The sequence below is a fragment of the Eisenbergiella massiliensis genome (assembly GCF_003435485.1).
In genome coordinates this window covers 119,675-235,017 of the sequence record NZ_QVLV01000009.1, presented here as the reverse complement: position 1 = coordinate 235,017, position 115,343 = coordinate 119,675, and the positions used below count along the sequence as shown (strand labels likewise).

105 protein-coding genes and 1 pseudogene (2 of these 106 running past the window's edge) are annotated in these 115,343 nt (G+C 46.0%); 22 read left to right on the top strand and 84 right to left on the bottom strand.

Translation table 11 applies throughout. The annotated features are described in order from the left end of the window. The 4 genes from DXC51_RS15090 to DXC51_RS15075 all read right to left on the bottom strand — a co-directional run. Positions 1-331, bottom strand: partial view of a flavin reductase family protein gene (locus DXC51_RS15090; protein WP_025487463.1) — the 5' portion only. 242 nt of this gene lie to the left of the window's left edge; the window shows 331 of its 573 coding nt (coding positions 1-331); it begins with the start codon at positions 329-331; the stop codon falls past the left edge of the window. 62 nt (positions 332-393) lie between these two features. After that, positions 394-1,293, bottom strand: coding sequence for a phasin family protein (locus DXC51_RS15085; RefSeq protein WP_025487464.1), 900 nt, complete (start codon positions 1,291-1,293; stop codon positions 394-396). A 428-nt stretch (positions 1,294-1,721) separates the two neighbouring features. Further along, positions 1,722-1,991 carry a hypothetical protein gene (locus DXC51_RS15080; protein ID WP_117530724.1) on the bottom strand — a complete coding sequence of 90 codons (270 nt, stop codon included), beginning with the start codon at positions 1,989-1,991 and terminating at the stop codon, positions 1,722-1,724. Between the two features lie 9 nt (positions 1,992-2,000). Further along, the gene (locus DXC51_RS15075) at positions 2,001-2,663 is read right to left on the bottom strand and encodes a GTP pyrophosphokinase (RefSeq protein ID WP_021640370.1); all 663 of its coding nucleotides are present in this window, start codon (positions 2,661-2,663) and stop codon (positions 2,001-2,003) included. Between the two features lie 169 nt (positions 2,664-2,832). Between DXC51_RS15075 and DXC51_RS15070 the strand changes: the two genes are divergently transcribed. Both DXC51_RS15070 and trhA read left to right on the top strand, forming a co-directional pair. Beyond that, a complete protein-coding gene (locus DXC51_RS15070) occupies positions 2,833-3,099 on the top strand; it encodes a hypothetical protein (RefSeq protein WP_021640368.1) in 267 nt (88 codons plus the stop codon). Positions 3,100-3,391: 292 nt separating this feature from the next. Beyond that, on the top strand, positions 3,392-4,042 hold the full coding sequence (trhA, locus tag DXC51_RS15065) for a PAQR family membrane homeostasis protein TrhA (protein WP_025487466.1): 651 nt from the start codon (positions 3,392-3,394) through the stop codon (positions 4,040-4,042). 146 nt (positions 4,043-4,188) lie between these two features. Here trhA and DXC51_RS15060 read toward each other — a convergent pair whose 3' ends face one another. From DXC51_RS15060 to DXC51_RS15000, 12 genes are all read right to left on the bottom strand, one after another. After that, positions 4,189-6,651, bottom strand: a complete 2,463-nt coding sequence (locus DXC51_RS15060) for a sensor histidine kinase (protein ID WP_147331837.1) — start codon at positions 6,649-6,651, stop codon at positions 4,189-4,191. Further along, entirely contained in the window at positions 6,626-7,324 is a 699-nt protein-coding gene (locus tag DXC51_RS15055; RefSeq protein WP_021640364.1) for a response regulator transcription factor, read from the bottom strand. Before DXC51_RS15055 ends, DXC51_RS15060 begins: the two co-directional genes overlap by 26 nt. A 612-nt stretch (positions 7,325-7,936) precedes the next feature. Continuing rightward, positions 7,937-8,953, bottom strand: a complete 1,017-nt coding sequence (gene galE, locus DXC51_RS15050) for a UDP-glucose 4-epimerase GalE (protein WP_021640363.1) — start codon at positions 8,951-8,953, stop codon at positions 7,937-7,939. A gap of 78 nt (positions 8,954-9,031) precedes the next feature. After that, positions 9,032-9,949, bottom strand: coding sequence for a nucleotidyltransferase family protein (locus DXC51_RS15045; RefSeq protein WP_025487468.1), 918 nt, complete (start codon positions 9,947-9,949; stop codon positions 9,032-9,034). Between the two features lie 473 nt (positions 9,950-10,422). Continuing rightward, positions 10,423-11,496 (bottom strand): acyltransferase, encoded by a 1,074-nt coding sequence (locus tag DXC51_RS15040; RefSeq protein WP_025487469.1) that lies wholly within the window; start codon positions 11,494-11,496, stop codon positions 10,423-10,425. Positions 11,497-11,790: 294 nt separating this feature from the next. Continuing rightward, positions 11,791-12,459: a flavin reductase gene (locus tag DXC51_RS15035; protein ID WP_025487470.1), complete on the bottom strand. Its 669-nt coding sequence runs from the start codon at positions 12,457-12,459 to the stop codon at positions 11,791-11,793. Between the two features lie 67 nt (positions 12,460-12,526). Beyond that, complete coding sequence (locus tag DXC51_RS15030; protein WP_025487471.1) at positions 12,527-13,270, bottom strand: SDR family NAD(P)-dependent oxidoreductase; 744 nt, start codon at positions 13,268-13,270, stop codon at positions 12,527-12,529. Positions 13,271-13,522: 252 nt separating this feature from the next. Beyond that, positions 13,523-14,296, bottom strand: coding sequence for an MBL fold metallo-hydrolase (locus DXC51_RS15025; RefSeq protein ID WP_025487472.1), 774 nt, complete (start codon positions 14,294-14,296; stop codon positions 13,523-13,525). A 119-nt stretch (positions 14,297-14,415) separates the two neighbouring features. Next, complete coding sequence (locus DXC51_RS15020; protein ID WP_021640355.1) at positions 14,416-14,991, bottom strand: HD domain-containing protein; 576 nt, start codon at positions 14,989-14,991, stop codon at positions 14,416-14,418. 57 nt (positions 14,992-15,048) lie between these two features. Next, positions 15,049-16,392, bottom strand: a complete 1,344-nt coding sequence (gene aspS, locus DXC51_RS15015; protein WP_025487473.1) for an aspartate--tRNA(Asn) ligase — start codon at positions 16,390-16,392, stop codon at positions 15,049-15,051. 951 nt (positions 16,393-17,343) lie between these two features. Continuing rightward, complete coding sequence (locus tag DXC51_RS15005) at positions 17,344-17,610, bottom strand: hypothetical protein (protein ID WP_025487475.1); 267 nt, start codon at positions 17,608-17,610, stop codon at positions 17,344-17,346. Positions 17,611-18,418: 808 nt separating this feature from the next. Continuing rightward, the gene (locus DXC51_RS15000) at positions 18,419-19,207 is read right to left on the bottom strand and encodes an SGNH/GDSL hydrolase family protein (protein ID WP_044914062.1); all 789 of its coding nucleotides are present in this window, start codon (positions 19,205-19,207) and stop codon (positions 18,419-18,421) included. Positions 19,208-19,741: 534 nt separating this feature from the next. Here DXC51_RS15000 and DXC51_RS14995 point away from each other — a divergent pair. Beyond that, a complete protein-coding gene (locus tag DXC51_RS14995) occupies positions 19,742-20,554 on the top strand; it encodes a hypothetical protein (RefSeq protein WP_025487477.1) in 813 nt (270 codons plus the stop codon). Between the two features lie 43 nt (positions 20,555-20,597). On the opposite strand, the gene DXC51_RS14990 is transcribed toward DXC51_RS14995, so the two are convergent. From DXC51_RS14990 to DXC51_RS14950, 7 genes are all read right to left on the bottom strand, one after another. After that, on the bottom strand, positions 20,598-21,095 hold the full coding sequence (locus DXC51_RS14990) for a DUF6773 family protein (RefSeq protein WP_025487478.1): 498 nt from the start codon (positions 21,093-21,095) through the stop codon (positions 20,598-20,600). After that, entirely contained in the window at positions 21,079-21,297 is a 219-nt protein-coding gene (locus tag DXC51_RS14985) for a helix-turn-helix transcriptional regulator (protein ID WP_025487479.1), read from the bottom strand. The genes DXC51_RS14990 and DXC51_RS14985 overlap by 17 nt, the downstream gene beginning before the upstream one ends. Positions 21,298-21,320: 23 nt before the next feature. Then, complete coding sequence (locus DXC51_RS14980; protein WP_025487480.1) at positions 21,321-22,346, bottom strand: CPBP family intramembrane glutamic endopeptidase; 1,026 nt, start codon at positions 22,344-22,346, stop codon at positions 21,321-21,323. 400 nt (positions 22,347-22,746) lie between these two features. Further along, positions 22,747-23,427, bottom strand: a complete 681-nt coding sequence (locus tag DXC51_RS14970) for an ABC transporter permease (RefSeq protein WP_243003212.1) — start codon at positions 23,425-23,427, stop codon at positions 22,747-22,749. 256 nt (positions 23,428-23,683) lie between these two features. Continuing rightward, complete coding sequence (locus DXC51_RS14960) at positions 23,684-24,877, bottom strand: site-specific integrase (RefSeq protein ID WP_009587548.1); 1,194 nt, start codon at positions 24,875-24,877, stop codon at positions 23,684-23,686. A 78-nt stretch (positions 24,878-24,955) separates the two neighbouring features. Further along, positions 24,956-25,159 carry an excisionase gene (locus DXC51_RS14955; RefSeq protein ID WP_015527885.1) on the bottom strand — a complete coding sequence of 68 codons (204 nt, stop codon included), beginning with the start codon at positions 25,157-25,159 and terminating at the stop codon, positions 24,956-24,958. Next, positions 25,159-26,220 (bottom strand): replication initiation factor domain-containing protein, encoded by a 1,062-nt coding sequence (locus DXC51_RS14950; protein WP_278336981.1) that lies wholly within the window; start codon positions 26,218-26,220, stop codon positions 25,159-25,161. The genes DXC51_RS14955 and DXC51_RS14950 overlap by 1 nt, the downstream gene beginning before the upstream one ends. A 486-nt stretch (positions 26,221-26,706) precedes the next feature. On the opposite strand from DXC51_RS14950, the gene DXC51_RS14945 reads away from it, so the two are divergent. The 5 genes from DXC51_RS14945 (at position 26,707) to DXC51_RS14920 (ending at position 30,404) form a co-directional block, all read left to right on the top strand. Next, positions 26,707-27,378 (top strand): helix-turn-helix domain-containing protein, encoded by a 672-nt coding sequence (locus tag DXC51_RS14945; protein WP_009587591.1) that lies wholly within the window; start codon positions 26,707-26,709, stop codon positions 27,376-27,378. Between the two features lie 277 nt (positions 27,379-27,655). Then, positions 27,656-28,180, top strand: a complete 525-nt coding sequence (locus DXC51_RS14935) for a hypothetical protein (RefSeq protein ID WP_243003211.1) — start codon at positions 27,656-27,658, stop codon at positions 28,178-28,180. Between the two features lie 213 nt (positions 28,181-28,393). Beyond that, positions 28,394-28,996 carry a Type 1 glutamine amidotransferase-like domain-containing protein gene (locus DXC51_RS14930; RefSeq protein ID WP_009587616.1) on the top strand — a complete coding sequence of 201 codons (603 nt, stop codon included), beginning with the start codon at positions 28,394-28,396 and terminating at the stop codon, positions 28,994-28,996. Positions 28,997-29,059: 63 nt separating this feature from the next. Next, a complete protein-coding gene (locus tag DXC51_RS14925; RefSeq protein ID WP_009587569.1) occupies positions 29,060-29,803 on the top strand; it encodes a hypothetical protein in 744 nt (247 codons plus the stop codon). Positions 29,804-29,828: 25 nt separating this feature from the next. Continuing rightward, entirely contained in the window at positions 29,829-30,404 is a 576-nt protein-coding gene (locus DXC51_RS14920; protein ID WP_010775384.1) for a hypothetical protein, read from the top strand. A gap of 271 nt (positions 30,405-30,675) precedes the next feature. Here the strand turns inward: DXC51_RS14920 and DXC51_RS14915 are convergent, their stop codons facing one another. Next, positions 30,676-31,470: an ABC transporter permease gene (locus DXC51_RS14915; protein WP_025487483.1), complete on the bottom strand. Its 795-nt coding sequence runs from the start codon at positions 31,468-31,470 to the stop codon at positions 30,676-30,678. Beyond that, on the bottom strand, positions 31,463-32,446 hold the full coding sequence (locus DXC51_RS14910) for an ABC transporter ATP-binding protein (protein WP_025487484.1): 984 nt from the start codon (positions 32,444-32,446) through the stop codon (positions 31,463-31,465). The genes DXC51_RS14915 and DXC51_RS14910 overlap by 8 nt, the downstream gene beginning before the upstream one ends. Before the next feature lie 783 nt (positions 32,447-33,229). Here DXC51_RS14910 and DXC51_RS14900 point away from each other — a divergent pair. Continuing rightward, entirely contained in the window at positions 33,230-33,622 is a 393-nt protein-coding gene (locus tag DXC51_RS14900) for a desulfoferrodoxin family protein (protein WP_021640335.1), read from the top strand. Between the two features lie 66 nt (positions 33,623-33,688). Here DXC51_RS14900 and DXC51_RS14895 read toward each other — a convergent pair whose 3' ends face one another. The 3 genes from DXC51_RS14895 to DXC51_RS14885 are packed head-to-tail and all read right to left on the bottom strand — an operon-like array spanning position 33,689 to position 37,771. Further along, positions 33,689-35,332 carry an amidohydrolase gene (locus tag DXC51_RS14895; protein WP_025487486.1) on the bottom strand — a complete coding sequence of 548 codons (1,644 nt, stop codon included), beginning with the start codon at positions 35,330-35,332 and terminating at the stop codon, positions 33,689-33,691. Between the two features lies 1 nt (position 35,333). Then, positions 35,334-36,473: an aromatic amino acid transport family protein gene (locus DXC51_RS14890; RefSeq protein WP_117530726.1), complete on the bottom strand. Its 1,140-nt coding sequence runs from the start codon at positions 36,471-36,473 to the stop codon at positions 35,334-35,336. Then, complete coding sequence (locus tag DXC51_RS14885) at positions 36,470-37,771, bottom strand: GGDEF domain-containing protein (RefSeq protein ID WP_181970114.1); 1,302 nt, start codon at positions 37,769-37,771, stop codon at positions 36,470-36,472. The genes DXC51_RS14890 and DXC51_RS14885 overlap by 4 nt, the downstream gene beginning before the upstream one ends. A 260-nt stretch (positions 37,772-38,031) precedes the next feature. Between DXC51_RS14885 and DXC51_RS14880 the strand changes: the two genes are divergently transcribed. Beyond that, complete coding sequence (locus DXC51_RS14880; RefSeq protein WP_049942205.1) at positions 38,032-39,642, top strand: hypothetical protein; 1,611 nt, start codon at positions 38,032-38,034, stop codon at positions 39,640-39,642. A 288-nt stretch (positions 39,643-39,930) separates the two neighbouring features. Here DXC51_RS14880 and DXC51_RS14875 read toward each other — a convergent pair whose 3' ends face one another. The 3 genes from DXC51_RS14875 to DXC51_RS14865 all read right to left on the bottom strand — a co-directional run bounded on the left by DXC51_RS14875 (position 39,931) and on the right by DXC51_RS14865 (position 42,195). After that, complete coding sequence (locus tag DXC51_RS14875) at positions 39,931-41,328, bottom strand: glycoside hydrolase family 43 protein (protein WP_025487490.1); 1,398 nt, start codon at positions 41,326-41,328, stop codon at positions 39,931-39,933. Beyond that, complete coding sequence (locus tag DXC51_RS14870) at positions 41,325-41,696, bottom strand: helix-turn-helix domain-containing protein (RefSeq protein WP_021640329.1); 372 nt, start codon at positions 41,694-41,696, stop codon at positions 41,325-41,327. Before DXC51_RS14870 ends, DXC51_RS14875 begins: the two co-directional genes overlap by 4 nt. A 124-nt stretch (positions 41,697-41,820) precedes the next feature. Then, on the bottom strand, positions 41,821-42,195 hold the full coding sequence (locus tag DXC51_RS14865; protein WP_021640328.1) for a helix-turn-helix domain-containing protein: 375 nt from the start codon (positions 42,193-42,195) through the stop codon (positions 41,821-41,823). Between the two features lie 544 nt (positions 42,196-42,739). On the opposite strand from DXC51_RS14865, the gene DXC51_RS29545 reads away from it, so the two are divergent. From DXC51_RS29545 to DXC51_RS14845, 4 genes are all read left to right on the top strand, one after another. Then, the gene (locus DXC51_RS29545; RefSeq protein ID WP_021640326.1) at positions 42,740-42,910 is read left to right on the top strand and encodes a hypothetical protein; all 171 of its coding nucleotides are present in this window, start codon (positions 42,740-42,742) and stop codon (positions 42,908-42,910) included. A 68-nt stretch (positions 42,911-42,978) separates the two neighbouring features. Then, positions 42,979-44,742, top strand: coding sequence for an extracellular solute-binding protein (locus tag DXC51_RS14855; RefSeq protein WP_025487492.1), 1,764 nt, complete (start codon positions 42,979-42,981; stop codon positions 44,740-44,742). 198 nt (positions 44,743-44,940) lie between these two features. Further along, positions 44,941-45,897 carry an ABC transporter permease gene (locus DXC51_RS14850; protein ID WP_025487493.1) on the top strand — a complete coding sequence of 319 codons (957 nt, stop codon included), beginning with the start codon at positions 44,941-44,943 and terminating at the stop codon, positions 45,895-45,897. A 12-nt stretch (positions 45,898-45,909) separates the two neighbouring features. Beyond that, positions 45,910-46,836: a carbohydrate ABC transporter permease gene (locus tag DXC51_RS14845; protein ID WP_021640322.1), complete on the top strand. Its 927-nt coding sequence runs from the start codon at positions 45,910-45,912 to the stop codon at positions 46,834-46,836. 163 nt (positions 46,837-46,999) lie between these two features. Here the strand turns inward: DXC51_RS14845 and hemL are convergent, their stop codons facing one another. The 7 genes from hemL to DXC51_RS14810 all read right to left on the bottom strand — a co-directional run bounded on the left by hemL (position 47,000) and on the right by DXC51_RS14810 (position 56,420). Continuing rightward, a complete protein-coding gene (hemL, locus tag DXC51_RS14840; protein ID WP_025487494.1) occupies positions 47,000-48,283 on the bottom strand; it encodes a glutamate-1-semialdehyde 2,1-aminomutase in 1,284 nt (427 codons plus the stop codon). Then, positions 48,280-49,254: a porphobilinogen synthase gene (gene hemB, locus DXC51_RS14835; RefSeq protein WP_025487495.1), complete on the bottom strand. Its 975-nt coding sequence runs from the start codon at positions 49,252-49,254 to the stop codon at positions 48,280-48,282. Before hemB ends, hemL begins: the two co-directional genes overlap by 4 nt. A 90-nt stretch (positions 49,255-49,344) precedes the next feature. Next, positions 49,345-50,979 carry a uroporphyrinogen-III C-methyltransferase gene (gene cobA / locus DXC51_RS14830; RefSeq protein ID WP_181970112.1) on the bottom strand — a complete coding sequence of 545 codons (1,635 nt, stop codon included), beginning with the start codon at positions 50,977-50,979 and terminating at the stop codon, positions 49,345-49,347. After that, positions 50,979-51,866: a hydroxymethylbilane synthase gene (hemC, locus tag DXC51_RS14825; protein WP_025487496.1), complete on the bottom strand. Its 888-nt coding sequence runs from the start codon at positions 51,864-51,866 to the stop codon at positions 50,979-50,981. The genes cobA and hemC overlap by 1 nt, the downstream gene beginning before the upstream one ends. After that, complete coding sequence (locus DXC51_RS14820; protein WP_025487497.1) at positions 51,863-52,522, bottom strand: precorrin-2 dehydrogenase/sirohydrochlorin ferrochelatase family protein; 660 nt, start codon at positions 52,520-52,522, stop codon at positions 51,863-51,865. The genes hemC and DXC51_RS14820 overlap by 4 nt, the downstream gene beginning before the upstream one ends. A gap of 30 nt (positions 52,523-52,552) precedes the next feature. Further along, positions 52,553-53,713, bottom strand: coding sequence for a glutamyl-tRNA reductase (gene hemA, locus DXC51_RS14815; RefSeq protein WP_025487498.1), 1,161 nt, complete (start codon positions 53,711-53,713; stop codon positions 52,553-52,555). A gap of 97 nt (positions 53,714-53,810) precedes the next feature. After that, complete coding sequence (locus DXC51_RS14810; RefSeq protein ID WP_117544840.1) at positions 53,811-56,420, bottom strand: FAD-dependent oxidoreductase; 2,610 nt, start codon at positions 56,418-56,420, stop codon at positions 53,811-53,813. 284 nt (positions 56,421-56,704) lie between these two features. Here DXC51_RS14810 and DXC51_RS14805 point away from each other — a divergent pair, with 284 nt between their 5' ends. Beyond that, on the top strand, positions 56,705-57,907 hold the full coding sequence (locus tag DXC51_RS14805; protein WP_025487500.1) for a MalY/PatB family protein: 1,203 nt from the start codon (positions 56,705-56,707) through the stop codon (positions 57,905-57,907). 57 nt (positions 57,908-57,964) lie between these two features. On the opposite strand, the gene DXC51_RS14800 is transcribed toward DXC51_RS14805, so the two are convergent. The 9 genes from DXC51_RS14800 to DXC51_RS14760 form a co-directional block, all read right to left on the bottom strand. Beyond that, on the bottom strand, positions 57,965-59,461 hold the full coding sequence (locus DXC51_RS14800) for an alpha-L-arabinofuranosidase C-terminal domain-containing protein (protein WP_025487501.1): 1,497 nt from the start codon (positions 59,459-59,461) through the stop codon (positions 57,965-57,967). Between the two features lie 27 nt (positions 59,462-59,488). Next, entirely contained in the window at positions 59,489-60,166 is a 678-nt protein-coding gene (locus tag DXC51_RS14795; protein ID WP_025487502.1) for a GntR family transcriptional regulator, read from the bottom strand. Between the two features lie 396 nt (positions 60,167-60,562). Beyond that, positions 60,563-61,372 carry a DNA-methyltransferase gene (locus DXC51_RS14790; protein ID WP_025487503.1) on the bottom strand — a complete coding sequence of 270 codons (810 nt, stop codon included), beginning with the start codon at positions 61,370-61,372 and terminating at the stop codon, positions 60,563-60,565. 9 nt (positions 61,373-61,381) lie between these two features. Beyond that, positions 61,382-62,209, bottom strand: a complete 828-nt coding sequence (locus DXC51_RS14785) for a DNA adenine methylase (RefSeq protein ID WP_025487504.1) — start codon at positions 62,207-62,209, stop codon at positions 61,382-61,384. A 290-nt stretch (positions 62,210-62,499) separates the two neighbouring features. Then, a complete protein-coding gene (locus tag DXC51_RS14780; RefSeq protein ID WP_025487505.1) occupies positions 62,500-63,861 on the bottom strand; it encodes an MATE family efflux transporter in 1,362 nt (453 codons plus the stop codon). Positions 63,862-63,987: 126 nt separating this feature from the next. After that, the gene (locus DXC51_RS14775) at positions 63,988-66,768 is read right to left on the bottom strand and encodes a glycoside hydrolase family 3 protein (protein WP_117544839.1); all 2,781 of its coding nucleotides are present in this window, start codon (positions 66,766-66,768) and stop codon (positions 63,988-63,990) included. 279 nt (positions 66,769-67,047) lie between these two features. After that, positions 67,048-68,262 carry an FprA family A-type flavoprotein gene (locus DXC51_RS14770; RefSeq protein ID WP_025487507.1) on the bottom strand — a complete coding sequence of 405 codons (1,215 nt, stop codon included), beginning with the start codon at positions 68,260-68,262 and terminating at the stop codon, positions 67,048-67,050. A gap of 27 nt (positions 68,263-68,289) precedes the next feature. Beyond that, entirely contained in the window at positions 68,290-70,197 is a 1,908-nt protein-coding gene (locus DXC51_RS14765) for an acyl-CoA dehydrogenase family protein (RefSeq protein WP_117544838.1), read from the bottom strand. A gap of 214 nt (positions 70,198-70,411) precedes the next feature. Further along, positions 70,412-70,825: an RrF2 family transcriptional regulator gene (locus tag DXC51_RS14760; RefSeq protein WP_021640294.1), complete on the bottom strand. Its 414-nt coding sequence runs from the start codon at positions 70,823-70,825 to the stop codon at positions 70,412-70,414. A gap of 196 nt (positions 70,826-71,021) precedes the next feature. On the opposite strand from DXC51_RS14760, the gene DXC51_RS14755 reads away from it, so the two are divergent. The 3 genes from DXC51_RS14755 to DXC51_RS14745 all read left to right on the top strand — a co-directional run bounded on the left by DXC51_RS14755 (position 71,022) and on the right by DXC51_RS14745 (position 73,600). Then, positions 71,022-71,813: a class I SAM-dependent methyltransferase gene (locus DXC51_RS14755; RefSeq protein WP_117544837.1), complete on the top strand. Its 792-nt coding sequence runs from the start codon at positions 71,022-71,024 to the stop codon at positions 71,811-71,813. 20 nt (positions 71,814-71,833) lie between these two features. After that, the gene (locus DXC51_RS14750) at positions 71,834-72,691 is read left to right on the top strand and encodes an aminoglycoside 6-adenylyltransferase (RefSeq protein WP_117544836.1); all 858 of its coding nucleotides are present in this window, start codon (positions 71,834-71,836) and stop codon (positions 72,689-72,691) included. Positions 72,692-72,787: 96 nt separating this feature from the next. Next, positions 72,788-73,600, top strand: coding sequence for a GNAT family N-acetyltransferase (locus DXC51_RS14745; RefSeq protein ID WP_181970111.1), 813 nt, complete (start codon positions 72,788-72,790; stop codon positions 73,598-73,600). Between the two features lie 72 nt (positions 73,601-73,672). Here the strand turns inward: DXC51_RS14745 and DXC51_RS14740 are convergent, their stop codons facing one another. The 10 genes from DXC51_RS14740 to DXC51_RS14695 form a co-directional block, all read right to left on the bottom strand. After that, the gene (locus tag DXC51_RS14740) at positions 73,673-74,518 is read right to left on the bottom strand and encodes a MerR family transcriptional regulator (RefSeq protein ID WP_117544834.1); all 846 of its coding nucleotides are present in this window, start codon (positions 74,516-74,518) and stop codon (positions 73,673-73,675) included. A gap of 184 nt (positions 74,519-74,702) precedes the next feature. Further along, the gene (locus DXC51_RS14735; protein ID WP_117544833.1) at positions 74,703-75,383 is read right to left on the bottom strand and encodes a hypothetical protein; all 681 of its coding nucleotides are present in this window, start codon (positions 75,381-75,383) and stop codon (positions 74,703-74,705) included. Positions 75,384-75,428: 45 nt separating this feature from the next. Further along, entirely contained in the window at positions 75,429-75,950 is a 522-nt protein-coding gene (locus tag DXC51_RS14730) for a hypothetical protein (RefSeq protein ID WP_147332371.1), read from the bottom strand. Positions 75,951-75,955: 5 nt separating this feature from the next. Then, the gene (locus DXC51_RS14725; protein WP_117544831.1) at positions 75,956-76,564 is read right to left on the bottom strand and encodes a P-loop nucleotide/nucleoside kinase family protein; all 609 of its coding nucleotides are present in this window, start codon (positions 76,562-76,564) and stop codon (positions 75,956-75,958) included. Between the two features lie 87 nt (positions 76,565-76,651). Beyond that, on the bottom strand, positions 76,652-77,428 hold the full coding sequence (locus tag DXC51_RS14720) for a DeoR/GlpR family DNA-binding transcription regulator (protein WP_117544830.1): 777 nt from the start codon (positions 77,426-77,428) through the stop codon (positions 76,652-76,654). 382 nt (positions 77,429-77,810) lie between these two features. Beyond that, on the bottom strand, positions 77,811-78,131 hold the full coding sequence (locus tag DXC51_RS14715; RefSeq protein ID WP_243003210.1) for a hypothetical protein: 321 nt from the start codon (positions 78,129-78,131) through the stop codon (positions 77,811-77,813). A 138-nt stretch (positions 78,132-78,269) separates the two neighbouring features. Beyond that, on the bottom strand, positions 78,270-78,890 hold the full coding sequence (locus DXC51_RS14710) for an ATP-binding protein (RefSeq protein WP_243003209.1): 621 nt from the start codon (positions 78,888-78,890) through the stop codon (positions 78,270-78,272). Between the two features lie 25 nt (positions 78,891-78,915). Continuing rightward, positions 78,916-79,677, bottom strand: coding sequence for an aminoglycoside adenylyltransferase domain-containing protein (locus tag DXC51_RS14705; RefSeq protein ID WP_117544847.1), 762 nt, complete (start codon positions 79,675-79,677; stop codon positions 78,916-78,918). 63 nt (positions 79,678-79,740) lie between these two features. Next, positions 79,741-80,607, bottom strand: coding sequence for an aminoglycoside 6-adenylyltransferase (gene ant(6) / locus DXC51_RS14700; RefSeq protein ID WP_117544829.1), 867 nt, complete (start codon positions 80,605-80,607; stop codon positions 79,741-79,743). A 108-nt stretch (positions 80,608-80,715) separates the two neighbouring features. Further along, positions 80,716-81,165 (bottom strand): 8-oxo-dGTP diphosphatase, encoded by a 450-nt coding sequence (locus tag DXC51_RS14695; RefSeq protein ID WP_117544828.1) that lies wholly within the window; start codon positions 81,163-81,165, stop codon positions 80,716-80,718. 321 nt (positions 81,166-81,486) lie between these two features. Between DXC51_RS14695 and DXC51_RS14690 the strand changes: the two genes are divergently transcribed. Then, on the top strand, positions 81,487-82,317 hold the full coding sequence (locus tag DXC51_RS14690) for a helix-turn-helix domain-containing protein (protein WP_117544827.1): 831 nt from the start codon (positions 81,487-81,489) through the stop codon (positions 82,315-82,317). 230 nt (positions 82,318-82,547) lie between these two features. Here the strand turns inward: DXC51_RS14690 and DXC51_RS14685 are convergent, their stop codons facing one another. From DXC51_RS14685 to DXC51_RS14610, 16 genes are all read right to left on the bottom strand, one after another. Next, positions 82,548-85,697 carry an alpha-mannosidase gene (locus DXC51_RS14685; protein ID WP_117544826.1) on the bottom strand — a complete coding sequence of 1,050 codons (3,150 nt, stop codon included), beginning with the start codon at positions 85,695-85,697 and terminating at the stop codon, positions 82,548-82,550. Positions 85,698-85,733: 36 nt separating this feature from the next. Further along, positions 85,734-86,927: a serine hydrolase domain-containing protein gene (locus tag DXC51_RS14680; protein WP_117544825.1), complete on the bottom strand. Its 1,194-nt coding sequence runs from the start codon at positions 86,925-86,927 to the stop codon at positions 85,734-85,736. Positions 86,928-86,988: 61 nt separating this feature from the next. Next, positions 86,989-89,208: a helix-turn-helix domain-containing protein gene (locus tag DXC51_RS14675; RefSeq protein ID WP_117544824.1), complete on the bottom strand. Its 2,220-nt coding sequence runs from the start codon at positions 89,206-89,208 to the stop codon at positions 86,989-86,991. Positions 89,209-89,379: 171 nt separating this feature from the next. Next, positions 89,380-91,689: a family 78 glycoside hydrolase catalytic domain gene (locus DXC51_RS14670; protein WP_181970110.1), complete on the bottom strand. Its 2,310-nt coding sequence runs from the start codon at positions 91,687-91,689 to the stop codon at positions 89,380-89,382. Between the two features lie 182 nt (positions 91,690-91,871). Next, complete coding sequence (locus DXC51_RS14665) at positions 91,872-94,001, bottom strand: family 78 glycoside hydrolase catalytic domain (protein WP_117544822.1); 2,130 nt, start codon at positions 93,999-94,001, stop codon at positions 91,872-91,874. Between the two features lie 56 nt (positions 94,002-94,057). Next, the gene (locus DXC51_RS14660) at positions 94,058-94,969 is read right to left on the bottom strand and encodes a carbohydrate ABC transporter permease (protein WP_051358506.1); all 912 of its coding nucleotides are present in this window, start codon (positions 94,967-94,969) and stop codon (positions 94,058-94,060) included. Positions 94,970-95,084: 115 nt separating this feature from the next. Next, positions 95,085-96,068, bottom strand: a complete 984-nt coding sequence (locus tag DXC51_RS14655) for an ABC transporter permease (RefSeq protein WP_021640268.1) — start codon at positions 96,066-96,068, stop codon at positions 95,085-95,087. Between the two features lie 78 nt (positions 96,069-96,146). After that, on the bottom strand, positions 96,147-97,775 hold the full coding sequence (locus tag DXC51_RS14650) for a type 2 periplasmic-binding domain-containing protein (RefSeq protein ID WP_181970109.1): 1,629 nt from the start codon (positions 97,773-97,775) through the stop codon (positions 96,147-96,149). A 326-nt stretch (positions 97,776-98,101) separates the two neighbouring features. After that, a complete protein-coding gene (locus tag DXC51_RS14645; protein ID WP_021640265.1) occupies positions 98,102-99,220 on the bottom strand; it encodes a uroporphyrinogen decarboxylase family protein in 1,119 nt (372 codons plus the stop codon). Positions 99,221-99,320: 100 nt separating this feature from the next. Beyond that, a complete protein-coding gene (locus DXC51_RS14640) occupies positions 99,321-99,590 on the bottom strand; it encodes a Txe/YoeB family addiction module toxin (RefSeq protein ID WP_117544820.1) in 270 nt (89 codons plus the stop codon). After that, complete coding sequence (locus tag DXC51_RS14635) at positions 99,583-99,852, bottom strand: type II toxin-antitoxin system RelB/DinJ family antitoxin (protein ID WP_117544819.1); 270 nt, start codon at positions 99,850-99,852, stop codon at positions 99,583-99,585. The genes DXC51_RS14640 and DXC51_RS14635 overlap by 8 nt, the downstream gene beginning before the upstream one ends. 141 nt (positions 99,853-99,993) lie before the next feature. Beyond that, positions 99,994-101,256: a Wadjet anti-phage system protein JetD domain-containing protein gene (locus tag DXC51_RS14630; RefSeq protein ID WP_117544818.1), complete on the bottom strand. Its 1,263-nt coding sequence runs from the start codon at positions 101,254-101,256 to the stop codon at positions 99,994-99,996. Then, a complete protein-coding gene (locus DXC51_RS14625; protein ID WP_181970108.1) occupies positions 101,253-104,189 on the bottom strand; it encodes an ATP-binding protein in 2,937 nt (978 codons plus the stop codon). Before DXC51_RS14625 ends, DXC51_RS14630 begins: the two co-directional genes overlap by 4 nt. After that, positions 104,158-104,772 carry a DUF4194 domain-containing protein gene (locus DXC51_RS14620; RefSeq protein WP_117544816.1) on the bottom strand — a complete coding sequence of 205 codons (615 nt, stop codon included), beginning with the start codon at positions 104,770-104,772 and terminating at the stop codon, positions 104,158-104,160. The genes DXC51_RS14625 and DXC51_RS14620 overlap by 32 nt, the downstream gene beginning before the upstream one ends. After that, the gene (locus DXC51_RS14615) at positions 104,773-105,954 is read right to left on the bottom strand and encodes a Wadjet anti-phage system protein JetA family protein (protein WP_117544815.1); all 1,182 of its coding nucleotides are present in this window, start codon (positions 105,952-105,954) and stop codon (positions 104,773-104,775) included. Continuing rightward, entirely contained in the window at positions 105,951-106,205 is a 255-nt protein-coding gene (locus DXC51_RS14610) for a hypothetical protein (RefSeq protein WP_117544814.1), read from the bottom strand. Before DXC51_RS14610 ends, DXC51_RS14615 begins: the two co-directional genes overlap by 4 nt. A 39-nt stretch (positions 106,206-106,244) precedes the next feature. Here DXC51_RS14610 and DXC51_RS14605 point away from each other — a divergent pair, with 39 nt between their 5' ends. From DXC51_RS14605 to DXC51_RS14595, 3 genes are read left to right on the top strand one after another with little or no spacing between them, the layout of a single operon-like run. Further along, positions 106,245-106,790 (top strand): hypothetical protein, encoded by a 546-nt coding sequence (locus DXC51_RS14605; protein ID WP_147332370.1) that lies wholly within the window; start codon positions 106,245-106,247, stop codon positions 106,788-106,790. Positions 106,791-106,802: 12 nt separating this feature from the next. Further along, the gene (locus DXC51_RS14600) at positions 106,803-107,012 is read left to right on the top strand and encodes a DUF3990 domain-containing protein (protein WP_207660861.1); all 210 of its coding nucleotides are present in this window, start codon (positions 106,803-106,805) and stop codon (positions 107,010-107,012) included. Continuing rightward, a complete protein-coding gene (locus DXC51_RS14595; protein ID WP_117544812.1) occupies positions 107,012-107,251 on the top strand; it encodes a hypothetical protein in 240 nt (79 codons plus the stop codon). The genes DXC51_RS14600 and DXC51_RS14595 overlap by 1 nt, the downstream gene beginning before the upstream one ends. Positions 107,252-107,546: 295 nt before the next feature. Here DXC51_RS14595 and DXC51_RS30060 read toward each other — a convergent pair whose 3' ends face one another. From DXC51_RS30060 to DXC51_RS14545, 11 genes and pseudogenes are all read right to left on the bottom strand, one after another. Next, complete coding sequence (locus DXC51_RS30060; protein ID WP_243003207.1) at positions 107,547-107,789, bottom strand: hypothetical protein; 243 nt, start codon at positions 107,787-107,789, stop codon at positions 107,547-107,549. Between the two features lie 700 nt (positions 107,790-108,489). After that, positions 108,490-108,714, bottom strand: coding sequence for a hypothetical protein (locus DXC51_RS14580; RefSeq protein ID WP_117544811.1), 225 nt, complete (start codon positions 108,712-108,714; stop codon positions 108,490-108,492). Positions 108,715-108,717: 3 nt separating this feature from the next. Beyond that, on the bottom strand, positions 108,718-109,644 hold the full coding sequence (locus DXC51_RS14575) for a hypothetical protein (protein WP_117544810.1): 927 nt from the start codon (positions 109,642-109,644) through the stop codon (positions 108,718-108,720). Further along, the gene (locus tag DXC51_RS14570; protein WP_147332369.1) at positions 109,631-110,668 is read right to left on the bottom strand and encodes a protein kinase family protein; all 1,038 of its coding nucleotides are present in this window, start codon (positions 110,666-110,668) and stop codon (positions 109,631-109,633) included. Before DXC51_RS14570 ends, DXC51_RS14575 begins: the two co-directional genes overlap by 14 nt. Continuing rightward, a complete protein-coding gene (locus DXC51_RS14565; protein ID WP_117544808.1) occupies positions 110,643-111,806 on the bottom strand; it encodes a radical SAM protein in 1,164 nt (387 codons plus the stop codon). Before DXC51_RS14565 ends, DXC51_RS14570 begins: the two co-directional genes overlap by 26 nt. A gap of 91 nt (positions 111,807-111,897) precedes the next feature. Further along, complete coding sequence (locus DXC51_RS29540) at positions 111,898-112,059, bottom strand: hypothetical protein (protein ID WP_181970107.1); 162 nt, start codon at positions 112,057-112,059, stop codon at positions 111,898-111,900. 187 nt (positions 112,060-112,246) lie between these two features. Then, positions 112,247-113,569 (bottom strand): radical SAM/SPASM domain-containing protein, encoded by a 1,323-nt coding sequence (locus DXC51_RS14560; RefSeq protein WP_147332368.1) that lies wholly within the window; start codon positions 113,567-113,569, stop codon positions 112,247-112,249. 78 nt (positions 113,570-113,647) lie between these two features. Next, on the bottom strand, positions 113,648-114,274 hold the full coding sequence (locus tag DXC51_RS14555; protein ID WP_117544806.1) for a tetratricopeptide repeat protein: 627 nt from the start codon (positions 114,272-114,274) through the stop codon (positions 113,648-113,650). Between the two features lie 212 nt (positions 114,275-114,486). Next, positions 114,487-115,092 carry a recombinase family protein gene (locus DXC51_RS14550; protein ID WP_117544805.1) on the bottom strand — a complete coding sequence of 202 codons (606 nt, stop codon included), beginning with the start codon at positions 115,090-115,092 and terminating at the stop codon, positions 114,487-114,489. Between the two features lie 59 nt (positions 115,093-115,151). After that, positions 115,152-115,301, bottom strand: coding sequence for a TnpV protein (locus DXC51_RS29535; protein WP_243003206.1), 150 nt, complete (start codon positions 115,299-115,301; stop codon positions 115,152-115,154). Next, positions 115,301-115,343, bottom strand: a pseudogene (locus DXC51_RS14545) (tyrosine-type recombinase/integrase) (its annotated part continues 728 nt past the right edge of the window); the annotation flags it as partial. The gene DXC51_RS29535 and the pseudogene DXC51_RS14545, both read right to left, overlap by 1 nt.

Below are 115,343 nucleotides of genomic sequence, written 5' to 3'. Positions count from 1 at the left end.
AAGGGGCCTTTACTACATGCCCCGGTACCGGAGTCAGACGGGCCTCTTTCCATTTATCCGTATCCCTGCCGCTTCTGACCCCGCAGAAATCTGCGGCCCAGGCCAGCTTCTCCGTGGTCAGGTTGATTACAAATTCGCCTGTTTCCATTATAAAAGCATAGGAATGCCTCTCAGGACGCACCGATATGGAAACCATGGGCGGATTGGTACATACGGTGCCTGCCCATGCGACGGTAAGTATGTTGCTGTTTCCTTTTTTGTCCGCACAGCTGACCATAACTGCCGGCAGGGGATAAAGCATGTTTCCCGGCTTCCATTCCTGTTTTCCCATGTATCCTGAGGCTCCTTCCTGATGCTTCCTGATTATGCCATAAACGGCCAAATTTTTCTCTCTTACATTCCAAGTATTCCCAGAATCTGTAAAATAAACAGCGCCACATTAGCCAGGGTTGCCGCCAGCGTAACGATAAGCAACGGCTTCAGTCCCTTGTTGGACTCCTTCAGCTCTTCCGTCTGCTTCTTCACTTCCTCCACAACCACTGCCTGGACATTCCGGTATACCTTTACATTTTCCTTATGGTTAAAATCATCGGCCTGCTTCTGCATTTCCCGCAGGCTCTCTGTCTGTCCGGCCACCAGCTCACGGATTTCCTCCACTCGTTCGGCCGTTTCAATATTTCTGTTATTCACTTCCTGGATTTTGGAAAGGCTCTCCTGTGTCAGCTCACGGATTCTGTCCAGGCTCTCCTCCGTAATCCCTTCCAGCTGCTGCAGGCTTACCTCTGCAAGATGGGACAGCTTCTCCACTCCGTCTGTTGTAAGTCTGCCAAGGCCTTCTTCTCCCGCCGACGATACCCTCGCTATGCCGGAGGTACCGTCCTCAGCCATCTGCTTCAGGCTGTCCGTCCCGCTCTCGGATAACTGACGCAGGCTGCTTGTTCCATGTTCCGCCAGCTGCTTCAGGCTGTTGGTCCCGTCAGCAGAATATCTGCGCAGCCCTGCCGCACATTCCTCCGCCAGCTTCTGGACTCCATGAAGGCTTTCTTCCGCCAGCTTCTGCATTCCCGCCGCGCTTTCCTCCGTCAGCTTCTGGATTCCGGCAGTGCTTTTATCCGTGTAGCGCTGAATCACATCCAGCGTTTCCACATTCTTCATATTGGATTTTCTCATTTCCTGAAGATATCCGTCATACTCCACCAGCTGGTTCCTGAGGCGCTTCGCCTCCTGCGCATCCGGCGTCATGGAGCCCGCCTGGCCCATCCGGTAAGCCGAATCATCTCTGTAATTGTCCATCTGAAAAATCCTCCCGTGTAAACTGTCCGGCGACAGCGCTCTCCGGCCGCAAATCATCCGTTCCTTCACCCTGTTCCGAAACTCTGACTGTATTCTGTTATATATAACCCATGCCCTCACGCCGCAGGTCCACCCTGTCCGCCGCAGGGGCATGCAGTTTCATTCCGCCAAAAGCCGGTATCTGCAAAAGCAGACATAATCCCGCTATTTTCCCCATTTTAGCATCATTCCCCTGATTTTACAACCGCTTATTCTCCCGCCTTCTCACTGCCCGCCCGGCTTTTTTGTGTATTATGCACTATTTTCAATGATGTACATTTTAATTTTTATTATAATTCACTATACATTTACATCTTGTTCATAATTTATTCATAATTCATTGCTATACTTAGTTCATAAGTTCAAGGGAAACAAACAGTAACATTCACTTAGCAAACATAGATAAATTTTTTCATAATAGCCCCGGCGCCTATGGTGTCGGGGCACTCCTCACTTTTGCCCACTATGAGCCGGGCGGAATAAAAAGGATAAGGCTGCAGGGAAAGCTCGCTTTTCCCTGCAGCCTTATCCTTTTTATTCCATGAGGCGACAGCCTCAAGCCCTGGTACGCGCAGCGTATCAGGGCTTGCCCCGGCGGACTGCACATCCCCAGTCCCTCTTCTCCCGCCTTCCAATCCCCTTAACTGAAAGCCATACACTCCCGTCTGCTAATCATCCCTCTCCCCGCTAAGACTAAGTATCTCTTCATTCAGCGACAGCATCCTCGCATCCAAATCCGACACCATCCTTGCGCATTCCACAAGCTCCGTCTTAATATGTTGGGGGGCATTTCCTTCAAATTTATAATTAATTTTATGTTCCAGGCTGGCCCAGAAATCCATGGCTACCGTCCTGATCTGGATTTCCACCTTTACCTCCACAATCCGGTCCGACAGGAATACCGGCACCGTCACCAGCATGTGATAGCTCTTGTAGCCGCTGGCCTTGGGATGCTTGATGTAGTCCTTGACAGAAATCACCTTGATATCATTCTGGTTCCCTATCATGTCAGCAATACGGTAAATATCAGACGTAAAAGAGCAGATCACGCGTATTCCTGCAATATCGTTGATGTACTTTACCATATTCTCTATTGTGGATTCGTAACCGTACCTCTTCAGCTTCTTTACTATGCTTTCCGAGGTCTTCATACGGGACTTGATATGCTCTATCGGATTATAGCGATGCACATGCTGAAATTCATCATTCAGGATTTCCAGCTTCGTATTTATCTGCTTCAGTGCCGCACTATAAACCAGGGTGACTTCCTGCCAGCTGTCCACCTGGTTCTCATTATCTACTACATATTCCACTTGCTTCATCAATTTCATCCTCAATTTAACTTTTTTACGATGTTATTATACCATAGATTTGCAGTGAACATGGAAAGTTTACAAAAAATTAATAAAAACCGTATTCTATTGCCTTTCCCTTTTCTTTCCGCTAAACTATGATTATTCTCAGACGCACAAAAATAATACAGATTATGAGGTGATTCTTATGTTCCGTTTATGGGCAAAAATATTTAAGGATAACAGAATGCTACGCGATACGGTGATTTGTGATGATTCATCGGAAACAAGAACGCATAAGGTATTCAATGCTCTGGACGAAATCTGCTATCAGTTCGACCTTGGCAAGCCCATGTGGCTTGATGCTACGATACATGATTTCAAAAAACACAGCAAGGCCCGATTTACCCCGGATAATTTTGTTGAACAGATCGATTTTGATTTTCTGGAGATTCAGGTAATCGAAGAAGACTGAGCTTTATTATTGTGAGCGAACATTATTTATTGCTTTTTGAGCCTGCGATATAATGCATGCAGCCAGGGATTGCATTACCGCTGATGCCTGCCCTTCTTACGAAGAGCAGCCTGTTTGTCTTTCAGCAGGGCATGCCGGCAGTCAGCACCGGCCTTCAGATATACACGAAAATATATTTGTATATTTTCATTGACACTCCAAATAATATGTTGTAGTATCATAATATGTAAGACGTAGTTATTAAAACTACATGTTGTATTTTGTCATGATTGCTAGAACAGGAGGCATTATTATGAGTGTTACAATAAGAGAACCCGGGAGTGCAATAACCCATTTCATTGGAATGATGATGGCTATCATCGCTTCCACTCCACTGTTGATAAAGGCTGTGTTATCCAATCAGCCAGTTGTTTTCATTGCAATGATCGTTTTCATCGCAAGTATGATTCTGCTGTACGGCGCCAGCGCCACTTACCATTCCATCAATGTGGGAGGACGAATTCTTCGGGTATTCCGCAAGATTGATCATATGATGATTTTCGTCCTGATAGCAGGCTCCTATACCCCCATTTGCCTGGTAGTCCTTGGCGGCAAGCTGGGATATACGCTTCTGGCCGTTGTCTGGGGCGTTGCCATCTTCGGAATGACTATTAAAGCGGTATGGATTACCTGCCCCAAATGGTTTTCTTCCGTAGTCTACATCGCCATGGGCTGGATTTGCCTGGCAGTGTTCGGCCAGCTGTGGGATACGCTTCCCCGGGCCGCCTTCCTCTGGCTTCTGGCAGGAGGGCTGATATATACAGTAGGCGGTATCATTTATGCGCTGAAGCTTCCTATTTTTAACAACAAACATAAATATTTCGGATCTCATGAAATTTTCCATCTGTTTGTAATGGGCGGAAGCATCTGCCATTTCATCTTTATGTTTAAATATGTGGCATAGTTTTAAATGGAATATACGCGAAGAGCTTTATTTTAAGGCCGCGCTCACAGAACTAAAAATGCTTCAGGACCAAGCCGTCTGCTTAGCCCTGAAGCATTTTTTATAATAGCTTCTTAATTATAATCCTTCTTTCAGTCAGCCATTTATTATTCTTCCGGGCTCACTGCTTTAAATGTTACATATGCAGTGAACAGATCCGCAATAATAGCAATCCGGAAGGTTCCGCCGCAGGCCTCTGTAAAGCTCCGGGCAATGGACAGGCCCAGCCCGCTTCCGCCGTCCGTACGGCTGCTGTCGCCGCGGGTAAAACGCGCGGTATAATCAATACTTCCGTCCAGCTCATCCGCTGATGTATTGGTGACGCTGGCCGTCAGCATGCCGTCCTCTCTTTTCAGGGCAATGTATACCCGTGACCCGTCCAGGGAATATTTCAGGGCATTCTGAATCAGGTTCTGGAATACCCGGTACAGCCGCTGGCCGTCAGCCCTTATAAACTCCTCTTCCTCCGGAATCTGCGCCCTGACAGTAACACAGGAGCTGTGTATCTCTTCCTCCATATCCGCCATCGTCTGTCTGAGCAGCTTTGCAAAATCAATGGTTTCCAGCTTTACGGGCAGCTCCCCGGATGCCGCCTTGCTTACCTCAAATACATCCTGCACCATGGTTTTCAGGCGCTGGGATTTACTTTCCAGAATGGAAATATAGTCCTTTACATGGTCCGGCAGCCCCTCTTCCTCCTTCAGCAGCTCCACATAGCTGATAATGGAAGTCAGCGGCGTCTTTATATCATGGGAAACGTTGGCAATCAGCTCCACCTTCATCCGCTCGCTCTGCAGCTGTTCTTTGATGGCCTCCTTCATTCCGCCCTGTATTTCATTCAGATTGGTTACCGCATCGTGGAGATCGGAATCCTCCGGAAGGTACAGGGGCGCTTCCATATCGCCTTCCCTGACCGCACTGATCTGATCCACCAGATCCCCCATATCCTGCGCTTCCCTGCTCAATTGCATCAGATACCTGATTTCAGCGGCTGACACACCCACAATGCCAATGACCGCCACTACAGTCAGCGCCGCCCAATAGGAATATTCCCCGCGTACCCACGCAACTATGATAACCAGCAGGATAATAATTACAAATGCGGACAAGAGCATTATTTTACGGTAACGCCTGAGCATGCGCTGCTGGAACGGGTACTGCAGCTGTTTTACCGCCAGGCTGTGCCGGATACGTCCGCAGAGGCTGTTGTTCCAGACATGCCTGTTATAACAGGCATCATTAAGTGCCAGCCAGAGCATCCAGAATACCACCAGCTCCAGCGGAATAATGCGTTTCAGGGCATATTCATAATAAATGTCGGGATTCAGGCCGCCGTAATATACATTATTAATCATAGGGATGAACTGATACACCAGAAAGCCTGCGGGAATCAGAAAAATCAGGACCTTTACCTCGTACCACAGCTTTCCTGTAAAAAATGCCAGCTTTCTGTCCGCCTGCCTTTTTTCCTTCCTGAAAATCCTGCTCACAAGCAGGAAAATTGCAGCAGCAGCCAGTGTAAAACAAAAGCTGCCCATCTCATCCCTTGTTTCCTGCATATCCTGTACAATCTGGTACAGCCGGTTTCCGCCGTCATAATAGCCATAGCCATCTCCATAAAAGGCAACCGTATAAAGCTGTGGATCATCAATAGCGGCTATTGTAATCCTGGCCTTACCATATTTTTCATCCACGGGGAAATTCTTATAGCCGGGCACAAACCAGCCGCCGTCATTACGGTATTGGCCGTCCCCGTAAATGTTCAAATCCTTTCCGTTCTTCTTTATAGTGACCTTCTCTCCGTCAAAATAAAGGAGGAAATTGTATCCGTCCGGCAGTTCGCCTTTTTCCCCATCCAGCGCCATGCCGTCTGCATTGCTGTAGAGGATTTCATCATCATACACAATCGTATACAGGAGGTTCTTGCATTCCTTCAGCATTTCATGGGCTTCGTCCGCCGCCGCTTTGTTATCCGCCGGCTGTCCCTCCTGTGGCTCACCAGCTTCTCCCGCCTCCGGCTGCAGTTCATTCGTACTCTCTTCCACAGCTGACTCCGCTGCCTGCCGTTCATCCGCCCTTTCCTCAGCAACGGCTACTGCAGCTTCAGAGTCCTCAGCTTCCGAAACTGAAGTTCCTGAGGTTGTAGCAACTGATGTAGAATCACCGGGCGCAACATCTGAGGTTACAGTAATATGCGTAATGGAAGACGAGTCACTGCTTCCCAGGCTCCCCTGTACACCGAAGACCGCTACATTTCCATAGCCAAAGACCTCCGTCCCCATGCTCCTGCTGTAGGATATCGCCCTTGTCTGCTGTTTCTCTGTCCAGGAAAAACTGACGCTTCCTCCGGAGGCCATGGCGAGGAAGTCCTGCAGATAGCCTTCCATATAAAATTGGAAGGCGGATGTATTCTGATAATCCGCCTGCAGGGCATCCGGGATATCCTGACCCAGTTTTCCGCCGGCAGCTGCAGCCGTCAGCCGGAAAATATCAACCAGAAGCAGAGTCATTCCCAGAAAAAAGGCCATTGCTCCTATCCATCTTTTACTTCTTTTCCATTTTGTATCCAATTCCCCATACCACCTTTAAATATTCTGGCTCCTTCGGATTCAGCTCTATCTTTTCACGGATACGCCTGATATGTACCATTACCGTATTTTCCGGGGCATAGGCTTCTTCCTCCCATACACGCCGGTAGATTTCTTCCGCGGGAAATACCCTGCCCAGATTCCGCATCAGCAGCTCCATGATTTTTGTTTCCGTAGCCGTAAGCTTTACCGGTTCCCCGTCCGCATAAAGAACCCGTTCATTTGTCCGGAAGCAGAGACGGCCGTTGGTCAGTTCCTCCGTCTGCTCTGAAGCGTGGATATCGCCCAGCCGGGTGTAGCGGCGCAGATGGCTTTTTACCCTGGCTGCCAGCTCCTGCGGATTATAGGGCTTGGTCACATAATCGTCGGCTCCCATGGATAATCCCAGAACCTTGTCGGAATCCTCGCTTTTGGCGCTGAGCACAATGATGGGAAGATTCCTTTTCTCCCGGATTTTCATTACCGCTGACAGGCCGTCCAGCCGGGGCATCATCACATCCATGATGAGCAGCTGCACCTGATTTGAAGCCAACATATCAAGCGCTTCCAGGCCGTCGTAGGCGCGCAGCACCACGTAGCCTTCCTTTTCCAGCAGAATGGCTATGGCTTTTACGATTTCCCGGTCATCATCTACTACCAGTATACATTCATTCATTTCAGGACAGTTCCTCCTTTGAGCTTGGTTTTAGTGTAAACCGGATGTCTTACAAACATGTGGGGGGGATTCTTACAAAAATCTTAACAATCTGGGGGGGTGTGAGTTCCGTCGTCTCTGCGGCGCTGTGTATGGCAGGCCCGGCAGGGGCAGGGGGTGGAGCCGGGCACGCTCTCGCTCGGTTAAAAACGCAGCGGTGCTAACGCCGCAAAATACGCGGCGTAAGAACCGGCGTTTTTAGACGACCCGGTTCCACCCCCTGCCCCTGCCGGGCCTGCCATACACAGCGCCGCAGAGACGACGGAACCGGTAGGTTGTGAAGGGTTTTTGCAGGAACGTTGTGTTGAAAAGGCAGCAAAGAGGTGTGAAGGGGTTGGTTTCTTTGTGGTTTGATTTTTTACTAATGGGGATTGTGGTGTGGGGTTGGTTTTAGTTTACTACAGAATGCCGGGGTTCACAATTGGAAAAAAGAAACTGTGCTGTGAGGGTGCTTGGGGTGGGGAGGCGCGCGGTGTCAGGCGTACAAAAAGAACGGTTTGCAGCTGTTGTTTGGGGAATGCTGCAAACCGTTCTGAGGTGATGCTTTTGTATTAAAAAGCTTTTTGTATTTTATCAGTCTTCGTAGCCGTTGGGATTCTGGGACTGCCATTTCCAGGAGTCGGCACACATTTCTTTGATGCCGTATTCCGCTTTCCAGCCGAGCTCTTTTTCTGCTTTGGAAGCGTCAGAGTAGCAGGTGGCGATATCGCCGGGGCGGCGGTCTCTGATTACGTAAGGGATTTTAACGCCGGTTGCTTCTTCGAAGTTCTTTACGATATCGAGAACGCTGTAGCCTTTGCCGGTGCCCAGGTTGTAGATGTTGAGGCCGGATTTGTCTTCGATTTTCTTAAGGGCCTTTACGTGTCCCCTGGCCAGGTCTACTACGTGGATATAATCTCTGACGCCGGTTCCGTCGGGGGTGTCGTAGTCGTCGCCGAATACGTTAAGCTCTTTCAGCTTGCCTACGGCAACCTGGGTGATGTAGGGCATCAGGTTATTGGGGATGCCGTTGGGGTTCTCGCCGATGGTTCCGCTCTTATGGGCACCGATGGGATTGAAATAGCGTAAGAGAACTACATTCCATTCATTATCGGCTTTCTGGATGTCGGAAAGAATCTGCTCCAGCATGGATTTCGTCCAGCCGTAAGGGTTGGTGCACTGTCCCTTGGGGCATTCCTCGGTAATCGGGATAAATGCAGGGTCTCCATAAACGGTTGCGGAGGATGAGAAGATAATGTTCTTCACGTTGTGCTTACGCATAACGTCTACCAGCGTCAGGGTTCCTGCGATATTGTTTTCATAGTACTCCCACGGCTTGGCAACAGATTCGCCCACTGCCTTCAGCCCTGCGAAATGGATACAGGAATCAATTGTTTCTTTTTCAAAGATTTCGTTCAGGGCATCCCTGTCAAGAATGTCCGCCTTATAAAAGGGAACGTGCTTTCCTGTGATCGCCTCTACACGCTGTAAAGATTTCTCGCTGGAATTGCTGAGGTTATCCAGAACGACTACGTCATAGCCCGCGTTCTGCAGTTCCACTACTGTATGGCTGCCGATATATCCGGCACCGCCTGTTACTAAAATTGCCATGGTTTCCTCCTATCCGCCGTATGAACGGCTAAAGCCAATGATTCGCAACAGTCCAGAAAACAAAACTGTTACAATAATTTACCATAAAACATCAGGATATACGCCGTCTGCTTTCAGTTTGGCAATGGATTCCATAACGAAAGGCTTATCTTCCTTATAGGTTACGCCGAACCATTTATCCTTAGAGGAGAGCACTTCTACGGTTGCCTTGCCCTGCTGCAGCAGCTTATCCACTTCGATGGGAAGGAAGCATTCCGATTTCAGAGGGTTCTTCGGAACCTCATTCTCAAAGAAGCTGTTTACCGCACTTTCCAGTTCATCCAGGATGCTTGCGGAAAAGCCCCACATATTCATGGATACGGGTGTGTCAAGCGGAAGCGGTACATAGGTTGCTCCGTCATCCTCCGTATAAGCGGCCCCGTCCGCCGTCTTTACAATCTTGGTACGTTCTGCAATGGTCTTCAGGAATCCGTTTTCATCGGTGACACAGCAGCCTCTTGCCACGGAACCATTCTCAGTCAGGGTATTGCCCAGTTCATAGCCTACCATCGCATAGCGGTATTTCTCATCGTCCTGATGGGTTGTCAGGAAATCGTACAAGGTCTGGAAAGCGCTTCTTCCATAATAATCATCTGCATTGATTACTGCGAAGGGGCCGTTTACCACGCCCTTGCAGCACAGAATCGCATGTGCTGTTCCCCAGGGCTTTACTCTGCCCTCCGGAATCTGGAATCCTTCAGGAACCTTGTCCAGCTCCTGGAATACATATTCCACATCGATATGCTTGCTGACTATGTCACCCACGCACTCCCGGAAATCTTTTTCGTTTTCCTTCTTAATGATGAAAACTACCTTCTGAAATCCTGCCCTGACAGCATCATACATGGAAAAGTCAATAATCTTGTGACCCTTATCGTCTACAGGGTCAATCTGCTTCAGTCCGCCGTAGCGGCTTCCCATTCCTGCTGCCAGAATTACCAATACCGGTTTATCCATATTCTGCTCCCCTTCTGCGTGCTTTAACACGCTGAAAAAAGGGTCTGTGAAGCTTGCATCCATCCTGTGAAGTTGTTGGATTGTTTCTGTAAAGTCTGCAGGCCTGCTTCACTTTACCCTTTCATTTTATACGGGAACCAATATATACCGCAACTCTTATTTGTTAGGAAGAGCTGTCAAAATGTTAACATGGTTCCCTTAAGTTTTTATTACCCTGCCGGAAGGTTTTCTCCGGCCGCTATCGTTATTATAGCATAAGCACAGATGGGAATCAAATTGCCAAAAATGCCTTTTTTTGTCACGTTTAGTTTTGGGTTACTGTTTTTTCCCTTTACAGTTCCTGCCGGAATCCATCCCAAACCGCCTCCGGCGCTGGGTTGGGGGCACTCCTGGAGCACTTTCTTACGGCTGCGGCGTAAAGGCGCGGATTTGCCTGAATGGTAATGAAGCTCTGCTGATTTACCGGTCCTGGCTCATCCCGTTACAAGGTGTTTTATAACCGGTATTTTTTCCAGAAGGAGGGTGAGGAGAAAGGCGGGTATTATCAGGGCAACTGTTTTCAGCAGGTTGGTTCCTATGTTAAAACCGGAAAAAAGCAGGGCCATATAGGGAACCAGCATCCATCCGAATATCCAGTGCAGGTAATAGATACCGAGTGTCCTGCTTGCCACCGCGGTAACGGCGGCATTTATGGCCCGGTTTCTTATTTTCAGGCCGCGGCAGGCGAGGAAAATGCCTGCGGCAAGAAGAACCACCGGAAGGTGGCGGTAGCCCTGGACAAGAAGGATGCCGTCCCAGGCCGGATTTTTGCTGGTGTACCATTTTACGCCCCACATACCCAAAAGTCCTGCAGCGGACAGAAGAAGTCCGAGAAGACGCTGTGCGGTAAGGCTGTTTTTAAAGGTGCCCGCTGTGTGGAGCCAGGCGCCGAACAGGAAAAAGCCGAGCATATTCGCATAGGTGCCGAAGGGATTGAGTATTTCCAGTCCTTCCAGGGAATATACGCCGATCAGGCCCTTGGCGCAGAGTGCATCCAAAAGCATCTGCAGGCCGGTCAGGCCGTTGGTCATCAGGATGCCGAAAGCGGCAAAAAAGAGTATGATTTTTCTTCCTGCCTGATGATCCCAGGCGATGCGGAACAGGGGGAATACAAGATAAACCGCCAGCAGGGCTTCAATAAACCACAGATGGCCCGTTCCGATACCGTCCAGGCTGCCAAAGGTGAAAAGATAGGTAAGAATCTGGTTCCTGCCAAAGCCCAGCGGAGAAATTTGGCAGAGCGGGCCGACGGTAAAGAGATAGATAAGCCTCCAGGCAACAAGTACAATATAAATCAGGATTGTTTTCCGGATGTGTTTTTCCAGCTTCAGCGGCCTGGTGAAAAGCAGCGCCCCGTTTACCATAAAAAACATGGGGACGCCAGACCAGCAGGCTACCATGAGGATATTGGCGGGCACAGTCTCCGAAAGCAGGACGAAATGGCAGAAAACCACCAGGAAAATTGAAATTACTTTGATGATATCCAGATACTGGATTCTCTTTTGCATGGCTTGCTCCTTTTATTCTGTAAGCTTTATCTGCAGCAGGGAAAGCGGGCCGCAGTTTTGCCCCGGGTGCGCTGCGGCTTCTTTTTAAAGGGGCAGAGTACCCGGGCTGCGGTGCTGTAATCAATTGTATGATACATTCTCGGGAAAAGCAACCTTCCGGCAATTTTTACCGGGCTGTATTATGGCATAACAAAAGGACCGGCACAAGCCGTTTCCCAGGTGGTACGGACTGGTGCTGATCCTTATTTTTCATGTTATATTGCTTACTCTGTCAGGTGAGCCGGTTCTGTCCGGTCATTCCACCTTCTTGAATTTATCCGCTCCCTGGCCACAAATCGGGCACTTAAAATCTGCGGGAAGCTCTTCTCCTTCGTATACATAACCGCATACCTGGCATATCCATTTTCCGGTTTTCTTTGCATCACCGGATGGTCGGGGGCTTTCTTCCGCCGCACCGTCCGCCTCGGGAAGGTAGGTCGGCGCATTCTTCGGGGCTTTTCCCCTTATTACCTTATGATAATAAGCGTAAGTCATCGCCGCGCTGTCATTTCCATAGCTTTCCGCTTCCACCACTTCTCCCAGGAAAACAGTATGGGTCTGGGTTTCCATCGTATCAATGACACGGCAAACCACATAGCCGCAGGAATCCTTGATTACAGGAAGCCCGGCCGCCATTTCATAATCCACATTACTGAATTTATCCGTATCCCGGCAGCTGTGGAAACCAAAGGTTCCGATAATGGCGGGGTCGGATTTTTCTGAAAGTATGGAAAATGCGAATTTCCCGGTCTTATCGATACAGGAATTGGTATAGTTATCATGGTTTACGCTAACCGCAATGGTAGCCGGATCCGATGTAATCTGCATAATGCTGTTGGTAATGCATCCTACCGGACGGTTACCATCCATTGAAGTTGTAACATAAACACCGTAGGACATGTCTCTGAAAATCATTGTATTCATCTTTTCACTCCCGTCTGTGCACTGAAGCACTCATGTACTGTTGTTACCGATACCGGCTTTTTCAGGCTCAGGTCATTGCCGCGCCGTCTACCGGAATTATGGCTCCTGTAATATAGGAGGCCATATCGCTTGCCAGGAAAAGGAACGCGTTGGCTATATCCTCCGCCTCTCCCAGCCTTCCCAGCGGAATCGTCCTTACTATCGGCTCTATCACTTCCTGAGGAACCGCTTCCATCATATCCGTACGGGTAACGCCGGGCGCTACCGCATTGACACGGATATGATCCCTGCCAAGCTCTCTCGCCAGAGATTTGGTCAGACCGTTCAGCGCAAATTTGGATGCCGGGTAGCCCGAACCGGCCGGCTGTCCGTAAAAGCTCACCATGGAGCTGGTATTTAATATCACACCGCCGCCATGCTCCCTCATAATTGCTGCCGCCGCCTTGGAGCAGCGGAATACGGAATTGACATTCAGATCCATAATCCTGTCAAAATCCTCCGGGTTATAATCATATAAGCTGTCTCTCGCAGATATTCCTGCATTGTTTACCATAATATCGATTTTGCCGTATTTTTTCTTAACGGAATCCAGCGCCCGGGCTACTTCTTCGTAGCTTCCCAGATCCGGAGCCATGCCGGTAACCTGCCAGTCCGGATTATCCTGGCGAAGCCTCTCAAGCGCCCTGTCCACGGTTTCCTGTCTTGAGCCCCAAAGGACTACGGAGGCCCCGTTTTCCAGAAACTTTTTCACTATAGCATAACCGATTCCTCTTGTTCCCCCGGTTACTACTGCAACCTTACCTTTCAACATAGTGCTTACCCCCATTTTATTATTTTTTTAAAAATAATAATCATTACTGATTTTATCATACCATAATCTGCCTGGTTGTCAAGCATCTTCCTGCATTCTCCGGCCATATTTATTTATAAAAAAACCGTCTGATAAAAGCTTTCCCGCATCCTTCGGAAAACATACTTTTATCGGACGGTCTTACTGCTTCTTTTGTGGGTTTTACAGCGCTATGGGCTTTACAGTGTTACAAGCTCTACAGCGTTATGGGCTTTACAGTGTTACGGGCTTTCCGGCTTTGGGCTTCACCACTTTGATTTCCGGATGCCTTTCATCCATGGCCTTTTTAAACGGCCGGGTATCTACCTCCTCGGATACGGGCGGGAACGCGTCGTCGAAATGGTCCAGCAGAATACGCGCCGGCTTCAGGCGTTCCACAATTTCCATGGCTGCTTCCGCCATATTTTCCTTCCCCTGATAGGGAAGTATGAGAAGATCCGCATTTTCCGGATAAACTGTGTCCGGATCCAGCTCCATGCTCCCAAGAAGTAAAATGCGTTTCCCCTCCGCCTCTATCTGGTAGGCTGCCGTTTCGCCCTTTTCCGGGAATCTGGGATGCGCCCAGGCCAGAAACAGTGCATTGCGGAAATATCGGAGCAGCCTCGGGTTTAACAGCTTCCTGAAAACCGTTTTCGCACAAAATGACGTATGCTTTCCCTTCAGAACCGTTATCCTCATATTCCCCTGACGCCAGCTGTATCCCGGTTCCACTTCCACCAGGCAGCCTGTGTCTTCCACCCATCCTTCCAGGGTATTCATCACAGCCCGGGTGGCAAAAACCGTGGCATCGGCCTGTTCCAGGATTTCCGGTATGAAAAAAAGATGATCCACATGTCCATGCGTGATGCAGATATCCGTTTCCTGCACAAAATCCTCCAGATTGTTCGGGTTGCTTGCTCCGGCCAGTTCCACAAAGGGATCGAACAGAAGCCGCTCTCCCTCCGACTCCAGCAAAATGGAAGCTGTTCCATACCAGGTAATTTTCATCCTTTGTCGTCTCCTTCTTCAGGCCCTTCATATCAGGCCAGGCTGTGTTTATTATAACGTAGTCAGGGAAAAAACTCTACCCGTTCTTTTTCTGCCGCGCTTTTATTTCGCCTTCTTTTTCACCCTCCTTCTTTTTCATCCTCCTTCCTTTTCCCTGTGTCTGTATCCAGAATCTGTCTGAATTCCGCAAGCAGGGGATCTCCGCTAAAATATTCCTGTCCGTACTCCAGATTAAAATCATAATCAAAACCAGCCGGGTTGCAGCCCTGGTTGTGCTGCATAATGGTTTCCGCCTTATCCAGGGCTTTTACCAGGCGTGCCTCTTTGCTGACTGCTTCATTATATTCCTTCCACAGATCCATATATTCTTTTTCCAGCTGCGGAGGGAGGAGCGAAAACAGCCCGGATGCTCCTCTTTCCTCCGCCAGATATTTTTCCCCGGGATCAGGACGCAGCGCGGCGGAGATGTCGCCTTCCCTGATTTCCCCAATATCATGAAGCAATGCCATTTTTATCACTTTCAGGCTGTCCAGCCGGGGATATTCCTCCAGGATGACCATAGCCAGAAGGGCAAGCCTCCAGGAATGCTCTGCCGTGCTCTCCTGTTTTCCTTCGCTGGTCCAGGCGGTACGGAGTACATTTTTAAGCTGCTCCGCTTCATTTATAAATTGTAAATAATTTTTTAATCTTTCCATTTTTTTCTCCTGTTTTTCTCCGTCTTTCTGCCATCGCCCGGGCCGCCGGAATTTATATCAGGGAGTGACCCTGTGGATATCCCTTGGGAACAGGGATGCCTGGCGGATATTGTCCAGCTCCAGCAGGCGGGCCGTAAATCGTTCCAGGCCCAGGCCCAATCCGCCGTGAGGAGGCATTCCGGCCCTGTGTATCCAAAGATAGCTTTCAAAGAGCGACGGATCCATTCCCATGCGCTTCATTTTTTCCAGCTGGACGGAATATTCATGGATGCGCTGTCCGCCGGTCGTTACCTCCAGTCCCCGGAACAGGAGGTCAAAGCTCAGTGTTACCGCCGGGTTTCCTTCGTCCTCACAGGCATAAAAGGGACGCTTGGCAGTCGGGTAATGGGTAACGAATACAAAATCACTGCCGGTTTCCTTCTTTATGAGCCGGGACAACAGTTTTTCTTCCTCCGGTTCAAAATCATCCTTTTCACTGGCCGGACGGCTATAAGCTTTGGCAACCCATTGTTTGGCCTCATGAAAACGAATGGACGGGATTTCCCCTGTTTCCAGCAGTTGCTCCGGCAGCCGTACCTTCAGCAGGGCAAGCTCCGGCGCGTATTTTTCCCGGAGAAACTGCAGTGCGCTACCAAGCATGGCCGCTTCCATCCGGCAGATATCTGTAAAACTGTCAATATAGCCCATTTCAAAGTCCACGCTTGTATACTCGTTCAGGTGTCTTGCGGTATCATGCTTCTCCGCGCGGAATACCGGGGCGATTTCAAAAACTCTTTCATATACGCCAACCATCATCTGCTTATAGAACTGCGGGCTTTGCGCCAGATAGGCGTCCTTGCCGAAATAGTCCAGATGAAAAATATTGGCGCCGCCCTCCGCCCCCTGATATACGATTTTCGGTGTATGGATTTCGGTAAACTGTTCCTGTTCAAGAAAATTACGAAAGCCTCTGCACAGCCCTTCCTGAATTTTAAAAACTGCTCGCTGCTTTTCATTTCTCAGAGTGAGCGGCCGATAGTCCAGTATGGTTTCCAGGGATGCATCGATTTCTTTCCCATGAATGACCACCGGCATTTCCGCCTCTGGGGAAGAAAGGACTTTTATTTCCGTCAGATGAAGCTCCCAGCCTGTGCGGGAACGAGGCTCCTCCGTCACAGTGGCTTCGGCCCGGATACAGGCTTCTTCCTTAAGCAGGCCTTCTATGTGGCACTTTTCAGGTTCCAGGATACACTGGATGAGGCTGTCCGCAGTGCGCAGGATGAGGAACGAAAATCCGCTCATTTTCCGGATTCTGTGAACACTGCCATGCAGAACCGCCTGCTTGTTCAGGCTGGCTGCAAGCTGCTCCAGGGATGGGTTGTTTATCATGGGGGATGCCTGTATTTTTTCCAAATGAATCATGATTATATTATCTCCTTATTGGTGTATGCAAAACATGGGTTACGTTTATTATTTAATCCCGCTGGCTGCGGGACAAACAGACGTGTCAGCCTCACGGCTGCCGCGCGTGTACTGATTTAAGGAGATATGAAATCCATCTGGACATCGTCTTTATGTCTCATTGTACCACATCCTTTCCATAGGGGATATCAACCAGCAGGGGTTTTCTGCGGGTTATCAGCAGCCGACCGGCCGGAAGCCGGTAATGCAAAAAAGCAGCGGATTTGAGGGCGCTTTTAAAATCACATATTCTCATTCCTGCAGGCAGGGGGAGTGTTTTTCCTGTTTCCGCTATAAGGTGCCTGTTTTTGAGTAAAATAAAAAAGCCCTCAAAGGTAAATTTCATTACCAGTGTGGACTCTTTTGATTGATAAAAAACAAAAGTTATTTATTCCACACAGGTACAACACGGAAAGCGCTTGTACCTGCGATGATTTCTACATCAGCCGATACAAACGCCGCCTATCGTCGTCCCTGTGAAGTTTGCTGTTCAGACTTTTCAGCATGGCTTGTGCCTTTCCGGTATGAAAGCTGGCCTGGCAGAATTTATGGTAAACGGATGATCTGCCGGCGAACTGATACCTGCCTGTGATTTTTGTTTATATTAGCACTGGCCGGCGGATGTGTCAACTGGGGAAGGGAAAATATTTAACGGCAGACAGGAGATTTTTTATGAGGGAAGCTTTTTATTTGCGGAAAGTCTTTATGCTGTGAATTAATTTGTGTGGTAAATTGGTATTTTTTATTGTTTGTGTAATAAGCTCATTACAGTTCAGGCACGTCTGCACATTTACTGTGCCGACCGTAAGAAAGTGATTCGGGAGTGGGAATTGCAGTGTCAGTATGTGTGAAACAGAACTTTATGTTTCTATTTCCCTTGTTCAAATAAACTTGAATTGTCCGGTTTTTTGATTAATGCTGCAGCAGTTTATTAATATATTCAATTATTTGTTGCTCTAATAAATTGTATTGCATGGGATCCACATCTTCAAAACATTGATTAAGTGCGTAAAAAGGATTGTTGGTCCACTCTATTATCCAAAAATCAGATAAGGCCGTCATCTTGTAAAATTCACCTTGGAATTCCCAGCAATAATCTGATGGAGAGAGAAGAATTTTGCTTGCTCCAAGTTCCTGGAATCTGTTTTCTACAATTTTTTTAATTTCTGGTGCTTTCATTTTTGGGGTTCCTGTTAATTGATTTGTTTGTTATTTAGTTGTTTTAAAAACGTAATAGAATTAGTATATGTTGTATCTTTTTATAGAATAAACAGTTAAGTGTGTTGGAGTATAACATAAGCAGGGATAAATTGTGAGGACTGCTATGTGCGTATCTTTATTAGAACGAGTAAAACAGGGGAAATCCAACATTATATTAATACTTATTCTATCTGCTCGGTCGCAAGACCGAGACCAACAAGGGTCTGCAAAACGCCTACTGCTGAATTATTTCAATCCACTCGGTCGCAAGACCGAGACGATTCCCCATAAGCAACAGCAGAATAATCGCAATATTTCAATCCACTCGGTCGCAAGACCGAGACAGCAAAACTAAACAACTACTAATCATTCTATCACCATTTCTCTATACATTCCACACATAAAAAACTAACCCAGCTTACTTTTATTCAATTTTAAATCCATATTCAAACAAAACATAGTCTTTCCCAGGTGCGAATCCCCCGGGGATTTCATGTGCACTTCATATTCGCACTAACTCTCATTTTCCCTATAAAGCACCTTAGCCGCTTAAGTTTCAGATCCTTACTACCCATTTCCCCCAATCTTACCTGCAAAAATTCCCAGCTATCCACACACTAGCAGAATTTTTCACCATTTGTACACACTGAATTATAAAAATACATCATTCTAAACGGTTTATAATTTCATTAATTACAAATATATTTATCTCCGCAGCCACTGCCCCATTCCACAAATACCCGCAGTAAAACCACCTCTGCAGCAGCTCTGTTCTCCCCGCCATATCTCAATAATTAGTTTCCACTGCCTGCAGCCTGTCTCCCATCAGCATTTTCAGCCTGGCCGCAAGCAAAGAGGCAATGACTTCATTGCCCTTATCAGAAGGATGAAGCCCATCATATGTAAAGTCGGCGGCTTCCGGCAGATAGGGATATTCATCCTCATCAAAACAGACCGGATATTTTGTATATTCCGGATAAGGAAGATTCCGGTAGCCGCCAGGCGTTTTTACCCGCTTAAAGCGTACCACATTTTCCGGCGTAAAACCTGAAAGATCATGCAGATTCAGCGCAGGTATCCCTTCCTCACAGCAGGTTTCATAAATGGCCTCAGCAATATCAGCCAGCCACTGCCCCTGATCCGGCAGATAGCTGCCATGGGCATTGTTCAGAGGATCCAAAATATAGACAAAATCACCCCGTTCCACAGGATTCATTACCAACAACTCTGCTTCCGGTGATTTTTCCCGGATATGGGATATTAAAAGCCCCAGGTTACCAAGAATAGTGCCTTCCTTTTTCAATCTGAAATCCTCTCGTTTCCCCAACGGTACGCCGCCATGCCAGTCGTTGGTACCAAGAAGAACCGTATACAGATCCGCTTCCGGCAGCTCTATCCTGATCCAATCGGGCGTGGAAGAACCATTCATTCCAATGTTTATAACTGACAAATTGTCAAAATATCCGCATGTCCGCGTCAGATACCCTTCCTTCACCCGGTATGCAGTTTCATCCAGATGGTCGTTTAAGTAAGTGAAGGAATCACCGATAGCGCACCATTTGATTTCTTTTTTCATATAACCCTCATTTCCCGGGCGTGAGAACGCCCTTCTTATTCTTATGATTTCAAAATACGATTTTGACTGAAACACCGGCATCATATCCCCTGCCGCTGTCCCGTTAAAACCACCTGCAAATACAAACAGATTTATTATTTACACAATTTTATTTCTCTTTCTGCTGACACTTTATCATATCCTTTCATCCACTGCCACTGTTAATTGAAATTTATTTTATAACTATTCGCAGGTCAGCACATTTACTGCACTGACCGTAAGAAAATAATTCAGAAGTACCAAAATTCATCTTCGAAGGCGCTTCAGGATGGATTATGGCAATAACTGAAAGAGTTGAACCGTTACTCTGCTCAGTTTAAAAATACAATTTAGACACAGCCTATGTACAGCTGCTTCCATTATGGTATAATAATACAAAAGAAACGTTCCTTCATTTACGCTTGAATCTCTGCTGCATTTTTTCACGCCGCCCCAAAATATTCCTGAAAAATATTCCTGAAAAACATATCCTCCACAAAAGAAAGGAAATCCAACATGCAAATCAGCAGACAGACTATGCAGCTTCAAACCGTCGAGATCCTGAAAGCGCTTTTTGCGCTGCCAGGCTTTGATTCGGTTTCCATTAAAGGAATTTCTCCCGCATCCCCCGATGATTCCCAGGCTGTTTTGTCAGCTATTGATGCTTCCTGGCATGACATACTCAGCGATGTGGATTTTAAGGTCCGGATTGCAGTCCATCCTTCACTGCGCAGCCTGGCAAAACCGCTGAGCCATACCCTTCTGTCCCTCATGGGACTGACAGATGGAATTCTCGGCCTCACCCTCCAGGGAAATGCCTGTGAAATACAGGAAGAAGCGGTGGAGACAGTACGCCTCTGCCTTGCCACCGGGTATCGTGCGGATATCATATTTGAAATTCAATGGAATGAAAATGTCCCTCCTCTGTCAGCCTGTGAAAATGCACCCTGTCCTTCCCCCTGCGACGCTTTCTGGTTCATTGCCGTGCAGGCATTGGGAAAGCTTCTGCGCAGGGATTATCTGATTGCGGATCATCTTGCCCACATGCTGATTATGGAAGGGCTGGTTCTGCAGATGGAAATGCGGGATGCGAAATACGGAACCAATATCCACAGATACGGCTATGGTGAAGTCCCGGCCTATCAAAACACCGATACGGAAGCCTTCGCATTTCTTTTTGATAAAACGGAACCCGCAGGACGCAGGACAGCAGAAAATCTCTGCCGTGCAGCGCTCACCTACAATGCGCTTACCGGCAGAGATTCTTCAAATGAGTCCAGGCGTGAAATTTTCTTTGCACTCTGGAACTGCTATTTACAGGGACTTTGACGGGGAGTCAACTCGATTCGCCGTCAAAGCTGCCCTTGTCAGCCTAATCCTCCGCCTCATCCTCCATTTCGTCTCCCATTTCTTTTTCCAGTGCATCCAGCATTTTCTGTTCCCGGTGTTTTGAATAAACACCAGTCAACGCCATAACCGTAAAAATCATAACAAACTGCACTGAGGCAAAAATGATCGTGGCCGGCACCAGCGTTCCCATAACATCTTCCCGGAAAATTTCATTATTCCGGTATCTGCCAATCACAAAAATCACAGTAAAAACAACTGTCCCCGCCAGGCCTGCCAGGAAATAATTCTTCATACAGGGCTTCAGCCAGGTGTCCCAGATTCCTTTTCTCGTGGTTCCGAAAATGGAAACAACACAGCCTGTTATAAATGCGGCCAGCTCCCATGCGTATTCCCGGACATCCCGTTCCAGAATATAACTCTGTACAATGATGGATATCAGCAGGATGAGCCACATCGCCCAGAAGGCGGCCTGCTCAGATTTTAACAGATCAATATGCTGTCTTTCATCTATTTTTTTCATCTTCGCTCTCCTCCTCCCAGAACAGGTCATCCAGCGTTTTCCCAAGTGCCCTGCATATGCTGATGCACAGCTGCAGGGATGGATTGAATTTTCCCGCCTCAATCATTCCTATGGTCTGCCTGGTCACTCCTACGGCGTCAGCCAGCTGCTCCTGGGAAAAATCTTTTTCGATACGTGCAATTTTCATTCTTTTGTTTTTCACCAGCCAGCCTCCTTTTTCCGGTGCTACTGCAGCTTCTCTTCCCCGGCGCTCTGCTCCTGTTTTCCATATATTTTGGTAAAAATAAACGGAACAAACAAAATACAATTCAAAATAAGAAGAATAAGCACATCTCTCCACGCAATCACCTGTCCGCTGATGACATCCGCGCTCCCTGCGATAACGGCAACCAGATTATTGTTCAGATAATGCATAATAACCGCAACCCAGATATTGCAGGTCTTCATCTGTGCATAGCCAAAGAATATAGCGATTCCGACACAGGTTATCAGCTGGCAGACAATGCTCTGCAGCCAGGTCTGGGGGCTGTAGAAAAACAGGTTGATAGGCAGGTGCCAGAAGCCCCAGAAAATACCCAGCAACAGAATACCTGCGCGCTTTCCGAACCGTTTCTGCAGCATCGGCTGGAAGAAGCCCCGCCATCCGTACTCCTCTCCGAAAAATGCAGTGTATACCAGGAAGAAATTAAGGGGCAGAACCAAAAGATTAAGCCATGTATAGGGACTCTTAAACATTTCAAAAAACATCCCCGGTTCGCCTTCAAATAAATAGCTTAAAAAAATCCGGAGGAAATATAATCCCAGGAAAATCAGGACATAAAGCCAGGGCCTTCTTTTCTGTCCGTCTCCCAGGCTCAGCCCGTACTTTCTTCTGACCTCCTTCTTATCCAGCCAAAGCAGAAGCCATAAAACAATGCTTCCTAAAATTATAATATACTGACTGATTAATGCTAACTGAATTTCCGGCTTAAACAGGCTGGCCACAGCGCATCCTGCCATAACTGCCGTCAAAACCAGGAAGCCGGTAAAGAACTTTATGGGCACCTTCTCTTCTTTTTTCCGGGTAAGCAGGACAGCAATCATAACGCCTGCCGCCGGATAATACATCTGGGCGTTGGGAAATGCGGAAACATCATTCCCCCTGTAAAAACTGATACCCATAAGAATTCCCATCAATACGGGCATACCAAATGCAACTGCAACAAAGATCCATAGCTGTTTTTTTTCTACAGCAGTCCATTTTGTCTGCATAAATAACTCCTCCTCTATTCATTATGTAGCGCTGCCGGAGGATGTTAAACCGGCAGCGCTTTTCCTGACCTTCCCCGGTGATTTTCAACGCTGCACTGTTATGGGAAGGTATTTCTCTTATATTGCATATGATATACTATACTGTTCTTAATGTCAATTATATTTTACATTTTATCATTTTCACTTTACATTCAAGTGAATATTACAGAGCAGACATATACGGTTCAACTGCTCCCCATAAATTGAATCTTCTTTCATTTTTTCCTGTTAACTATAACTACAGCGCGGCCTGTTTTTTTGATAAAAAGCATCCATAAAACAGTTACAAACAAATCATTCCTGACAAGTGGCACCTCCCTGTAGAATATGCACCAGCCATACACATATTCCGCACAAACCACTAAGAACTCACACTATTATACCGTTTCAGCCCTGTTTTCCACAAAAAAGCTGTAATTCCCCCGAAAGCCGTGACCACAGCGATTCCATAGATCCACATTTTCAAGGTCCCGTCACCGCTTAAGTACATTGTAGGGAAAGTCGCAACAATGCCATAGGGAAGTATCACATAAAACAGAAGCTTGTAAATTCCCCGGAAAACAACACCAGGAATTTTCATGCACAGATCGATTCCCGCCTCCTCCAGCCTGGTAATGTTAACTGTGGAAACCAGGAAAAAAGTAAGGGATCGGATAATTACCTCCATCTCATACCAGAGCACAATCATTAATGTCACCCAAACTAAATAGCCCAGGACATGCCCCGCTGACACTCTCAGCCCGCAGAGCCGGACGCCGTACCATAAAATGCACACACTCAAAGCCACCAACGGAAGCGAACCCGGATTCACCTGTTCAAAACTGAGCCGCAACAGCGGGCTTACCGGCTTGGTAAGGTACAAATCGATATCTCCATTTCTGATTTTACCTGAAATACCGTTCACTCCGAAAAAATAAACCACCATATTCACCGCATTTACCAGAGAAAAGGTTCCGATAAAAATAACCATCTCCCCCTTTCCCCACGGTCCTATGGTATCAACATTGGCATAAATTGCCTGGAACACGATCAACTGTATCACAAACAGACTTCCGTCCACGAAAAAAGGCCCCCAGAATCCCAGCCGGAACATCATCAGATGCTGGAACCGAAGTTTGATTAATTTATATTAAATTATATATGTCTTTTTGACTATCTTTTTATATCTTCCTAAATGTCCGCAAAGCCTTATTTTATCGGCTCTACGGGCATTTTGCTTTTGTGGTAAACCTCGCATATCTAGGTCTATTTTCTTATATTTTCCCTGTCAATCGTGGTTAAAATCGTGGTAAATACTTCTATGCGATTAGACGCTGAACCTCTGATTTTGCGGTATCTATGGACGCATGAGCGTACCAGTTCATTGTGATACTAATGTTTGAATGTCCCATGATATACTGTAAATCTTTTGGGTTCATGTTCTTGCTTGCCAGTCTTGTGCAGAATGTATGGCGTAGCGTATGCGGTGTGATATGTGGCAAGGGATTGTCCTTGTGGTGCTTGTTATATTTCTTTACCATACGGACAAATAAGGCGTTGTAATCAATCGCAACTTTGGGCTTGCCTTTATGATTGACAAATAAGAAATTGCTCTGTCCGTCTATCACAAATGGTTCTGCCTTTGGGCGTTTCTTCATAACTCGTTGAAATGCCTGTATTGTTTCTCTACTTAATGGCACTTGTCTTATTCCGCTTTTCGTCTTAGGCGTTTCAATATAATAGCCCTGTTCCTTGCTCTTTAGTAACTGGTGGTCGATAATTACAACTTCATTCTTGAAATCAATATCAGCTACTGTCAGTCCGCACAGTTCCGAGATACGAAGTCCAGTCTTTAACAGTATCAGCACATCATCATAATGCTTGTGATACACATTGTCTGTCTTGATAAATGAGAGTAAGGCTTGTTCCTGTTCCTCTGTCAATGCGACTTTCTCTTTGGTATCATTTTCTAGGACTTCACTTAACTTGAAATCAAAGGGATTTTTCCTTACGCAATCGTCTTGTATGGCGATATAGAATGACGCTTTTAACGAGCGTTTATGGTTGTTAATGGTATTGTAGGAAAAGCCTTTGTCTTTCATGCGTAACGCCCATTCTTTAGCGTCAGAGGGCTTGATTGTATCAATACTCCTAGCACCTAACTTGTCCTCTTTCAATAACCGCATGAGTTGTTCCCGTTGTTTCTGTGTGCTTTTCTTCACATTTGCCCTTTGTGCGTTCTGTTTGGCATAAAGTTGGCAAAGCGTCATTTTCTTGCCTGTGCTGTCGATACCGTCCTCAATATCTCGTCTTATCTGCTGTTCCAGTTCTCGAAGTGAGGGTTTTTCCCGTTTTCCCTTTGGTGTCGGGTCTGTGGGTGTCAATCTCCAAGCATACACATATTTTGTGTTTCCAAATGCGTCTACATATTTATATAAGTATTTCCCGTCTGTTCGTTGGCTCTCTCCAGTATGCAGGATACGACCTTTGTTATCCCGTCTTTTTTCTTTCATGGTGTCTGCTCCTTTCCTTGTTGGAAAGAGCCTTGATATGACTTGTGTTCATCATAACACATACAAGGCTCATTTGCATTAGATTGCGTTCAATTTGTCAATGACCTGTTCAAATTGTCGGCGTTTAATCTGTATGCGGTTGCCATTCATAATGAACCAGCCAGCGTCCTTGTTTTCCTCTGCCAATCGTCTTAACTTGTTTTCTCCGATACGGAAATACCTTGACGCTTCTTCAATGGTAAGGGTGTATTTTTCCCATACAGGAATATCGTTGTTATTCATCAGATACCCCCTTTCCCATGTTTCGTGTCATACTGGATATAGGGAATAAGGTCGGTGCGGTTTATCCTCTGTAAATGAGCGGTTAATTTACTGGAAAGGGAATTGCTGTATCTTGCCTTATCAAGCATAGTTCCCACTTTTTCCAGTCCACCTAATGCGTCATGTTCTTCCAAGAAGTAAAAACTTTTGACAGCGGAAATCACGCCACCCTCTGTGAGCCATTGCTGTGTTTCTTCAAGGGAATTTTGCTGTTTTGGTACTTGCAGTTTTAAGACTTCCACAGCCCCTAAAAAGCGTTCCCAAAACCGACAAGTTTTCCACCTGCTCTTATTACTTTCGTTTCTGTTTGGTACGACAAAGCGTAGGTTGTTTGCCAATAGCCCGAAAGCCAGTTCTCCAAGTTCCAGCGGTCTGTCATTGAATGTCATGGCAAAAGCATGAGCCTTATCATCACGCAGTTGCATTTCTGTCCGTTTCCAACTGCCGACTTCCTCAAGCGTCTTATTATGTTTTGAACAGACTTCCTTATCCTTATCATAAAAGCGATAGGACAATCCCGATTTTCCAGCACCGATATAAACAGTCTTTGCGGTGTAGAAATCATCAAACTTGCTTTCGTCAAAGTGGTAGCCCTCACTATTAGAAATAAATTCCTCTTTTTCGCATTTCTTCTTTATCTGCTCTATGGTAAAGAATGGCTTTTCGTTCTTATCATCAATGGCAATATCAAGTCTTGTGAAATGGAAGTTATCCAGTCCGTATCTTCGCTCACAGCGTCGGAACATATCACCAAAGGTATAATTCCTACTGTCGAGAATACGGAAAATATCATCACACCCTCTGCCAGTCATAACAAGATAACAGCCTAACCCTTGTGGGTTATCCTCTGTTTTTCTTGCGTCCCCCGATACATAAATATCTCCAATCTGCCAGCGTGCTTGATAGGTTTTGTATTTAATGCTTGCCGGATAGACATTGAAAATATCAGTCGGTAAACCTAAAATGTGCATGATTACATCTTCAGTGGTTGCAGTATCAAATACAATGCTGATGTAATCAATCTTAACGGATAAATTTTTGTGTGTAGTTATAGTGCATTTATCCTTTCGTACTTCCCGTTTTTTTGCGGAGTAAAAATCGTGTTTTTTCCTTTATTTATCACAGTTTCTAGGTACTATGACATGTATGCGCAGGGCGGTGTTACATATACGCCCTTTACGAACGCCTAAAGGCGTTCCCTTTCCAAAAGGAACTGTCTGTCCGAACACGTCTGGGGGACGTGCCCCGTCCAGCCAGCCCCTTTTGGAAACCACTATTTTCGGTCTGACAGTCCATGCTTATTCATGCTATCAAAGTGAAAATATATCTTCTCTATGCTTACTCAAGCGTGTGATTGACCCTAGCGTGCTTAATCACTCCATCTGATACGATAATAACGCCATTAGAATTACTTGTCAAGAAGTTTTTGTTGACTTTTGGATATATATTAAGTATGATATGCTTATAAATGCCAAGAGAAGCAACGAAAGGAGCGGTTATACTAAGTTATGGAGCATTATGAAAAGAAAATCAGTTTCTTAGGAGAAAACATACAGACCATAAGAAAACACAGAGGAATGAAACAACAGGAACTTGCGGACAAAATCGGTATCAATATGCAGAGCCTTTCCAAGATTGAACGTGGTGTGAATTATCCTACCTTTGATACATTAGAGAAGATAATGGACGTGCTGGGTGTAACGCCCAATGAATTATTGTCGGGAGAATGGAAGTATATCGACCATACCGAGCCATATATTATGGATATTATCAAACGGGAACAGGACTTCAATGTTTCCTTAGATTATCTGTCTGAAAATGAATTTTTCGATGATGAAAACGAATACAAATTTTACATGGAAACCATATTGATTAGGTACATCAGCAATTATCTTTCTAATGAGGTTGTAGAAGTGGAAGAACTTATGGAAATCAAACAGTTGATACAGCGTCAAAAAATAGAACGCATGATGAAAGTACATAAGGAAATGCGAGGTTTAGACCGATACAGAGAACAACCGAAAGAGTATAAATATCACAACCCTTATGATGACTGGATATTCCGTCAACTTGCAGATGTAGATAACAGAAAAAACATTCCTAACACTTCTCCACAAGTAGACTTTAACGAGGGAGATTATGAAGATTATCTAAAGGCGAAATGGAACAGAGGTCTTTAATTTCCTCTTGAATGGAAGATACAGCAAACAAAAAGCCCAGTAAAGAGTGCAAAGCACCACCATTGGTGGCAAGGCTCTTGACAGGGCTTTTTCTTTTCTGTGGTGGGTAATCAAGAGGAAGAAAGAAAAAGTGTGTATGTTCAATGCAGAAAATATTCAAAGGGTATGCTGATTTTTATTGTGGCGGATATATGGAACTGTTATAATATGGGTATGAAAAAAGCGACAAATTGGAATTTTTGAAAGAACAGTATTATTCATATTAAGAGGAGGCGAAATGATGAATGGACAAATGTTTCAAATTGCATCTATTGTAGCGACGAGCAAAAAAGCGTTGCAATTATCAGAACCAATTAGATTTTCTCAATTAGAATATGAGAATAAAATTGAATTTATCTTTTTACCTCAAAAGAAATTTTTAAGGACAGAAAAATATACCGCTTCTAATGTTTCATTGTGGTTTGAACAAATAAAGAAAAGTGGGATACAGGATATAAAGTTGCTATGTCCATATTCAGTAAAGGATAGACAATTTTTAGGATTTTCAAATACAACAGAAAGTTCCATTTTGTGTTTTTACAAAAGCGGAAAAGTAACATACTTTACTGCTGATTGGCAATTTGACTCTATGCAAAAAAATGGAATATTCTATATTCAGAGCATGAGTGGACTAATCCACCATCAAAAAAACCATATTTTGAGAATAACATTAACTCATTTCGAGATGTATTATTATCGATTAAAGAATTGGCTAAAAAAATTGAGTGTGAAAATTTTGCTAATATTTTTACTTCTGCTATAAACCTTTTAGATGGCTATAGCGAATATCTGGGTTCGTGGAATGATAGCCCAGCATATATGGCTCACAAAAAAGGGTTATCTGAAGAATACGAAACTCTATCTTCTGAGTTGTTAAAAAATGTAAGACTTGCTATTTTGTATGCCATAAATGAATGGTAAGATTATAAGCCTATATTTCATATGTGTAAATTAGAATTTATAAAGGAGAATATTGATGAAACTATTTTTATGTTCGCACTTTTCAAGTGTGGGAAGTCTGATAAAGGAAGAAATTGAAAATAAGAAAGTCGCATTTATTCCAACAGCTTCACTGCGTGAAGGCTACATCGGTTATGTCGGCTCGGCTCGAAAATTATTCAAAAAGTTGGGAGCAATCGTAACTGAAATTGATATTTCAACGGAGGCTTATTCAACGATACAGTCTGTTTTTGAAGAAGCAGATGTGATATATTTTACCGGCGGAAATTCTTTCTTTCTTATGGACCAGCTCCGTAAAACGGGAGCTGATGGGCTACTGAAAAAGGAATTGGCAAATGGAAAATTGATGATCGGCGAGTCGGCAGGCGCAATTATATGCGCTCCAAGCATCCAATATATCGAGCAAATGGATGAAAAGCCAGAGGACTACTCACAAGAAGATGATGCAGGGCTTGATTTGATTGATTTCTATGTTCTTCCGCATTATCTTACAGCACCATTTAAGAAAGTTACCGAGAAAATAATGACTGAGTTTTCGGATTTGAATCTATGCCCAATTAACAACCGTCAGGGAATTGTAATTGATGGTGAAGGTTCAAAGGTTATTTGCAAAGACTAATTTGAAAATTCAAGTTTGTAGAACTGTATTAAATCATAAAATCACATTGGGGGGGTGGCAATTATGCGATATAAAAAAATTGTATTGAGTATTATAGCAAGTGTGCTTTGTCTGGGACTATTAAATGGTTGTAGTTGCTATTCGCATGATTTTAACTCTAGTGAAGAAGCACAAAAATATATCTTATCCAAATTAAAGGGCAAATACAATGAAGAATTTATCATTACAGAAGTAAAGGAGTACAAAGAAGAAAAAATAGGATTAAACTGGATTAGGGCAAATGTTTCTAGTAAAGAAAATTCTTCTCAAATTGCTACTGTATATGCACGAAATACTGGATTTTTTGAGGATAGTTATCATGTTTATTACTATTCTGATGAAATAGAAGAACTTGCAACTCCTTTATTTCAAGATAAACCTTTTATAAGAAATTATCAACTTGAAGTACAAGGGCATACAACAACGACAGAATGGAATGGTAAGGAAAGTGTAGAAGAATATCTGAAAAAAAGAGAGTATGAAATAGAAACAAGTATATATCTTAATGAGGGAAAAACGGACGAGGAATATGCAGAAGAAATTTCCTATATCATGCAGGAAATTATAGAAAGTGATTTGGTTTTTAATATTTCAGTATATACAAATGATGATAACATTATTTTCTATTCTCTACCAGAACAGCACAGTCAACCAGATGTAGAAGCGATTTTAGAAAAAATGGAAGATGTTAAAAGACAACAAGAAACAAAAAAAGATTATAAGGAATGGAAAAAACAAAATCAAAATAATGAAACAAATTCTGATTGAATGTTGTAATAGGAGTGATTAGACAATGAAATTTTTTCTTTATTTTTTAACAATAGCATTTGGTATAGTATGTTTTGTAATTATGAAAAAGAAACGCTATAAAGTCATGCCACTTATCTGTTTGATTATGTTTATTTGTTTCATTGGCTTTGGAATTATTTCCTTAGTATATTCATTTGTTCCATATGGGGAGATATTTGTGATGCCATTAGGATCTATTGTCTTTGGTTTGATATCTATTTTGGTTGGAGTAAATGATTTGTATTCTTTATTGTGTTGTAGAAAAAAAGTGGACGGCGTGTATTGTGGCTACAACACATATTATGGTGGCAATGGTATTTCTACACAAGCTCCAGTATTTGAATATACATATAACGGAACATATTATCGTGAGCAAACAACACAGAATATATCTCATAAACGATTAAATAAGGGTATGACGCAAGGAAAAATGTATAGCATATATATTGACCCAAAACACCCAGCAGTATTTGTTCTGACTAAAAGAATTAGAATAGGAACAATAGTCGCAATAATATTAGGGTTATTTCTATTTACTGGTGGAATTGATTTCTTCTTGCCTATGCTATCGGGTCGGTAGGAGACACCTTGTTGGTAAATTGTCTGATAACTTCATACCCCTACATACAAAGCAGTTAGTCTTATGATTGACTGCTTTTTAAAAAGACACCATTTAGGTGTAATGATGTCTTTTGGGTGTTATTTTATAGTCATATCAAGGCTCATTCAATCGTGGTAAATTAGTGGTAAAATGAATGGTTTTCTATACTCCAAAATGCTTGAAAGTATAGTGGTTATGCGAATAATCCAAAATTAGATATAAAAATCATATATAAATTTTATATTTCTTTTCATATTCCCACCCCATCATATTTCAATCTGTATTTCTGATAAGTCCAGCGGTTGATAAGCTCCATAAAAATACACCAGGCTGCCAGCAGGATAACTCCCCTGACCGCTTCCTCCCCGCATCTGCCGGTCAGCAGCATGGATGGCAGATAGGTCACATAATAAAAAGGGAAGAAACGCATAAAGGCCGTCAGTCCTTCAGGAAGCAGCACCAGGGGAATGATGGTGCCGGTTACCAGGGATACCAGATTATCCTTTATCATCAGGAAGGTACTGATTTCTTCATACCTAAGCGTCAATAATCCAAGATAATAGTTCAGCTGAGCCATGAACAACAATCCCAGAAAAATCAGCAGCAGAGCGCACACTATCGAAACCGCATCCGCCGCAAAAACAAAGTTAATCCGAAAAAGCGCCACCCAGATTCCCGCAGCCAACAGATCAAATAAAATATGAAAGGACACCACGCCCGCCTCCATAGCCAGAAAATATCCTTCCATATTCATCGGAAGCACCATATATTTTGAAAAAGTCCCATTTCTGATTCGAACACTGATCTCATCGCTGATACCGCCGGAGAGCTCGATTTGTGCAAGAAAAGAGCTGATTATATAATAAGAAAGCATACTATCAAAAGAAAAGCCGGATATGATTTCTTTTCCCTCGAAAATAGCGCTCCACAGGATAAAAGCAAATATAATTCTGGTAACAGTAAACAGTATATGGAAAACAGTGTCCGCTCTCCAGATAAGCTGCGTCCTGAAATGAACCGATGCAATTTCCAAATATTTACGCATCCCATCTTCCTCCTTCCCTGTAAATCCTCTCTACAATTTTTCCTATTTCCTCTTCTTCAATTGTGACATCCACAGGATTGTGCTCAAGAAGGAGACGCAGACTTCCACCCGCCTTCTCTCGTGGTACTTCAATAATTTTCTTATATGCAGTGTCCTCTAATATACGCCATTCACTATTGGGTGCAATTTTTTCCGGCCGTTCAAAGGTAAGAGTAATTCTCTTATTTTTCTGATACCGATCAAACAGCTCCTCCGTTGCACCATCATAGATTTTGCTTCCGTGATTTACCACCACACAACGGCTGCAGAGTGATTTGATATCCTCCATGTAATGGGAGGTAAGAAGGATAGTGGTACCTTTCTCCTCGTTCACTTCCTTCAGGAACTTTCTGACCTGTCTGCCTGCCACTGCATCAAGACCAATAGTAGGTTCATCTAAAAACAATATTTTGGGGTTGTGGAGCAGAGCCACGATCAGCTCCATTTTCATCCTTTCTCCTAAGGACAGAGTTCTCACCTGCACATCCATGAGTTCCTTTACGCCGAACAGCTCCACAAAATAATCCCTGTTATAGCGATATTCCTTATCGGAGAGTCCATAAATTTGCCGGAACAGGTGCAGAGTATCCTCCGCAGTCAGTTCAAAAAACAGCTGGCTCTTCTGTCCCATAACCACCGCATACTGCCTTTTGAAGTCGTTTTCCAGTTTATTGGGATAATAGCCTAAAACACTGATTTCACCGGAGGTGGGCGCAATGATTCCGGTAAGCATTTTGACAAGCGTGGTTTTCCCCGCACCGTTTGGACCTATCAGGCCGACGAATTCTCCTCCGCGTACGGAAAGATCCATCTGGCTGACCGCCTGTTTTTCTTCATAATCCCTATGAAACAGCCCCTTGACACTACCCAGAATGCCCTCCTGCTTCCTGAATCGCCTATATGTTTTTGTTAACTGATTTGTTTCAATTACATTCATTCTGATTTAACTCCTTTGTAACTGTCCAGTGTTCCTATAATCACATGACTGCTTCCTTTTCACTGACAGATGCAGCAAATACGTCTCCCGGCTGAACAGTTATGCTCCTTTCTTTTTTTCTCAATACCTGACTGAAACTAAAATAAGCCCCCGAAACATCTGCCCTGATACGGACATACTGCTTCGGGGGCCTGACAGGCAATCCCTGGACTCTGAAATGGAAAAACTGCGGAATTATTCCAGACAGGGCCATACAGCAGGACGGACAAATGCGTCCATCCGGGCCGTAGCCTGAGGAAATAAAAAAACATGACCTGCTACGTCATGCTTCTTAAACCGTCTGTTTCCAATAACCAGACTTCTATTAGAAGTGTATGAAGTATTTAGTAAGGCAGATACCGGGTAAATGACCGGTAAAAGGGTACAAAAAGAGCCGGAAAACCAGCCTGCTGTCCCTTTTTCAACTATGCAGTTGCAATCTCCTTACTTAACACACGCATGCACTTACCTCACTTTTTTAATATTAAGCCATCCGGCTATGTACTGTATCTGTGTTCTGATACAACAACTAAATTATAGACAGACAAAAGCGGACTGTCAATGCTTTCTTTAGTTTCCTGTTATGCTCTGTCATCCGAACTGTTACCGCAATCCGATTTTGATTCAGCTTATCCTGTCCCCAGACCATGTACTGCCACTATCCAATGGAATCTGTAGTGAATAAAATCCGGATATTTCCGGAATACTATACAAAAAATACCATAACTTGACTGGAGGAATCATATGAGTAAGGATCCTGTTTTTTTAACCGATAAAAATCATACCGTTATTCTGGAGGCAGTGACCGGCGTTCCCAATGCAGCCGTTCCGGATACCTGCAAGCCTTTTGAACTACTGACCCCTAACACCTCTGAGGGCGCTGCAGAAAAGCATCTGCCTGTGGTGGAAATCGACGGCCGGCACGTTACGGTGAAGGTGGGAAGTATTTTTCATCCCATGACTGAGGAACACAGCATCGGCTGGGTGTGCCTTGTAACAAAAGCCGGATGCACCATGCGGATCTGTCTGACTCCCGATTGCGAACCGGTAGCCCATTTTACACTGGAGGACGGGGACTCGGTGAAAGCGGCTTATGCTTATTGTAATCTGCATGGGTTCTGGAAGACGGAAATCTAAAAATCAAAAGGTCTAATAAACACAGGTATACTTTTCATACACACATGGACAAGTATACCTGTGTTATTATATCTTTTTCGGCCGCCTCAACAGCAATTTCACCAGTTCCCGGATGGTTCCCTTCTTCTCCACATACCGACGGCCGTCCTTCACCAGATATTCCGCGTAAAACTCCCCGATTTCCTCCGGCTCCGCCCGGCAGAAATCCTTTCCTGTGACAAAGAAATCCGCCTTCTTTCCCACCTCCAGCGTTCCGCTTTCCATCTCTTCGCCCAACATTCTCGCCGGCTCCGCCGTATAGGTTCGAAGAGCCTGAAAGGGAGTCAGGGACTGCCCCGGCAGATAAAATTCCACCATTCCCAGCATCTGTTCATAAGGATTCATGGACTGTACCGGAGAATCGCTGGATCCGCAGATACACACGCCGGCTTCCGTCAGCTCTCTTAACGGAATCTGCTGCTTCACCTTTTCCTTTGGCAGAAACTGCTCGTAGCTCTTAAGATAGCGCTTGTCCATCCAGGAAAATCCCGGCTGAACCGTCAGCGCCACCGACAGATGCTTGATTTTTTCCACTGCCGAGGACGAAGGAAATTCAAAATGATCAATACGGGGCATAGGTTTGCTTTTCCTTTTTTCCCCTTCTTCCTCTCCGCCATCCCGGCCGTCACCCAGTCCTAACACCTTCTCATAGCAATCCACAATCTGATCAATGGCCGCTTCCCCAATGGCATGGCTGGACAACTGAATCCCCTTTTCATGCGCCCCCCGCACCTTTCCCAGAATAAAATCATCCTTATAGTAGCAGTGTCCCTTTTCCCCATTATCAATAAACGGCACATAGAAAGCCGCGCTGTGGGAGCCTACGGAACCATCCAGCTCCCAGCTTCCGCAGCCGCCTGCCCGGGGAAACTTTTGCAGCCTGTGATATTTTTCCGCCCTCTCCAGCTCCATATACTGAGGGAATAGTCGCACGTCAATATCCATCCGGGATGCCACAAACGCCAGCAACCTGGTGAGAAAGTCATGCTTCACATCCCCATTTCCGTCCATGGCGCATACCCGGCTGATTCCGTAATGCGCGCACAGGTTGGAAAAATTGGCGATGCCAGCGGCCAGCACAGAGGGTGTCACCGATGCCGCTATCAGGTTCGTCACCTTCCCCTGCATAAACTCATGGGCTTCGCCGAAAAAACGGCCGTCCGACCCCTGCTCAGGAAGCTTCAGCTTCTTCATCAAAGCCGTGGAAATACTGCTGCTGTGCCCGTCAATATTATAAATAATCATGCACCTTCCGCCGGTCCATTTATCCAGCTCCTGCCGGCTGGGCAGTCTTTTTTCCTTCATTGCGGAAAGGATATACTGATTTGCCACAATTATTTTCTGCTTCGGATGTGCGCTACAGTAGGCGCGTATTTTCTGTTCCACCCCTGCCATGCAGTCCGGCGCAATCCCTTCCGAGGTTATCTCACAGATATTAAAACTGGAGGCCGCCAGGATCATTGTATAAAGCAGATGGACATGGGAATCCGTCAGCGCCGGAAACACATGCATTCCCTCAAGGCTGATATATTGGTCATAGCCCTCTTCCGTTTCCGGGCCGCCGTTTCCCAGATAGCATATCCTGTCCCCATCCGTTCCCATGGACGTAAAGGTTTCTTCCACATGCAGACGCATGGTATGCACCGTACCGCCGTAATAAAATATCTTCATTCTAAATCGTCACCACATTTCCCACAGCCATTAAAAAATAGGCCAGCATAATCATTATCTGCATCCCGGCGCCGCCCCATTTCCCCAGGAGGGAATTCCCCGGCTCCCGGGACGCCTTTCGGTAGGCCGGAACCACAAGCAGCGCTATCAAAATCGCAATCAGCCCCCCGGCCAGACGCATAAACTCCATAAAACCTCCCAGACCTGCAAAGGTCATCAAAAGCGATGGCAGCGTCGCAATAACCCAGCAGATTCTGCGTGAAAGCTTCAACTGTTCCTCCACAATGTCCGATAGCGCCAGCGAAATGGACCAGTAGGTCGTCAGCATAGCCAGGATGGTAAAAAGAGAACCAACAATCTCTGCCCAGCTGCCAATTCCCTGGCTCCACCCAATCATGGCAACCTCCGTCACCTGCACAGAGGAAAGCAGGGCGCACACGGAAATGACAACAATCAATACAAAGTTATTCATCAACCCTAAAAATACGGCCTTTTTCACCTTTTTCCCATCGCCGCCCAGTCCGGCTACCGCCTGTGGGACCGAAAAAAATGCGGAAAAGGCAAACATCGCCATTCCAAAATAGGCAAGCCCCTCCGTCACTCTTCCCGCTCTTACCGGAAGCGGATTGTTTACATGCGCAAGGGAAAAGAAAGCAAGTACGCCCACCAGCAGAAAAATCACCGTCACTGCAAGCTTTTCGCTGATTCCCACCGCCTTCAGCCCAAAAAGCACCACACTTGCCGCGGCAGCATAAAACAGAAGCCGTGAAAGCCACAGTGAAATCCCCAGAAGCTCGCTGATAATTTCTGCCGCCCCTGAAATATAAGCCGCAAGATTGGTAAACAGCACCAACGCCATAATGACAAAAAAACCTGCAGTCAACACCTTCTGGTATTTTCCCTGAAACAGATACCGGGAAAACACCTCAATAATCTGGGAACCTCCGCCGCTTTTTACCGCAAGCTCGGCTATCATCACATGAAGGACAAAGCTGGCTCCGAAGGCCGCCGCCAATATGAGCAGGCTCACCACAACTCCGTTTTTTTGCGCCAGATAAGGCATGGCCATCACGCCTCCGCCGATTCCGTACCCGGTAATGATACAGGCACTCTCTGCTACCGTCAGTTGTTTTTTATTCATCCGTATATCCTTTCCTTACAGCTCCCGGCTGTGTCCGCCCCTGTTTCCAGCATTTCCTGCCGCTGCCCATATCTGTAAATTCGGTTCCGCCCCGCATGCTTGGCACAATACAAAGCTTGATCCGCATAGGATATGATAGTTTCCACCTTGTCAATCTGAGAAAGGTTCCCCTTCCATACACCCAGGCTGACCGTCACCTGTGTCTGTCCATTATCGGATCTGAGAATATTGGCTTCTCTGATTTCCTTTAACAATCTTTCCGCCATATCATCGGAGGCCATATCATTGAAAGCCATGTTATCAGAAGTCCCCGTTTTATTTATTTCTAATGGCTGAGCCTCCGTGACATCCTCCACACGCACCAGCAGAAATTCCTCCCCGCCGAACCGGACAGCCTCAGCGCCCTCTGCCCCGGCAAACCGCTCCAGAATATCCGCAATCTTTTTAAGGCAGTCATCCCCCTGCAGGTGCCCGTAAGAATCGTTATACTGTTTGAAGTAGTCAATATCAACCATTACAACTTCCGCCCGACGTTTCTCTCTGTGGTATTCCTCAAAGCTCCCAAATATCCGCTCCATCAGGCTGCGCCTGTTCTGAAGGCCTGTCAGCTGATCTGTAAAAGCCATTTGCTGCAGAAGCTCATTTGCCTTCTGAATTTTTTCATACTGCATGGCAATAATCTCACGATCACGGAACCCTGTTTTCATGCTCAGGTTATAACGAATTGAAATAAAAATTGACAGCAACGTTACGAAGCTGCCGTTAATCAGATTGGAAAACAGATTCTCCGCATTCAGCCCGGTAAAAACCAGAAGCAGTACAATAATAAGCCAGCTTACGCCAAACAGAGTTATGCTTTCTACCGGGCTCATAAGCATAATTGCCGCTATCGTGGGAATCAGATAACAATACACGCCGATTGTGTTGCCTCCCATCTGATCCAACACCGTAATACCAATACACCATAAGCACAATATCACGACATATAGCATTCTCAGTCCTGCAATGGCTCCGTACTTTTTCTTTTTAACCCATCTGATAAAAATCGCCAGAAACAAAAGCGTCACCGCAAGCAGAGCCGTGTACAGGCTGAAATACCCGCTCCTTCTGGGAAAAGCAAAGGGACCTCCCTCCCGAAATAAAAATACCACCATCATACACGCCTGCATCACAGCAATAAATACCGCCACGGCTATTTCCACACGATAAGTTCTGTTAGTGTAATATTCTGCAAAACGCTCCTTCTGCTCCGTTGAAAGTATCGGTTTTAAGGTCTGTTTCAGTCTGTCTATCATCATGGAAGTTCTCCTCATTCTCCTGCTTTACTACAACCTTTACCCACCTGCATTATTTGAATAGTATAACAAATCCTCACTGCCATCACAATAAAAAATGGTGTGTACCTCTGAATTCCCCTAAATTATCGCGGCCCTTGCGGTACAATAGCATTATACACCTTCTGATGGGCTGAGTTTCTGTTAAACTGAGTTACTTCCAAATTGAGCTTCTGTTATTTACTTTCATGACAACGTCTCTGCACATGTGATATAATGTGGCCATGAAAAATAAAAATATTACCTTCCGAAAAATAACACTTATATTTTTGCTTGCCTGTATTATCCTGACAGTCTCCTGTTTTTCCCTGGGCTGGCTGGCACACAGCACAGGCCTTTCCCTGCGCGGCTGGCTCAGCACGTCATCTTGGATATTGGCGGCGGCAGGCCTTCCCTTTTCGCTGGAACTGTTCTGCCTCTGCAGGCTGTTTGGCATCCTGGAGCGTGAAAACACCCGGAAAATCCTGGCGCGGGCAGGCATAGCCGTACTGCTTCTGGCAGGCGTTATTTATACACTGGCTGCCATGCTCTTTTTTATCCTTTTGAATCCTGAGAGCAGAGAAAAAGAAGTCAGGCTTTCCAGTGATGTAATTCAGGTTACCAGATATTCCTCCGGTTATAACTCTGAAAAAATTATCAGCTATTATAAGCCTATAGGACCGATTTTCAGAAAAGAATATGCCTTTGACGATGAACCTGTGGTTCGTTCTGTTCTTAACACCCGCTATGATACAACATTTATCCTCTCAGAAAAAGCCATTACAAATAAAATAGATTCCACCCGGCCCGTCACGTTGTATCAGGCCGTTCCTGCCGACAATCCTGAGCTTGTATTTCATGCGGCGGCGGAATGGGATGCTCCGCATTCCTACTATGACGATTATACGGAAGTCAGAACATACCTGAAGGCACAAAAATATGCCCTGCAGTATTTCCCACAGCGAACTCTTTCCTCACAGGTCGGCCCTGTCACAGGCATGACAGGAGCTCTTACCCTGTCCTGCCGCGGCGATTGGGACATTTCATCATGTGCTATGGATGCTGCCGGAATAATATCAAATCTGCTGGAGGATCCTTTCTATGTACTGCATGAATTCTCTCTTTTTATAGAATATGGGAAATATGGAAGCAGCCTGGAAAACAGCGGCAGCATTGAGCTGACCTTCGGCGGCCCTGACTCTCCTCCTCTCATTCACCAGCAGCAAAGAGCGGAGCTTCCGGAAATCATCGAACACATGCTGAAGGATGCAATGAGACAGTACGACCAGACAGCGCAAGAGAAATGGGAAGATCAGACAGTGCAGGAAACGCAGGAAGAACTTCTAACCCAGAACGGGCAGGAAGAATCGATAACTCAGGACACGCAGGAAGAATCAATAGACCGCAGTGACACCTCTCAGAAACACGAATCAGCTGAAACAGCTTCCACCGAATGGACTGCTTCTTCTGTTGACAGTGACGGTCTGCTCACTCCCGAAGGTGCTTTTGATAAACTCTACGCAGCAGTCTTTGCTCCGGAAGGCTATGCCTACGAATGTACTTATAATGCAAAAGGAAATTTTTATGCAATTCTCAGTGAATGGGAAACGGAAAACGGCGAACAGAAGCTGCACGTCAGAAAAACTGCGGTTTATGATCGGATTTCGACCAATGGCAAATGTCAGTTATTCGTTTGTTATAATGAATACACCACATTGGACGGCGGTGAATGGAATACGGAAATTGACAACTTTTATGCGGTTGACCGGAAAACCGGTAAAGTAACCGCCGGCAACAAAACCTCCTGGTCACAGCCGGCATCAAAGGCCTATCAGGAAGCTACCGGAGACAAGTAGGGCTGGCCGCAAGGCCAGACCTAATTTTTCCAGGAATTCTGTACCATTTTTTCTTTTTCCTACAATTAAATAGAACTATAAACTGACTGCTTGAAATAATCTTATGCTCCATGTATAATCATTCATATATTTATTCAAAAAACGATGAGGTACGCATCTTCTGTTAAAATACTTACCTCATTCGTTCTTCATTCGTCTGCATCGGCTTAATATCCACTGAAGCACTGCAGCCATTCCCTTGATAATTTACATCCCTTTTGTTCTGTCTTTGTACGCAGCCATACAGTCTTATCCTTCTTCTCTTATTAACATAATTTCCGAAAGCCCTATACTCATTTCGCCTTCCCTCAAGCTGAACAATACTTCTATTCTCTTCGCCAAATGTATCGGAAAATCCAAAATAAGCGGTACTGTATCTTCATCGCAGATTACATACTCTTTCGATGATAACTCATTGTCAAGAACAATCTTTAAAGATGAAATGGCCCCAAATCCGGCCTGGCCTGGGAATACTGCAATCCTGTTTAACTCCACCGGTTCCGATGCGGTTAATATGACGGTTACACTTCCTTCTGCCGCCGGTATTTCCTGTTCCATCCCCTCATCATTCCCATATACCGAAATACATCCGTCCACCAGAAACCCGGCATCCCTTCCTGCCGTCTCCGCGCTGAACTTCCCTGTGACGTTCACCGTTCCGGCTCCTGAAGGCATCGGCTGGAAAGCTGTCAACGGCCCATTTATGTAAAGCTTTCCCTTTTCTGTAAAACCGGCACGGTCGATATTAACCTTCCTGTTGCCATCAGGCCTGTCGGGAAAAGTATGGGAATGATAGGCTGCCCATAGCTCCGTACCATCCGGCGACCAAGTAAAGCTATGATGCCCGGTTCCTGATACATCTTTTCTGTCTTGGGAAGTTAAAACCGGATTTTCCTCCGCTTTTACAAAAGGGCCAAGCGGTTCAGGGGCCACTGCATATCCCACTGAATAGGCAGAACCGGCAAAACAGTTGCCGGAATACGTCAGATAGTAACGGCCACCATGCTTTATCATTTCCGGGCCTTCATTCCAAAGCGGATTCCCTGATTCCAGCTCCCATGCCTGCTCCGGCGTCAAAAGCCGTACCGCTTCACCGTCTGTAGCAAGCATATCCTCCCGCAGCCTGATCCCATATATCTCGCTTCTGCGAATGCCATCCTCGCCCGTATTTTCGGAGCAGTCTCTGGAATAATACAAATATTTGGAACCATCTTCATCTATCAGGACATTGGCATCAATCGCTGCATAGCCGAAGTCAAAGAAGGGTTCATTCCGTTTATCCAGAAACGGACCATCCGGCCTGTCCGAAATTGCCAGCCCGATTCTAAGGCTTCCCGCCGCATTCCTCGCGGTATAATACATATAATAACTTCCGCCGAAGTATACCACCTCCGGCGCCCAGAAGCTGTCAACACCCCAGCTGCCGCTGCTACGTGTATAACACATTTTCCTGTCTGTCCAATGTACCAGATCCTCTGACCTCCAGCAATAAAATCCGTCCGGTGCTGAGGTACAGTATAAATAATAGCTTCCATCCTGCGTTTTCAGAACAAAGGGGTCTCCGATTCCATGAATCCCCAAATCATTGGAGAAACAGCCTCTGACAGCCTTTCTGAGTGCAAATCCTTCTCCGGCACATCCTTTCATTCCAAATCTCCTCCCCCGTTTCCGCCAGCCTGCTGTTTGTCCTTGGATTCAAGCAGCCTCTCCTGGGTCTTCAGCAGTTCTTTTGCCATAAGAAGAAGATACTGCTGGGTCTCCGGGGCAAGACGGCTGAAAATATCTATAAATTCCTTCTCATACGGTGACGAGAGAAACATCTCGCCCTCACCGGTAATAAACCAGTTTTCATTTACATTAAAGGCTGAACATATTACTTTAACATATTTATCTGCTAAAGGGCGGTTGCCGTTTTCTATCATAGAATAGGCTGTCTGAGTTATTCCCAGATGTTTTGCAAAATCCGTCTGATTGAAGCCCAATTCCTTCCGCACCTCTTTTAAACGGTGAATCATAAAATACCCCCTGTACGCTGACGTAATATTAATTTATCACAAACATCATAAAAAGGCAAGCTATAAAATTCAGGATGCATTCCGGCTCACCCGCCTGTATTTATATAATCGCCCCGCAGCGGATTCATATTCCTGTCATTTCCATAATATCCGTTAAGTCATTCTTCTCACTGCCATAAATACGCTCCACTTCTCCAAGAGAATGTATAAAAGCCAGAACCGCCCTCGCTTCCTCCTCGCTCATCTTTTCAATCTGCATAATAACCTTCTGCTTTACTTCTGATCCGCCGCACTTGAGAGTGTCATCATTCGCCCAGAAATCAAGAGGAACTCCGAAAAAACCTGACAGCTTCTTCAAAGAAGTCAGCTTCAGCCCCTCATAGCCTTTTTTGTACCAACCATCGATAGTTGTATACGGAATATTACAGGCTTTCGATAATGTATTTTTATTCAAATGATTCTCTTCCATCAAATAATCCAGTTTTTCCAGGAAATCCAACCCAGGTCACCTCCGTCCACGATGGCATTCTATCATGTCCTGGAGGAAAACGCAAGCAGATAATTACCCTTAATCGTAAATTACAGCTTGCATAATTACGTTTAAGGGTATATAATGGCATAAAATCTTACCCTTAAGGGTAGAAAGGAGCAGTTCCCATGTTTACAAACCTGAAGACAGTTCTGTATCAAAAAGGAATCTCCCTGAGACAGTACGCACAGTTTCTCGGAGTCAGTGAAAAAACTATTCAGAATAAGCTGAATGGTATCACAGATTTTACATATCCCGAATTCAGAAAAACCTGTATTCTCCTGCTGCCTGAATACAATGCGGATTTTCTGTTTTCGGAAGCATTAAGTCCGCCTCCGGCCTGCTTACCGCAAGACAGAGGAAGTATGAAACGGAAGAGCGGAATCTCTCCCGGAAGTAAAATATCCGTCAGACATGTTTCCCGCTCAAATATCACAAAATTAATAAATTAACTTGACTTTATATAAATTTAGTGTTATTATTTCATCACAAATTTAATAGAGAGGTGATACATATGAACGCAACGATTGTGAAAGAGGCCACAGACATTCTCAAACGCCTGTCACCCGAAAATCAGGCTTACTTCATGACTTTGGTGAGAGTGGCGGAAGCTGCGGAAAAAGGTGCGCGATCCGCTGCTGAAAAACACCTCTGCGAACCGTCCGGCTCCAACGTCGAACCATGATGGAAAGAGGGATAGTTCCCTTATTACTCCATACAACAAAAGTTCCATACATTAAAGGAGGAAACACTATGAAAAAGAAACTTGTAAGCCTGCTTCTTGCCTGTGCTCTCGTTGTTTCAGCGCTGCCCGGATGCGGCAATGCGGACACAACCGCATCTGCAGAAGCAGAAACAGCCGGCACCGACAGCGGAGCGTCCGGCACAGAATCCGCAGACAATTCTGCCGGAACCGAAGGGCAGGAAGATCTCACTTCCCTGCGCGGCAACAAAACACCCACCGAGGACGAAATCCAAAAGGTTAATACCACACTGAATGATACCTATCTCGGAGATGTTTTTGAAGAGGTAATCCCGAATGACTACTCCGCTTATCCCTATAAGGAAGATGTCACTCTGGATATCTGGATGCCCAGCAATTCTATTCTAGCTTCCGTGTGTCCCGACCTGAATGACCAGCGGGTCTTCAAACAGGTAGAGGAACTGACCGGAATCAAGCTCAATTTTATTGTCCCGACTCTGGGAGAAGAAACCACAGATTTTAATCTCATGATTGCCAGCGGTGATTTACCGGACATCATTGTAGATGCCAGCCGTTATACAGGCGGCGTTATGGCCGGAGTAAATGACGGCGCATACCTTGATCTGACAGACCTGATCGACGAATATATGCCCAATTACTCAGCCTGGAGGAATTCAGACGAAGAACGCCGGAAAACCACCGTCTCTGATGAAGGTACCATCGGTGCTGTATATGGTATTGCCCCATATAATGAATGGTGCTGGTTCGGTCTTCTGATTAAGCAGGAAGCCCTTGATAAAACCGGCCTCCCCATTCCCGAAACTGTAGATGAACTGCATGATTTCCTTGTAGCCTGTAAAGATGCCGGTTATTCCCAGCCGCTCAATTACGGTTCCTCTTATGGCCAGATTTTCACCGGAATTATTAACGGTGCCTATGGCGTCTGGGACTGGAATTTTGTAGATGAAAATGGAAAAGTTGGCTGGGGGCCTGCGCAGGAAGGAGCCAAAGAATACCTTAGTACCATGCAGAACTGGTATAAAGAAGGTCTGCTCAATACCGACTGGGCCACCGCCGATTTTAATCAGAGGATGGCAGAAGCAATTTCCGACGACTGTGCAGTTATGATGGATTCCCCGGATACCATGTGGGGCTATTGGAAAGAGGACAATGATATTGATTTTGTGGCAGCTCTGAATCCTGTACTGAACAAAGGGGATAAATCTCAGCAGACCTACCGCAACTTTAAGCGTTCCGGCTCCAATGCGGCAATCACAACGCAGTGTAAAAACGTGGAGGCCGCTATGGCCTTTCTGGATTTTGCTTATACAAAAAAAGGCTGGGAAGTTTACAATTTTGGTACCTATGGGGATATACATCTGATTGATGAAAATGGCATGCCCTATTACAATCCTGACGGTCTCATGTATAACGATCCGGATAAACAGCCTCTCAGCAACCTGATTTGGAAATACCGTGTTCATGACTTTGCAGATATTCGTGATGAACATCATTCCAACCCTCTTATGGCTTCTGAGGGAAGCTATTCAGGCGACATCCGCCAGTATTGGACGGAAAATATGGATTCCTCTGTCACTATGCCTCCCGTTACTCTGACCCCGGAGGAAAGTTCACGTGAAGGGGAACTCGGTACCGTCCTTTCCACTATGCGGAACGAATATTTCTCTAAAATTATTATGGGTCAGCTCCCTGTAGACGCTTACGATGAATTTTTAGAAAAGGCCAAGCAGCAGGGTATGGATGAATTTATCAACATATGGCAGGCAGCGCTGGATCGGTATAATGCAAGATAATAATACTTACCATTAAGCTTCTGCCGCTTTAAGCAGAGAGCACCGCGCTATATAAACCATGCACCTTCGGGTGCATGGCGGCGCTGTTAAACTGAATTTTGATGTGCCGAATATCCGCCGGACAAAGGCTGTAACTGCTATCAGCCATACTATTTCCGGCTGCTGTTCTGCCAAGCCACAAATGAATTGGAGTCATTTATGAAAACAGTCAAAAACAACCTCTCCGGTTCCACGCGCCCCCGTTTAACCGGAGCTGTATGGAAAAGGGACTTCAGGAAAAACTATTTTGCCTATCTTCTGATCCTTCCTGTCCTTGTCTGGTATCTCGTATTCTGTTACGCTCCCATGTGGGGCATACTGATTTCCTTCAAGGACTATAAGCCGCTTCTGGGCTTTGCCGGCAGCAAATGGGTAGGACTGAAGCATTTCCGGGAATTCCTGACCGGCCCCTACTTCTTCCGTACCGTAAAAAACACTTTTATGCTGAACATATGGGGACTGGGCTTCGGTTTCACAGCTCCTATTCTTCTTTCTCTGCTGCTAAACGAAGTAAAATCCATGAAGTTCAAAAAAGTCGTCCAGACCATAACATATATGCCCCACTTTATTTCCCTTATCGTTATCTGCGGCCTGATACACATTTTTACACAGTCAGGCGGCATCCTGACCCAGCTTGTCAACTGGATTACCGGTACCGAGCATTCATCCCTTCTCGGCTATGCCCAGATGTTCCGGCCGATTTATACTTTTTCCGGCATCTGGCAGAATATTGGCTGGGACAGCATTATATACCTGTCCGCCATGAGTTCCATTGATCCCGGGCTCTATGAAGCTGCAGAAATAGACGGTGCCGGACGTTTTCGGAAAATGTGGCATATTACCCTGCCTCAAATCAGCCCGACCATCATTATATTGTTTATATTTGCTGTTGGAGGCTTGATGGCATCCGGTCATGAGAAAATAATTCTGCTGTACAATTCACTGACGTATGAAACCTCCGACGTCATAGCATCCTATATTTACAGAAGAGGGCTACAGGAAGCCAGCTACAGCTTTGCAACAGCAGTAGGCTTAATCAGTTCTGTCGTTAACTTTATCCTTCTGTGGATGACCAATAAAATTGCCGCTAAATACTCGGAAATCAGCATCTTTTAGGAGGTTTGCTAAGTGAAAACAAAAGAACAAAAGCGTTCGGTGGGTAAATGGACACCATCGAACATCCTGTTTAATATTCTGAATTATGCCTTTCTTACCTTCCTGACCATTATCTGCCTTTATCCTATGCTGCATGTTCTTTTTGCATCAGTAAGCAATCCTACGGAACTGATCGCACATCAGGGGCTGCTTCTGAAGCCAATCGGCTTTACATTAAGCGGATATCAGCTTGTGTTTAAGGATAACAGCATATTAATTGGTTTTCGGAATACTTTTGTATACGTCGGGCTGGGTACTTTGTTGAATATGGCTTTTACTATTATGGGAGCATATACTCTGTCCAGAAAGGGATTACTGTTGAAGCGTCCCATTATGATTTTTATTACCATCACCATGTTTTTCGGCGGAGGACTGATTCCCTGGTTTCTTATGATGAAAAACCTGGGGCTTTACAACAATGTCCTTGCTATGGTTCTGCCTACCGCCCTTAATACATGGAACATGATTATATTAAGGACCGGCTTCCAGTCACTTCCCTATGATTTGGAAGAGGCTGCTGTTATCGATGGAGCATCTCAGGCCAAGATACTGACTAATGTTATTCTGCCGCTGTCCAAACCGGTTCTTGCAGTTATATTCCTATATTATATGGTAGGCAACTGGAATTCCTGGTTCAATGCGATGGTGCTTCTCAAGGACAGGGATCTGTACCCTCTCCAGCTGCTGTTGAAGGAAATCCTGGTAATGAACGATTCCACTATGTCTTCCGTAGGCAGTGCCGGAGGCGTTTCCATCAACAGTGTCCAGGGTGCTACCGCTTATCGTGAACTGGTAAAATATTGTGTTACGGTTATCGTAACCGCACCCATTTTATGTATCTATCCGTTCCTCCAGAAATACTTTGTCAAAGGTGTATTTGTCGGTTCAATCAAAGGTTAAAGACATACAAAAGGCCCCTGTAATAAAACAGGAAAAGTAACTGTTGCATAATTATCTGCACAGCTACCGGGAAGCATTCCAATCTTCCTCCTGTTTCTATTACAAGGGCATTATCTCAGAAATCGCCGGCCACTTTTTTTCTGAACACTTTCTTACATTTTAATTATTCACATCTTCTCTTTAACTTTTCGCCATATTCTCTGACACATTCACAGGTCTGCTCAATCATTCCTTCCGTATGTGCAGCAGAGACAAACATCGCCTCAAACTGAGACGGCGCTACATATATTCCATGCTCCAGCATCCAGCTGAAATATTCAGCAAAGGCCGCCGTATCAGCAGTAAGCACACTCTTATAGTCCCATACTTTTTCTTCTGTAAAAAAAGGAGACAGCAGAGAACCAACACGGTTTACCATAAGCCCAATGTCTCGGTATGCCTTTTCCAGCCGGGCCGCAGCTCTGTCGATCTCATTGTAAATTTCAGGATGCGCCATTAATATCTTCAAAGTTTCGATTCCGGCAGTTACCGCAATCGGATTCCCTGATAATGTGCCCGCCTGATATACACTGCCGCAGGGTGCAATGCAAGACATAACATCCCTGCGCCCGCCATAGGCAGCCAGCGGCATGCCTCCGCCTACAATTTTCCCAAAGGTAGAAAGATCCGGACGCACTCCATAATATCCCTGCGCACCATCCAGCCCCAAACGGAACCCGGTAATCACCTCGTCAAAAATAAGAAGCGAACCATTCTCATCAGCGATATCTCTCAAAAATTCCAGGAACCCATCTTCCGGAGGAACTACCCCCATATTGGCCGCAACCGGCTCCACCACTATGCAGGCAACCTCTCCACTATTCTCTTCCATCAGTCTTCGCACGGATTCCCTGTCATTATAATCCGCCAATAACGTAGCCGCTGCATAACCCGCAGGAACTCCTGCGCTATCCGGTATGGATCCGGTCATCAGTCCTGAGCCGGCTTTGACAAGCAGCCCATCCGAATGTCCATGATAGCAGCCGATAAATTTTATTATTTTTTCACGTCCGGTGAATCCCCTGGCCACACGGACAGCGCTCATAACCGCTTCCGTTCCGGAATTGACAAGTCTCATCATTTCCATGGATGGGACACACTTCTGAACCAGTTCGGCAAGCAGTACTTCTTTTTCCGTAGGTGCTCCAAATGTAAGTCCGTTTTCACACGCCTTCTGTACTGCTTCAATAACAGACGGATAAGCATGTCCCAGAATTCCCGGCCCCCAGGAACATACATAGTCCAGATAACGGTTTCCATCTGCATCGTACAAGTAGGCGCCCTTGGCTTTCTCTACGAAAAAGGGCGTCCTCCCAACACTGCGGAAAGCCCGCACCGGGCTGTTAACACCTCCAGGCATCAGCTTTGATGCACGCTCAAACAATTCCTGTGATCTTGTCACTTTTATTTCCGCCTTTCCTCTTCCAGCCATCCTGCCATATCCAAAGCATGGTAGGTGATAATAACTTTAGCCCCGGCCCGTTTCATTGCCGTAAGGTTCTCAGTCACAATGCGTCTTTCGTCAATCCAGCCGTTTGCCGCAGCCGCCTTTACCATAGAATATTCCCCGCTTACATTGTATACCGCCAGGGGCATGTCAAAGGTCAGCGCCGCTTCCTTCAATACATCCAGATAGGCCAGACCAGGTTTGACCATTACTATGTCGGCACCTTCCTCAATGTCGGAAGCGATTTCCCTGACAGCTTCCTGACCATTGGCAAAATCCATCTGGTAGCTCTTCCTGTCCCCAAAGCCTGGCGCTGAATGAGCCGCATCCCTGAACGGACCATAATAAGCAGATGCAAACTTGGCGCTGTATGCCATAATCGGAATCCCTTCAAAACCATTCAGATCCAAAGCATCCCTGATTGCTTCAACACGACCGTCCATCATATCCGAAGGCGCTATCATATCCGCTCCGGCTTCTGCAAGGCTCACAGACATCCGACATAACAACGGAAGTGTTTCGTCATTGATTATCTGCCCATCCCTGACCACGCCGCAATGGCCATGGGAGGTATATTCACACAGACATACATCAACGATGCAATAGATTTCAGGATAATTTTTCTTGATATAGGAAACAGCACGCTGGGTAATACCATCCTTTGCATAAGCCTGTGTCCCCATTTCGTCTTTACAGGCCGGTATTCCAAACAAAAGGACGCCGGAAATTCCGCTCTCCTTCACTTTGTCCATAATTTCATTCAGCCGATCTATAGAGTACTGATAAACACCCGGCATAGAGTCTACCGGATTTTTAATGTTTTCTCCCTCAATTACAAATATCGGATAAATTAAGTCCGCCGGATGCAGCCTTGTTTCCCGCATCATGGAACGTATTGTCTCATTTTTACGAAGTCTTCTGAATCTTTGCATACCCTGCTCCATTCCGCCGCCCTGATCGGCGGCAATCTTTCCTTTCTATTATCAGGCTGGCTAAGCCTGACCTTTATTTAACAGAAGCTTTTACGGATTTCGGCCGCCCGCTGCAGATTTCATTACACAGCGAACCAGTCCCTCTATTGTAAACTCCTCTGCAACGAGTGTATCACCTGTAATCCGATTCTGCAATTCCATTTCTTTGAGCCTGGCCGCGCATCTTTCCCCAATACAGGCAAGCTTTACACGTTCAGGGAGCAAAACCCCCTCTTCACGCAGCCCTTCAAAAAATGTTTCAACACCGGATGCGCTGCCAAACAGCAGATAATCCGTTTCCGCCGCCATCCTGACCGCATTTTTCCGTTTCTCCGGATCAATCCTTAGGGAATATAAAGTGAAATCAGTAAATTCCCGCCCCGCTTGTAACAACCGCTCAGTCAGGGCAGGACTTCCTTTCTCCGCCCGGCACAAAAGTATACGTTCAGAGGGAGCTGTTTTCTCCGCAAGCGCAATTCCCAGGTGTTCCGCATCAAAAATCTCCGGACAAATATCCGGATAAAAACCATATTCCTCCAGCTTCTTTCCCGTCCCGGGCCCGATAACGGCAATCCTCATTCCCATAAGCGTACGCAAATCCCTTTTTTCCTGCCGCAGCTTATCAAAAAAATGCATCACACCGTTCGGACTTGTAAAACAAAGCCAGTCAAATTCAGCAAAATCCGGCAATTCCTTTTCCGTTGGCACTGCCTTCAGGAAACCGCAGTCTGTTACACAGGCGCCTTTCTCCCGCAGGGCAGCCGCCAATCGGCCGGAAAAGCCTTCCGTACCCGTAACACCGATATGCAGTCCCTGCAATTCTCCTGATGAGAATGAGAGTTCTTGCGGCATAAGATCCAGCGCTGCCACTTCTCCTATCACAATAACTGCGGGAGGTTTCAATCCGGCCTCTGCGGCTGTCTTTGCTATCGTACCCAAAGTGGCTCTGACGCTCCTCTGCCTTATGGTAGCACCTTCCATAATTACGGCAGCCGGAGTTTCCGGACTTTTTCCTGCTTCCATCAGCTTTAATGCCAGTTCCTCCAGATGGTGCATCCCCATCAGAACCACCAGCGTTCCCTGAAGCTGTGCCAGCGCTTTGTAATCCACCTGTGTCAGCGCTTCTTTTTTTCCTTCACTGTTTATGGCTGATGCGGTAAGAATGGTCACCATCCTGCTGCACTGCCTGTGCGTAACAGGAATTCCCGCTGCTGCAGGAGCAGCAATCGCGGATGTAATACCTGGTATCTCCTCACATGGGATCCCCTCATCCTTGAGAACCAGCATTTCCTCTCCGCCTCTTCCAAATACATAAGGATCGCCGCCCTTGAGCCGCACCACATATTTTCCTTCCCTGGCCTTTTCCACAAGAAGTGCATTTATATCCTCCTGCGGCATGGCTTTTCCGCCGTAACGCTTTCCTACATTTATCTTTTCACAGCCGACAGGAGTCAGCTCCAGAAGCTCCTGTGCGGCAAGACTGTCATAAAGAACCGCGTCACACTGCCGCAGACAATTCAGACCTTTTAAGGTAAGCAGCTCCGGACCGCCGCATCCGGCGCCCACCAGGCTTACCTTCCCTGTTTTTCTATCCGACGGCACATTATCTGCCAATTCCTTATCCTTTGTTTTTTTTTCTATTGATTTCTTTTCTATTGTTTTTTTCCCCATTGGTTTCTTTTCCATCAGACATTCCCCCGCGCCTGGGCAGAAAGAACATCGGCCAGGGCATACCGCTCTTCCACTCCCCATTCTCCCCGGCTTTCTTTCCCTCCGTACATTACAGTGAGAAGAATCTTTTCTTTTTCTATCCCGGCCGGTTCAATTACGCTGTATGCCGCCGCAGGCTGGCTGCAGTCCGCCTGCAGCACTTCCAGTACCTTCCTTTCCGTTTCAAAGGACAGGAGTGTTTTCCTGTGGCTGAGCTTCTCCACCATTTCCCGATACTCCCAGTCCGCCCTGCCTTCTACGGCAATAATTCCCTGACACGCCGCAGGAAGAAATACTTCCGGATCAAGAGGCTGAAAAACAAAATGTTCTTTTTCCCGTTCTATAATTCCTAACCGGTCCAAACCGGCTTTAGCCAGTATAATTCCGTCATACTCTCCCTTCGCCAGTTTGGCAAGCCTCGTTTCCACGTTTCCTCGGATCAGCTTCACCTGTGCACCCGGCCACAGTTTTTCCACATACAGTCTGCGTCTGAGACTTCCAGTTCCAATGACAGGCGCCTTCGGAAGCTTATTTTTAACCTGCACCAGGACATCTCTGGCATCCGCCCGTTCCGGCACAGCCAGAATTTCAAGTCCCTCTGCCAGGCGCTGAGGCAAATCCTTAGCGCTATGTACTGCCAGATCTATCCGTTTTTCCAACAGAGCGGTTTCGAATTCAGAAACAAACAATCCCTTATCACCAATTTCACCCAGCGGTTTGTCAAGAATCCTATCTCCCCTGGTTTTTATAATTACCGTTTCCGTCTCCACTCCCGGCCAGCAGGCACGCAGGGCCTCTGCCACAAGCGTGGTCTGCACCAGAGCAAGCTTACTTCCCCGCGTACCGATTCTTATTTTTGTCATTCCTTTTCCTCCGCCCAATATCCGCGCCGCTCCGCCAGAAGCTGATCCATATATGCTTCTACTTGTTCTTCCTTCACCTGAAATGCCTTTTCCCTGCAGAAAACAAACAGCTTTTCCAGACACGCCGCACGTTCCTTTTGATCCACAACCTCCGAAAGTACCCGTTCCCTCAGGCCTCCCAGTATTTCTATGGTATTCCCCAGTCCCTCCGGTAATTCCTTCTCCACTTTTTTTCTTATAAAAGAAGCGGCGGCTGGACATTTCCCGTCTGAAGAAATACCTACGGTAAGCGCTCCTTCCTGAACAAGCGCAGGAAAAAAGAAGGTACATTTTTCCCTGTCATCCACCACATTTACAGGTATCTGCCTTTCCCTGCACCACTGCGCCGCCCAGGCATTTACGTCTTCCCGGTCTGTTGCCGCAATAACAAAGCATGCCCCTTCCATATCCTCCCTGCAAGCTTCCCTGTATATGAGCGTAAGCTGATCCGCCCCCTGCGCCAGACTCTCAATACGCGCACAGATCACCGGAGCGATACAGATCAGGCGCGGGCCAAAGGGAAGCAGCTTTTCCACTTTCCTTGCTGCCACCTGCCCGCCTCCAAGTACAACGCCTTTTTTATCTTCAATCTCCATAAAAAACGGAAAATATCCCATCGCTCCCTCCTTCTGCCGTCAGTACCGACATCAATTCCGCCCTTCCTGCGCTTTTCCAAAGGCCTCCAGCACTGCCTGAAAGGAATCGGAATCAAGATTATCTCTCAGGAAAAAAAGTATTTTGTCCAGACCGCAGCCGGCAAAGCTTTCCTTCCATTTATTCAGCTGCCCTGCCGCTTCATGGAAAGCCAGAGTCTTGTATAGCGTTTCCAGTTCTTCACTCATAAGTTCTCCGGCATCCGCAATCGCCTGCTGCTTGCGCAGGTTATTCCGGCCTGCCAGTTCCCTGAAATCATCAATAGCAATCAAACGGCAGCCCGGAAGCGCACTTATTTCCCGGTCAATGTCCGCAGGCACCGCAATATCTATAAAAAGCCGTTCACGGCCATCCTTCAGTAATTCTGCGGCCTTTCCTGCGGTAATCGTGTAATGCGGGCTTTCCGTAGAGGATATAACCACATCCGCCTGCTTCAGAAAACGGTACCTTTCCCCATAATCCACCACAGTAAGATTGCTGCGTTCCCTGTCCGTTACACTGTGATTCCTTTTCGTGGCATAAACATGGATACTCCCTCTGTCAAGCAGGTTTTTGAGGATGATACTTCCCATTTTCCCGCTGCCGCCTATTAACAGAACCCGAAGCCCTTCTTCCCGGCCGCTCTGTGCGCCTTCTTCCCTCTTTATTGCATTTTCCGTCCGAAATACTTCATTGGAAACCAAAGTTGCAATGGATACAGAGGATTTGGAGATGTCCGTTTCTGTTTTTATTTTTTTTGCACAGGCCAAAGCCCCCTGAAAAGCCGTATTCAGCTCATATCCTGTCCTGTGTTCCTCACAGGAAAAAAGATAGGCCTGCCTGACCTGACCTAAAATTTCATCCTCCCCCAGCACCATGGAGTCCATACCGCAGGTAACTCTGTACAGATGCTCCAACGCCTTTTTCCCCTGAAAACGTTTTGCTATCCGGCGAAGCTCTGTCTCCTCCATACCGCTTTTCTCCGCCAGCAGCCTTTCCAATACCGGAAAAAGCGATTCTTTTCCGGTGGCATAAATCTCCGTCCGATTACAGGTTGCAAGCAGTACCGCCTGCTCAGCCTGCTCCAGAAGCTGTTTCTTTTCCTCCTGGGTAAATACGAAAATCCGGCGTATCTCCTCCGGCGCAGATTTAAAGCTGATACTGATACATTCCATTTCCTTCTCCGTTTCGCCGAATATACGGCCAAGTATTTTTTCTCAAAAAGGAGCGGAATATTCCGCCCCTTCCCAGTTTTTTTCTTCAGCTCCTGTTTTAGCAGGTAGCTCCGCCCTTTAAATGCAGCTGAGCTCCGATTATTTCATCCTTCCTGGAAAGGATTTCATCTCCCAGCAGCTGGGCCTCTACTTCAGCAAAGCCGATTCTGTTTACCGTATCCGCAAAGCGTTCCCCGGTCTTTCCCTGCTCCCTGAAAAGCAGGATTGCCTTTTCCAGTACGGCCAAAACCTCTTCCTCACCTGTGAATACCTTCGACAATGCCTTGCCATGCGCAGTTTTCTTTCCCCAGCGTCCGCCGATATATACCTTATAACCATAGATACCATCGTCCACTGCCTTGAATGGACATTTTCCAACACAGCGCCCGCAGTTGTTACATTTTTCTTTGTCTATAATCAGCTTGCCGTCCACAACTCTGGCCGCTTCCATAGGGCAAATATCCTCCACCTGGCATTTCCCGCATCCGCGGCAGATATCTACATTATAAGAGGGAATCCGCTGTCCTACAATACCAAAATCGTTCAAATCAGGTTTTACACAATTATTCGGGCATCCTCCGACAGCAATTTTAAATTTATGGGGCAGCTTTACCTCATGATAGCCATGGTAAAAGCGCTCATGTATTTTCTCTGACAATGCATAGGAATCCAGCTGTCCATACTGGCAGGTGGTGCCTTTGCAGGATACAACGGGACGTACCTTTGAGCCTGTTCCGCCCGTTTCCAGACCGCCTTCCGCCAGGAAATCCCGAAGCTCATCCAGCTTATCATAAGGCACTCCGACAATTTCCATGGTAAGTCTGGTAGTCATAACTACATCTCCACTGCCGTACCTGGCTGCCGCGTCCGCAATTCTTCGGTTTTCCTCTGCGGTAACTTTACCATTTCTGGTAATCACACGCACATTGAAATTATCGGTTCCTTTGTTATGCAGACACCCCAGGGCTTTCACGCGGGTGATTTCTTCCGGAGAAACCGTTACCTGTCCCGCCGCATTTCCTGTCCTGATTACATTAAAGAAGGATGAGCCTTCCAGCACCCTGGTATTGGTATAGCCATAGTGCTTCATCCTGTTCTGAAGCAGGTAGGCACGTTTGCCCTTTGCACATACAAGCAGAAGCTTTTCATCTTTTCCTAATCCCGGGATTTCTCCCCGAGGGTTGGCAAGCACCTGAGCATCAACAGCAGTCAGGTCCACATAGGTCACTCCGGGTATGGTGGGACCGGCGGGATTTACATCTATGATCCTGTAATCATCCGCCGCACCGGCCATATATTCAGCAGGCGTAAAGCTGTCCATAACACCATTCATTTTATTCAGCAGGATCTGTACCGCCGCCGTAAAGGGATGGATAGCTGTGGAGAACGGAGGTGCGTAGGCCAAATCCAGAGAGGTCATCTGCTCCAGCGTTCCTCCAAAGGTGATCGCCATGACAGCGATATCCGTCATCTTATCCACCGCTCCCGGCCCCAATACCTGAAGTCCCAGCAGTCTGCGGCTCTTCCTGTCCGCAATCAGCTTAACTGCAAAAAATGAGGAATCCGGATAATAGTGAGCCTTATCATCTGTCACTGACAGCACGGTCTCCACATCATAACCGGCCGCCTTAGCCGCTTCCTCCGTCAAGCCGGTACGTCCGCCGTTCAGCCCGGGAAGCTTGACTACGCCTGTTCCCAGAACCCCGGGATAGCTTACCTCTTCACCATTTAACGCAAGCGCCAGCGTACGCCCCTCCATATTGGCGGAGGAACCCATAGGAGACCACTGCCTTGCGCCGGTCAGCCGGTTTGTCACCATAGCACAGTCCCCTGCCGCATATACATCCGGGACATTAGTGCGCAGCTTTTCGTCTACCAGAATCGTTCCCTTGAACATTTCAATTCCGGTATCCTGCAAAAATCCGGTATTAGGCCGGATGCCAATGGAAAGTATCACCATATCGGCAGGCAGATGCCCTTTATCGGTCTGAACGCCTTCTGCTTTCAGCGTTCCGGTGATTCCTTCCAGTTTAGTGGAGGTAAGCACCCTGATTCCTTTTTTGGCAAGGTGGCGCACCGCATAATCCGCCATTTCAGGATCAAAACCCGGCATAATCTGGGGTGCCATATCCATTACCGTCACGCTTACTCCCTGCGCGAGAAGGTTTTCTGCAACCTCCAGACCGATAAATCCGCCGCCTACAACCACTGCCTTTTTTACCTGATTGGCCTTCAAATATTCTCTGGATTCAATTGCATCATCCGGTGTACGCATGGTAAATACTCCCGGAAGATTTACTCCTGTGAACGGAGGTACTATGGAAGAAGCGCCTGAAGCAATAACGCATGCATCATATGTATAAATTTCCTCGCCGCCTGTACGTAGATTCCGGACCACCGCCTTCTTTTCTTTTACATCCAGCCTTGTTACTTCCCGCTCTGTCTGTACAAGCGCGCCTGTGAGTGCTGAAAATTTTGCCGGTGTATTAACAATAAGCTGATCCTTTCCTTCAATCAGCTCTCCGACATAATAAGGCAGACCACAGCCTGCATAAGAAATATCCTTTCCTTTGGTAACAATCGTAACTTTCGCATCCGGCATTACTCTTTTTGCCTTTGCCGCCACTTTGGTTCCGGCAGCAACTCCGCCGATAACTAGTAAATTCATGCTGATTTTCTCCCCGTTGTATCTTTTTTATGTATTCTCAGTTATGAGTTTATGCGGCGAATTATGCCATCGGTTTTCGGCCGCACTATTTTAATAATAAAGGATTGACTGGATAATGTAAAATAATATATTTATTGGTATTCATAATAATTTTTTATCAATTATCCCTGCTGTTCACTCTTTCTGCATCTTATTTAAATTGGATGTTGAATAAGGCTGTCCGGAATAGTAAACTAACGTTAGGAGTTTTAAATTACAAAATTGTACGACAGGAGAAAAAGAAAATGAAATACGATTTTACTTCAATTATTGACAGGCAGGGGAAGGATTCCATCGCCGTAGACATTATTCCGTTCCCGGATGCCAAAGTACAGGAGGGCTTTTCCAAAATCCCCATGTGGGTGGCCGATATGAATTATGCCACAGTCCCCACCATCCAGGATGCAATTATTGAGCGTACAAAGCACCCTGCCTTCGGTTATTTTGATCCAAGAGAAGAATATTATGAAAGAATTATAGAATGGCAAAACAAAAGAAATGGCGTGGAAGGCCTTACAAAAGACGCTATTGGCTATGAAAACGGCGTCCTTGGCTGCGTTTGTGCAGCCGCACAGGCATTTACGGCTCCCGGTGAAGCAGTGCTGCTCCATGCGCCCACATATGTCGGCTTTACCGGCGCCCTGGAAAGCAACGGCCGCAAAATCATCCACAGTGACCTCGTCCGTGACGAAGAAGGCATCTGGCGTATGGATTATGAAGACATGGATAAAAAGCTGAAGCAGTATCATATTCATTTTGCCGTATTCTGCTCTCCCCATAATCCCTGCGGACGTGTATGGACCCGTGAGGAAATTGAAAAAGCAATGGACGTTTATGCAAGAAATAACTGCGTTGTTGTCTCCGATGAAATATGGTCTGATTTGACCCTGGAGGGATATCAGCATATTCCAACACAATCTGTATCCGAGGATGCAAGAAACAGAACCATTGCTGTATATGCTCCTTCCAAAACCTTCAACCTTGCCGGGCTGATCGGCTCCTACCATATTATTTATAATCCATACCTGCGTGATCGGGTCAAAAAGCAATCGGAGCTGTCCCACTACAACAGCATGAATGTTCTCTCCATGCACGCCCTAATCGGCGCTTACCAGCCGGAAGGGTATGAATGGGTGGACGAGCTGCGTCAGGTACTCACTGAAAATGTGGATTATGCTTACCATTATATATGTGAACATTTTAAAGGAGTCGACCTCGCCAGGCCGCAGGGAACCTATATGTTATATCTGGATTGTGAAAAATGGTGTGAAGAGCATCATAAATCCATGGATGAGCTTATCAGAGCGGGTATCAGCGTCGGCGTTATCTGGCAGGACGGACGGCCCTTTCACAGGCCTTATGCAATCCGTATAAATCTTGCAGTCCCGCATTCTCTTGTTGTGGAAGCTATGGATCGGCTGGATAAGTATGTATTTAACAAAGGCTGAGTCCCTAAAAGGCACAGGCCGGCGCATTTCTGCTGCCGGCCTGTACTGACAATCCATTTATTCTTCAATCCAAATCACATTTACGGAATGCGCTTTCAAGGCAATCTCCATTCCCATTCTGAACGCTCCGGCCTCTGATTCTTCAATCCGTACCTCTTCGTACCCCATATCATTGTAGGATTCCGTACTGTTTCCGCTGATGGTAAACAGCTTCACGTTTCCTTTGGCAGAATGAAAATTCAAAGATAACGTAAGCGCTTCCTCCGGTTCCTTGTTCACAGCCGCAATCGCAAGCCCTGGCCTGTCGGACCATTTTGTTGCCACAATATCCAGAGCATCCACCGAAAGCTCACGGCCATCCTTGGCTTTTACTTTCATGGACGGCGTTTCCTTCGACCAGGTATCCAGGACAATATCTCCCAGATAGTTCACATACAAATCAAACACATGATAAGTTGAACGAAGGACAATACCCTCGGGACAGGTATATATACAGCCTCTGGTATTTACCACCGGAGCAAAATTAGCCATTCCCACAATATCGCAGTTCCGGTTCAGTTCATTTAAGAAACAGGCTGTAAATACGGCATCCGCCATGGTATATTTCGTATTATCATCGTTTTTATCCCTGGGATACAGATATTCTTCCCTGGTTACCCCCTGTTTGATGGTATGGACATTTGGGTGATACCAGCCTCTTAAGTTCCACTCATCAAAAGCGATCTTAATCTTCTTATCCAGCTTCATCGCCGTCAACAGGCCGCGGACCTCATCAATGGAATGTCCGAGCCGGTCCGTGTAAGCCATTACCTGTTCATAATTGGCATAATCGTTCGTCTGATGGATACCGTCCCAGTATTCATGAATGGAAATCCAGTCCAGAAATTCACCGCAGTTTTCAAGAAGCTCAATATTCCAGTGAATATCAGTCAAAGCCGCTGCCGTCAGTTCGGTAGTGGGATCTACATGCTTGATCATTTTTGCAGCTTCTTTTACAAGCCTTCCCCATTCGGAAGCTGTTTTCGCACCGATTTCCCAGAAACCGTAATTCTCGTTGCCGATACTCCAGTATTTAACCTTATGAGGCTGCTCATAGCCGTTTTCAATACGCCATTTCGCATATTTCCCCTCACTTTCCAGATTGCAGTACTCCACCCAGTCGCTCATTTCCTCTGCGGTGCCCGTGCCTGCATTTGTACAAATGTAAGGTTCACAGCCTGTTTTCCGGCACAGCTTTATGTATTCATCCGTACCAAAGGAGTTCGGATCCTCCACACGCCAGGCTTTGTCAAAAAAAGGCTGCCTTTCTTTTCCCACCGCGTCCTTCCAGTGGTAGGAGGATACAAAACAGCCTCCCGGCCAGCGCAGAATGGGCATTTTAATCCGCCGCATTGCCTCCAGCACATCTGTCCTGAAGCCATCTTCATCCGCGAACGGAGACTGGGGATCATAGACACCGCCGTAAATCTGGCGATGGAAATGTTCAATAAACTGTCCGTAAAGCATGGGGCTTCGCCGGCCTATTTCACGGTCGGGATTCAGAAATACCTTCATAAAATTCTCTCCTTCCTGCTGTGTGCGTCAGCCCGGCATCCGATTTTCCAGTGAGGACGAAATGTCTCTCCGCAACAGTTCCAGCGCCTTATCCAGGTCTTTATCCTGCAGCGCCCTGTAAATTCCCACATGCGGCTCTTCATCAAAGCAGTCATCCATACTCTGCTTTTTATTCCAGGAAAACTGGGCATAAATCCTTTTCTGGATGCCAAGGCTTTCCTTCAGGAATTTCATCAGAAGCTGATTGTCCGCATAGGATGCCAGAAGCAAATGGAATTGTTCATTATCCTCCCAAACCCTCCATACATCCACAGGCTCCAGCTGCATCCGCGCCGTATTATCTATATGGGCCTTGATATCAGGCAGATGATACTGGATAATATTGTCGAAACCGGCCTTCAGGGCTTCCGTTTCCAAAATACAGCGGAGCTTCGTAATATCTCTGGCGTCCTTTTCCTTCATTTTTACTACCACGTAGCCGTAGCGGGGAACATTGCGCAGCACTCCTTCGCTGCACAATTTAATCAGCGCCTCTCTTACCGGCGCTTTGCTGACGCCAAACAGCTCAACGAGCCTCTTTTCATTCAGCACCTGCTCCTCTTCCGACGCATTTTTAATAATGAGTTCAAGAATTTCATCATGGATTTTTTCGGATAAAAGTTCTTTCTTCTCCGTTGTAAAATTTATGTCTTCTGCCAGCTGCATAGTCATCTTCCTTTCCTTATATTAATCATATCAGTAATATTTCTAACATTATCATATCTGCTTTTACATAATTTTTCAAGTTCTTTCAACAATTTTTCTGCGGAATTAAGCATATATGATGGCCGCAGCTAACCCACAGGAGAAGAAGCAGCGGCAGAAGCCCTGGTTGGAAATGCCTGTAGCTTATATGCCGCACCAGCATAAAAATTGCCGGCTCTCCTGAAATGGTATGCCGGCAGCTGTAATAAGATATATTTTTGTAGTTGTGATAGAACCGAACAGCTACATAGTACCAGTGTAATGGATTTCGATGGGAGAATTTCGATGAGCAATCTTCCATGAGCGAATATCCATGAACGATTTTCTGCTGGAATCACTGGCTGGATATTATGTGCCTCAAATGGCGCCTTCTGCTCCTGGGGTTGCGTCAGTTTTCTCCAAACGCCTCCTGCTGATTTCTAGGTACTCCTCCCTCATCTCCAGCCCGATGAATTTTCTGCCCAGCCTTTTGGCTGCCACTCCTGTGGTTCCGGAGCCGCAGAAGGGATCCATAACAAGCATTCCTTCCGCCGTGGATGCGAGCACAATTCTTTCAAGCAGGTATTCAGGCTTCTGGGTGGGATGCTTTCCTTCTTTTTTTTCCGTGGATTTGGTCAGGCTCCCGGTCCAGACATCCTTCATCTGCTTGCCGCCGTTTACCTCCTTCATCAGCTCATAATTGAAAAGGTGATGGGATTTCCGATCCGCCTTCTGCGCCCAGAGAATGGTTTCCGTGGAATGAGTGAAGCAGCGGCAGGCCAGATTCGGCGGCGGATTGGTTTTCTGCCAGGTGATGTTGTTGATGATTTTATAACCCTCCTGCTCCAGGGCCATGCCGATGGAATAAATATTATGGAGCGTTCCTGAAATCCAGATGGTACCGTCCGGCTTCAGCACCTTTTTGCACAGGCGCAGCCACCTGCGGTTAAAGGCATGCTTGGAGCCGCAGTCCATTCCCTGATCCCATTCCCCCTTATTCACCGAAACCATTTTCCCGCCCTGACAGGTAACACCGTCGTTGCTTAAAAAATACGGGGGATCAGCAAAAATCATATCCACGCTTTCCGGTTCCATTTTCAGCAGCAGCCGGAAGCTGTCTCCCAGATAGAGCTGTTCATTTTCTGTTTCATAATATGGCTTTTGCCTGGTATGCAGTAATTTTTCCATGTACCTGTCCTAATAGTTTGTTATAATAATCTCTTCTCCCACACGTTTGCTTGCATCGGAGTTAATGTTTCGTTTCACCTGTACCACTTCCTTTGTAAATCCCTCGTACAATTCATTGATAAAAACCGTGTTGTGATTCGTCAGCATGCAGCTGCAGCCTCTTTCCGTAAGTTCACGGAACAGCCGGGCCAGCCTTTCATGGCTCTCCACGTCAAAACCTTCCTTGGTATAGGATTCAAAGGAGGATGGATTCAGCGGCGCATAGGGACTGTCAAAGAACACAAAATCCCCCTGCTCTGCATCCCTGCAGGACTCCTCAAAATCTCCCTGTAAAATCGTGACATTCTGCAGGTATTCCGAAACCTCCCGTATATTTTCCGGGCTGCAGGATTTTGCCTTGCTGTTATTGAAAGGGACGTTGAACAGTCCTTTTTCATTGACACGGTAAAGGCCGTTAAAGCAGTGTTTGTTTATATAGAGAAACAGGGCGGCAAGCTCCACATCATATTCACCCTTCATCATTTTTTCATTATATGCGGCCCTCTTTGCGTAATAAAAAACCTTCCGGTCCGTCTCCGCTTCCCCGTCCAGCTGTTCCACCGCATCAATTATGGCTTCAGGGCTTAGCTTAATCTGTCTGTATAAATTCACAAGAGAACCGTTGATATCGTTAATGACAGCACGTTCAGGGCAAAGAGCGAACAAAACCGCTCCTCCCCCTACAAAAGGCTCATAATAGGTATGATAATTTTCTGGCAGCCTTGCGCTGATCTGCGGCAGCAGCTGCCGTTTACCGCCCGCCCATTTGATGAACGGCGCGATGGGTGATATATTCATGCTGTATTCCTTCGCTTCTCCTGCGTACCTTCTGTTTTCCGGCGCGTTCCGGGCAGATGCCGTTTGCGCGCCTTTTTATTATAGAAGAAAGCCGGAAAAATAACAACCCAAATCATAACGTTTGCTTCATCGTTTGCTTCCGCTCCCAAGTCATAGCATATGCTACATCGTTTGCTTGGATGTTTGCTTCCTGTAATGGTTCGCTGTAATGGTTCACTGTAACGGTTCAGGCAATGGAACAGTTACCGCCTCTTCCATATGTTTATTCTGTGGTTTTTTTCCATATCGCTTCACAGCCTGCGCAGCCGTTCCATCCAGTAAAAATAGCTGCATGCCAGAATTAAATCAGCTCCTATCCAGGCACAGACCTCTCCATAAAAAACTCCCGACTGCCCGATCAGCGGCGGCAGCAGCAGGGCGCAGCCGGTACGCATCACCAGCTGGGCAATGCTGGATACCATAGGCAGCACCGAATTTCCCAGTCCCTGGATACAGGAACGGATTATATATAAAATGTAAAGTAGAGGGAAAAACAGGGCCAGCACCTGAAGAAAGTGATATCCGATTTCCATCGCCGCCGCTGCCGCCGCACCGTCCCCGGTCAGGAAACAGCCAAGAACCGGCCTGCCGAAAAGGATCATAACTGCCGACATAATAAGCGCTGTCGCCGTCCCGATGAGGCCGGCTGCCTTAAGACCCCTGCCGATTCTGTCAAATCTGGCGGCTCCCAGATTCTGTCCCGCATAAGTGGACATGGCATATCCGTAGGAGGAGGCCGCAATCTCCAGCAGCCCGTACAGCTTATTGGCAGCCGTATAGCCTGCGATGAAAACAACACCAAAGCCATTGATAACCGACTGGACAATTAATCCGCCCAATGCCGTTATCATATTCTGAAGCCCCATGGGAAGTCCCAGTTTCAGCTGTTCCTTCAGCATAGTGCGGTCAGGCCGGCATGTTTCCTGATTCAGGGAAAGCAGGCTTTGCTCTCCGGAGAGCAGACCGCTTCCCTGCAGCTTTATAAAGCAAAAGAGGGCCGCAAGGACCTGAGACAGCACCGTTGCAAAGGCTGCACCGGGGATTCCCAGATGAAATCCAAATACGAAAAGGATGTCCAGCACTATATTGCAGAAGGAGGAAATGGTCATCGCCTGCAGTGGTGTTTTGCTGTTTCCCACCGCACGCAGTATGGCAGCGAGAAGATTATAGGCAAAGGCTACCGGCAGGCTTCCATAAAGAATCCTCAGGTAGCCAAGAGACAGTCCCATGATTTCCTCAGGTGTATGCAGCAGCACCAGAACAGGCCTGAGCATCAGCTGCCCCAGTACAGTAAACGCAGCCGCCATCCCCAATGACAGAAATATGGCACCTGACACCGCTTTTTTCATGCCCTCTTCATCATTTGCCCCAAAACGTTGGGCTATTACAACAGAAAAGCCCTGTACCACTCCCTGTACAAGCCCGAACATAAGGAAGGTCAGCCATTCCGAAGCTCCCAGTGCGGCAAGGGCGCCGACTCCCAGCGCCTGTCCCACCACCATGGTGTCTACAAAGGTATAAAACTGTTGAAATACGTTTCCCAGCATCAAAGGAAGGGCGAACTGAAGTATCAGCCGGGCCGGCGGGCCGGAAGTCATATCTCTGGTCTGCATTGTTTTTCTCCATGTGATTCTGATTATTCTTTGTCTTCTGACAGTTTATCATATCCAGTGGGGATTGCCCAGAAAAAAATACGGCAGCGTCAGGTACACGCCACCGTATTCAGTCCTTCGGATCCGTTATTTGTAGAACTCAAACCACTCTACAGTAATTCCCGGCATCTTGGTAGGTGTCAGGCACAGATCATAATATCCTTTTTCCAGGCTTACGTCGCCCATTTCCCGGACAATAGAAACACCGTTCGTGCCGTTGAGCTGAGGCGTCATGAAACGGATGCCGTTCAGGCTGGCATTGCAGGCAGACTGTGCGCGGAAATCCGGATTATCCGTCTTCATCTGTATCCGTACGTGATATACGCCGGCTTCTTCCACGGCAAACAGGACATGCTCGTTCATGGGGGTGGCAAGCCTGCAGGAATCCTTCAGAAGCGCGGCTTTTCCGGAAGCTTCGCCATTTTCTGTACGTGCCGGAATCAGTTCTGGTTCTTCCTCAGGAAGCAGGGCTCTTTCCATGACGGGGGCCTTCATCAGGAAGCGGCAGATATTTGCCGCGCAGCGCTGAAGCTCACCCAGCGTCAATTCGCCTTTTCCCAGGGCTTTCAGGGTATTGTCACCCATGGGATTATTTTCCGCAGCCAGATTGTCCACAACCATGTACAAATCGTTCTGGGAACGCACCATGGCCGCCGTATTTTCCCTGCTTTCCGCTCCTCCGAGGATGCAGTCGTTCATCGTTGACCACCAGTCGGTCATTACAATCCCCTCAAAGCCCCATTCTTTACGGAGGATTGTGGTGTTCAGATCGTAATTGGAGGCACTCCAGTGACCGTTAACCGGATTGTATGAGGTCATCACGGAATTGGCTCCACCTTCCCTGACAGCAATTTCAAAGGCCTTCAGATAAATTTCACGCAGCGCTCTTTCTGAAACCACAGCATTTACCTTGCTCCGTTCCTTTTCCTGGCTATTGCAGGCATAGTGCTTCATGGTGGCGTTGGAACCGCCGCGCATAATGCCGCGGATATTGGCTGCCGCCATTTTTCCCGTAAGAAGGGGATCCTCTGAAAAATACTCAAAGTTCCGGCCGTTGAGCGGATTGCGGTGAATATTGATGCCAGGCCCCAGGAGGGTGTCTATCTCGTTGCGCAGAAGCTCTTTCCCTTCCATTACATAGAGTTCTTCCACCAGCTTTGTGTCAAAGGTACAGGCAAGCAGTGTTCCGATAGGCACCTGAGTTGCCTGTGCGCCCACATCCATACGGATACCGGAGGGGCCGTCCGCAGCCGCGGCAATCGGGATTCCATAGGTTTCACGCAGAGAATTGCTCAGGCCGCCGAAGCAGGAGGCCACGCCAGGTGTTACCCTGGGGCTGCACATTCCTTCCCCGCGTACCAGTGTTGCCAGCTCCTCGGGTGTCAGCTGGGCAATGAAGGCTTCCATGGACTCCGCTTTATCCAGTACGTCCTTAAGCTGAATTCCCCGGCTGCCGGTCCTGGTAAGCGTGGGAGGCATATTGGCACGGATGCGTTCTGCCAGAGAAACTGTTGCCGTAGGTACTTTTTGTCCTGTTTTTTCATAGATGCTGCCCTGACATGCTCCCGGTTTCAGGCGGATAAATTCTTTTTCAGGAGCGCAGGCCTCTTCCAGGCGTTGTGTTACCGTAAGTCCGGCAACCTCATAGCCTTCCGCGCCGTCTACCATAACCGGCGCCACGTCGCGGACGCTGGTGCCGACATAAATCCGGTAGCAGCCTTCTTCCAGCACATAGCAGGCTTTGTTTCCGGTATAACCGCCGTCATCATAGGCCGCCATGGACGCGATGGGGAATGTAAGAAGCAGCTCCTCCTCTTCTCCCGGAGCCAGCAGTCCCGTCTTGGCAAATGCCGCCAGTTCCCTGGCGGGACGTCCCAGCTTTCCCTGGGGAGCGCTGAAGTAAACCTGTACCACTTCCCGGCCGGAATAACGGCTGCCCGTATTTTTTACATTGGCTTTCACGGTAATATTTCCGTTTTTCACATGCGCTTCCTGCAGCATCACGGAAAAATCGGTATAAGAAAGCCCGAAGCCGAAAGGATAGCGGACACGGTCCGGCGCGAAGGTTTCAAAATAGCGGTAGCCTACGTAAATATCTTCCTGGTAAATGTTTTCAAGCTCTCCGCCGTGATTGGCTGTGGAAGGGTAATCCGCCAGGCTGTAACAAATGGTATCCGCCAGCTTTCCGCTGGGGGTAACTCTGCCAGAAATCACATCGGCGGCCGCATTTCCGCCCTCCTGTCCGCCGTGCCATACATAAAGAATGGCTGTGACCGGATTTTCACAGGCTTCCTCCAGAAAACTCATGTCAATGACACAGGTTACGTTTAGAATGACGGCGGTCTTTTTAAAATGTCTGGTCACCATGGCGAGCAGTTCTTTTTCCGCGGCGTCCAGGCGGTAGCCGCCTTCCGTATCCTCATAGTCCTTGCCTTCGCCAGCTGTCCTGCCCAGGACTACCAGCGCTTTGTCGGATTTCTGTGCAGCTTTTTTTACAAGCTCCTCTGTTACCGGCATTTCCTTCTGGCTCCAGGGCTCCGCTGTCCAGCCTCCGCCTCCGTCATCAAAAGGATTTTCCTGGATCCATTGTTCATAAATGCCCGCCAGTTCCTCATTTATCTTCAAATTGTCACACTGGCGCAGGCTGTCCAGCAGGTTCGTGGCATAGGGTACATTTACCGCGCCTCCTGATCCTGTGCCGCTCCGGTAATAGTCCTTCTGGATTCTGCCGAAAACGGATACGCATTCTCCATCGGTAACCGGCAGTGTATGGTCCTCATTTTTCAGCAGGACCGCTCCCTGGGCCGCCGCCTCGCGGCAAAGCTGTGCAAATCCCTCAAGGGGAACGCCAATTAATTTCTTACTCATGAAGTTTCTACCTACTTTCTTTTGTCGTTGGTGCTTTTAGTATATCATATCCTGCTTTCGATTGAATACCTTAAAATCTTTACGTGTTATGTGTATCTTTTTGACATGGGGAGGGGAGGGATAAATCCGGTACAGCTTCTTTTTTCTGCAGCGGGGCCTGGCTTTATTGCTGCGTAAAGGAAGGGCCGACAGGTATGTCAAATCCCCCGCGGCATGCCGGCATAGTGTCGGAGGATTGACGCGGGGGATTGGGGATTTACATTATACTGTTTTGTCTGGTTATGCCTCGGGCTGCATGGATTCGATGATTCCGTCTGCGAGGGTATCGAGTTCTACAGCTTTATCGGGGTGGAGGGTGGAAGCAAGGGACAGTCTTTCGTTGATGACTGTCATATTTTTCATTTCCTCTTCGATGAATTTCTGCATCAGGTCTCCTGATTTGCAGGCCCAGGATCCATTTTCGATGAGGGCGAAGGTACGTTTCTGGAGGTTGAGGGCTTTCATATCGGAAAGGAAATTATGCATTACAGGATAAATTCCCAGGTTGTAGGTTACGCTGGCCAGCACGATGTGGCTTAAGCGGAAGGCCTCGGAAATGAGCTGGGATACGTGGGTATTGGAAACATCGTAAACAACTACATTTGTCATGCCTTTTTCACAGAGTTTCGCTGCCAGCGCCTGTGCGGCGGCTTCTGTATTGCCGTACATGGAAGCGTAGGCGATCATTACGCCTTTTTCTTCCGGCTCGTAGCGGCTCCAGCGGTCATATTTTTCGATAAAATATGCTACATTGGAACGCCATACGGGACCGTGAAGGGGGCAGATCATTTTGATATCCAGGCCGGAGGCCTTCTTGAGGAGGGCCTGGACGGGAGCGCCGTATTTGCCTACAATATTGGTGTAGTAGCGTCTTGCGTCGTCGATCCAGTCTCTTTCAAAGTCCACTTCATCATTGAACAGCTTGCCGTCCAGGGCGCCGAAGGAGCCGAAAGCATCTGCGGAGAAGAGGACTCCGGTTGTCACATCAAAGGTGACCATGGCTTCGGGCCAATGCACCATGGGGGCATTGACAAAGGTTACCGTATGTCTGCCAAAGCTCTGGGTATCGCCCTCGTTTACTTCAATCTGTTCATAATTATCAATGTCAAAGCCGAACTGACGCATCAGCATGAAGGCCTTGGGGGTGCTGATAATTTTTACTTTGGGGTAGCGGAGCAGGATTTCTTCGATGGATGCGCCGTGATCCGGTTCCATATGGTTGATTACCAGGTAATCCAGCTCTTTTCCCTGAAGCAGATAGTCCATGTTTTCCAGCAGCTGTCTGCAGGCGGACCAGTCTACAGTATCGAACAGCACCGTTTTTTCATCCAAAAGCAGATAAGCATTATAGGAAACGCCTCTGGGAATGGGATGAATATTTTCAAAAAGGGTAAGTCTGTGGTCATTGGCGCCCACCCAGTATAGATCTTCCGTTACATTTCTGACACAATACATTTTCTATTTCCTCCTTCTGGCCGTAGCCTACATAAACATATCCTTACTTTCCGCACATTCCGGACAAACCCAGTCAGCGGGCAGTTTTTCAAATAGTGTGCCCGGAGCGATGTCCGAGTCCGGATCTCCTGCCGCAGGATCGTATTCATAGCCGCAGCCGCCGCACACATAGGTTTTTCCGATTGCCGCCGGTTTGGGAGGCAGCGGCCGTTTCATTTTAACCATGGGCGGTGCCGGCTTCTTGGTTTCTCCATTATTAAGCGCTTCCGAAAGAAGCGGCAAAATCTCATTGACATCCCCGATGATTCCGTAATCACAGTTCTTGAAAATGGGCGCGTTGGCATTCTTGTTAATCGCCACAATGGTGGAGGCGTCCCGGATGCCCTTCAGGTGCTGTACAGCTCCCGAAATGCCGCAGGCAATATAGAGGTTGCCTGTGAATTTCTGGCCGGACATGCCCACATAGCGGTTCAGGGGCACGTATTTCAGGGTTTCGGCTACCGGCCTGGAGGAACCGATGGCCGCGCCTGCCTGTTTTGCCAGTTCTTCGATAAGCTTCATATTTTCCCTGGAGCCGATGCCTTTTCCGGCGGAAACCACTCTTTCTGCCAGCGGTATCGGGGTGTCCGCGGGAATTCCCACGCTGAAATCGTAACCGTCTTTTATAAGGGCCGCAACAAGGGCTGCAACTCTTTCCTGGGCGCTGCCTTCCTTTAAAATCATTTTTTTGCGGTAACCGGTAACCGGAGCCGGTTTCTTCATGATTTTCGCAGGACCGCCCGCTTCCCGGGGCATCTTTCCGATCAGATGGGAGGCGATGACAACGCGCTGGATTTCATTGGTTCCTTCATATATGGTAGTGATTTTCGCATCCCTGTAGGCGCGCTCCACTTCCATTCCCTTCAGATAGCCGCTTCCTCCGAATATCTGCAGGGCGTCATTGGTCACCTCCAGGGATATATCGGAAGCATACTGCTTCGCCATTGCCGCTTCCATGCCATAGGGTTCGTGGTGTTCCTTCAGTTCCGCCGCGCTGTAGATAAGGAAACGGGCGCAGCGCAGCTTGGTTGCCATATCAGCCAGCTTAAAGGATACGATCTGCTGCTGGCAGATGGGCTTTCCGAACTGTACGCGTTCTTTGGAATATTCCAGCGCATGTTCAAATGCACCCTGTGCAATCCCCAGCGCCTGGGAGGCGATTCCGATGCGTCCGCCGTCCAGCGTAGCCATGGCGATTTTGAAGCCCTGTCCTTCCTTTCCAAGAAGGTTTTCCCTGGGAACCTTTACATCGTTGAATATCAATTCTGCAGTGGATGAGGACCGAATACCCATTTTATCATAATGATCTCCGAATTCAAAGCCTTCCCAGCCTTTTTCTACGATAAATGCAGAAATTCCTCTGGTTCCGATATCCGGGGTAGTCACAGCGAATACTACGTACGTGTCTGCCTTCGGCGCATTCGTTATGAATATCTTTCCACCATTCAGCAGGTAATAATCACCCTTCAGTATGGCAGTTGTCTCGGTTCCGCCCGCATCAGAGCCTGCGTTGGGTTCGGTGAGGCCGAATGCGCCTATTTTCTCCCCCTTTGCCAGAGGCGTCAGATACTTCCGCTTCTGTTCCTCCGTGCCGAAGGCGAAAATCGGCCAGGAACCAAGGGATACATGTGCGGAAAGAATGACTCCTGTCCCGCCGTCCACTCTGGACAGCTCCTCCACCGCGATTGCATAGCTGAGCACATCCAACCCGGCGCCGCCGTATTCCTTGGGATATGGAATCCCCATCAGTCCCATTTCCCCCAGCTTCTTTATCGCTTCCGTTGGAAATTCATTATTCTGATCCATCAGAAACGCTATTGGTTTTACTTCGCTTTCCGCGAACTCCCTCATTTTTTGTCTGAACGCTTCATGCTCCTGTGTCGTTTGATAAAGCATACTTAGTTCCCCCTTTATGTGTTTGGATGGCAAGGAACTGTCTGTATAAATGTAATTCTGTACAGTTCCCAAGTGATTCGTGACTGTCAGGTCACAGTGTCTTTATATATTTACTGCCAAAGGTACGGCAGATATGTTTCCGATTGCCGTGCTTTTCCCCATTTTTACAACGGCAATACTTGACTTTTTTTATCCACTTTTATATCCAAAAAAATTATTCCTTTTCCCCAAATAATATCCAGTAAAGACTCCGGGATCTGAATTCCCGGTCAATTGCCTGCTGTACCCTGGCAAGCTGTGCGTGGACGTTGCAGGGCGTCCCGCTTTTGTCACGCCATTCGCACTGGTAATCCGCATTCATGCAGGCCGCAAGGCGGGCATTCGTCTCCACTGCGCCGACCAGATCGTACAGGCTGACCTCATGCAGGTCCGCTTCCAGCTGGCAGCCGCCGTTTACGCCCCGGATAATCCGGATGATTCCTGCTTTTTCCAGCTTTTTTATGATTTTGTAGGTAAATTTCAGCGGCAGCGTCTCCTTTTCCGCCAGCTCCCCTACTGTCAGGCAGGAGCCCTGGGCAAGTGAACGGAGGATGCGGAGCGCGTAATCCGTTTCCCGTGTGATTAACAAGCAGTCGGCCTCCTTTTCTTCTATAGTTTAACTATAGTAAAGTGGAGTAATTTTGTCAAGATTAGATTTGCGGGAATCCATAGATTTTTTAAGTGGTATCAGGTAAAATGAGGAAATAAGAAAAAACAGAGTTTCATAGCCTTCAGAAGGAAGGCCGGGGTACGCCAGGAACTCCTGGCAACAGGGAGGGAATACCATGAAGGATTACGTCCGACAGAACAAATCGGCCTGGGAATTCAACGCCTATGAATTCTGGGTGGAGCACGACGGTACTCCTGAGGAGCGCGCCCGAAAGGATTTGGAAGATCCTGTGGGAATGCTGAAAAAATATGCGGCGTATTTTGATACCTTTGAAGGAATCAGGGTTGCCAATATCTGTGGCTCCTGCGGTAAAAAGGCCATTCCGCTGGCAGTTCTCGGCGCGGAGGTGACCATATTCGACATCTCGGAGAGAAACATGCGGTATGCCCTGGAAACGGCAGAGGCGGCCGGCGTGTCCGTTGATTTTGTCCTGGGTGATGTGCTGGAAGCCGATATGGAAAAATACGGAGGCTTTTTTGATGTGGTGTTCATGGAAGGCGGCATCCTTCATTATTTTCATGACATCGGGAAATTCATGGAGGTCATGCATTCCTTTCTCCGTCCGGGCGGCCGCATGATTGCAAGCGATTTCCATCCTTTCCAGAAGGTGATGGATATTATGGACTTTGAGCAGCCGGTGACCGATTATTTTTCTACAGAAATTATCCGCGGGGAAATGGCGCATGCCAGGTTTTATCCTGAGGAAATCCGGAAGCAGTTTCCGATGTGTGAATATAGGAAATATACGATGAGTGAAATCATAAATGCCGTTATCGAAAGCGGCTTTCTACTGAAGCGTTTTGACGAGCATCCGGCCTGGACCGATAAGCGGTACCCGGGAGAATTTACAATCCTCGCAGTCAGGGATTCTAATGTCCAAAATGCTGCCGGCGAAAGACACGGATAAATGGGATAAGGAGGTTTTGTATGCGCACTGAAAAGGAAATGCTGGATATGATTCTTGAAACTGCCAACGCAGATGCGCGGATACGCGCTGTAACCATGGAAGGCTCCCGGGCAAATCCCAATGCTGTCCATGATGAATATTCTGACTTTGATATCACCTTTTTTGTTACTGATGTGCGGGAGTTTACCCGGGATAAGGAATGGATTCACCGGCTGGGTGATATCCTGATTGTTCAGTGTCCCACGGACTGGTATTCCCACCCTTATGATTATAACAGCCGCGATCCCTTCGCTTTTCTTATACAGTTTGCTGACGGGAACCGGATTGACCTTACCCTGCGGGATGTGGGCCTGATTTCAGGGGAGGCTGAAAATAAGGAACCGCGGATCGTCCTGCTGAATAAGGACAATTTTCCTTCCCTGCTGCCGATTGGGTCGGAAGAAGCCTTTTTTTTTCAGCCGCCCGGAGAAATGGAGTTTTACAATACCTGCAACGAATTCCGCTGGCTGTGTCTGTATGTGGCCAAGGGAGTGTGCCGGAAGGAGCTGTACTACTCCAAGCATGCCTACGATGTGCTGGCTATGCCCATGTTTCTTAAGATGCTGAACTGGAAGGTGGGGATAGACCATAATTTTCAGGTCAGCACCGGCAGCTCCTGCAAATATCTGAAGCGCTTTCTGACAGAGGAAGAGATGGCGCGGTTCCAGGGCATTTTCCCCGGCGGGGATTATGAGGATATCAGCAGGTGCCTTTTTCTTATGTATGATTATTTTGATGAACTGGCAGGATTTGTGGCGGAGCATTTTGGCTTTGTCCATGATGTGCGGGAAACATGCAGAGTAAGACACTTTCTTGAAGAAAGGCTATGTGGGGCGTGACCGGTACCATAGACGGAAAATAAGAGCCCGGGAAGTTCCGCCAAACCAATGCTTCATGCAGTGCCGCAGGCAAGCCTGCGATATAGGGGTATAAAAATGTATCGTGTAAATGGTTCAAATCCATTACTGGACAATTTGCTTACGGAAAAGGACCGGTGCTGCTTTAATTTGTTTTACCGCATACGAGAGGATGCCGGAGCCTTTATTGCCACGGATGGAAGTACCTGTATTCTTGCGCAGAGCAATCCCCATACGCCGGTCTGGATATGGCTGAAAAATTCACCGGATGAAAAAAGCCGCGTTGAAATTTCGTCCATCCTCCGGGAACGTTTTTCCGCCTGCGGCCGGATTGCCGTAAATGCGTATGAGCCATATACAGAAGCGCTGCTGCGAAGCTTTGCAAACAGCGAGCACGCCGAATACCGGATAAACAAACGGCTGAATGTTTATGCCTGTCCCAGCGTCCATCCGGTGCAAAAACGCGGAAGAATGCTGCCGGCTGCGCCCTGTTATCAGGAAGAAATCGCACAGCTTATCACTGTTATGATGCGGGATGCGGATCTGCAGGAGCCTGATCGGGAGGAAGCCCGACAGTATGCGGAGGGAAAGTCTGTGTCGGGCAGTCTGTTTTTATGGGAGAATGAAGAGGGGAAAATTGTTTCCATGACAGATATTACTCATAGGACGGAGCGGTATGCCAGGCTCAACGCCGTTGTTACAGCAAGGGAGCACCGGGGACAGGGATATGCTGAAATGCTGGTATCCTCAGTGACACAGCTGCTGCAGGACGGCCTGACTCCCATGCTTTATGCCGATGCCGGGTATCCGCCGTCCAATGCAGTCTACAGGAAAATCGGGTATGTGAAGCAGGGGGAAATTACGGAACAGGAGATTTTCAGGAAAGGATAAGGCCGCGATTATTTCTCTTCAGTGTAGTATTTCCTGCTTTATCTCCTATTCCGCCGTATTCCATCCGCCGTCTTACTTATAGAATTCCTTCACAGCCTCTCCGATATACTCCGCCGCCCCTTCCCCATACCGGGCGTCCATTGTCTTCTTCATGGACTCGTCGTTAAGATACAGCTCCGCCATATCCAGCATCAGTTTTTTTACATCCGGCATCTGATACAGCTGTTTGGAGACAAAATCCAGTTCTCCAATCAGCGATTTTATTTCAAAGGATGCGGTATCCGTCCCTTTTTTATCAGCTATTTTATGGTAAATGCCGTCTATTCTGTTCTGGTAAGCCTGCACCACCTCGGCGCCGTTTGGATTTTTTACCGCATTCATCGCGGCATCCTTATTTCCATACCATTCCACTATTTTTTTGAAATTCTCCTGTACCGAAGGGTCGGATGCATTTTCCACAAAATGCTTCTGAAAATTCTCCAGGTTTCCATACTCGCCGGTAATGCCCGCAAGCTCCTCTTCCTTTAAATTTTCTACGATTGTACGGCACATTTCCTCTATTTCAGCTTTGTCAAACATTGCAAAATCCATCTCATTTTCTCCTTTCAGGATATCATCGATGCTGCTTATTAACCGGTTCAGCCGATCCTTTTTCAGCTGCAGCATTTTCTTCTGGCTTCTCAGGATCGTGTCTCTGTCAAGGGCAGGATTTTCCATAACCGCTTTGATTTCCAGAAGCGGCATATCAAATTCCCGGAAAAACAGTATCTGCTGCAAACGTTCCAGGGCTTTATCGTCATAAAGCCGGTATCCCGCTGCACTGCATGAGGTGGGCTTCAGCAGTCCGATTTCGTCGTAATAGTGCAGCGTGCGTACGCTGATACCGGTCAGTTTGGATACATCCTTTACTGTTCTCATCTGGGAACCTCCTGTTCTTGATGAAATCACTTTAACCCCTGCCGGTCCGTGAGGGTCAATACCTGAATTGAGAAAATTGAGAAAATTTTAATATTCTTTACAATCCTGATATCTAGACTTGTTATGGCTTTATTCTGGTTTTGTTCTGTCTATATTTTAAATTTATTATGAATATATTCTGTTTTTACCGTGATGTACGGCTGAGATTATATTTGAGAATGTCCGCGGTCAGCCAGTCAATGGCATCCTGCCAGCCGGAAAAACTCTGCTTTCCCTTTCTTCTCATCAGTTGTGAAAAATAGGTGCTTACCACGGCTGCCTGGCCATGGCTTCCCTTTTCCGTCATTCTCGCCCTGACCGGATAGGCGGCCAGTATCCCGGCGTATGTTTCGGACTGGAAAATAGCATTTCTGCTGGACAGGAGTGAGATTTCGCAGGTGTTTCCCTCTCTTAAGCAGAAAAAATTCTCCAGGGCTTTTCCTACAAGCTCAGGAGAACGGTATACACCAAAGGAATAGGCATCTACTGTTCTGCTTTCCGAATTCAGCAGGACACATAGATATATCTCGCCATCCTCCGATGTTTTATAGGTGCCGATGCCAACACAATATGCATTATTCGGGTAATACGCTTTTTCCTGACAATGGGCTTTTTCTGGTGTTCCTTCTGTCTGCAGCCGGATAATCCCATCTGCCGCCGGATGCAGCTCCTCATCCTGTTTCCACAGGTAAATATCTTCAGGGAGCGTTTTATATTCCTCCAGATACAGGATCGGATTGAGGGACAGCAGCCGCATCTGTCTGTCCCACTCCTCCGTATCCTTATATGTGAAAGCCAGTTCCTGCAATGTATATCTGAAATCCATAGATTCTCCTTCTGATTCTTGTGGATATTTCTTTTAACAAATAGATCATATCAGTATGGGAAAATGCCTGTCCACAGTCTCTTCCAGGGATTCATTTGAACTATCTATGATACTTCCTGGCATTTTTGCACCAAGCCATGCCTGCTGTTCATACCATTTATCGATAAATTCTGGTCCGGCAGTCCACCCCTTCCGTGAAATATCCCGATCAATACAGATCTTTCTCTCCGGAAGCAGAATTCTAAAAACAGGCTGCAGCCCTGACTTTTTCAATGGTAACAGATAGTCTTCTAAAACTTCCCATTCAATAATATATGTCACTATAACGGAATATCCAAACCTCAGCACAACCTTCATCGTTTCAATTACTTCCCCGTGTACCAGATAACCGCTGCGGTCTTTTATCCTGTGATTTCTTATTTCCCAGTTCACTCTTTTGCTTACTGCATTCCCTGAAAATATGGGTATGCTCCAGGAAGTAAATTTCCCGAATTCCTCTCTCCTGGGCATAGAAAATGAACTCCTGAAGCCATTCCCTTGTGTAAGGCCCTTTTTCCAAATGTACATGGGCGTCAATCATGGGAAAACTCCTTTCCATATTCTATAATTTCCTCCAGGATAGCCTCCCGGTCTACAAGTGAAAAATCAGTGGTATCCACAACAATACGGGGACCGTCTGCACAAAAGCTGTCCATTCCACGCTCCCTGATTCCATCACAGAAATTTTCATACGACAGGACTGGCGCAGGACAGGATTTCCCTTCTTTTTCCGGATAGCAGTCATTGACTACATGGCCGCGGTGTCTGTCGGGGCTTTCATTTCTTGCCAGGAAACGCTGATAAATAATCTCGTAATTTCCGGTCAGAACCACCGTGACTGCATGATAGGAATATTTTTGCAATAAGAACAGAATACCCTCCCGGGAAATATTCTCAAAATTATTTTCCAGGATAAACGGCCGGCCGCATTTCATCAGCTGCCGGGCGGTATAATACAGGATGTTCATGGCGGAGATCCCCAAAGCTACTTTCTCACTGCGGGAGGCAAAGCCCACATCATCGAACAGGATTTCTTTTATTTTATCCTTTGAGAGCATCGGAAGCCGGAGTCTTTCCGCCAGGAACTCCGCCATGGTGCTCTTGCCTGACGCCGGGATGCCTGTCACTAAAATACAATACATATTCTCTCCTCACCATATTTAAAACATATAAAAAGGAAACATGGAGCATATTTTGACATCTTCACCTATCTTTCCAACCTGAATATATCAATGTAAATCTGCAAGTTCGATGGCAATTCCCTTTTCCTTCGCCTGCTGCAAAAAATCTTCTGCTATTCCTGTATCCGTTATCAGCAAATCGTAATCTTCCGCTGAACATACGGAATGAACCGCATTTTTTCCTATTTTCGCTGAGGGGTACAATCCAATGTTCATAGAACTGCTCTCCATTACCGCCCTGCCAAATTCAACGCCGGCGCTATTATGTATGGATGCACCAAATTCCAGAGAAAATGCGTCATGTGACAGGAATGCCCTGTCTATGCGTATATTTCTGACCATCTGCACCGTATAGTAATCATGGCAGTGACCCCGGTGGGACATTTCTCCACCCAAAAGAATGACTGAAATATTCTCCTTCTTCCGCAGTACCTGGGCAATTGTAACAGAATTAGTCAGTATTGTAATCTGCAGATTACCGGGAATATGCAGCGCCATGTAATAACCTACGGAGGAGGTTGTAATATAGATCACATCATTATCTTTAATGTGTTCCAGTGCTTTTCGTGCAACAGCCAGATAATCTGCCTTCACCTCAGTTAAATCCTCCGGGTTATAAGTTTCCTCCGGCATGATTCCTTTGGGTTGTGCGGCTATCGCCCCGCCATGTGTCCTCTGGAGAAGCCCACGGCTCTCCAGAAAACGAAGATCCCTTCTGGCACAGTCGGCAGATATATTGTATAATTCCTGGATCTGTGCAACCTGGATTCTCCCGGTTGCATTTATTCTTTTTAAGATGTCTTTTTGTCTTTCCTCCATGAACATGGCGTTGGTTCTCCTTATGATTTATGGAATGTCTTATGATGTATTCATATAACGTTTTCTTATTTATATTTGTTTATATTTATTTATTCTTATTTTAATTTGATTATACTTAATAAAATATTCTTCTGCAAGGTGTTCTTGCTTTTTTCTTATTTCAGAATATACACACATAACTTTTCAGATAACTGAACCAAAATCATTTAGATACCTTCAGTAAAAAGGAAACATTTAACAAAGTTTAAGAGTTCGAATTAAATTCTCTGAAACATGTAAGTAAAAAATCTCAATATGCCGTTTGTTCAGTTGTAATTGCTTTAAATAACGACAAATAAGCAGATTTTCATCTGCTTAAAAATTACTATAACCATGAATGGCTATGGATTTATTTAAACCTTTCCCATAACAACCTTACATTTTCTCTTAGTTCATCTGAAAATTCGTCCAAATCATCAAAAATAATCACTCCGTCCTGTAAAAAACGGACCAAATCAAACATCATATTCCCTTTATTAAGTTCTATACATACACCCGGAGTTTTCTTATCCGCTTTGATACGCTTTTCCATTTCCCAAAACTTTGTTGAGGCACGCTCATCACTGCTTAAATAAGTGATATAATCCTTAATAAGCCTTTCCATATAATTTTCCTGCCAGCCGGAAACTTTTTCCCTATAAAGCCTCCAATCACTTTTTGATGGTTCCATAAAAGAACTCCTCCTCTTCTATTTTCCACTTCGATTCAGCTTCATACAGTTCTCACAATGTGTTGCGGCTGTGAAAAAGATTCCCGAAAGGCACAGTTTGATTTTGGCAGAGCCATTATAATTCTCCGTTATAAACGCTTACTCAATCACTTTCCAATAACCAGTCTTTTTAGAACCAACTCTTTCTACATATCCATTTTTCTTCAAGAATGTGAGATTATTTTCCACCGCTGTTTCACTAATCCCCAGTATGTGATGCAATTCATTGGTAGTAATATTCGGATTATCTCTCATTTCTGTTACGATTCTTTGTCTTCTTGAATTTAATCCTTTTTTATCCCCAACTTTTTTCCCAACCTTATTCCCAGCTTTTTTTATTCGCTGAAGCGGGATTGTAACAACAATCGAGTTTTCTCTAAAAGTAAATGCTCCCTTTCCGTATGTTTCAATAATCTCAGGCACACCACGACCTGATTTTTCACTAATATGAAGCTGCAGAAAGATTTCTGATAACTTTTTATTTACAGGAATCGATTCCCCTAAGAAAAAGCCTTCCATAGTCTGTGCCGGCGCCAATGTTCCTCTTGATAAGATTTCAATCCTATCTGAGAATACAGAAATCATTGGCTCATTTCCACTTATCCAAAGATTATGCAAAATGGCATTTATGATTGCCTCTCTAAAGGCTTTGTTATCGAACAGTGGTGTTTCCGGACGTTCTACTACACGCTCACTCTCATCTGTCTGAATCAAATTCAATACATCGCATACCTTAAAACATCCTCTAAACTATAGAGCAAACAATCCTCCCCAACATATATCCACAGAATTCCCCCGCGGCATTCTCCTCTATCCACATATTTTTCTCCCCGGAATAGCATTCCAGGGCTTCCAGAATCAGGCCGGTATATTTTTCATCCACATTCCTTACTCCCCATTCCCCTCCAGCTTTCTTGGAGAGGACCAATCCTTCCTCCGCATACCCCAGCACACGGCACAGATTGAGGATTACATAAATCGGATTTTCACGGATGTCCTCTCTGGCGGATGCAATATCATTCATGATGCTCTCGAAATACATCTCCCTTGGCACCTCACCGAAAACCTCCGAAACAGCCGCTCCCCACAGGCATATTCCATAATGGCGGATAATCATGAAATGCCCGGCCAGATCCGGATCTGTCCCCTTCATATTCCGCACATAATCCCCGGGATTCTCCTGAAACCATTTTAAATGCATGGGAGAAAAATGCAGTTCAAAGGGAATCGGATGCACCACCTTTTCACAGCAGCTGCGTTTCACTACGCTCATTTCAATCCCTTTTTCCGGCGCCAGCTCATTCAGCCTGACCGTCTGTTCCATAAGCTGTAGCTTCTGTTCTTCTGTCGGCGCTTCCTCCGTTACGATAATCAGATCAATATCGCTCTTATCCGGATTAAAGCATCCCATAGCAAGGGAGCCGTGCAGATACACTCCTGTCAGATTCTCCCCAAATATTTTCCGGCTTTCCTCTGTAAGCCTGTCCGTTATGAATTGATAATCCATTTTAACTCCTGTCCGCATGCTCCGCACGCCTGCTGTCTTTTCCGGGCCTTCAAAAATACCCGCTTATTTTGCTTCCTCTTTCCCATTCCCATAGATTCCATAAAGCTTATCCACATACCTGCTCACATTCCTGTCATACTCCGGATAGGAATACCCCCACACTGCCGCACATTCCAGCGCCGTTTTCCGGAACAAAGCATGGCAGGTGAACAGAGCCTTCCATATATTTTCATAGGAATCCTCTCTGTAAGTGCTCATCAGCATGTCCCATGTTTCCTCCGCCAGATACCGGCTGATAAATTTATAATTCTTTCCCACGCTGAAACCAAAACCATATTCCATGCCCACCTTCCAGGAAAGCATTCGCAGCAGTTCATTCCGCAACAGATGCAGATGGTCAATGGCGTATAAAATTTCTCCCCGGCACAGACCCTTGGTAACATAAATTGTCAGGTTCCAGAACTCATTGCAGCAATCGTCAAAGCTGCGCGGGCCTGGTTTTTTCAGCCAGTACTCCCGATCGGAGGGAACTATTTTTTCAGGCACCCTGCCATCCTTATCAAGCAGGATGGTCCGAAGCCCGTCCCCCTGCAGATAATCATGAATTTGCTTCGTCTCCAGCAGCGTCAGATCCATTTTATTATAATCGTCAAACAGAATCAGATAGGAATAACCTTCCTCCTCTGCCGGAAAAAGCTCCATATCCTCCGGCTTCTGCATCATGACGATATCCCCGAAAAAAGAAAGCCAGCCGTCATTTTCTGTAAATGCACCGATATCGTCCACAAAATATGTAATGTCAAAGTCCTGAAAGGAATCAACGGGGATATTTTTGTTCACCCTTGAACCTTCCATGCCCACCATGCGGATATGCTCGTTTTCCCGGGCAAATGTTAAAACCAAATCCATAAATTCTTCCGGCGTCCTCATATTTTCTTCCTTTCTTCCATGCCAGTTTTTTTATATCCTGCAGGCAGCGCAAAATTTTCCGTTCTTCCTTCCCGGACTCCGGGGCCTGCTCTTTTTTCCCGGGCGAAGCTACCGTATTCTCACCTTCCAGTCTTCCCCGTCCACAATGTATTGAAATTCCATCAGCTTATCATCCTCCATCACATTTAGCAGCTGGTCAAAATCCTCCACCGTTTGACAGGCGGCCAGCTTTTCCCTGTCCACCCATTCCATATTCCCTTCTTCGGAAGAAACGACCTCTCCCTCAAATTGATCCGTTTTAAACAGAAATACCAGATAACGGCCGTTATCTATGGGAAACTGCTTCACGCCGCACAGCTGTGGCCGCAGGACGGTAAGCCCTGTCTCCTCCTTCATTTCACGGATAACAGCATCCACAATGGATTCCCCTTCCTCCACATGGCCTCCCGGCAGCGTATAGCCCTTCCAGTCCTCTTTGACCCGGTTCTGCAGTAAAATCCTGTTTTCCCGGTATATCAGACAGATAACCGTCAGCTCTATATTTTCAGTCCTTGCCATATTTGAATCCTCCTGTAAATGTCAAACACACTTTCCTTTAGAATAGCACGGCCATTTTCCCTGTGCAAACGAATTAGTATATTCGTTGTAACTGTTCGTTTTCCAAAAAATCTGGTATACTGAATTTATTCTGAAGATCCTGGCTGCCCGGGCTGCTGCCGGATGCATTTTTCTGCGTTATTCCGCCCTTTACCGGATTATTTTCCAGCTAAACCAACGGTAGAATTGCAGATTCGCCTGTAAATCGGTTTCTTTCAGCCTTCAGATATATTATCCTGTAAGCAAAGGTATGTCGGTACAACAGAAAGGGCACACGCTGAAATGAATAATGAAAAAATGGGGAAGTTCATATGTGATATGAGAAAGTCGCAAAAACTGACACAAAAGGATCTTGCGGAGAAACTGAAAATAACGGATAAGGCAGTCTCCAAATGGGAGCGGGGAATCAGCTGCCCTGATATTTCACTTCTGGTTCCGCTGGCGCAGGCCCTGAGCGTAACCACCAGCGAATTATTAAATGGGGAAAAGGGAGTACAGCCGGAAAAAACAAAGGATGCCATCGTGGAGGAAACGCTGCTCTATTCCAGCAAAAGCACTACCCAGAAGCTTGAACGGGTAAAAAATATTGCTTTTTCCTTATTATCCTCGGCAATCATACTGACTGCGGTGATATGCATGATCTGCGATTTCTGCATTGCAGGACGCCTGAACTGGTCCCTTATCGTATTAGCTTCGCTTTTGTTCAGCTGGCTTCTGCTGCTGCCGCTGTTGAAAGCCCGCGGCAGGATTATTGTTAAATTTCTCGCCCTGCTGAGCGTTGCGGTTTTTCCTTATCTGTTCATACTGAGCCGACTTGTGGAGGCGCCGATGCTGTTTCGTATGGGCGCTGTCATTTCCCTGATTTCCCTTATTGGTATCTGGTGTATTTATGCATCCTTTGTAAAAATATCCAGCCGGAAAATCCGGGCGGCCGGAATCGTGCTTCTGATCATTATCCCGATGATGTGGGGGATTAATTCCAGCGTGGCTTACTTTCTCCGGCAGCCGCTGGACAGCTCTACGAAATTTGTTGACAGTCTGATGACCGTACTGCTGATAATTTCCGCAGGAATCTGCTTTTGGAAGGGTTTCTCAGTGCAGGACGGGAAATAAAAACACATACATAACTTTTGAGCGGGCACGCCGGTATCCACCGACGCTGCCCGCTCAATTTATTCCCGTAAGCAACGAGCCACGCAGCCATGCCCGGCATGGACATCTGGCGACTGCCGGGAGGTCAAAGACCCCATTGCCTGCAGCAGGGTCTTTGATTTCCCTGATAGCTTACTGCCTTTATCAAAGCATCAGCTGATACGCTTCTGCATTCACTTTCTTAAGCCCGTTCACATCCAGATTCTGAAGCACTTGATCTCAAACGGCCCGAAGTCAGCGCAGATTGCACTGCCGTCCGTTTTTTCCTCATATTCCTCCAGCAGATTGCAGGCTGCATACGCTTTCACGGAATAATCGGAGGTCAGCTCCACATGCGCCCTGCCGCCGGCACATTCATGCATGTGAACCACATAGCCATCCCCGTCCTCCGCCAGCTTGACGGCGTCGATAAGCACGGTGTCGCAGTCTTTCTTAAGGAACTGCCCCGCCTGTTTTTTCATAGCTCCCGGAACACACAATGCGGGCTGGTTGAGCAGAATGCCCTGGGTGAAAGTCTCCTTTCCCAGACTGCCTTTATGAGGCAGCAGCGCATAGGTGAAGAAATGCTCGCCCATATCCGCCTCCGTATCCGGGGATTTTGCGCTCTTCAGCAGAGAAAGGCCCATGACGTTGTCCCGGATTCCATAGCCGTACTTGCAGTCGTTGAGCAGGCTGACGCCGTAATCCGCTTCCGACAGATCCGCCCATTTATGGCCGCATACCTCAAATCTTGCCCAATCCCAGCTGGTATTCCAGTGCGTAGGACGTTCCACAAAGCCGAACTGGATATCATAGGAAGCCTTTGTGGAGCGGATGTCCACCTCAAATAATGTTTTTAACAGCCGGTGATCCTCATGCCAGTCGGCCTTGGTTGCAAAATCAATCCGTCTGTTGCCGGAATATACCATAAGCTCCTGCTCGATCAATGAAGCGCGGTAACGGTAAACAAAACTGATTTTCATGCGCAGCGGCCCATCCTCCGTACAGCGGATCTCGCAGGCCGGAATATCCTCGAATTTTTGTCCATAGAAAATATCAATGTCCCAGGCGTCATAATTCATGGGCTTATCTTCGTAAATACGAAGCACATTTCCCCTGCCCTTTAAAACCTGTCTCCCATTTTCCTTATCCCACAGGCTGGTAAACGCGCCGCTCTCATCCCACTTAATGCTGTAAAAAGGGGTATCCAGGCAGCGGCCTTCCAAATCCAGGGCAAAGGGGCTGTCCGTTTCCGGCTGCTTTTCTTCCGTAAAATGAACCTCAGTAAGACCAAGCGGCTTCACCCCGGCCTCCACCAGCCAGCCATCGGAAACCTTCTGGGCCGGCAGGCATTTTCCCTCCTCGTCCGTGAAGGAGCCGTCCCTGCTTTCCGGTATCAGCACCGCTTCCCCACAATCGGTGTCCGCAAACCGCAGCAAGCTATAGCTGTTATGGCTGTAACTGCCATTATTGCGACTGCTTTCATGGCTGTAACTGCCATGGCCGCTGCCATCCCCATCTTCGCATAAGGCTTCAAACGCTTCCTTTTCCATAGCGTCCACTTCGCGCCACAGCGCTTCATATTCCTTCCGGGTATCCTCATAAACCTCATGGATGGAAGAACCGGGAATGATATCATGGAACTGATCCCGCAGGACGGTTTCCCAGCAGTCATGAATCCGCTGCGCCGGGTAAGCTCCGCCCGCCAGGCGGGAAAGCACAGACAGCCATTCCAGCTGACCCAGGGCGTTTTCCAGCTTGCGGTTGTTACGTTTGTTCCTCGCCTGGGAGGTATAGGTCCCCCGGTGATATTCCAGGTAAAGCTCTCCGTCCCAAAGGGGTACATAACGATCCGTATTTTCCACATTCTCATGGATTTTTTCAAAAAATTCCTGGGCGTTGGCCGTTTTGATCCGAGGCATGCCGGGAATACGGTTAATGGCCCGGATGTTTTCAATCATGCCCCTGGTGGTGCCGCCGCCTCCGTCCCCGTGTCCGTAGGAAATCAGCACTTCGTGGCTTAATTCCTTATTCCTGAACTTCCGCCAGGTTCCCATAATCGTTTCCGGCGTAATCTCCCCGTTATAGGTAGAACCTCTCCCCGTTACCGACATGCCGGGAGCGGGCACATCGATGAAATAGGTCAGCATTTCCGTCCCGTCAATGCCGCGCCAGCGGAACAGGTCGTTGGGAACGGTGTTGAACTGGTTCCAGCTGATTTTCGTGGTCATAAAGGTATCCAGGCCGCAAAGCTTCATGATCTGAGGCAGCGCCCAGCTGTAGCCGAACACATCCGGCAGCCAGAGGAACCGGCATTTTTTCCCGAACTCCTCCTCAATAAAACGGATACCATATAAAAATTGGCGCGCAAGGCTCTCGCCGGAGGTCACATTACAGTCCGCCTCCAGCCACATGCCGCCATCCGCCTCCCAGCGTCCTTCCTGCACTCGCTGTTTGATTCCTTCGTAAATTTCAGGACTGTCTTTTTTCAGAAATTTATATAATTGGGGCTGGGTCTGCAGGAAATGATATTCCGGGTATTCCTCCATCAGCCGAAGCACTGTGGCAAAGGAGCGCTGGGCTTTTTCACGGGTGTGCTTCAGCCGCCACAGCCATGATACGTCAATATGGGTATGGCCCGTGGCATAAACCGTTACCGCGCTGTTTTTGGACATTCCATCCAGCGCTGCGCTGAAAAATGCAAGAGCTTCCTTTCCGGTTTCCGGCAGCCTGTCCGCATCCCAGTCCAGAATGGAAAGCGTTCTGTCAAGCGCTTTCACAAGCTCCGTCCGATCCGTGCTGTCCTCCGGCAGATAGGCCAGGCTTTCGGCCGCTGCGGACAACAGGTAATAAAGCTCATCCAGTTTTTCATCCAGACAACCGATTTGCGCCTCCGCAATCCTGTGATACTGAAGTCGTACAGGGCCGCCGCCCTCCAGGCCTGACCACACCAGGAACGTCATCAGGACCGTCTGGCCCGCAAAAGGAGTGAGCACCACTTCCCTGTGGTTCGTATCCACCCCCTGATAAGGATGGCCGTTTATGTACAGGAGAGACTCAAAACCGCTGTTTCCGCCGCCTCCCGTTCTTCCGAAATTAAAATATCCCATAACCTTACAGCCAGGCTCCAAAGCGGGTATGGCAACCGCCCTCTGCAGCCAGATATAACGGTCCCGGCCTACAAATTCCTCTCCCAGCCTGATTTTATCGCCTTCAAAGGCTTCCGGGCAGCTGGTGTATACCTCATCCGCACCAAGTCCGCCCTCCTTTGTGTAGAACCATTCCACACTGCTCTTCTGCGCCCATCTGCGGCCTTCCAGCTCTGCGGCGCGCTGTCTGAATTTCTCCTCATTGAAAAACATAGCTTTTCTCCTCCTTTAATAAACAGGCGCGGCTCTTCAGCCCTCCTGTCCCCTTTCCCTTCCTTCCATCCGGCGTACAAGCGCTTTCTTTACGCCGGTAACTACATCCCCTCCGTTTAACTGCTGCTGCATCACCAGCAGGGTCATATTCTCCCGGGGATAGTTAAAAAAGCTGCAGCCAAGCCAGCCGTCCCAGCAGTATTCCCCCTTCAGCCCGGGTGAAACAGCCGCCGCCGGATCCTGCAGTACGCGCATCAGGCATCCGTAACGATAGCCCTTCTGCCCAAACCAGCCATCAAAGGCCGCCTGCTGTCTGTCGTTCAATCCGGCATTCAGCATACGATCCACCGCTTCCGGATTCAGAATCCTGGTTTTGCCGAAACTTCCCCGATCCAGAAGCATCCGCGCAAATACGGAATAATCTTCTATGGTGGATACCAGGCCGGCGCCGCCGGATTCATAGACGGCCTTTCTGTCCATACGATTACGTATTCCAAGGAAACTGCCTTCATACTGCACAAGCCTGTTTTCCTCATCTCTTATATAGGCCTTTGCCAGCCGGTCCCTCTTTTCCTCCGGAACATAAAAGCCCGTATCCTTCATTCCCAGAGGGGTGAAAATCCGTTCCTCCAGAAACTCGCCGAAGGTCTTATGCGCCGCCTTTTCAATGACCGCTCCCAGAATATCCGCGGAAATCCCATATTTCCAGGAGGCCCCGGGCTGGAACAGCAGCGGGATCCTGCCGGCGCGCTCCGCAAATTCCAGGGTGGTCATGGGCCTTTCGTCCTTCAGGCCTTCCTCCACCTCGCTCAATAGCTTCCTGGCCGCCAGCTCCGGAACCGTGTCATTGTCGCCATAGGTTAACCCGGAGGTCATCATCAGAAGATCCTCTATCAGGATCGGCCTGTCGGCCGGTTCCCTATGATCGCCGCACCAGACCTGAGAATCCCGGAATGCAGGCAGGAAATCCCCCACAGGCTGCTTCAGATCAAAAGCTCCGTCCTCTGCAAGTATCATGGCAGCCACAGCCGTAACCGGCTTTGTCATGGAATACAGCCGGAAAATGGTATCTCTTTTGATTTCCCTTTTATTTTCCCTATCGGCATACCCCTCGCCAAGCCAGCAGATTTCCTTTCCATCCTTTATAAAAAGCAGGCTTACGCCCCCCACCTCGCCGCGCTGTACCGCCCCTTTGACTATACTGCGCCACTCTTCAGCTAATTCTACCATATTTTTACTCCCAAATGCATTACTAAATAGTTTAAAGAAAATTTGAAAGACGTTTCATAATTTACTGACTTTCACCCCGGCTTTTCTCTGTTACCGGCTCCGTACCATTTCTGTACTGGGAAGGGGTAATTCCCAGCTCCTTTTTAAATTTTCTCCGGAAGCTGGAAACATTCTCATACCCCACAGCAATACAGATTTCCTCCATCGGCTTTGATGTGCCCCGCAGCAGCTCCTTCGCCTTTGCCACACGCAGCTTCCAAAGATAATCCGAAAAATATTCATTAAAATACTTTTTAAACAAATAACTCATATAGGCAATGCTCACATGAAACTTTTCAGCCAGCATTGCAATCGTCAGATCCTTTGATGTGTAGGATTGATTTATGAAATCCTGCAGCTCCCCGCTTTTTATTGTGAGATTAGACAGTTCATCCTCAAACAGGGAAAGCAGCATAATAAAGTGATCATATATGTCATTGCTCTTCTGTTCATAGGAAAAGCTTCTGATAAAATAAAGCGTTTCGAAGTATATGTTGTTGTAAGCGCTGAATTTAATGTTTTGCTGGTTCATATTGGTTATGATCGTGGTCAGCACCTCTGTCAGCACACTCCTGGAATAAAAGGCGGGAAAATCCGTCTGATCCAGCGTCTGGAAAAAGCTGCGGATGGCTTTTTTCGCCTCCTCAAATTTCAGCTGCTGCAAAAGGGAAGCAAAGCTGCTCAGCTCCTGATAAGGATAGGTATAAGCGCTGTCCTTAGGAATGTCCATCTCATCATAAAATGCTATCGGATGGGAATCCCAGTAATTTCCTGCCTGCATTGCATTCGCGTACAGATTGGGAATATCCAGAGGGGAGGACGAGCCGTTGCTCAATGCTATCCTGCAGCCGTATTCCTTATAAAAATCATGCAGCAGATACTTTATTACATTATATTTATCCTGGTCCTGGCCTCCGTAATAGATCAGATAGGAGCAGTATTTCGGCGTGATTTCCAGCCGTATGCAGAAGGAATCATTATTTGGAAAGGTTCCAAGGAAGAAATCCCGGAAACTTTTGGTTACCCACGCCATTCCTTCCCCATCCGCCGGAGCGGATATTTTAATCACAAACATCAGACTGCCCGGCTCTCCGTTAAAAAGTCTGTCCATATTCTCCGCCGTAATCTCTTCCCCATTTTCATTAACAATTGTATCAAGAACCGACTCCTTCATTATACTGTGGTACTTCTCTATCTTTTCCTGTAGCTTCCTCTGCTCCTGAAGCGCCGAAGACAGGGCAAAATCCAGCTGGGATTCCAGGCCCTTATTATCGCCTGCCCTGTCTGCAAACTTTTTACTCAACCGGTGCAGCGGCGAATAGGTAAGTCTCATGCCAAACAGAATCAGCACAAAACCAGTACAGCCGATAGCTGCAAAAACCATATACATATTAATAAATGCCTTGCTGGCATACTGAAGCAGCACATCCTTGGAAAAACATACCGTTAAAAACAGATTGGTATGCAGCGGAACGGTATAGATGATTTCATCCCCTTCATCGTTTTTCTGAAGTCCGTAGGAGTCCGTCAGCCTGTAAACCGGCGGCACGCTGTAATCACCTGATGCTGAAATAATGTTATTTTCAGAATCCGTCAGATACACACCCGAAATTTCCTCTGACAGCATATTGTTAAGCCTGGCAATGATCTCGTCGGAGTCAATTACATAAAACAGCTCGTATTTACTGCTTGCCACATTGGGAAATAGCAGCAGCAGGGACAGCTCCTGGTTTTTGATATAGACCATGGTATTTTTATTATCGTGGCCATACTTACCCACCGGGATTTTCAGTGCCTTATGATTGATTGAAAAATAGTATTCATCATTGGATTTGTAAATATAATTTTTGCAGGCAAGGACTTTTCCTCCGTTTTTCTGGATATAAATAATATCCGATACCAGCGGATTCGCACTGGCAAACTCACGCATATCTGTAATTCCCAGGGAACTGTACCAGGAAGAATCAAAGGAATGCCTCAGCATTTTCAGATTCGTGTTATTGCACAGGTTATAATGGATATTAAAAACGTGGTCGAGATCATTATTAAAGCTCTGCTGGAACAGAACAAGCTTTTCCTGAATACTGTTGTCCCTTGCTGTGGAATACGCCGTCCGCAGCTGTTTCCGGAATGCAATAAAAAAACACAGCAGAAGAAAACTGAGCAGAAAAAAATAGGACAAAAAATATTTCAGCAACGTGTAATAATTGATCTTTTCAAAGCGCTTTCTTATTTTATCCATGCAACCACCCTCATTAGTTTTGTGAAATCAGCCTGCTGTATAAGTCAGACAATATCGCTCTTCCTATAGACGCATCCGGTTATCCCGCTTTTATTTCCGGCCGTGCTCTTAAGCATAATGTGATTATATGCCCCGCTTTCCATTTTTGTAAAGCGGCAGGAAGACGGCCCGTTACAGCCGGCTGATGCACAAATATGTCCCCGTTTTCATTGGCTTTTCACAAAATCCATCCTCAAATTCCCATCCTGCAGGCAAAAGGATCCTGCCTCTCAGTCCATTTTCCACTGTAATTTCCAGTCTGATAACCTCCTCCCCTTCCCTGCAGTCCTCAAGCCGGGACCAGTGTGCTGAAATCCAACCCGAAGGCAGCCGACAGGAGCCTTGCGCATAAGCAAGCGCCCTGATAAAATGAGGCTTCACCAGACAGTAATCCGCATCCTCCATATATGGATTGGGAACGATTCCTGCAACCGCCTGAATAAACCAGCTGCTTATATCCCCAAAGAAATGGTGGTTCCTGGAATGGGCATCCGCTTCCGGCGGCAGGAAATCCTCCCAAAGAGAGGTTGCCCCTCTGGCAATCCAGTTTCCATAGGAGGGATAATCCTTTCTCGTAATCATTTCATACGCCAGATCCGCCTGGCCGTACTCGGACAGGACATGGAAAAGGACTCTCATTCCCAAAGCACCCGCGTTCATATGATCACCGTTTTGATGAATGATTTCCAACAGCCGCTTAAAGGCCGCCGGCCTTTCCGGCTTTTTAAACAGACCGTAATATATTGCCATGGACTGTGAGGCTTCACAGCTTCCCGCTACTGTCATCGTGGAAAAATCAATCAGATATTTCCGGAATGCTTTTTTCAGATCTTCCCTAAGCTTCCTGGCATAACGGGCCTCTGACTCCATGCCCAGCTTTCGGAAAAGCAGCCCCGCTTCCTCCAGCAAATGTACGCTTATGGCAGTATCCGTTACCTCTATAGGCGCCTTATGGCCGCCTCCGCTCTTTCCCGTCTCACACCAGTCGCCCAGGCCCGTATCTACCAGTCCTCTTTTGTTTCTGCTGCCGGAAAGGAAAAACAGATACCTGAAAATGTAGGGTGCGGCTTCCCTTGCCGTATCCAAATCTCCCCGCAGCTTAAACAAGCAGAAGGGGATTTCCACAATAACCTGATCCCATGCAGGTCCGTTTCCAAAGCCCCAGCCCCCTGTGGGGACAATACCGGGCAGCCCGCCGTCAGGAGCCTGCGCAGCTTCCACATTACGCAGCCACTCACGCAGGGAGTCCTCTACGGAAAGGTTCAACAGCATATGCTCCGCTGAAAGCGCCGCATCCCCGGTCCAGCCGTTCTTTTCCCGATGCGGACAGTCCGTGGGAAACCACAAAAAATTGGAAAGAGTCGCTCTTCTTGTCATGGCCTGCAGCTGATTGGCGGTTTCATCGGAGCAGGAAAAGCTGCCGTTTTCCTCAAACGCCCCTCCGCAGATATGATACGTCAGAAGCTCCGGAACGGCTTGTTCTTCCTTAATCCCTCTCACGTATGCATAACGGAATCCATAATATGTGAAGGAGGGCATGTAGGTCTCCTCCCCGCCCCCGCGGCATATATAGCAGCTGTCCTGCACCCTGTCGGTATAGGGAAAATCGTATTCCGGGAACATCAGGTTTTTCTTCTCCAGAATCCCGTCATGGTACCACTCTGCATAGGATATCCGTATTTCCTGTCCCGGCGTTCCCATAATTCTCAGTTCACATATCCCGGCGGCATCCACGCCGAAGTCATAAAGATACCCGTCCCCATAAGGGATTATGGAAACGGCCCTCCGGCGCTCATAGACTTTGATCGGTGATGCCTTGCACAATCTCATTTCCCCACGCGGCGGCGTCACCCTTATCACCGGCTTCCAATCTTCTTCCCGGAAGGCAGAAGCTGGCCCATCCTCAACAGAGGAACAAGCCGGGGAGCACCAGTTATCGATGCCAAGTCTTGCATCATAGCATTCTCCGCACCGAAGCTCATCCTCCAGCAAAGGCGAGGGATGGGTGCGGAAGGTGGTGTCGCTTTCCACTATAATGTGAGCTCCGTCATTTAGCAGGATATCCAAACGCAGGGCCGTCATAGGCGCGCCTCTCCACCGGGCCTTGTCAAAAGCCCATACGAAACCGCCATAGGCATTCTGCATGCCGTTGCCAAGTATTATCCCGATTACATTGCTTCCCTCGGTTAAGTACGGCAGGGCGTCATAGCGGTCATAATAAATGATATCATCCGGATTACTGATATATGGGGCAAGAATACATTTGGTAAGCTCCGTACCGTTAATGAACACACGGTAAAATCCCAGCCCTGTGATCAGCAGCTCCGCCGATTCCGGGATGTCACTAAGCATGAATTCTTTTCTTATATAGGGTGCCGGCACCTGATGATTAAAATCAGCGAAGTCCTCCCCGGCACTGATGAACTGACATGGAAAATTCATAATCCCCTCCCGTCTGTGTGCCATGGGCACACTCTTAATTCAGGGGGTGAGAAACTTTTTTCTCACCTGCTCCCATCTGTGTGCCACAGGCACACTCTTAATTCAGGGGGTGAGAAACTTTTTTCTCACCTGCTCCCGTCTGTGTGCCACAGGCACACCTTCAATTCCGGGCGTGAGAAATACTATTTCTCGCTGCCCGCCTCCCAACTATCCACCTGCATCCTCCCGTCCTCATCCCGATTCCACTTGACAGAAATCAACCCGGCCGCAGTTCGCATTGTTCCCTGTGCCCAATCAAGCCCTTTGATATCCGCAGGCATCACATAATATTCCGCAAACCCGCAGGTTCCTTCCTTCTGTCGGATTCCAAGAACCTCCGTAAACAAAAGCTTCACTACGTTCCCGAACATCGGATGGTTGTGGGAATCTGCGCCGTCCCATTTTTCCCATAAGGTGGTGGCGCCGCTGCGCATCATATTCGCAAACGATACCTCGTTATCATTGGTCAGAAGCCGGAATGCCAAATCCGCTTCTCCTACTTTAAAAAGCCATTCCAGTAAAACAGGCGTTCCGAAAATTCCCGTATCCAGCCTTCCCAGCTTTCTGTACCTGTCCACAAGATTTTTCTTCGTTCCCGCGGTTCCAAGGCCCACATTCAGGGCAAATGCATTGGCTGCCCCCGTTCCGCCGCAGAAATCTCCTGTATTTGCGTCAAAAAAGGTATCCATAACCGCCTTCTTTGCCGTCAGAATCCTGTCCTTTACCCATTCCGGCTCCTCCTTATGGAGAATTTGCGTAATCTGTCCCAGCGCCTGCAGGCCCTGAATATAAAAACAGGTATTCACAAATGCTTCCGGCAGCTTTTCCGGTTCCGCTTCCGGCGCACACCACTCTCCCAGGCACCAGCCGCCTTCCTCTTCCCTGACGACAAGGCCTTTTTCACAGCGGGATTCCATGTACTCCAGCCAGCGGAAGATTGCCGGATAGCCTTTTTCCAGCAAAGCGGAATCCCCAAAGACTCGCCAGTAATCCATAGGCACAACATAAACGGCGCAGCCCCAGCCCCCGGGCCCTCCTCCGCCCCCCATAAAGGGTGCGGTATGGGGAATATGCCCTGTATCGGCCCCCTGGCTGTCCAATATATCCTGATACCATTTTTCATAAAGCCGCCTGGTATCCATTGTCAGCATCGCCGTCTCCGATGTCAGCTGTCCGTCTCCCGTATATCCCAGTTTTTCCCTGTGCGGGCAGTCCGAAGGGATACAATTGTGGAAATTGGCGCTTTGCGTCCTGATGTATGCATCATACAGCCAGTTTAAAACAGGATTGGAGCATCGGAAGGACGACACAGCCGGCGCCTGCGTCCCCACCACTGACACAGAAACTGCCTCTCCTGCTCCTTCCACCTCAAAATACCGGAACCCGTGCCAGCAGAATTTAGGCCGTACCGTCACCGGGGAGCCATTACAAATATAACTGTCCTTCTGTATCTGCCTTTCCCCGCCCGCTGACCGGAAATCCAGGCAGCTATCATCCGTAAGCTCTTCACTGTACCTGACGGAAACCTGTTCCCCCGTTTTTCCCAGACAGCGTATTTCGGCCCAGCCTGCTATATTTTCCCGGCAGTCATACAATTTCCTGCCGCACTTATCCTCCAGTAATACCGGCTGAATCTGGCGCAGCACCCTGTCTGCGGGACACTTCTGCTCCTCAAGGATGGTCTCCGGCGCATGAACCGGCCGTGCCGGCTTCCATCCGGCGACATCGGCAGATTCCATGCACCAATCCTCCTGCAGCAGCCTCAGATCCTGTGTTTCTCCGTAAAATAAATTGTTTTCCGTCACCTCTCCCGGCTTCCACAGTGTCTTCGGATCACTTTCGATTACAACCTCTTCCCCCTCGCTGGTAAGCATGTGCAGCTCATATCTTAACTTCGGGAACCCAAATATGAATTTCCCCTCATCCACTCTTTTTGTCTGATGGTACCAGCCGTTGCCAAGCTGTATGCCAAGGACATTTTCCCCGGTTTTCAGGAAAGGAAGCAAATCGATGGTCAGATACAGACAACGGTAACGGGAGCGTTCCTCCCACACCGGATACGTAGTATCGCATCCGAGCACCGAAGAATAATTGGTAAATGCAGGAACAAATTCCTGATCGCAGGCCCTCCTTCCGTTAACATACAGCAAGAAATATCCCAGTCCGCAAATCTCAAGCTTTGCCGATGCCGGAAGCTCCCTCAGGGAAAAGCTTCTCCTGAAAAGCGGGGATTCACATTCGTTGTCCCCTTGTATCCAATGCCAGTTTTTCATACCATACCTCCAGGCTGCCGTAACAGTTCAAATGCCTGAACTGTTGTATGCCGCTCCTATCCCTTCACGGATCCGATCATAATCCCTTTGACAAAATGCTTCTGTACTAAAGGATAAAGACATAACACCGGAACCGTTGAAACGATAATAGAGCTGTATTTAAGCGTCTGCGCCAGCTGCGTTTTCCGCATGATTTCATCCGGGCTCATCGAGCTGGTGATCTGCAGTGTCATCTGTGTGGAAAGCAGCAGTTTTCTCAGTATGGACTGAAGAGGCAGCAGCTGCTGTGAATTTATGTAAATAAGCGCGGAATAGAAATCATTCCAGTGCCCCACCGCATAGAACAGCGTAATAACCGCCAATATGGGCTTGGACAGCGGAAGAACCACCTTAAACAGATATTGGGCCGTATTCGCCCCGTCCAGCTGCGCCGCCTCCAGAAGCTCATCCGGAATACTGTTGATAAAATATGTACGTGTTATGATAATGTTAAATACGGATACCGCATTGGGAATCACCATGGCCCAGACAGTATCAATCAGATGCAGCCTGTTCACCACCAGATAGGTAGGGATCAGCCCGCCGCTGAAATACATGGTAATCATAAAAATAATCATGAAAAATTTCCGCGGCACAAAATCCTTCCGCGACAGAGGATATGCACCGCATACAGTAAGCACCATGTTTATAGCAGTTCCCAATACAGTATAAATAATGGTATTCCTGTATCCTGTCCAGATTGTCTTATACTTGATTACCTCTTCATAAGCATCCAGCGTAATGCCTTTGGGAAAAAGGATGACATGCCCCTGCCAGACCTGGGAAGGATCGCTGATTGACGCAATCAGGACGAACCAGAGCGGCCACACAAAAATCACCAGCAGAACCAGCATAATGAGCAAATTAACGAGGTCAAACACTTTGTCAGGATCCAAAAATCTTCTTCCAGTTCTTTTTATTTTATTCACACCTTTACCTCCTGCATATCGCAGGCCTGCCTGCGATACTGTTTCAATCAGTTTCTCCCTGCCCGCCCCTGCGGGCACTTACTCAATATTTGAAAGGCACTCCAAAACCGTTCCTTTACCACAGACTCTCATTGGCAAGTTTTTTGGATACCTGATTGGCCAGGATGACCAGCGCCATATTAATCACGGAATTAAACAAACCTACCGCTGTTGAATAGCTGTAATTGTTCTGAACCAGACCAACCCTGTATACATAGGTATTGATAACATCCGAAGCGCTCATATTCAGATCGTTCTGCAGCAGAAAGACCTTTTCAAATCCCACATTCATCAAAGATCCCATCTGTAAAATAAAAAGCATAATAATAGTGGATTTAATGCTGGGAAGATCAATATGTATGATTCTCTGCACTTTTGTGGCGCCGTCCATAATCGCCGCCTCATGCAGGGCAGGGTCAACGCCCGACAAAGCCGATATATAAATAATAGAGCTGTACCCCATACTTTGCCATACCCCGCTCCACACATATATGCTTTTAAAATACTGCGGCTTGCTCAGAAAATCCTGCGATTTTCCCCCCAGCGCCATAATCATCTGATTCAGGATCCCCGTATCCTTATCCATGAAAATAGCGATCATACCGCAGATAACCACTGTGGATATGAAATAAGGCGCATAGGAAACCATTTGAAGCGTTTTTTTCAGATGCTTCAGCCTCAGATAGTTCAAAAGCAATGCGAAAATAATCGGAATGGGAAAACCTATCACCAGGGAATAGAGGCTGATTCCAATTGTATTTTTCAACAGCAGTCCAAAATTGTAGCTTCCAAAAAACCGTTCAAAATATTTCAGTCCCACCCATGGACTTCCAAATATGCCCAGCTTCACTTTAAAGTCCTTAAATGCCAGAATTACCCCGCTCATAGGGGTATAGGCAAAAATAATAAAAAACAGGAGCACCGGAAGAATCATCAGGTACAGAATCCAGTTTTTTCTGACATCCTCAGCCAGCCTCAGATGCAGAGGCTTTACCAGCTGGCTGCGCTTTTCCTTTTTTATTTTCACGCCTGCGACAGGTAATTTATTCACGTTTCGCATCCCCTTCCATGCACTTCAATTCCGTAGGAATAAAAGGAAGACCCAGCAAAGCGATCTTCCTTTTATTTATCAGGTTAACTATTTGCCTTCTGCCGCATTAAATGCATTTTTATAAATTTCAAACAGCTCAGATGCACCCATTGTATTCATAGTGGAAACATAATTGTCCCAGCTCTCATCCAGGTCAAGCGCTCCTGTAATAACCTGTGCGCCATACTGGTTAATGTAGCTGTCAAGATCTGCCTTCAGGGATGCAATTGTCTCCGTTTCTTCTGCACTGTAGGTCATGGCAGGAAGCGTAACCTCACCGTAATCCAGCATCTTGGAACGCTGTGTAATCAGATAGGATTCGTCGGGATCCGTGATTCCTGTAAACCAGTAATCAGGCTGGATGCCGGGGAATGCGGTCTGGTATTTCAAAGTTCCCTTTTCACGTACCGTTGCAATATCATCGCCGATAGGGCCGCCGATATTCCAGGACCAGGTCCCGTCGTCATTATTTACATAGGAATTTCCTTCCACACCTAACCAATACAGCATGCCGCCCTCCTGGGTAAAGAGCTGATCCGCCCAGGCAACCAGAGTTGCAGGATCCTCACATGCGTCGGTAATCATCATACTGCCATGCATAATACCTGTGGACTGGGGATAAACCTGTCCTTCAAAAGGAGTCAGCGTCTGATATTCCTCATCCTGATCACGGCCTGCGAACTGGAAGGAAGCAAGCGCGCTGAAACAGCCTAACACATCACCTGAGCTTCCCATTGCTGCAATCTGGTCATAATTCTGGGTAAAGCTGGCAGGATCAAGAAGTCCTTCGTTATACAGATTCGTAAAATATCTTAAAAATTCTTTATATCCTTCATCGATAGGGATATATACAAGATTTCCATCCTGGTTTGCACACCATGTTTCGGAATCCAGATTATATCCGAAATAAGGAAGGTAATTCTTCAGATAAGACATTCCATCCGGTACGGAAAGAGGAATTTCATCACCGGGATCGCCGTTTCCATTGGCATCCTGTTCCTTAAATGCGGTAAGGACATCATGGAATTCATCCAGATTCTTAGGTTCGGATAATCCCAGATTATCCAGCCACTGATAATTCAGCCAGATATGGAACCCGGCCTCAAGCTCCGCTCCCGTGTTCAGCGCGGGAATTTCATATACATGTCCGTCCGGCGCCGTTATGTAAGGCCACAGCTCTCTTTCATCCAGCAGGCTCGTCAGAGTGGGCGCATAGGTTCTTATATAATCCTCCAGGGGAACGAATACTCCTTCCGCCCCGTACTTATCAATGTCATTTTTTGACAGACTGGAAAAAATGAAAACGTCCGGATAATCTCCTGCGGAAAGAATCAGTCCTTCTTTTTCCGCTGCATCCTCCTGAGGAACACTGTTTACCTCAAAGGTAATGTTGCTCTGTTCGTTCAGATACTTAAAGGCATCCACCTCATCCATGGGTGTATCTCCATTAATAACACACAGCATGGAAAAATTCTTCGTTTCATTAAGCGGGAATGTTATCTGATCCGTTTCCCCTGCTGTTGTCTCTTCGTCCCCGGATGCTGCCGGTGCCGTTGATTCTGCCGCCGCAGAGGATGCTGCCGGTTCCGCAGTTTCCTGTGCGTTCTTGCCGCAGCCGGATGCCAAAGATGCCATCATCGCAGCGGTAAGCAATACTGCCAACATTTTTTTCTTCATAGCCCTGTTTCCTCCTATACATTTGCTTGTTTGCAAGTTTGTGTTTGCAAGGTTCATTATAGGAATACTTTTATATACAAACAAGAACATTAACCTTTTCTTCCTGCATATTATTGTGCGGGTATTGTGCGGGCCGCAAAGCCTGTAAATACGGGGTTTCCAGGATTATAAGAGTGCTGAGCGTACAATATTTCAGTCTATGTATAAGAATATTGCACCCTGGCGGCGGAGAATGGACGCAGTCATCATCTTTACAACGTGTGCCCACCGGGCACACAAATAATATAAGCCGCGGCATTTTGCGCCGCGGCTTAATAATAAACAGATCAGATTTTTATTTTTTTAATTTCTTCTGCATAATACTGAACCAGTTCAAACTTGGTTCCGGGCATCAGCCTGTGGTCCGGGCAGGGGATAAAACCGCCCAGGCTGGCCAGGCGCTTCATTCTTTCGATCTCGGCATCCACCGCCGCTTTATCCTTGCGCAGCGCTGTTTTATCCATTCCCCCTACGCCAAGCATACCATTTCCGAACTTATTCCTTGCCTTTTCAAACTGGTCTCCCCAAACGCCCACTTCAATGGGAAACATTGTGTTAACACCATTTTCAAACCAGGTAGGAAGCAGGCTCTCCACCACGCCGTCACAGTCCAGGGAAATAATATCAATTCCGTATTTATGGCAGAGATCCGTCCTCTTTTTATAATGCTTTGCACAAAGCTCCTGAAAAAGTACCGGGGAAAGAAGAGGACCGTTTTTAAAGCAGATATCCTCCCAAAAATGGGCATAATCAAATTTCGCACCTGTTTCCAGGACAGCCTCCACACATTTATACTGCATTTCCGCATAGGTATCCACAATATCTGCAAACAGTTCTTCATCCTCATCATAAATAAGGTAGCTCATGCCCACAACGGAGGTCATATTGCGGATATCTCCCAGCACGCTTCCGATTGACAGCCCCACCGGCCTGTCCTGCAGCCTTGTCTCATTAAAATGCTTGTAAAACTCAAAATCAATACGCTCAGGCATATACTGCATTTTGGGCTTATAAAGCGTTTCAAAGGCCTCCCTGTCCTTCAGCTGGTAATCATCCTCTGAAGGAATGGAAGCGATGCCCGGCTTAATCCGTTCAATCAGCCCGACACTGTTCTGAACCCGCTGTGAGCCGTCCGGAAGCTCCTCCAATACTTTAAATTCAAATTCCGGATAAAGCCCCTTCTGCATTCCCACCTGGGTTGACCAGTTGAAATCCCAGCCGATCAGCTTATCCAGCTCCCTGTCCTTTTCACTTCCGTCATAGTTGTGTTCAGCCAGTTCTTTGGGAATTTTTTTCTGATCCGCCCACTCCGCAAGCAGTTCCTCCCAATACCCGAAATGCACGGCAGGCATACGATCCGCCGGCTTGTAGTGCAAAATGTTCATGGCGCGTTCTCTGTTTGTCATTGTTCCCCTCCGCTTATCTGCCAGTTTTCTTCGTATTTTTGGCAGAGTATTCCTGGATTTTGTTTTTATCAGCCTATAACAGCAAAAATCCTTATGCTTATTATTTGTCTCCGTAGTGTCCACGGCAATGGGCAATATAAATACGTCCGCCTTCTATGTGATATACAAGCCGGTCTTTATCATTGATACGCCGGCTGAATTCTCCCTGAAGATCGCCTGTTAGCGGTTCCGGTTTTCCAATCCCTTCCATGCATCCGTTTCGCTCAATATCCTTAATAAGCTGATTGATTCGTTTCATTGTCTTTTTGTCCTGCATTTGCCAATAAAGGTAATCCTCCCAGGCATCATCAGACCATATTTTTTCACTCATCTTCGACCTCAATCAGTTCGTGAGCATTTCCTTTTCCCGAACGCAGTTCCTGTACAGATTTCTTCACGTATTCCACATTAGTATCACAAAAAAAAGGATCAACAGACTGCGTAATTTCAAAAGGAATGCGCTTTTCACGAAGAACTGCCTTCACAAAAAGATTGATTGCAGTGGACGTATTTAATCCAACGTTTGCGCAGAATGCATCAAAATCTATTTTATCGTGTTCATCTACTCTCGCAGTTATTGTAGCTTGTGCCATATATATTGCATCTCCTTTCTGTATTCTATTTGTCTTTATTATAGTCGTATTGTATGCTAATTACAAGCTATTGTGATACAATTTTCAAAAATAATTGAGGCCTGCAACAATCAAGACAACTGAATTATAACTCCAATTCTCCTAAAATATACCAACCGAGACACCTTCCTGCTCCACCTTTTTTCCTACCTCCAGCATAGTTTCAAACAATTTCCGCTGTCCTGCAAAGAAAGGCTCCTCCATCATCCGCAGCAGCTCCCTCCGGTCATGCTCCGTCAAGTCCTTTCCCGTTCTACAAAACTGCAAATATGTTTCCATATCCATATAACGGGGCAAAAAGGGAATTCCTGTTTTCTCACACAAATCCTTCCATATCTGAAAGCCGCCGCAATCCAAATCTCCGAAATGCCCATAAACACAATCCGGGAATGCCCTGTACAGTTCCCTCAAAAACTGCCTCTTCGCCCGATTATGATAACCGCCCAGATAAACAGCAAGCGTTCCTTCTTCCCGCCACCGGTGGAAGGAGGTCAGGTTTTCAATCGTCACGATTTGACTGACCGGACAGCTGACATCCCAACATACGTCACCGATATCCTGGCTGGACAGACCGATTCCGCCCTGCAGCGCAGCAAGATAAATACGGCTGTCCGCCATGACTTTTGCATCTTGTCCGCCATCCTCCTTATGGGACAGCGTAAACACCCCGCTGCCCTTCACCATCACCCAGGATGGATTCTTAAAAATATTAAATTCCTCCATCACCTGCTCCGCCGTCAGCTCTGTCAGCGTATTCTCCGGGAAAAACCGGGCAATAATGCCCGCTGCCCCGGCAATCTCCTTTTCCGCCGCCTTGGAATCCTTCAAAAACCGTACAGAAAATTCCCTTAAAAAAATTTCCGTCCGGTTCTCCAAAATATGCAGAATCAGCCCGCAGCGTTCTGCCATCGCCTGCGGCTGATCCATATCCACATACTGCGCCACGCTCTGCCCCTGCCCGATTCTTTGCTCCACATACTGTAAAAAAGCATCCAACGCAGGATGTCTGCCCCGGTATTCCCGGCAGATATGAATCACATCCTCTTCCTTTTGTTTTCTGGTTCTGCGCTGCAGCCATGCATAAATTTCTTCCGCACGTTCTGTCTGCAGCAGACACTTTTCCAGAATATGGCCTTCCTTTCCCTTCCGCCAGATCAGGCGCACAAATCCTTTTTCCTCCATATCCGCAAGCTGGGCATGGACCAGTTCAAACTGCATGGAGGTTTCGTCAAAATATTCCGGCAGCGTACTCTTTTTCACCGGAAATTCAATGCTCTGCTTCCGCTGATTCTGGCCCGTATATAAAAGGCTGTTTTCATATTTATCCAACAGGCTGTTCAATACTTTCTCATCATACCGTTTCATGCCCGGGTAAAGTCCTCCACATAACTCATTTTGTCATCCTGCAATACGAGCAGCACCTTCTTCACCGCAGGGCCGATATACTGGATCTTGTCCGGCGACGCTGCAATGATAACCTGCAAATTGGAATGGGTCAGAAATTCCAGCACCCCCGAAATCCGTTCATCATCCATATTATTAAAAGCCTCATCCAGCATCACCAGGCCAATGGCATCCCCGCCGATGCTGTTCCGGTAAAGCTGCATAAAAGAAGCTGCCACGGTAATATAAAACGGCGTCTGGGTCTCGCCGCCGCTCTTTTCCCGGCTGACCTTGGAATACAGCATATAGCTTTGATCCTCACCCGTAATCTTGATATCGTAGTCCATATAAGTTCGGTAATCCGTATATTCTTCCAGTGTTTTAGCGCTGTTTTCATCGTCCAGCGCCAGCTTTTCAAACAGTTCCTCAATGACCTCTCTATGATTCTGGCTGAACAGACTGCTGAAAATGGATTCGCCCTGCATGACATTGAAATCATCCATAATCATCTGATAGAACTTTTTCAGCTTTCTGCTGGGTTCATATAAAAATTCATACTGCTCTCTGGAAAAATGAATCTCTCCAAGTGAACGGTTCAGCTCCTTAAACTCGTTCTGCGCCTGCTTGATATTTTCCTGCAGACGGGATAAAAACTGCTCCCTGAATTCATCCTCCGCCGCCTGTCTGGCTTTATAAACCTTCTCCTCATATTCCAAAAGCCTGGAATTTTTCAGCTTATCATATTCCGCCAGAAATTCCGGATATCCCTGCAGCATTACGGCCTCTCTTATTTCGGTATCCAATTGACTCATGCTTCTCTGCAGCTCTTCCAAATGAAGCCTTTTCTGAATCAGGGTCTGATTTGCATGCAGACACTTCATAGCCTCCCTACAGTCCGCCAGCTGTTTTTCATGCTTCCGCTTTTCCTCCAGCGCCGGGAGACGGTACTTCAAATCCACATCCGCAGCGGTATCCAACGGTTTTGTCACAAATTCCAGCTGACTGATCTTTTCCTCCAGTGCTGCTTCCTGCTCCTGCAAAGCCTCCTGCTGCCTGCGGCACTGCTCCAGCTGCCGTAAATAAGCCTCCGCACCGATATAAGGCGTTTCATACACCTCCGGTTTAATAGCGCTGACCACATGATTCTGATACCGCATACATTGTCTGGTTATGGCCACGGGATACAGCTTTAAATCCTGATATTTCTGGCACATATGCACCTTGCCCAGGACCATATTCACATATCGCTTTGCCCAAATGCTTGCAGAAGTTACCACCTCGGCAAGGGATCCGGCCGGGACCTCATCATATTTTTCCAGCTTTCCCGTATTAATCAGGCCGACACCATAGGCCTTCCTGTTTTCCCGCATCCTGTCATAAACGCTCAGGGCCAGATCAAAATCCTCCGGCTCCACCAGAAGGTAAAAGCGCTGGTTATTCAGATAGCCTTCCACCGCATTCTGCCAGGCAGGATTCACAATATCCAAAAGCTCACACAATACACGGACCTCCGAGCTCCTGCCAACCTGCCGCAGCTGCTCCTTAATGCGCTGCCTCAGCTGTGTTACACTGTCCGGATAGGTAAGCCGCTTCTTTTCCAGCTGTTCGATACGATTTTTCAAATCAGACAGCTCTTTCTGACAGCCGTTTAGCTCCACCCTCGTCTCAGCCAGCTTCCTTAGCACCTTTTCATACATATTCTTTTTATAGGAAAGAACTTTTTCCAGACAAAGGCTCACGTCAACCAGGCTTTCGCATTCCTCCAGCTTTTCCAGAAAAGCGGCATACTCCTTCACACACCCGTCTGCATCCTTTACCTGAAGAAGCTTCTGCACATCCGCCAGTGCCGCCTTAACCGCCTTGTGAAGCGCCTTCATTTCCTCTTTGTCAGCCGCCAGCAACCCTTTTAACACCGTTTCCTGCTGTTCCAGCTCATGCAGCGCCTGATATTCTTTATCCGTATTTAACTCCACCGACAGATCCGTAATGAGCTGCTGCCGCTGCCGTCTGGCTTCCTGCAGCTCCTCCTCCCTGCGCTTCTGTTCTTTTTCCCGCATCTGGGCGCCGTCCCGCCTTGCCTTCGCATCCCCTCGGGCCTCCTGCGTCAGCTCCACATCCACCCGCGCCAGATAATATTCCTGGAACCGATCCCTGCGCAGACCGTTTTCCACCTCGGCTTCTTTTTCATTGATTGCCTCCAGTTTGGCAATCCGGTTTTTCACATCCTGTAGCATACGCTCCAAATCCTGATAGCTGCGGACATTTTCCTTCAACGCATCAATATTGACTTCCTTCTCATCCAAAACATAGGAATACACAAAATCCTTAATATCATGAATCGGCTTAAAGGCAAGGGCTTTGGGAATCAATGAAAAAAATTTGTCCTCTAGGCGGCCGAACCTGGCCTGCACCATCTTTTTGGCTTCCGTCTGTGTATTTGCAAAGATTTTAATCCCCTTGTTTGTCCCACGGAAAACCGAAATGGATTTCACCTGGTTTCCCCTCAGAAACAGCTCATCCGCCAACCGCCTGTTTTCCAGCAGATACCAGCCCACATTGGGTTCCTTCTCCTCTGAAGCCGAATCCATTACCGCCCCCACAATAAAGAACTGTTTTCTTCCTTCCTCCCAAAACTCCAGGGCAATATGGCTTGTAATCTCTCCGCTCCGCTCATAGGGGCGATCCTCCCGTCCCGTCTTGCACCTCATGTAGCTGTTCAGGTTCCGCTTTCCCTTTTCATGGGCAGCCTTGTTAAAATGCACCTTGGAACAGGTCACCACAAACTGGATCGCATCCAGAAGCGTGGACTTGCCCGCCCCGTTTTCCCCGGAAAGCAGGACGGAATCATCCAGTTCAATAAGCTCGTTTGCAAACCTATGCCAGTTAATCAGCCGAATCCTGCACAGCTTCTTCATCTTCCGTTTTTCCCCCTTTCCGATACAGCGCAAGCATATCATTCACCCGCTTAATGTCCTCTACCCGCACTGCCATCAAAATAGAATCATAAATAATCACACGGGATTCTTCCTGCATCAGGTCCCGATCCAGAAGCTCCACCAGATTGAACCGCTTAAACAGGCGAAGCGCATTGTTCATGGTCGTTTTATCAATCTGTTTTTCCCGTATTTTTAACGAAATATATTTTTCCTGGATATCGCCCAGATTTACCACCACATCGGTCAGGGAAAGCTCCCTCTTTTTCTCATCATATAAAATCCGCAGGATCAGCAGGATGATGGAGTCATTCAGCTTCAAATTCAGGTGATTATAGTTCTCCCGGTTTACCAGCTGGATTACCCCATACTCGTCATTGATTTCCAGCGTATAACCCAGCACCTCCAGATACCGCTCAAACACCTGTTTCCAGCGCTGGATAAAGTAAAAATCGCTCTTCGTGGCTTCATTACGTCTGACGATAAAACAAATACTCATCAGCTTATTGCAGACCCGGCGGAACTCATCCCTGTCCTTCTGCAGCATTCCTTCAAACAAATCCATCTATCTGCCTTCCTTTCGCCGAATCAAAAAATCCCGGAACCGAAATCCGCACTTTTCCGCCATATTTTTTAATTCCAGCGTATAATCCATATTTTTCCGCTGCCCATACAAACGGATATAAATTAACCTGATAAAGGTATCCCCTTCACTGACCGGAAACTCGGATGCCGCCATAACCTGTCTGTCTCCCAGCATATCCTTCACGTAAACGTTGATTTTCTCAGGACTTAATATCCGCGCCAGCTTCTCTTCCATCCTCCTGCGTTTTTCTTCCCGCAGCTCCTCATTCGCTTCGAAGCTTTCCATGACCTCCAGTATAAATTCTTTCTTTCCTTCCACCGGCGCATACAGGGAATCCGTATCCAGATACTCCCAGGAAAAAAGCTTTATCAGCCGATCCATCTCTTCCAATTCATATACTGCATTGTAGTCCAGTTTTTTCTCTGTAATCCGTTCATTTAAATAAATCAGAATATCCTTCAGCTGCCCGCGCACATCCTCCCCTGAAGAGAGCAAAAAACGCGCCCGGTTGATGGCGGCCCGCTGATACCGCGTATTCTTTTTGTTAATCTCACTTAAGATTTCATCCATCTGCCGAAATGCATCAATCACCTCATGCAGCATGGACAATACCTCTTCCCTTGCCTCTTCCTCCGAAATCTCTCTCAGTTCAGCGATTTCCCCTGCAGCCTTATTCAGGAACCGTACGCTGCGGCTGTTGCTTTCCAGCCGCTCCAGGATTTCCGGCCGGAACTTGGAAACATTGTCCGAGGTCAGAAGCCGGTGGTACGCCTTATCCACCACATTTGTATAATAATCATTCAACAGCGCATCCATAATTTCCGCCACCGTGGAATGCTTCGTCAACTCATCAATATATCGTTTGATATTCGCATTCAGACTTTTAAGCCCTGTAATCAACGCGTCCGTATTCTCCACGATCTGCAAAAGCCCGATACCGGGATTCTCCAGACCGGCACGGGCTAAGCTGTAAATGGTATAAATATACCCCTGATATTCTGTTCTTTTCTCTTCCGAAATCGCAAGCAGCGTCTTCATTACCTGAACCGCATAATCGCGGAAGTTCACCCGCTGCACGTAGCTGTGATCCGTATCCACCGATATCCAGCCGTACCTCTCCAGCCTGCGCAGGATAAAATTCGCCTTATCCCGGCTGCTCATGCCGCCTGTCGTATCCGCACTGTAGCAAGAATCATACCGTCTCCTGGCTCCAATTCCTCTTCCGGCATCTGTGCCGCCATCGCTGAATCAAAATAAAACTGCAGCTCATCCACCAGGACATCCCGCTCCACACCAAAAGACAACTGCCGGTTAGTCACTGCGAACAACCGGCAGATACATTCCCAATATACCAATTTCCCCGGCACTGTCAGAGGATGAAAAAAATTCTCAGGGATGATGTCGAAAAGCATTAAATGCAGACTCCTGTATCTGGTTTGATATGTTTTAAAATGTCTAACGACATTTTATCATTGCAATTGCAGGAATACAAGAGGCGGGGGCAGTTTAGTTCTGAATCAGACTTACAAAACAGGACTCAACATGAAGAAAACAACTATGAAGATATCGATTGGAATGTAATAAATATATTATCTGATAACGAGCTATCAACACTTTCTATAAAGCTTTCCAAAAGTAAACGAAGTGAAAAAGATTGGACTATCATAAAAGAATTACTAAAAGGAAAAGAAATGTTTACTTTTGTTGCAAATTCTAATGTTCCATGGATTAGTTCCATAGAAGGCATTGCACTGGAAAAAGAAGCACTGCTTGTTTATACAAATAAAACAGACCTGCAGATACATCTTGAAGAATTGTATATATCAGGAGATATCCCTACAGAGGTAAACATAAAGTCTTATCTCTTTGAAGATATACTTCAAATTGCTAAGAAGCATAACACAATAGTTTTATTTGATATTACAAACAATAAAGACAGAAGATACATGAGTTATATCCCAAGTGAAAATGTGATAAAAGCAGGCTTCTTAGTATAAGACAAGACACATGTGGGTGAAACATTTGATATTATCTTTGGTCCTGTTGCTAACGATGATGTTTACACCACATTTACCCTTTATACTGCTGGAGCATTAACTAAGGAACAAACATTGGAGGCTCTTAAAATCAAAAAGCTGTATAATCAGTTAGTGCTTACCTCAGAGAAGGCGTTAAGCTACTTAAAGTTTATTGGCACGGTGACGGAGGGGGAATTTTAATGGAAAAACAGAAATTTGAAGCTATGCTCATGCTTCTTGTTCCGCAGGTAGTCCACCTGATTACCGAGAATTATCCGTATGATGAAGTTACTGCCTCTAAAGAATTTTACGATTCTAAGGTATATTCCTTTCTGGAGCTGGAAGATACGAAGCTGTGGCATTTGAGCGCGCTGACTCTGTTTAATATGTTCGATGAAGAAAAAAAGACAGGCACATTCACATTCCCGGAGGAGGCATGATTATGAGTCAGGAAGGCAATTTCTTAATCTATTGTATCGAACAGTATAAATCTGCAAAAGGCTTAACTGCAAAACCGGAAATAACATGAATACAAAGAACTAATACGGCATTGCATAATTAACTATGATTATACAGTTAAGGGCACCCCTGTATACGTCCATTTGAAAGGATGTGCAGCGAGATCGTATTGTTCAATAAATCTCTGAATGCTTTCTTTCAGTTCCTCTATAGATGTATAACTCTTGCGTTTCAATAGTTTACGGTTGATAATCCCGAACCATATTTCTATTTGGTTCATCCATGAGCTACCGGGGCTGCTGCAATTATCTGTCGTACTGCCTCACAAAAATCCATCTCCGTTCTTGTTTCATTTAAATAGGGCGGATACATTGTCCCGCTTGCTATATGTAAGAAGCCAATTAGACTGGTCTTCCCGTGACAGATATACTCAAAATCTCTTGCCGCAGAAAGGCCAGGCAGTGGCAGTTTATCAGGAAATTTATGCTCTAATGCCTGGATACCTGTCATTTCATCCACTGATACCACTTGGGTAGTAACAGTTCAGCCTTCGGCCGAACTGTTACTACATCCGCCCATTATAAGTCGCCTTCGGCGAGGGGCGGATGCCTGCTGCCACCACGTTTTCTCACGGTTTGCGCAGTGAATGCGCAAACCTGCCTGAACTGTTACCTTGGGTTCCTTCCTTTTCGAGAACCTGGGTGTGCAGGTATAAATCACAGATTTCATTTACCTTGGCGGCGAAGATTTCCGGTGAGATTTAAACTCCATTGGCTGGTTTCATACCCGAAATCGGAGGGATGTTTACAGGAATTTTTGCTTTTACATTTTTTAAAAGATTGAATTCACATTCAAACGAAGCGCGCAGAAAAATTGCTAAGCCAACAATCAAAGACACACTAATTATATTCCAAATATAGTACAAATCAAATGAATAATCAAGATATAGGTATCAAACAGGTATCACTCCCCACCCAAAGAGCCGGAAAGTTCGCCGTTTAAGCGGCTTCCCGGCTCCCTGTCTACTATTCAAACTCGGCAAGTCCAAAGGTATTCTTAAATATAATTGTTTAAGTTTTGTATCTTTTTTACCGTTATTTTATTTCTGTTGCATATATTATTTTGGCTCGCTGATTTTCTGTTGCCAATTTGTTGCCACAAATGTATTATAACAAATCAGATTTCAAAAGCAAACCTCTTTTTACAAAACATCCACTGTTCAGTTTTTCCAGCCCCCCGAATGATCTATGTATTGATCCCCAGGTCTTCTCCACGCTCCGCTTTCATCAATATAATTGTCATTGGGTGCTCTCCACGCCCCCGATGCATCTACATAAAAATCATCTACAGTTCTCCAACATCCCGAATAATCAATGTAATCATCATCAGGCATTCTCCATGCACCAGATGCATCCATATACTCTTCTCTTTTCCACCTTGGCATTTTCTATTCCTCTCTCGAAACAAAATACATATTGATTGATTTTTTCCCCTTATCATCTACACATATTGCAAATCCATATAATTTCAATTCTAAATGCTGTTTTATAAATTCATCTATTGAAACAGATAATACAAAACCATATTGACTTCCAAAATACTTTCTAACAAGATGTAAAATAGATAAATTATACCCATCTATTTTCAGATAAATTTTATACTTACTTTTATAATCCGGAAAATAATCTATTGCCATAAGCCATAAATGCATCTTTCCCAAATTAATTGCATCAGCATAAACTTCTTGAATAAAATTAATCAACTCACTAAATTGAGGTGATTTCAAATTCAAAATATAATCCTTATAATATATATCATTATATACATATATTTTTCTTTCATCATCTAAATAATCCCTCAACAGCCATTCCATATTTATTGCAGTTCCATATTTATTATTCTTAACTCCCAAAATATGAATTGGCAAATACTTTTTTTCTTTTTCTGGTATTAATGCAGGTATCTTACCTAGATCATCTTGTAAATCAGGAAATATATTTATAATTTTTTCAGAGAATCCCTTCATATTCGAATATGTTTGATTGTCAAGCACAACATAATTTCTTTGTAGTTTAGTTCCCTTTACAACGCACCTGTATTTTACCATTTTTTTATCAAGCACAAATTGAATAAGTTCGGGATCCTTTTCCTTTGTTTCTATGTTCTCTTCCGGTTGATAATATACTTTCAATTCGAATGGAAAATCTTTTTGATACTCAGATACATTTATTCCCAAAGAATCGATATTCGAAATATCTTTCTCTATACCATTATCGTTTAATAATTTATTATATACTTGTTCTAACTTAACTACCATATCTGAAGCAATCAAATAATTCACCCTTCCACACAATAATTCCTCAATATAATTCATTTGTCTCCTTTTGTAATTCACTTTGAATGTCTACATTCGAATCTAAACAATAATAGTTAGCAGTAATATGTGGAACCATTTTTTTTACACTCTTTTTTAGTCCTTTACTCGCTAATAACGCTACAAAACGGTTAAAATAAACTCCATTTATAATGCATGCCATATCATATAAATATTCCCGTTCTTTAGCATTTAAATTCCGGTTATTAAGATAAGAACTAAAAAATACTTTTCTATTCTCAGTTCGTTCCTTTAAAGATAATATTAATGCAATGTCAAATGAATATACCGAACTATACCATGTTACCAACATGTCATTTAATAGGACTTCATCTCCAGAAAGATTAAAGTCTATAATACCATATCGATTATTATAAATAGTCACATTACTTAGTAATCCCAAATCTCCATGAACTGCATAAACAGGTAGATCTGTCCACATATTTTTAATTTTGCTAATTGACATTTCATGAACAGCTTTAACTTTTTTGTATAAATTGGCTTCAAGTAGAATATTTTTATTGGCTCCCCATATTCTATCTATATCTACTCTTCCAGAAAACAATGCACAATATGTTGCACCCTTTTGCAAATGACATTCGTGATTTATTGAAATTGTATGCATATCTGCCAGTAATCTTCCGAGAGTTTTTATGTTTCCAAACGATATTGTTTTAAGATCTTCTCCAAAATAATCTTCTATCGTAACTCTAAACTCTACATCTGAAAAACGAAAACAACCTATAAATCTATTTTTCATCTTATATTTTTGAGGTACAGGAAGTCCATCAACCCGTAAAATTTCCGAAAATTCCGAGCGTTTTTCTTCTTCCTCAACACAAATCCATTTATCGGACAATAATTTCATAACGTATCTTACATGAAGAATAGTTTCTATCAAAATAACTATACATATTTTTTCATCTACCTGATAATATTGTAATATCTCAATAGCTACAGCTTTTCCTCTGTTTCCTAATTCATACTTCTCAAGTATATTATTTACATCTTTTATACTGATCACATACATGTCCTACAACACCATTCAAACGACTTTGATTATCAGAGATTTCTTCCTGTATAACACTTATTGCCTTAAGAATTAATTTATCATCCTCTGTCAGTTCCGTCTTTTTATTCTTTATCCTTCTAAATTGAATTTTAGCACTCGCAAGAATGCATAATCTATATGAATAACAAAGATTAACATCCACAAGATGACAGCATCCTGTAGTAACCAAATTGGCACTATAACAATTTGCACATAAAAAAAAGAATTTGCAATCATAACAAGGATTTTCTTTTATAAGATCGAATTTAGATGCATCATAATTCTTAAAAATTCCTGCCTGTTCACCTATAGATACTGGGGCAAACCCTTGACATGGATATACGTTTCCATCTATGTCATAGCATGCTGTCATTTCTCCAGCTCCGCAGAATCGCAGTTTCTTATTTAGTTTTGAGAACACTAATCTTAAATCATAATCCAACATTGTACAAAGCTTAATATCAGGATTATCTGTATAATACTTGACTAATTTTTCAAGCTCTCTTACAAAAATCTCTTCATTCTTTGAATAATTCCAATCAACACCTGTTGAAAGAGTTGCATCCGCAAAAAAGCCCAATTTATATAGATTAATGATTCCCTCAGCGAGCGAAGGAAGGGTATATTCTGACATAGTTAATTTTGCTTGACAATCAGGCCATGTAGTAACAAAAAAATCTATATCAATATTTTCATAACTACCTTTTCCAGATAAAAAAGGACGATTCTTATTTTGCATAGTCTCTGTACCATCAAGACTTAATGAAACCATATATCGTTCTTTTCTCTCTTTTAACCACTCCTGAACTTCTCCATGTACAAGAGTCCCATTCGTTGTGGTTTCAAAAAAAGTATTCCGATCCCCATACATAGTCATGACATAATCATCTATTTGCTTTATAAGTTCAAAATTAGTAAATGGTTCTCCACCAAATACCTCTATTAAAACAGTATCTCCTGGTTTAGAAGAACTGTAAAAATTGTCTAAAATACTTCTCGCTGTTTCAAAGCTCATTGTTCTCTTACTCTTAAAATGTTCATAACAATATACACAATTTAAATTGCATTCTTCCGTTAACAGAAGCATAATTTTTTTTTGATCTTTATCCACGATTAACCTCCTCGATAAGATACAGCGGGAATTTAACCATAATCTATAGCTAAACTCCCGCTGTTTTACATGTACTTGTATACGTTAGAAATCAATCCCAACCACAAGACTTTTTATGAGCTGTACAGCTACAGGAATATGTGGCAAAACCAGGATCAAAACTATATCCTTCAGTGCCATATTTCTTTTCTGCCTTTTCAATCATCTCAGTCAGTTCGTTTTTTTCTGCACTGTTAAGAAATAACTCAGCCATATATCTCGTCCTCCCTTCAAGTATTAGTACATTTCCAATAACAATAAGCAACCTACTCCATATTAATCATTGGAACATGTATCGCAGCATGTAGTGCAAGAACCAGATGCTACATGCTCAAATACAACTTTGAGCATTTCTTCTGAATATCCTTCTCTAATAACTGTCATATTCTCACCTCCCTTCTTTACATTTTTTTGCTTATTTCTTTATAATAAAGATTAACAAGTTCTTTTTGTATTTGTCGAATTCGATGGCATTTTTGCTTATTTCCATACAATATTCTCTGCGATTTACATCCTCCCTGACAAATTGGTAACAGATTGCATTTTTTACATTCTTCGTCCTCTATGGTAGTATTTCTAAAAATTCGATATATACTATTATCTTCTGATATACCATCAAATACCGTTCCACATGCGAATTCTTTTTTCCCTGATAAACGATGACATTTATATAACGTACCATCCGCATCAATTGATATTCTATTTTTAGTAGTCATTCCACAAGAAAATGCATTAGGCATTAATCCAAATGCACCTATCAATCCCATATCTCCATCATAACGTGGTTTATATAGTGGAAATCCTTCACTAAATTGAGTTTTTACAGCTTGAAGAAATGGATGTTCCATATCCCCATGAAAATCGCTTATTATCTCATTATCACTATCCAAAGTAAGCGGTGCAAAATAAATATATAAAGAAGAATTATCATGTCCTTCAAATTCTTTTTTCAATTGTATATAAATTTCCTTCGCTCTCTCTATTTTACTTGCTGCAAAGTTCAATCTAACATTTGTTGTAACATGATGATCCAATAACATACATACATTATTGATTACACGCTTATAAGCATCTTTCGCATCAATATCAACATATCTTTTTATTTTTCCATATTTTTCTCCAATTTCATCAATTGTTATCTGAAATGAAAGATCTGAATATTCTTTTTGAAAATACTCAAGCATTTCTTCCGTTAAAAGAGAGCCATTTGTTGTTATGTGTGCTATCAAGTCATAACCAGCTTTTTTCAACTCTTCTGTTATATACTTCATTATTTCAAAGTTCATCAGTGGCTCTCCACCAAACCAATTGATAGCAAATTGTGGCTCTGGATAATTTTTTTTAATATATTGAATCGTTGCGTCTGCAACTTTTTTTGTCATTGGATATTGTTTAATTCCATTTTCAAAACAGTAATAACACCTTGCATTACACTCTGTTGTAGTAAGCAACGTTACATTTTGAACTGGATCACTCATTCCTTTTATACGCAATTCTTCTAAAGCCGCCAACTCATCGAAATCATCATCTACGAGAAATCCCATTTTATGAAGTTGTTGTACACAATCCTCTTTAAAATTCTTTTCTATAAAAATTTTATTATATTTTTCTTTCTCCATCGCAACAAATGCCGTTGTATGAGTATTATATAGTAAATATGTATTTGGATTATCATCCTGCTCTGTTGCAATAATAAATTGTGATATTTTCATGTTATTTTTCAAGGGATTGTCCCTGATATTCCCCCTTTATAATATTTTTTATTTCACCAATAACAACACATTTAATCAAAATACACTATGCTAAAATGGTTTTTTGAGGTATACTTGATAATTCCGTTTAACATTATCCAAAACTTTTTCTACATATGCTTTTCCACCTGGCATTCCATTGTTAATCAAATGATTAATTCTCTGTAAAGCTGCATTACTCTCTTCTTCAGCTTGATTACCATGCAGATATGCACAAACCAGCCAAAAAACCATGTCATCCATTGTATATTTAGATCTCTTTGCCAACATTATCATATCTGCCAATTCTACCTGAGATTTTGCATCTCCCTGTTTAGCCGCCATTTCAAAATATTTCATAGCCTTCTGTTCTCTTCCAAAAAGACCAGTCTCTCCTATTTTATACATAGAAGCTAATAAATATTGTCCAAATGCAGCCCCGCCATCAGCTGCTATTTGCAAATACTTTGTTCCCGCTTTTTTATCTTTAGATGTACCAATTCCATTTAATAAATCTATTGCTACCATTAAATTAGCCTGTACATGTCCTTTGTCCGCAGCCATTTTATAGTATCGATGTGCCTCTTGATCATTTTTTTCTGTGTGCAGTCCTCTATTATAGCAATCACCAACCATAACCATTGCATCCACATCTCCTTGTTCAGCTTTTGTCACTAAATTTCTCAATCCCTCGTCCATATTTTGTCTCCTTTTCCTTTAGTACCAATTTTTAAAAAGTGTACTTTTTTGAATGGATAATTCAATGTGGATTGTTTGTGATTTTTATAAATAATTTATATTTTAACATTGAAAATCCGTATATTTCGTTGTACAATATACTTAATATTTTACTTGTTAAAGAAGAAGAGAAATTGCAAAAAAGTACACCTTTTTGTAATATCTCTTCTTTCTTACTTTTCCGCATTCTCGTAAGATTTCGCTTTATATAAAAACGTAGAAATCGGCATATTGCAGGCATTTGCGGCAACTACACCTGATATTTTTCCATCTTTCCATTTCTTATATATTTTGTGGAAATCTTTTGGTAATGGTTTCGGTGGACGTCCAAAACGGACACCTTTCGCTTTGGCAACAGCAATTCCTTCTGCTTGTCGCTGTTTTATATTACTTCTTTCGTTTTCAGCCACAAAGGACAACACCTGTAAAACAATGTCACTCAGAAAAGTCCCCATAAGATCTTTGCCTCTTCTGGTATCTAATAACGGCATATCCGAAACAACAATATCAACTTTCTTTTCTTTTGTAAGAATTCGCCATTGTTCTAAAATCTCTTCATAGTTTCTTCCCAACCTATCAATACTTTTTATATAAAGCAAATCATCTGCTCTCAATTTTTTCACCAGTTTCTGATACACCGGTCTGTTAAAATCCTTTCCTGATATTTTTTCCACATAAATATTTTTCTCTGAAATTTCTAATTGCTTCATCGCCTCCAATTGTCGATCTTCATTTTGATCTTTTGTGCTTACTCGAACATATCCATATTTGTTTATCATTTCGTACCTCACTTTCTTTTGACGCATTCAATAAAATATCATAGAATGCTTAATCGAATCTATCTATACAAAATAGTCTTATATACAATCTCCTCCACACAAGCCTGGATATTATTCATTCTCCCAACCCATGCCATCTGATCCCGCATTTTCAGTTTTCCCGTTACTCCCTGTCTTTCTTTCATCTGCTCCACCAGTCTGTCCATCATCTGATTTCCTCACACAAGAACTTTGGCATCTTAATCACTCGG

What these genes read in the sequence shown, in the direction of transcription:
- DXC51_RS15085 (WP_025487464.1), bottom strand. Translation starts at nt 1,293, where the DNA reads ATGGACAATTACAGAGATGATTCGGCTTACCGGATGGGCCAGGCGGGC.
- DXC51_RS15075 (WP_021640370.1), bottom strand. Translation starts at nt 2,663, where the DNA reads ATGAAATTGATGAAGCAAGTGGAATATGTAGTAGATAATGAGAACCAG.
- DXC51_RS15070 (WP_021640368.1), top strand. Translation starts at nt 2,833, where the DNA reads ATGTTCCGTTTATGGGCAAAAATATTTAAGGATAACAGAATGCTACGC.
- trhA (WP_025487466.1), top strand. Translation starts at nt 3,392, where the DNA reads ATGAGTGTTACAATAAGAGAACCCGGGAGTGCAATAACCCATTTCATT.
- DXC51_RS15055 (WP_021640364.1), bottom strand. Translation starts at nt 7,324, where the DNA reads ATGAATGAATGTATACTGGTAGTAGATGATGACCGGGAAATCGTAAAA.
- galE (WP_021640363.1), bottom strand. Translation starts at nt 8,953, where the DNA reads ATGGCAATTTTAGTAACAGGCGGTGCCGGATATATCGGCAGCCATACA.
- DXC51_RS15045 (WP_025487468.1), bottom strand. Translation starts at nt 9,949, where the DNA reads ATGGATAAACCGGTATTGGTAATTCTGGCAGCAGGAATGGGAAGCCGC.
- DXC51_RS15040 (WP_025487469.1), bottom strand. Translation starts at nt 11,496, where the DNA reads ATGCAAAAGAGAATCCAGTATCTGGATATCATCAAAGTAATTTCAATT.
- DXC51_RS15035 (WP_025487470.1), bottom strand. Translation starts at nt 12,459, where the DNA reads ATGAATACAATGATTTTCAGAGACATGTCCTACGGTGTTTATGTTACA.
- DXC51_RS15030 (WP_025487471.1), bottom strand. Translation starts at nt 13,270, where the DNA reads ATGTTGAAAGGTAAGGTTGCAGTAGTAACCGGGGGAACAAGAGGAATC.
- DXC51_RS15025 (WP_025487472.1), bottom strand. Translation starts at nt 14,296, where the DNA reads ATGAAAATTACCTGGTATGGAACAGCTTCCATTTTGCTGGAGTCGGAG.
- DXC51_RS15020 (WP_021640355.1), bottom strand. Translation starts at nt 14,991, where the DNA reads ATGGAAAGATTAAAAAATTATTTACAATTTATAAATGAAGCGGAGCAG.
- aspS (WP_025487473.1), bottom strand. Translation starts at nt 16,392, where the DNA reads ATGATTCATTTGGAAAAAATACAGGCATCCCCCATGATAAACAACCCA.
- DXC51_RS15005 (WP_025487475.1), bottom strand. Translation starts at nt 17,610, where the DNA reads ATGAAAGCACCAGAAATTAAAAAAATTGTAGAAAACAGATTCCAGGAA.
- DXC51_RS15000 (WP_044914062.1), bottom strand. Translation starts at nt 19,207, where the DNA reads ATGAAAAAAGAAATCAAATGGTGCGCTATCGGTGATTCCTTCACTTAC.
- DXC51_RS14995 (WP_025487477.1), top strand. Translation starts at nt 19,742, where the DNA reads ATGCAAATCAGCAGACAGACTATGCAGCTTCAAACCGTCGAGATCCTG.
- DXC51_RS14990 (WP_025487478.1), bottom strand. Translation starts at nt 21,095, where the DNA reads ATGAAAAAAATAGATGAAAGACAGCATATTGATCTGTTAAAATCTGAG.
- DXC51_RS14980 (WP_025487480.1), bottom strand. Translation starts at nt 22,346, where the DNA reads ATGCAGACAAAATGGACTGCTGTAGAAAAAAAACAGCTATGGATCTTT.
- DXC51_RS14960 (WP_009587548.1), bottom strand. Translation starts at nt 24,877, where the DNA reads ATGAAAGAAAAAAGACGGGATAACAAAGGTCGTATCCTGCATACTGGA.
- DXC51_RS14955 (WP_015527885.1), bottom strand. Translation starts at nt 25,159, where the DNA reads ATGAATAACAACGATATTCCTGTATGGGAAAAATACACCCTTACCATT.
- DXC51_RS14945 (WP_009587591.1), top strand. Translation starts at nt 26,707, where the DNA reads ATGGAGCATTATGAAAAGAAAATCAGTTTCTTAGGAGAAAACATACAG.
- DXC51_RS14935 (WP_243003211.1), top strand. Translation starts at nt 27,656, where the DNA reads ATGATGAATGGACAAATGTTTCAAATTGCATCTATTGTAGCGACGAGC.
- DXC51_RS14930 (WP_009587616.1), top strand. Translation starts at nt 28,394, where the DNA reads ATGAAACTATTTTTATGTTCGCACTTTTCAAGTGTGGGAAGTCTGATA.
- DXC51_RS14925 (WP_009587569.1), top strand. Translation starts at nt 29,060, where the DNA reads ATGCGATATAAAAAAATTGTATTGAGTATTATAGCAAGTGTGCTTTGT.
- DXC51_RS14920 (WP_010775384.1), top strand. Translation starts at nt 29,829, where the DNA reads ATGAAATTTTTTCTTTATTTTTTAACAATAGCATTTGGTATAGTATGT.
- DXC51_RS14915 (WP_025487483.1), bottom strand. Translation starts at nt 31,470, where the DNA reads ATGCGTAAATATTTGGAAATTGCATCGGTTCATTTCAGGACGCAGCTT.
- DXC51_RS14910 (WP_025487484.1), bottom strand. Translation starts at nt 32,446, where the DNA reads ATGAATGTAATTGAAACAAATCAGTTAACAAAAACATATAGGCGATTC.
- DXC51_RS14900 (WP_021640335.1), top strand. Translation starts at nt 33,230, where the DNA reads ATGAGTAAGGATCCTGTTTTTTTAACCGATAAAAATCATACCGTTATT.
- DXC51_RS14895 (WP_025487486.1), bottom strand. Translation starts at nt 35,332, where the DNA reads ATGAAGATATTTTATTACGGCGGTACGGTGCATACCATGCGTCTGCAT.
- DXC51_RS14890 (WP_117530726.1), bottom strand. Translation starts at nt 36,473, where the DNA reads ATGAATAAAAAACAACTGACGGTAGCAGAGAGTGCCTGTATCATTACC.
- DXC51_RS14885 (WP_181970114.1), bottom strand. Translation starts at nt 37,771, where the DNA reads ATGATGATAGACAGACTGAAACAGACCTTAAAACCGATACTTTCAACG.
- DXC51_RS14880 (WP_049942205.1), top strand. Translation starts at nt 38,032, where the DNA reads ATGAAAAATAAAAATATTACCTTCCGAAAAATAACACTTATATTTTTG.
- DXC51_RS14875 (WP_025487490.1), bottom strand. Translation starts at nt 41,328, where the DNA reads ATGAAAGGATGTGCCGGAGAAGGATTTGCACTCAGAAAGGCTGTCAGA.
- DXC51_RS14870 (WP_021640329.1), bottom strand. Translation starts at nt 41,696, where the DNA reads ATGATTCACCGTTTAAAAGAGGTGCGGAAGGAATTGGGCTTCAATCAG.
- DXC51_RS29545 (WP_021640326.1), top strand. Translation starts at nt 42,740, where the DNA reads ATGAACGCAACGATTGTGAAAGAGGCCACAGACATTCTCAAACGCCTG.
- DXC51_RS14855 (WP_025487492.1), top strand. Translation starts at nt 42,979, where the DNA reads ATGAAAAAGAAACTTGTAAGCCTGCTTCTTGCCTGTGCTCTCGTTGTT.
- DXC51_RS14850 (WP_025487493.1), top strand. Translation starts at nt 44,941, where the DNA reads ATGAAAACAGTCAAAAACAACCTCTCCGGTTCCACGCGCCCCCGTTTA.
- hemB (WP_025487495.1), bottom strand. Translation starts at nt 49,254, where the DNA reads ATGCAAAGATTCAGAAGACTTCGTAAAAATGAGACAATACGTTCCATG.
- cobA (WP_181970112.1), bottom strand. Translation starts at nt 50,979, where the DNA reads ATGGAAAAGAAACCAATGGGGAAAAAAACAATAGAAAAGAAATCAATA.
- hemC (WP_025487496.1), bottom strand. Translation starts at nt 51,866, where the DNA reads ATGACAAAAATAAGAATCGGTACGCGGGGAAGTAAGCTTGCTCTGGTG.
- DXC51_RS14820 (WP_025487497.1), bottom strand. Translation starts at nt 52,522, where the DNA reads ATGGGATATTTTCCGTTTTTTATGGAGATTGAAGATAAAAAAGGCGTT.
- hemA (WP_025487498.1), bottom strand. Translation starts at nt 53,713, where the DNA reads ATGGAATGTATCAGTATCAGCTTTAAATCTGCGCCGGAGGAGATACGC.
- DXC51_RS14810 (WP_117544840.1), bottom strand. Translation starts at nt 56,420, where the DNA reads ATGAATTTACTAGTTATCGGCGGAGTTGCTGCCGGAACCAAAGTGGCG.
- DXC51_RS14805 (WP_025487500.1), top strand. Translation starts at nt 56,705, where the DNA reads ATGAAATACGATTTTACTTCAATTATTGACAGGCAGGGGAAGGATTCC.
- DXC51_RS14800 (WP_025487501.1), bottom strand. Translation starts at nt 59,461, where the DNA reads ATGAAGGTATTTCTGAATCCCGACCGTGAAATAGGCCGGCGAAGCCCC.
- DXC51_RS14795 (WP_025487502.1), bottom strand. Translation starts at nt 60,166, where the DNA reads ATGCAGCTGGCAGAAGACATAAATTTTACAACGGAGAAGAAAGAACTT.
- DXC51_RS14790 (WP_025487503.1), bottom strand. Translation starts at nt 61,372, where the DNA reads ATGGAAAAATTACTGCATACCAGGCAAAAGCCATATTATGAAACAGAA.
- DXC51_RS14785 (WP_025487504.1), bottom strand. Translation starts at nt 62,209, where the DNA reads ATGAATATATCACCCATCGCGCCGTTCATCAAATGGGCGGGCGGTAAA.
- DXC51_RS14780 (WP_025487505.1), bottom strand. Translation starts at nt 63,861, where the DNA reads ATGCAGACCAGAGATATGACTTCCGGCCCGCCGGCCCGGCTGATACTT.
- DXC51_RS14775 (WP_117544839.1), bottom strand. Translation starts at nt 66,768, where the DNA reads ATGAGTAAGAAATTAATTGGCGTTCCCCTTGAGGGATTTGCACAGCTT.
- DXC51_RS14770 (WP_025487507.1), bottom strand. Translation starts at nt 68,262, where the DNA reads ATGTATTGTGTCAGAAATGTAACGGAAGATCTATACTGGGTGGGCGCC.
- DXC51_RS14765 (WP_117544838.1), bottom strand. Translation starts at nt 70,197, where the DNA reads ATGCTTTATCAAACGACACAGGAGCATGAAGCGTTCAGACAAAAAATG.
- DXC51_RS14755 (WP_117544837.1), top strand. Translation starts at nt 71,022, where the DNA reads ATGAAGGATTACGTCCGACAGAACAAATCGGCCTGGGAATTCAACGCC.
- DXC51_RS14750 (WP_117544836.1), top strand. Translation starts at nt 71,834, where the DNA reads ATGCGCACTGAAAAGGAAATGCTGGATATGATTCTTGAAACTGCCAAC.
- DXC51_RS14745 (WP_181970111.1), top strand. Translation starts at nt 72,788, where the DNA reads ATGTATCGTGTAAATGGTTCAAATCCATTACTGGACAATTTGCTTACG.
- DXC51_RS14740 (WP_117544834.1), bottom strand. Translation starts at nt 74,518, where the DNA reads ATGAGAACAGTAAAGGATGTATCCAAACTGACCGGTATCAGCGTACGC.
- DXC51_RS14735 (WP_117544833.1), bottom strand. Translation starts at nt 75,383, where the DNA reads ATGGATTTCAGATATACATTGCAGGAACTGGCTTTCACATATAAGGAT.
- DXC51_RS14730 (WP_147332371.1), bottom strand. Translation starts at nt 75,950, where the DNA reads ATGTACATTTGGAAAAAGGGCCTTACACAAGGGAATGGCTTCAGGAGT.
- DXC51_RS14725 (WP_117544831.1), bottom strand. Translation starts at nt 76,564, where the DNA reads ATGTATTGTATTTTAGTGACAGGCATCCCGGCGTCAGGCAAGAGCACC.
- DXC51_RS14720 (WP_117544830.1), bottom strand. Translation starts at nt 77,428, where the DNA reads ATGTTCATGGAGGAAAGACAAAAAGACATCTTAAAAAGAATAAATGCA.
- DXC51_RS14715 (WP_243003210.1), bottom strand. Translation starts at nt 78,131, where the DNA reads ATGGAACCATCAAAAAGTGATTGGAGGCTTTATAGGGAAAAAGTTTCC.
- DXC51_RS14705 (WP_117544847.1), bottom strand. Translation starts at nt 79,677, where the DNA reads ATGGATTATCAATTCATAACGGACAGGCTTACAGAGGAAAGCCGGAAA.
- DXC51_RS14695 (WP_117544828.1), bottom strand. Translation starts at nt 81,165, where the DNA reads ATGGCAAGGACTGAAAATATAGAGCTGACGGTTATCTGTCTGATATAC.
- DXC51_RS14690 (WP_117544827.1), top strand. Translation starts at nt 81,487, where the DNA reads ATGAATAATGAAAAAATGGGGAAGTTCATATGTGATATGAGAAAGTCG.
- DXC51_RS14685 (WP_117544826.1), bottom strand. Translation starts at nt 85,697, where the DNA reads ATGTTTTTCAATGAGGAGAAATTCAGACAGCGCGCCGCAGAGCTGGAA.
- DXC51_RS14680 (WP_117544825.1), bottom strand. Translation starts at nt 86,927, where the DNA reads ATGGTAGAATTAGCTGAAGAGTGGCGCAGTATAGTCAAAGGGGCGGTA.
- DXC51_RS14675 (WP_117544824.1), bottom strand. Translation starts at nt 89,208, where the DNA reads ATGGATAAAATAAGAAAGCGCTTTGAAAAGATCAATTATTACACGTTG.
- DXC51_RS14670 (WP_181970110.1), bottom strand. Translation starts at nt 91,689, where the DNA reads ATGAATTTTCCATGTCAGTTCATCAGTGCCGGGGAGGACTTCGCTGAT.
- DXC51_RS14665 (WP_117544822.1), bottom strand. Translation starts at nt 94,001, where the DNA reads ATGAAAAACTGGCATTGGATACAAGGGGACAACGAATGTGAATCCCCG.
- DXC51_RS14655 (WP_021640268.1), bottom strand. Translation starts at nt 96,068, where the DNA reads ATGCGAAACGTGAATAAATTACCTGTCGCAGGCGTGAAAATAAAAAAG.
- DXC51_RS14650 (WP_181970109.1), bottom strand. Translation starts at nt 97,775, where the DNA reads ATGAAGAAAAAAATGTTGGCAGTATTGCTTACCGCTGCGATGATGGCA.
- DXC51_RS14645 (WP_021640265.1), bottom strand. Translation starts at nt 99,220, where the DNA reads ATGACAAACAGAGAACGCGCCATGAACATTTTGCACTACAAGCCGGCG.
- DXC51_RS14640 (WP_117544820.1), bottom strand. Translation starts at nt 99,590, where the DNA reads ATGAGTGAAAAAATATGGTCTGATGATGCCTGGGAGGATTACCTTTAT.
- DXC51_RS14635 (WP_117544819.1), bottom strand. Translation starts at nt 99,852, where the DNA reads ATGGCACAAGCTACAATAACTGCGAGAGTAGATGAACACGATAAAATA.
- DXC51_RS14630 (WP_117544818.1), bottom strand. Translation starts at nt 101,256, where the DNA reads ATGAAACGGTATGATGAGAAAGTATTGAACAGCCTGTTGGATAAATAT.
- DXC51_RS14625 (WP_181970108.1), bottom strand. Translation starts at nt 104,189, where the DNA reads ATGAAGAAGCTGTGCAGGATTCGGCTGATTAACTGGCATAGGTTTGCA.
- DXC51_RS14620 (WP_117544816.1), bottom strand. Translation starts at nt 104,772, where the DNA reads ATGGATTTGTTTGAAGGAATGCTGCAGAAGGACAGGGATGAGTTCCGC.
- DXC51_RS14615 (WP_117544815.1), bottom strand. Translation starts at nt 105,954, where the DNA reads ATGAGCAGCCGGGATAAGGCGAATTTTATCCTGCGCAGGCTGGAGAGG.
- DXC51_RS14610 (WP_117544814.1), bottom strand. Translation starts at nt 106,205, where the DNA reads ATGCTTTTCGACATCATCCCTGAGAATTTTTTTCATCCTCTGACAGTG.
- DXC51_RS14605 (WP_147332370.1), top strand. Translation starts at nt 106,245, where the DNA reads ATGTCTAACGACATTTTATCATTGCAATTGCAGGAATACAAGAGGCGG.
- DXC51_RS14595 (WP_117544812.1), top strand. Translation starts at nt 107,012, where the DNA reads ATGGAAAAACAGAAATTTGAAGCTATGCTCATGCTTCTTGTTCCGCAG.
- DXC51_RS14580 (WP_117544811.1), bottom strand. Translation starts at nt 108,714, where the DNA reads ATGCCAAGGTGGAAAAGAGAAGAGTATATGGATGCATCTGGTGCATGG.
- DXC51_RS14575 (WP_117544810.1), bottom strand. Translation starts at nt 109,644, where the DNA reads ATGAATTATATTGAGGAATTATTGTGTGGAAGGGTGAATTATTTGATT.
- DXC51_RS29540 (WP_181970107.1), bottom strand. Translation starts at nt 112,059, where the DNA reads ATGGCTGAGTTATTTCTTAACAGTGCAGAAAAAAACGAACTGACTGAG.
- DXC51_RS14555 (WP_117544806.1), bottom strand. Translation starts at nt 114,274, where the DNA reads ATGGACGAGGGATTGAGAAATTTAGTGACAAAAGCTGAACAAGGAGAT.
- DXC51_RS14550 (WP_117544805.1), bottom strand. Translation starts at nt 115,092, where the DNA reads ATGATAAACAAATATGGATATGTTCGAGTAAGCACAAAAGATCAAAAT.
- DXC51_RS29535 (WP_243003206.1), bottom strand. Translation starts at nt 115,301, where the DNA reads ATGATGGACAGACTGGTGGAGCAGATGAAAGAAAGACAGGGAGTAACG.